Here is a 90,161-nt window from a genome sequence, read left to right on the forward strand (position 1 = left end):
CATGAAGCCCCCCTCAAGATGAGACTTCCCATCTATTCGATAGAGTAAGATCCCTCAGAGACGATGAGGTAGATAGGTTCGGGGTGGAAGCATGGCGACATGTGCAGCTGACGAATACTAATCGATCGAGGACTTATCTATACACTTTTTGTTTGACCTTGTCTATAGTTCTTATCTAGTTTTGAAAGTATATCAAAAAAGTACTTGCTTTTTTTGAAATACATAGTATAATATTCCTTGTCACTGAAAAAATATAGTAAGGTTTGGTAGCAATAGCGAAGAGGTCACACCTGTTCCCATGCCGAACACAGCAGTTAAGCTCTTCAGCGCCCATGGTAGTTGGGTTTACCCCTGCGAGAGTAGGACGCTGCCAAGCAAACTTATTTCATCCATTCCACAGTAGCTCAGTGGTAGAGCAATCGGCTGTTAACCGATCGGTCGTAGGTTCGAATCCTACCTGTGGAGCCAATGGAGAGCTGTCCGAGTGGTCGAAGGAGCACGATTGGAAATCGTGTGTGCGGTAAAAACTGTACCGAGGGTTCGAATCCCTCGCTCTCCGCCACTTTCTCATATATTGGCCCGTTGGTCAAGCGGTTAAGACACCGCCCTTTCACGGCGGTAACACGGGTTCGAATCCCGTACGGGTCACCATCATTATTTAGGATTGCATGCTAAAAGGAAGGCATGTTAAGATCACGACTTCCTGTCGCAACACATGCACTAACACATCCTGTTTGGCGGAGGATTAGCTCAGCTGGGAGAGCACTTGCCTTACAAGCAAGGGGTCGCAGGTTCGAGCCCTGCATCCTCCACCATTTAAAACTTAATACCTTTCATTTCTAATTTTAATCGTCGCGGGGTGGAGCAGTCTGGTAGCTCGTCGGGCTCATAACCCGAAGGTCGCAAGTTCAAATCTTGCCCCCGCAACCAAATGGTCCGGTAGTTCAGTTGGTTAGAATGCCTGCCTGTCACGCAGGAGGTCGCGGGTTCGAGTCCCGTCCGGACCGCCACTTACATACATATCTAATAGATTCATTCAATCATGGCTCGGTAGCTCAGTCGGTAGAGCAACGGACTGAAAATCCGTGTGTCGGCGGTTCGATTCCGTCCCGAGCCACCACTTTTTATTTATAACCATTCACTGTTTATTACTATATGGAGGGATAGCGAAGTTGGCCAAACGCGGCGGACTGTAAATCCGCTCCCATCGGGTTCGTAGGTTCGAGTCCTACTCCCTCCACCATTTATATTTATCGTAGGGGTATAGTTTAATGGTAAAACGAAGGTCTCCAAAACCTTTGATGTGGGTTCGATTCCTACTACCCCTGTTTTGTTTATGGCGATCATGGCGAAGTGGTTAACGCACCGGATTGTGGTTCCGGCATGCGTGGGTTCGATCCCCACTGGTCGCCCCATTATCCATATTGGGCTATAGCCAAGCGGTAAGGCAACGGTTTTTGGTACCGTCATGCGCTGGTTCGAATCCAGCTAGCCCAGCCATTTATTGCGGAAGTAGTTCAGTGGTAGAACATCACCTTGCCAAGGTGGGGGTCGCGGGTTCGAATCCCGTCTTCCGCTTTATCTTATTTTATCTAACTAAAAAACTATCAAGGCGGTATAGCCAAGTGGTAAGGCAGAGGTCTGCAAAACCTTTATCACCGGTTCAAATCCGGTTACCGCCTCCAATATTATTATGCCTGAGTGGTGGAACTGGCATACACGCGGCACTCAAAATGCCGTGCCCTTTGGGCTTGTGGGTTCGAATCCCACCTCAGGTATTGCAAGGTTACGATACGTCAAGATAAAAGTAGCCTAATGAACTCATAAACGTTGCTGGAACAGCGTTTGTGAGTTTTTTTGTTGTTCTAAGAAAATTTTGTTTAGTACAAATCTGACCCACAATAATCTACCACTATGTTTACAATTATGATAACCTTTTTAAGAAAGCGAACTAGGTAAAAAATAACATGCTATGGTCTTGAAAAATTCTTTCATAATTCACTAAAGTAGGTATCATTCCAGTTTGTTTTGTATAAACTAGTATATACAAAACAATGAAGGTGTGATATAATGGGAAAAAATCACCATAAAGGGGTGTACATGATGACTGTTACTGCAAAAAAGTGGGGAAACAGTATCGGTGTTCGAATACCATTTAAATTAGCTCAAAAATATGGTGTGGAAAACGGGACGGAATTGGAAATTTATGACACACAAGATGGAATGATGCTAAAAGTATCAGATAGACCAACATTGGATTCTCTTCTATCTCAATGCGAAGGAGAAAATCCAGTAGAAGAGTTATTTAGTGACACAGTCGGGAAGGAAGAAATATAATGCAAGTACCAGCTAGAGGTGACCTTATTTATTTAGACTTTAATCCACAAGCTGGAACGGAGCAGGCTGGAAGAAGACCTGCTCTTGTTATATCACCTGAAAAATTTAATCGTGTTACTGGTTATGTATCCGTGTGTCCAATCAGTCGGACACAAAGAAGATGGGGTTTTCATATACCTGTTCCAGATGGGCTCGCTATTGAAGGTGTTATTATTGCAGACCAAATCAGAAATTTAGATTGGAAAACAAGAAATGCAGAGGTAAAAGGAAAAGCACCGAAAGACCTTGTTAATAAGGTTGTTCAGGTGATACATACGTATATTTATGAAGAATATGAAGAGCGTAATGGTGGCTTTTGAGAACTTCATATAATGGCTTGATGATATAGACTATTTTTAAGAAATTCCCCCTGAAGAATAAGAATCTTCAAGGGGGTTTTGTTTAACTCTTGCTAGGTGCAAATTGGTACAAATGCAAATTAGGATGTTAATTTATCAGCAATTCAAGGACTGAGTTTGATCTTGATCACCTGTACTATAGACAGAATGCCAAAACTGTTAAGAATAGCTCTCTCTAAAGTGTAAGGGGATGTTTAGGATGATGATAAATCAGGTCAACCATAAAAGCTGAATTATAAAATATGTGTAGGATAATTAGCAGTTTTTGAAGCATTATCTTAAACTAATTGACAAGCTGTTGGATTAAAATATACTTACGTATAGTCACAAAAGTTAAAAGGAGGTTTCAAATGACACAACAAACTGATTCGCAATTAAAGATGTTGGCTGAAATTAGTACAATTTCAAAGACAATCGGAATCGATTTCTGGTTGCGTGGAGGTTGGGCAATTGACTTTTTATTAGGTAAGATTACTCGCCAACATGATGATATTGATTTAGTTACTTGGATACATAATCGGAAATATTTAGAAGCTGAACTGATAAAAGCTGGATATGAACAGACATTTGTAAAAGAGGAGTTTAGTGATAGACAGTCTGATTTCCGCAAGAAAGATGTAGAAATTACATGTAGTTATATCATCCGTTCAGACGATGGAAACCTAATGATGAATGGATTACCCGAATGGATATGGTGATCTGACTCTTTGCTTTCGCAAGCTTTTATGTTAAAAGGGATAGCAGTTAAAGTACTGAACCCCGCCCAACTAATCGAAGAAAAAGAAGTCTATGAACAAATTGGCCGAATACCTCGAGAAAAGAATGCAGAAAGCAAAAAACTCTTACAGCAAATAATTAATGAGAGTTTATTGTAAATTTAATTTGTCTGTAAATAGATTAAAAGAAATGGGAGGTGGATGCTGCACAAAAGTGTTTGTCTTTCATTGTTGAAGTATAGAAAGTTTTACAGAATACAATGTATTACATGAATGAAAAATGGTATAATTTCCTTTAATGATATGAGAGGAGGCGTTGTTTTATGAAAATAACAATGAGACTCAGTTGGGGTTATAGTAAAAGGGTGAACGTATCATTACCCCTGTAAACTACGTGAACCTTTAAATAGGGGGATATAAGTTTGGGAAATGTAATCACAATAGAAATTGATAAAGTAAGTTTTCAGTTACAAGAGGAACATGATCTATTATGGTTGAAAAATCTAGGCGAAGTTTTTTGCGTATTCGATCAACAAGATTCAGGAAATATTAGTTTCGGAGTAGAGAAAAACGATAAAAAGTTCTTTGTTAAATATGCGGGGGCTAAACCAATGGATTTTTCTGGTGATCCAAAAGAGGCCGTAGACCGATTGATTAAGGCGGTACCAGTTTATAAAGCGCTAAAGCATCCAAATTTAATAAGTTTGATTGACCATTTTTCGATTAACAATGGATATACAGCAATATTTGAATGGTTTGATGGGGAATGCTTGCATTCTCATTGGTCTTTTGGTGGGATGGCTAAGTATACTAATCCGGATTCACCATTCTACCGGTTTAAAAATCTTGATATTGAAAAACGTTTAGAAACGCTTGATACAATTTTTTCCTTCCATACTTATGCAGAGTCTCAAGGGTTTGTTGCCGTAGATTTTTATGATGGGAGTATTTTGTACGATTTTAAAAATCATCTCACAAAAATATGTGATATAGATTTTTATCGTAAATCTCCGTCGATTAATGATATAGGTGACCAGTTTTGGGGTGCTGCAAGAAGTAAGTCGCCAGAGGAGTTTAATCTAGGGAGCCCTATCGATTCAAAGACAAATGTATTTACAATGGGTTCGATAGCATTTGGCTTATTAGGCGGAGAGATGGTTCATTCCATTTCAAAGTGGGAAGCCGATAAAACCCTGTATGAAGTAGCAATTAAAGCTGTCCAAAAAGATAGAGATCAACGTTATTCAACGGTTAAAGAGTTTTATGAGGCCTGGAGGGCTGCATTAAAATAATAAAATTTATAATATTGGCAAGGGATTTGTCAAATAAAGTGTGTAGTCCCATTCATATTGAGTACTCTAACACGCTATCTTCTAACTCAGCGTGAAGAAAAGATTGGCTCATGCCTATTCCCAGTTTAGATTCAGGCTTTCTGATCCATAAAATAATACTTTTAACAGAGCATTCTTACATTTAGGAATGCTTCTTTTTTTGTTATCGGTCTTCAATTATGTGTTTGTCGTATATATCACTTTATGAATGGTACTGCACAGTTGATTCACAGGGTCAAAATTCCTTGTCCATACACTGTTAACTCCTTGTTAGACGCCCTATAGAGATTGACTTTGTATAAAATGAAGGTTACTATATAAAGAGAATAATTCCTTATTTGTAACTTTAAAGGAAAAAATAAGCCTGTGAGTCCTTGCTATTTTAGTTGTTTTAATTACAGCTAGTGTTATCGATAACACTATAGATATTATTTTTTGAAAGGGCTTTCCGTTTGGCAGGTCATAATAATAAGACCCGTATATAGCCGGCTTTAAACAGCAAATCAATTTTAGGAGTACATAAAATGGATATGATTCTAATTAATAATTTGAGTAAATACTATAAAACTTACAAACGCTTTCCTGGATTTCTAATAAAATTCTCTTAAAGAGAATGGAGAATAATCAATTACTTTGGCAGCTAAGGGAGATAGTAATATGATGACTTATAAAGAGGTTGTTCATATCGGGAAGGTAAATTTATTGCCATTAATATCAGAATTGTACGGGCTGGAAGGCTATGAAATCAGTCTGATTGACACACAAGAAGGAGGCCGGAATGTCGTTTATAATGGTGAGAAAGAGGGTGCGGATGCAAAAATCATTCGAATTGCCTTTTTACCTGACAGAAGCCGGGAAGAATTGCTGGGTGAATTGGAATATATCCGGTATTTATTTGAGCGTGGCGGGAATGTTTCGGATGTAGTCAACTCTAAGAAGGGGAAGCTGCTGGAAGAGATCACTCACGATGATCACACCTTTTTTGTTTGTCTATTTGAAAAGGCACGAGGAAAAAAGCTGGCAGAAAATAATTATCAGTATCGAGAAGGGGTTCTGATTACCGAATACTACTATAACTGTGGTAAAACTTTGGGAAAATTGCACCAATTATCGAAAGACTATCAGCCTGTTCATCGTCGGTATGATTTTTTTGATAAATTCAATGTTGAATATATCGATCAGCTGATTCCAGATGCCTTATCTTTGCTCAAGGAAAAGCTGGCAGAACTCCTTAAAACCTTAGAAGAATTGGACAGAAGTTCTGAATCTTTCGGTATGATCCATTTTGATTACAATGATGGGAATTACATGATCGATTTTGATACAGGGCAAATTACAGTTTATGATTTCGATAATTCCTGCTTCGGCTGGTATCTATATGACTTGGCAGATTTGTGGAGAAGCGGAACAGGCTGGATCGCAGGTGAACCAGATGCGAGCAAACGTAAAAAGTTTATGGATGATTATTTTAAAACAGCCCTAGAAGGATATCAATCCGAAGCCAAAATAGAAGATTCTATGCTGGAGAAATTACCTTTATTTATCCAAGTTACCTTGATGGAAAATATAGTGGATGAATTTGAGTATGTAAGGAACCATGATGAAGAGCTGGAGTGTGATGAAGAACTGTCGTATTTGATAAAATGTATCGAGGACAATATTCCATATATGGGGTTTTTTCACGACATTTTCTCATGTGAAGAACCTTTTGAGTATGAAATGCGAGATATTTAGTCTTATGAACAGGCTCTCCTTAAGCAGACAGTTATTAATAATAAACAGGCTGTCTAAGGTGAGCTTTCTTATATTTATGGAGTCTTACTATGCGGGGAGATAGAGTATGGAAAAATCTTTGTTAGCTAGATTTACAAAAAAGGTAATAGCAGAAGCTGCCTCGAGATATGGGGTACAGTTCGAGGAGCTGCATTTACTTGGCAAACATCAAAATTTAGTCTATGGGTATTTACGCGAGGGACGTGAATATATACTTCGGATCACTCATGCCTCCCATCGAAGTCAAAATTTAATTCAAGGGGAACTAGATTGGATTAACTACCTTTCGAAGAATGATTTACATGTATCTACCCCGATCTATTCTGATAAAGGAAATTTAATTGAAACGTATGTAAGTGATACAAATGACTGCTTTTTTATGGTAGCGTTTGAGAAAGCTTTAGGAGCACCGCTGCAAGATACTATCTCGCAGGAAGAAGACTTTAAGTATTTAGGTATAGTTACTGGAAGACTGCATTCCCTAACTAAAAATTATCTGTCAACAAGTGAGAAGACACGTCGTTTTACTTGGAACGAGAACGAATATCTGAAAAAGTTTACTGACCATATTCCGCAATCACAGGAACGTGTCTTATCATACTTGGATCAGTTAATGGAGAGGCTGGACGAATTGCCGAAAGATCAAGCGGCCTATGGACTTATACATGGTGATCTCTTGTTTGGTAACTATTTTATTCAAAAAGACGGCACGATTACTCTGTTTGATTTTGATGAATGCCAATATGGATGGTTTATGCAGGATATAGCTGTAAATTTGTTTTATGGAGTTGTTGTACCTTTTCAAAATGAGAATGAAATCACATTTGCTCGTCGTTATCTGACTTACTTTTTTGAAGGGTATGATAAAGAAAATACGTTAGATAGAAAGTTATTAGAGCAGTTACCACTATTCCTTGAATTAAGACAAGTTATATTGTATTCATCATTATACAGAAATGGAAATCTTGCCTCCTTAGATAGTTGGTCTCAAACGTTTCTTGAAAAAGCCCGCAGAAATATGGAACATTCATTACCTATAATCGATATGCAAAAAGTAAATTTGTAGGAAGTCGTAGAAATTACAAGCCCTAATCATTCCAGAAATAGAGTAGCTTGGTATGTTTAAGAAGGACAGTTTGAAAATAATAAGCGTATTTGTTAAAAGAAATTATCCTCAGATTGTAAAACAAAACAATTTATATTAATGCGAAAGAGGTAAGTTATCTTTGGTAAAATGGAGAAAGCTTCATTACTAAATCCTAACAAAATAAAGAAGGTAGTAAACATGACAAATATAGAAGAGTTTACTTTATATAGGATAGTTTCAGCTATTATCTTATCAGGAGACCATATTCTTTTAGTACAGAATAAAGAAGAATCTGCAGACTATACTTGGAGTCTCCCAGGCGGAGTAATTGAGCAAAATGAAACACTGGAAAAGGCACTTTCCAGAGAGGTAAATGAAGAAGTGGGCCTGGATGTGCAAAGCATGAAATTAGCATATATCCATGAAAGTTTCATTCGTGAAAATGCTGCCCATAGCTTGGTTACAGTATTTAAAGTGGAGGTTGATTGTAAAGCTGCACCTCAGATTAATGATCCTGATGATGAGATTGTACAAATAAAATGGGTTCCAGTAAATGAGCTCAGCCATTTTATCAAAAATTCAAATGTGTTGAAACCGTTAGCTGAATGGTTGAAAACAAAACAGCCAAGCTACATGGTGGATGAAAATTTGATCTGGAGTGAAACGGATAATGATACAGGGAGTTAATTTGATTTTAGGGACTAATTCCAGAAAATATCGCAAGAGGTAGTTGCCTCGGTAGGAAATAATATTTTTATGGCAGGTATCAAATAATAAAAAGGGTGAATGATATGCATGTTAATGTAAGAGCCATAATAGAGAGAGAATCAGCGGCTGGTACTGAAATTGTCATACAAAGAAGAGTTAAATCTAATGAAGACCAAAAACCTTTCGAATTACCAGGGGGCAGGATCAATCCATTTGAATCATATGTATCAGCGCTAAAGAGAGAGGTTTTTGAGGAAACCGGTCTTCGTGTTAATAAAATCTATGGGGCAGAAACAAGAATGGAAACAAATGATCATAATTCTAACGTGGAAATCTTGAAACCATTTGCTATTTACCAAACGGTTGATGGTCCAGTAGATTCCTTAGGTGCGTATTTTCGCTGTGAAGCTCAAGGCACTTTGCTTCATCAAGGCGATGAAACTGATAATATTATGTGGATCTCAGTAAATGAACTTATATCTTCTTTAGATAATCAAGAGATAGATTTCAGCTGGGTTGATAAATCTGGGATATTATACTACTTGAGATGGTTCAAAGAACAACAAGCAGTAGATAGTATAGAGGATAACTAGATAGAAAAGATATATATAATGTATCATTTCCAGTGTCTACTATCTTGGCATAGAGCCAATTGTAGATTTTTACAAAGGAGGTATTATAAAAAAATGAGTGCAACTCAGGTTCTAGGAGATACCTAGTATTTTCAAGGGATATAATTTTATCTTGTTAAGGTTGGTGTCGTCAGATTTTGAACAGAATCGACAGCAGATGCTGCATCGTGATCTGCCAGGTCTGATAGATATAGAGACACTGACGAGAGCTACTCAGAAAATTAATAACCGTCCGCTATTAAAGAATGAATTTTTGATAGATATTGCTGGTAAAACACCAGATATTGTTTTTGAAGAAGCGACAACAATAATTGATACTGCAAACATCCAATTGGAATATGATTACCAGCCTCCTCCAAAAAACGCTTTTGATTCTTGGGTTCAAATCAACAGAAGATCTTAAATCATGATTTACAGATGGGACGCAGCTACAACCCATAAATAAAAATAGTTGCTTTTCAAATTCAACAGAGAAGCAACTATTTTGATCTGATCGAGTTTTGTCGCAGACTTTTTGAATTTACATTGTACAAATTTTATAAGTGACAACAAAGAACTTATTCCGTCTAGAGTTTTTAGTGTGATGTCAATCATCAATACTTAAACGCTCTTTTGAATTACGACAAAAATAACTACGTAGTTTGCTGGTATTGATACAACAGATTTTTAAGAATCCCATAGAAACAGAAATGCTGAGGATATTGTTATACAGACGCTTTGTATTTTTGGAGTGTAACCATAGTTTTTCAATGCCTTACTACATATTCTGATTCTTAAATTCATCTTTCAAGATAGAATATACTTTTACATCTTCTTGTTTTCCTTTTCTTCGCATAGATTTTCTTAAAGTTCCTTCATAGGTCATCCCTGATTTCTCCATTAACTTATAAGAAGCTATATTTTCTGGATGGCATCTTGCATAAATTCGTTCCAGCTCCAACTTTTCAAATCCAAAAAGTAACAACTGTTGAACTGCTTCTGTTCCTATTCCTTTTCGCCAATAGTTCCTAGAAATAGCAAAAGCGAGTTCTGCAGAGTAATGCTTTTGATTCCGTCCTAGATTGATTGTTCCAATAACGCGAGTATTTTCCTTCCACACAATTACCCAAGGTCCTTTGTCTGTATGTTTGTATTGAGTCAGTATGTGCTCTATAAAACTTTCTGTATCCGCAAGTGTTCGATGTGTTTCCCACGTTAGGTATTTGGATAACTTTAAGTCAGAGGCGTAGTTATGAATATCTTGCAGATCTGTTCTTTCCATTTTTCTTAAAATCAGTCGTTCCGATTCTAGCGTTGGTAATGGAACAAATGGATTTTCACTCATTGCTGCACCTCCTCATTTTTACGTAAAAATTAATATGATTATACACATATTTGTTATAATTTACAAGTTGCTTTGCAGGAAATAATAAATCTTGATTTAATTGATTCAAGGTTTTAACTTTGTGAAATTACCCATTTGAACGAATATTTTTAGATGAGAAATTCTAGGAGGAATAAAATGGAGATTTTATTGATAAGGCATGGGGAGTCGGAAGCCGATATCTTAAATGTTCATGAAGGCAGAGCTGATTTTTCCTTAACAGAATTAGGTAATAAGCAGGCAAGGAGGCTGGCTAGCAGAGTAAATCAAGCATTTCCTCCTGAAGTAATATGGTCAAGTACGCTAAAGAGAGCCAAGGAGACCACATCATACCTAGTTGAAATGATGGATTGTACAGTGAATTATGAAGGCGATTTGATGGAGCACAATAATGGAGTATTTGCGGGTGTTTCCTTTGAAGAAGCAGCTAAACTGTCCTTTCCTCAACATTTGCATGAAAGGTTCCCAGAAGGCGAATCATTTATTGAATTTAGAATGAGAATAGAATCTGTTTTTTCAAAAATAGTTACTTCTTCCATTCAAAATAACAGAATTGCAATTGTTGCACATGGTGGTGTTATTAATCATATCCTCCAGATCTTCTTAAAAAATCCAGTTACTAAAGAATTTTGGTTTAAAACAAGTGATACGGGAATACATCTTATTGAAATGAAAGAGGGAGAGAGGCTTATACACTTTCTAAATGATACTTCTCACTTACATTCTATCTAGGAGTGACACCGATGAAGAGAGTAGATGTTGCATATGTACTACTATTTGATGAACAACACGAAAAAGTGTTGATGGTAAAAAACAAAGGTGCTAATTCGTCTTATTATACGTTACCTGGAGGTGCCGTAGAAGCAGGTGAAACTCTTGAAGAGGCTGCTATCCGGGAAGTGAAAGAGGAAACAGGAGTTGATATTGAGATTGGTGGTTTATCCACTGTAAGTGAGGCTTTCTTTGAGGAAAGAGGACACCATGCTCTATTCTTTACATTCACAGGTAAGATTGTTGGTGGAAAGATTGAAATTCTATTTCCGGATGAAATTGAGGAAATAAAATGGATGGAAATCGATGAAGCAGAGACGTATATGTATATACCTGAAAAATTGAACGGTTATGTAAAAACGAATATTTCTATACCATATATTCTGCGAGGTAATGTTATAGATAAGGGATGAAAGCCCAATTTTTTTGTGGAAAGTAATTGTTGTAGTTGAAGCACAATAAATGAGTCTATAAAAAATCTATTATTTCGCAATCAGGAGGCACATATATGAAAACTACTGATTATGCCAAAATTGCTCACAAATATGAGAAAAATCAATATAGATTCGATGAAGTCAAATTTGATGATGATTTAAAGACATATATAGATCACAACCCTCAATCAACATATCAAGTTTTAGATTTGGCGTGTGGTATAGGCATTTATCTTGAAAATCAAATAAAGAATTTTGATAAGTTTGATATCAATTGGTATGGGCTTGATGCCTCGGAAGAAATGCTAAGTAAAGCAAAAGAAAAACTGGAACATGTCACCTTATTATGCGATCTTGCTGAAAATCTCCCCTGCGAGAATGAAAGTTTTGATTATATCTCAAATAACTACGCTTTTCACCATTTTTTAAATAAAGGAGCTGTTCTTGACGAAGTTTATCGTGTGTTACGTCAAAACGGGGTGTACAGGATGCATAATATTGCTATACATAACATGAAAAATTGGTGGGTATATCATTATTTTCCAACCGCTTATGAAGACGATTTAAAAAGGTTTTGGGAAAAAGAAGTTATCTTCAACGAGCTTTCGAGCAGAGGGTTTGAAGTAAATCTGCGGATGGAATATCGTTTAGAAAAAGTTAAAGTATCTGATTATCTAGAATATGCAGAGAATAGAGAGATATCAATATTAACGCTAATAAGTGATCAAGATTATCAGGAAGGCTTGGAGAAAATGAGAGATGAAGTTAAAATTAATCCTGACAAAACAATTGTGAATGACTTTGCAGAAATGTTTTGTATATCGAGAAAAATGTAAAAAGAATAGGGTTAATCTGTCATGTATATGTCCTTTACAGATAGTGAGCTGAAACCTTCTTCAGGGACGAAAGGTATTTTATGTTCATGAGATGACCATATGGCATTAAAAATCCAAATATGACTAAAAAATGTTTACTTTCCAAATGGTTTTTTGTTATGACAATAATGAAGTATGAAGAGAAAAAGTAAATATGCATACATTGTTTTTTTGATCTCCTAAACTTTAATGGTTAGGGGATTTTTTTATGATTGTTTTACAAAACTCAGGCGGTATATAAATGAACAAAGAGATGGCCGAATAGAACAGATTGCGTTGGCGTAATAGGCAATGATTTAATAAATTAAGTAGTTTATGATTTGAACATACTACTTTGGAAAAGGGGTGTGATACGCAAGTAACGATTATTCTGCATGTCCTGTTCCGTACATATTTGCTGAAAAGGTAAAAAAAATTCTATTATGTAACCGCTTTATTTAAAGATAATTGAGATGGGAGAGTCAGGACAAATGTACTAACCGCGCCTCTTTACTAAATAAAATAACTAGAATGTGCTGTGCAAAAATAAATCTTTCTATAATGTGTGATACTGCTGCTCTTTAAACATAACTCTTTAATGAAAACTTCCTATAGAATAAAAAATAGTATATTTCAAAATTCCACATACATATACATAGAAATAACTATCGGATCAAAATAACTAAATTTTTCTTCTATATTGCAGCCTTTAAGCTATCATTTTACAACAATTACTACCAAATTTAAAAATACGGAGAGTGATTGCGTTGATTATTTGTAAAGAGGATTATATTAAAGATTTGGCATATCCGATTTGGATTGAAGAGTTGACACATGATTCAAATAATATACCGCCAGTTCATAGTCATGAGTTCATTGAGTTGGTCTATGTTGTAGATGGCTTTGCCAAGCATACGTTTGAAGATCAAGACAGTGATTATTTAGGCGCTGGCGATATGTTTATTATTTATCCAGGGGAGCGACATACATTCTCGATCCCGCCTTCTAATGAATTAGCGATTATAAATTGCCTCTTTTTGCCGGAATTAATCCGTGACACCTGTATTGTGGAATTTGACTTGTCTCGTTCGATTAATAACTATGTTACACAGCCGCTATTAAACGTAGAAAAAAGGCTAGATCCGCTGATTAAACTGCCAAAACCAGATTCCAATCGAATCAAGGAAATTCTGCAAATTATGAAAGAGGAGCTGAATACAAAAACATCTGGATCCTTAACGATTATAAGGCTGCGACTGCTGGAAATACTTGTCTTGTTATCACGTATTTCCAACCAGGAGCAGCATACAAGTTTTACTAAGAAATCATCTTCTAATGCAAGAGATAATGAGATGAAATTACTGATCAAAGACATCAACCAATATTTACTGCAGCATTATAATGAAAAAATATCTACATCCGTGTTAGCAAATGTGTTTAATATCAGTGTGAGGCACTTAAATCGCGTCTATAAGGAATATACGGGACTAACGATAACGGAAATGATTCATCAGATTAGAATTGATAAGGCTAAATATTATCTTAAACATTCGGATGAAAAGGTAATTAATGTTGCCATGAAAATTGGCTATGATGATCCGGCATTTTTTAGTCACTTATTTCGGAGAAAGGTAGGGTGTTCGCCAGGGAATTATAAACGAAACAATGGCAGCATGGACAGATAAAGTGCCCAAAGCAAGCCTGATAGACCATGTATAGTTGTCCTGCCAGACTATGATTTCACAGCAATGGTCACCATATACTATGATAGAGTCTTGCATCTTTTTTTCGGAAGGAGGATCAGCTCAATAATTTATGACAACGATACAAAGGTAAAGAAGTAAACATTTTATGTAAGCGCTTAATTAAAAGCGGAAAGGTCAATTGGTTGAAGGATTATTTAAAAAGCATGTTTCACACTTGAAAATAGGGGGCGAACCAATGAAAAAATCCATGTTGCTAATTTTTATGCTGTCTTTTTTAGTCGCAATAATGATGACCGCTTGCTCTAACAATGAAGAAGCAGCGGGTGATGGCACCGAAAATAGTCAGTCAGAAGGCGGGGATTCGAATGACTCTCAAGGTGAAGGCAGTAAAATAACCGATGTATCAGAAATTACAGAATTTCATCAAGCACCAATGTTTGATGAACTAGATTTGCCAGCTGTCACAGAAAGATTGCCCAATGTACCAAAACTAACCAATGAAATGCCTGAAGACGTATTAGATTATGAAATTGGACAATATGGAGGTACATTAAATACGGTTACAGCACAAGTAGATTGGGATGCTGACTTCTTTGTAGTGAATAATGAACCGCTGCTCAATACACCTGGGATTTTAGGAGAAGAGATCACACCGAATATCTTGGAAGATTTCGAAATGAGTGACGATCAAAAGGAATTTACTTTCTATTTGCGTGAAGGCCTGCATTGGTCAGATGGCGAACCAGTTACAATGGAGGATTTTCGATTTGCGATTGAGGACGTTATCTTTAATGAAGAAATTACCCCAATCGTTCCGACTTGGCTAAAGTCAGCTGGTGATGCTTCAAAGGATCCATTTGAATTTGAAGTTATCGATGATTGGACATTTAAAATGACCTTTAGCGAGCCGTATGGAGGCTTTCCTATGCAATTAGCGATCACTAATTGGCGTGGTTACGCTGATTTATTAAAGCCAGCACATTATTTAAAAGAATATCACAAGGAGTATGCAGATCCGGATGAACTACAAGCCATGCTTGACGAAGAAGGCTATGACGAGGATCAATGGGTCAGTTTATTCGGTGACTATGATATTACTGAGCGGGAGTTTAATCAGCCTAAGTCACAAGGGTTTCCTGTTCTTAATCCATGGATGACCAAGGAAATTAGTGATACCTACTATCTATTTGAACGCAATCCATATTATTTTAAAGTGGATGCGGCTGGAAATCAATTGCCTTATATTGATGAAGTGAGAAGTAATATAGTGCAAGATTCGGAAATGATCGGTTTAAAAGTTATTGCTGGTGAGATCGACCTGTCCCGAGAAAATTCAGCCTTGCCTAAAATGCCATTGTATAAAGAAAATGAAGAAAAAGGCGGTTATATCGCACATACAGCGGATATGCATTTAACCCCATCAGATATCTTTTTTAACTTGACCTATGAAGATGATGTATGGCGTGAAGTTGTTCAAGATAAGCGATTCAGACAAGCCGTAAATCATGCCATTAACCGAGAAGAGATTATTGATTCGATTTACTACGGTTTTGCAGAACCATCCACATGGGTGGACAGCACATTTGATGTGGATAAGGCCAATCAATTACTAGATGAAATGGGAATGGAAAGGGGTTCAGACGGCTATCGATTAGGGCCAGATGGCAAACGATTCACGGTTCCGTTTGAAATTGCACCATTCGCGCCGGATTTTCAGCCATTAGCAGAACTGTTGGTGGAATATTTAGGTGAGGTTGGTATTCATGCAACCACAAAAACACTGGATCAGGCTCTATGGAGTGAACGTGATGCGGCTAATCAATTACAGGCAAGTATTATGTGGACACATACCGTTGCCTGGTATATGAATGATTTCGGCCAAGCTCGTTGGGGCAAATTGTGGAATGAATGGTGGAACAGTAATGGTGAAAAAGGCGAAGAACCACCTGAGGATGTAAAGGAATTCTACCAAATTCTAAACCGGGTAAATGTAAGTACTGTAGATGAAGCACTCCAAGCGGTGGAAGAACTGAAACAAAATATGAATGATAACGTTTGGCAGTTTATTCATATTGAAAATGTGAAACAACCAGTTGTGCTAAATGCAGAACTTGGAAATGTTACCGCTGATGCAATGGCAATAGGGGTTAACTTTAGCGGGGAACAATGGTTCTATAAAAAATAAGCTGAAAGTTGCATCCAAGGGGACTTATCTTGGATGGATTAGCACCAAGATAACATCATAACCATTCATAGGCAGCAAATAACAACTTTGCTGCCTGTGCAATCTTAAAGAGTATGAGCCAAGGGAGGTAAAGTATGATTCATTATATCGGTCACAGGCTGTTACAATTAATTCCATTGTTAATTGCGATTAGCATTATTGCATTTGTTATTATCCAGTTACCACCTGGGGATTATTTGACTACCTATATTAATCAGTTAGAGTTATCCGGAACGAAGGTATCTGAATCTGCCATTGTAGCACTTGAAAGACAATACGGATTAGATAAACCGATGTATCAGCAATATTTTATTTGGATGAAAAATATCCTGTTACATGGTGATTTTGGCCGTTCCTTTTCATGGAATGAACCTGTATCCAAGGTAATTGGCGAGCGGCTTGTCTTAACAATGGTGATTTCGATTTTTACACTTATCGTTACATGGCTAATCGCAATTCCAATTGGTATTTATTCGGCAGTCCGTCAATACTCTGTCTTAGATTATATTTTCAGCTTTATTGGTTTTATTGGCTTAGCGGTTCCGAACTTTCTGATCGCTTTAGTCATTGTCTATTTTGTGTTTGATACAACAGGTATTGCTATTACAGGATTATTTTCGCCAGAGTATGCCGATGCGCCATGGAGCTTCGCCAAAGTATTGGATCTGCTGCAGAGAATCTGGGTGCCAGTTCTTATTATTGCAACGGCTGGAACGGCTGGGCTAATTCGTACCATGCGGGGGATGCTGCTTGATGAATTGTCGAAACAGTACGTTGTAACTGCACGTGCTAAAGGGGTGGCTGAGAAGAAACTATTATTTAAATATCCTGTCCGCGTTGCTGTTAATCCATTAATTAGTACGATTGGCTGGACACTGCCGACGATTATTTCCGGAGAAGCTATTGTCTCGATCGTACTTAACTTACCAACAACTGGGCCTGTATTGTTAGATGCTTTTCGAACACAAGATATGTATTTGGCAGGCAGTTTTATTCTGATTCTAAGTATATTAACGGTTATTGGTACGTTACTTTCTGATATTTTATTAGCGTGGGTGGATCCGCGGATTCGGTTTGGAGGTGTGGAAGAATGAGTGTAGAATTAGGAAAAGAAATGGAGCCAATGCCGTTAGATGAAATGAAAGAAGAAGAGAAATCGGTAGAAGTAGCTTCCCAATGGAAACTGATGTGGTGGAAGTTCAGAAAACATAAACTAGCACTCATATCTGCTCCCATCCTGCTTATGTTATTCATCATTATCGTCTTTGCGGAATTCCTAAGCCCGCACCTTCCGTTAGAACGGTTTACGGATTATAAATATGCCCCGCCTACCAAAATTCATTTCGTTGATGCAGAGGGGAACTTCAGCTTCCGTCCCTTTGTTTATGGGATGACACAAGAGATCGATTCAGAGACGTTTCAGCGGACATTTGTGGAAGATACTTCACAAAAGTATCCGATCCACTTTTTTGTAGAGGGGAAGCCCTATAAAATGTGGGGATTATTTGAAATGAAAACTCATTTTATTGGTGTAAAGGATGCAGGGGCTCCGTTCTTCCTTACAGGAACGGATTCACTCGGACGGGATTTATTAAGCAGGACATTCTACGGATCGCGAATATCGATTTCATTTGCCTTAATTGGTATCGTATTTACCGTTATATTTGGGCTTATCTTGGGCGGTATTTCGGGCTATTTTGGCGGAGCAGTTGATACGGTTATTCAGCGTTTGATTGACCTCTTACTTTGTATACCTGCGATACCATTATGGATGGCGCTTGCCGCAGCCTTACCACAAAGCTGGTCTCCGTTAAAAATATATTTTGGGATGGTGCTCATCTTCTCGATTGTAGGCTGGACAGGTCTTGCTCGTGTGGTGCGGGGGAAATTACTCTCGTTAAGGGAAGAAGACTTTACTATGGCGGCAAGGTTGGCCGGGGCCAGCAATATGAGGATTATTTCCAAACATTTATTACCTTCTTTTGCAAGTTACATTATTATCAATGTCACCATATCGATACCTGTAACGATTTTAGGGGAAACATCGCTAAGTTTCTTAGGGTTGGGACTGCAGTCACCTGTAGTTAGCTGGGGGGTACTCTTGCAAGAAGCGCAGAAACTGGAGAATCTGGCCCATCATCCATGGTTATTATGGCCGGCGGTGTTTATCGTTGTAACCGTTTTAATGTTTAATTTTATTGGTGACGGGCTTCGGGATGCTGCTGATCCTTATAAATAAAGGAGGTTTTGCTAATGGAGGAGAATACACAGACAGTACATGCACCTGACACTAAAGAGGATGATCAAACAATATTAGAAATTCATGATTTAAAAACATATTTTCATTTAGATGAAGGAATCCTGAAAGCGGTAGATGGTGTCGATTTAACGATAAAACGAGGAAAAACACTGGGTATTGTAGGAGAAAGTGGGAGTGGAAAGAGTGTAGCAACTAAGTCGATTTTACAAATTGTTGACCCGCCGGGAAAAGTGGAGGGTGAAATAAAATTAAAACGGAGCAGAAAAGGAAAGGAAGAATGGATAGATATAGGAAAATTAAATCCGACCGGTGAGAAAATAAGGGATATTCGCGGAGCTGAGATTTCGATGATTTTCCAAGAACCAATGAAGGCCTTCTCATCGATTCATACGATCGGAAATCAAATAACAGAAGCTATTTTAATTCACAGTGAGGTCGATCAGGAAGAAGCAAAAAGAATTGCAATTGATTTTCTGATTAAGGTAGGAATGTCCAATCCTGAGCAGCGTTTTGACCAATACCCTCATGAATTATCTGGCGGAATGAGGCAGCGGGCTATGATTGCGATGGCGTTATGCTGTAATCCAGCTATTTTAATAGCGGATGAGCCAACAACCGCCCTTGATGTTACTGTTCAAGCGCAAGTGCTGGACTTGATCAACCATCTCAAAGAAACACTGGACACTTCTGTTATTTTTATTACCCATGATCTAGGTGTTATTGCCGAAATGTCAGATGAAGTGGCGGTTATGTATTTAGGCAAGGTAATTGAGTATACAGATGTAGAAACCTTATTTTATGGCGCCCTTCACCCATATACCCAAGCTTTATTAAAATCGATTCCGTCCGTTGCTCACACAAAGGGAGAGCTCGACTCGATCAAAGGGACGGTGCCAATCCCGATGAACTTACCTAAAGGATGCGGATTTTATTCCAGGTGTAAATATGCGGTAAATGGTGTATGTAACGTCGATGATATACCATTTACAAAAGTAAACGATAATCATTATGTAAGATGTGTTCGGCTTGATGAAATAGAAAACAGGGGGTGAATGATATTGCAACATCATAATGCTGTATTAGAAGTTCAGGCTATGAAGAAATATTTTCCGATCAAAAAAGGCTTTTTAAAAAGAACCATCGGACAGGTAAAAGCGGTGGATGATGTCTCTTTTTTTATAGAACAAGGGGAAACTTTTGGTTTGGTCGGCGAATCAGGCTGTGGGAAATCGACACTGGGAAAAAGTATCTTGCGGGCAATAGAGCCGAGTGATGGATCGATTACATTTGTTAACCGCAAAGAGGAAGCAGTAGAGGTCAGGGATTTAGATAACAAACAATTACGGGATATAAGAAGAGATATGCAATTAATTTTCCAAGATCCGTACTCTTCTTTAAATCCGAGGATGACCGTATTAAATATTATTGGTGAGCCATTGATTTGTAATGGGATTGCCAAAGGAGAAGAACTAAAAAGACGTGTCGGTGATTTAATGGATCTAGTTGGTTTAAATAGAAAGCATTTGGAAAGATATCCCCATGCATTCAGCGGCGGGCAGAGACAACGGATTGGGATTGCCCGAGCCTTAGCTACCGATCCTAAATTTCTTGTATGTGATGAAGCAGTATCTGCTTTAGATGTATCGATTCAGGCTCAGATTATTAATTTATTGCAATCTTTACAGCAAAAATTAAATTTAAGCTATTTGTTTATCTCGCATGATTTGGGCGTTATTCAGCATATATCTGATCGGGTTGGGGTAATGTATGTCGGTAAAATGGTGGAAGTGGCAGCAACAGATAAGTTATTCAGCAGCCCGAAGCATCCGTACACAGAGGCCTTATTATCAGCTAAACCAGTACCAATCCCTAAACAGAAGCGGGAAAGAATTATCCTAAAAGGAGAAGTGGCTAACCCGGCCAATCCGCCTTCAGGCTGCTATTTTCACCCGCGCTGTCTGTATGCACAAGATATTTGTAAGCAGCAAGCGCCTGATTTTAAGGAGATTGAAGCAGGCCATTTTGTTGCCTGCCATATGGCCAAAGACCTAGATCTTAAAGGAGTTAAAGTACAATGAATCTTCTGCTTATCCTGTTGGTATTCGCTTTATTTTTATTATTAACAATGGTGTTTGGAATATGGTTTATGAATTTCATTGTGAGAAAATATATTATTGAAAAACATAACTGTCTGGATCAGATTATACACACCGGAAAAGTTCCAAACAAATGGTCGAATAAGTTTGATAGCAAAATGAAAAAACTGCGTACAAAACAGGCTGATGAAGAAAAAATTCTAGCCATCCAGCAAAAGGCAAACAAACAATATGTGAAGAAGCTGAAAAAGTTAGAAGAGTATGTAGAGAAATCCAGATTAATCGAAAATGAGCGCACGAGAAAAACGATTTTAAGCGACCTGCAGAATGTTTATTCACAATGGGATGTAAAGGTATAACATGGAAACAGACAAAGGGAGGAAACTACTTGTTTTAATTTCTTATTTACTTACGGTTGTAACCAGTGTCCTTGGTTTTATCGTATGGCTGAATATGAAAGAAACAGTGATGTTGTTGGTGATAGCCGGTTCGGTCAGCCGCTGGTCATTATCAGCCATTGAAAATTTTAGCTTTTTGATATTGGGGATGATTTGGCTGGCAGTAGTTTACTCTAGTCAAAACTATTATGCCAAAGCTGTAACATACAAGCAGTTAGCCAACAGATTTTTTACCTTCTCGATTATTCAAATTGTTCTGCTGCTTTTTTGCCAATTAGCACCTATCGTATCAGGATTGTTTCCGCTTGAATCGATAAATGGCAATTTTGTAATCATAGAAATGCTGGCCTTGCTTGTAATGATATTCTGTCTTATCGCAGGAAGGTTTAATTATTGGAAGGATCGCACAGAGGATTCGAGGCAGAAAGAGACGTTCTAACTCAACCATTTTGTGAAGAATTTAGAATCGAAATATACGAACAGAAAGGATTTTGAAAAATGAATATCGGCGTCGTTTCAAGAAGTTTTCCAAAGTTAACCAATCTGGAAACTGCTCAATTATTAGCCGAGAATGGTTTCACATGTACGGAGCTGTGCTTCTCACAAACAGATTCTAACTATTGGGTGTATAATGGGCGTTCTGATTTATCAGATCTGACAAATGAAAAGAGTCAGGCTATTATAGAAACGTATCGTGCGCATGGTATTGCGGTAACTTCTATTGGTGTGTTCACCAACTTATTAGAGCCGCAAGAACAAGAATTAGAAAAAAATCTGGCTTACTTCGAGCGGTTGATGGAAATAGCTTCTGTAAACGGTGTTCCATATGTATCTACAGAGTGCGGCTTTATTCCAGGGCAGCGCGGCGTGAATGCAGATACTTATGAGACAGCTTTTCAAAGATTTAAAGATAATATCATTTGGTTAACACAAAAAGCCGAAAAATATAATCTATCACTGGCACTTGAACCTTGTGTCCTGGATATTATACCAAGTGCAAAAAGGACAGTTGATTTAATTGATCAAGTGGGATCAGAGCGATTATCTGTTTTGTTGGATCCTGCCAATTTAATTGCTGCTAATTCGGAAGAAGACATGTTTCGTTATTTAGCTCCACATATTGCTTATTTCCATGGTAAAGATCGTAAAGTGAATGATACGTATGGCCGTGCCATTGGTGATGGTGATATCAATTGGCGGCGCTTTCTGGAACTCTATCATCAATATACTGAAGGAGTGCCGTTTATTATTGAATATGTTCATCAAGAGAATTTCTCTGATATTCGGGATCGTGTGCTGAAGTTTGATTCATCAGTAATCAATATAGAATAAGGAGAGGATAGCACCAATTCGCACATCGGAATCGGTGCTATCCTTCAAATATTAAGTAGTCTGAATAGAGTTGCTGGTGTATACAACGGGGAAATCCTCTCCAGTAAGTATCTCACCAGGCTTCACTGTAACATGTGCTTCCATCGGATGACCACCGCTTGGGGCATAATATACATGTCCCGGCATATAGTGAACTGCAATGGCTCGGCGTTTTCTTTCCGAGCGATTAGGTCCGCTGCCATGCCATGTTAAGCAATGATGGTAACCTACCTGTCCTTTTTTAATTTCAAAAGGCACCGGTTCTGTGCTGGCATCTTCCGGCAGTAGCTCAGGACGGCTGTGACTAGGTTTATAGTCTGGTGTATCACTCAAGTATTGCTGTTGGTCACCCCATTTATGACTGCCAGGGACCATCCACATACACCCGTTTTCAATGGTGGCATCATCCAGCGCAACCCATGCACTAATTAGATCAGCCGGCTGTATAATTGGCCATGCTGGATGATCCTGATGCCAATTACCTGAGCCACCGATAACTGGCGGCTTATATTGCACTTGATCATGCCAGATTCTTAGTGTGTCCGTTTGACATAACTGGGCAATATCTTCACACATAGTTGGGTTACACGCATGTTTAAAGTAAGTGTCGCTTGCCATCCACAGGTTCACTATTTGAACAACCGTATCCTTTTTCGTCATTTCCATACCCATGCCGCTATCATTCAAATTACGATTGAGGACGGGTTTATTCACAGATTTTCCATTCATAACAAGATCAAGCTCGTTGCGAAGCAGTTCCACTTCTGCATCGGAAAGAATAATATCGCCTTTCATAAAACCTTTTTCATTAAATTCTGTTACCTGTTCTTTACTTAACATATGATCACCCTTTCAAAATTTACCGGAATGAAGGTGAAACTTTTATAAAGTTAGTTATGTTGTAAAACAGACAGGGCCCTCTTGACTTGGTTAGATCAATCTATGCTTATTTTGTTTCACCTTATCGGTAATTTGATCATATCAACCTAAGGCAGCTAAGTCTTTAGAAGTTTCTTAAAAAAAATTGCACTTTTCACAGGTTATTTTTTGGTTGGGGGGGGAGTGGGATGCAAACACAGGTGCACGATGTTGGCAAGCTATCTCAATTACATTTAAAAGTAAACTTCGCTAATAGTATGACGGCAGCTTTGGGGCAAGCCTGGGGGCCAAGGACGATTCCAGATAATCAGCTTATCTATGTCCGGTCTGGCAAGGCAAAGCTGATACTTGGATCGAATACATATCAGCTGGAAGCAGAAGATTGTGTGTTTTATGGACCAAACTGTCCCCATCAGCTGATTGCAGATGAAAGAGAGCCGTTTACCTTTGCAAGTATTCATTTTGAATGGAATGATGTATCACCAGTTCCAGTTCATCCGATGAATGCGATCAAACCGTGTACAAAACAGGAATTGTCCGGTAATATACCAGATTTCCAGCTTTATATGGATGGGTATGGAAAGGTATGTATGCCATCCCGCTTTACGTTGCATGTTGAGGAGTTATTTATGAAAATTGTCAGGGAGTATCGTTTTGAAGAACAGGGTTATATGGTGGTGCTTAAAGGGCTGCTGACTCAATTACTGACCATTATCTTACGGCATCAAATACAAGGAAAATATACTTCAGCAGATCGAAGAAAAATCGCTCCCGCATTAGAAATGATACGCAAACAACCACAAAAAAACTGGACAATGGATGAATTAGCAAGTCTGTGTGGCTATCATCCTACTTATTTTGCGTCTATATTTAAGAAAGCAACAGGCCATACACCTAAGCACTACCTGATTTTAGAACGAATCAGCAAAGCAAAGCGATTGTTAATTGAAACAGAAACAGTTGATGAAGTGGCCTATCAATTAGGGTATACCAGCGTCCATTATTTTTGCCGTAATTTCAAGTTTGTGACTGGATTAACGCCGACAGAATATAAGCTGCAAAGTATTGAGCTGTAAGAGTGATGGATAAGATCATTATGGTTCGTTCAACAGGAGAAGAGGTCATCAGAAAAGAAAAAATCTTAAACTATCAATGTAGACTATATAAGAGAAGAATGTCATAATAACATAATCAGTATTGATGATGGTTGTGAGTTTTTGAACTTGATACAGACAGACTGCCTTATTGACGCAAATTCAACATAAAGAGAGGTTGACCAATGAAGAATGAATACATACAGATTATTCAAGGATTATTAACTCCATATGAGAATAAACAGGAAGCGATCAAGATGAAACAATATATGCGTAACCAATACGATTTTTTGGGGATCAGAGCCCCGCAAAGAAAACAATTGGTAAGGTTTTTGATAAAAGAGCATGGCCTCCCGTCTGAGGAATCTTTTAAAACGATAATTTACGAACTTTGGGCACTTCCAGAAAGAGATTATCAAAGTATAGCATTGGAATTAATCGATCGAAAAAGCAAACAGTTCAAGGAAGATGATATCGAATTAATAGAGGATCTGATCACTAATAAATCATGGTGGGATACTGTCGATTGGATTGCCAGTAAACATGCGGGGAATTACTTTCTGCAATACCCAGAAAATAAATGGGTAATAACGGAGCGATGGATACAATCAGATAATATCTGGCTGCAGCGAAGTGCTATTATATTTCAATTAAAATACAAAACAGATACAGATGAAGCACATTTATATGACTATATAACCCAGTGTCTTGGATCAGACGAATTTTTTATCAACAAGGCAATTGGCTGGGCGCTAAGGGAATATTCCAAAATCAATCCGCAGTCTGTGCTTGATTTTGTTGACAGAACGCCGTTACCGAAGTTTAGCCGGACAGAGGCATTGAAGGTGATTAAACAGAAGAGCTGAATCAGTGTGGAAAATAGTTTTATCAACTTCTTAATATAATCGCATAAAAGTAAAAAAGCCGTCTCTCTTTTCCATTTAGCGAAAAGGAGACGGTTTTTAATCGTCATGTGTAAGTGTATACATGTAACAAAGGTATAACTTTCTTAAAAATGTAAGCAGTTATACCTTTGTTTGCTTGAACCTTCCTATAAAGGCAACATATCCTGTTTACAATCTTTGACTGGTATGTCTAATAATAATTTCAGGTGGTAAAAGTTCATTTTTGATTTCTTCGTTCGAATTCTTTATGTTCAATAGCATATTCTCAACCGCTTTTTTGCCAATTTGTTTAATGGGTTGCTGTATAGTAGTTAATTTAGGAGCAATGACTTTGGTTAGGGGAATATTATCATAGCCGACAATTCCAATATCATCGGGAATCTTTAAGTTATGCTGACGGACTGCTTCCAGTGCTCCAATTGCCATTAAATCATTTGCAATAAATATACCATCAGGCGGATGTGATAGTGCTAGAAATCTAATCATTGCTTCATAGCCGCTCTCAATTTGAAAGTCACCAAACTGTATCAGCACCGGATCATACGTTATGTCTTTTTCTTTTAAGGCGTCTAAGTAACCATTATAGCGATCGATGGCCGTAGATGCTTCGGAAGGTCCTCGTATATGCGCAACTCTGTTGTACCCTTGTTCAATTAAGTGTAAGGTGGCCAGTTTACCGCCGTATCGATTATCTGTACTGACAGAAGATACCCCCCCTTCACCATATGCATCCAGTATAATGAATGGAATCTTGCTTTTGGATAATTCCTTTACATGATAACTGGTAACAGCCCCAACAACCATGATACCGTCTACATGCTGTTCCAGATCGATAAAGGTTTTTCTTATTTTTAGAATATCGTTATCGGAATTACAGTTGATAATATTGTAATTCTCTTTACGTGCTTGATGTTCAATCACCCTTGATAATTCTGCAAAAAAAGGATTTCTAATGTCAGGGATGATTAATGCTAATAAGCCAGTTTTATTGTTTGATAGGGAACGAGCATAATGATTAGGTTTGTAGTTGAGCTCTTTGATCGCCAATTCTATTCTTTTCTGTGTTGCTTCGTTTACATAGCCGCTCTTATTAATGAACCGTGATATAGTTGCCGTCGATGTTCCAGCTAATTTTGCTACATCTTTGATTGTTGCCATATGTCCATGCCTCCGTAAAAATTTTAGCACCTGTAATCGGTAACATATTTATCTTTTACTACCATATCACTTTTATCATGTTATGTAAATTGAGATTAATCATATTTTTCCAGTTAAATATGAATTTTATGAAATTATATGTAATTTTCATGTTTTTATGAAATATTTACACTTTTATATTTACAAGAATGAAAAATTTATGTAAAATACAATTAATATTCTAAGTGTAAGCCTTTTCACTTGGAAATGAAAATTATGTAAAGGGTTACACTTGGAGGTGAGGAAAACTTATCTAGATAAATAGCTTCGATCAAGAGGGAACAGGTGTGTAACGCAATTGAGATGAGAAACCATAATAACCAAGGGGGTTATAGGATGAAAAAGTTATCTATCTTTCTATTATTAGTATTAGCTGTCCTTATAGCAGGTTGCAGTAATTCAGATTCTTCAGAAGGCTCAGATTCAGATGGTGATGGACAAGTTACTATCCAAATGGCGATTAGTGGAAGTAATGCTGAACAAGCAATTAGAAAGGCAACGGCAGACGCCTTTATGGAGGAGAATCCGGACATTAAGATTGAATGGGTAGATTTAGGTGACAGACGTTATGAAAAGACACTGACACTGATTTCAGGGGGAAATGCCCCAGATATCCTTTATCTAAATGAATGGGTACCAGCATTAGCGAGTCGTAATGCATTATTACCATTGGATGATCTGATAGAATCTGATGAATCCTTTTCACTCGATCTTTTCTATGACGGTTTAATCAATGGCAATATTTATGAAGATCAATTATATGCACTTCCGCAAGAGGTATCTCCATTTGTTGTTTATTATAATAAGGAACTATTTGATCAGACAGGTGTTGATTATCCGACAGATGATTGGACACAAGAAGAATTCTATCAAATAGCTGAACAGTTAACAGACGCTGGAAAAAATCAATACGGCTATTTACATGAAAATGGCTATAATCCTACACTAGGATGGGTATTCCGTAATGGCGGAGAATTATTTAATGACCAAAGAGCAAGCGGATTAGATTCAGCAGGTACATTAGAGGCATTAGAGTTTATTAATGACATCGTACAAAATAAATTATCACCGAATCCAGCTCAATTAGAAGCGACAGGACAGGGAGCGGACGCACAATTCCGAAACCAGCAGGTAGCCATGATTAGTGCTGGAATGTGGCTCTTGCCGCCATTTAAGGAAGAAGCACTTCCTTTTGAATGGGATGTCGTAAAAATGCCAGTTGCAGCAAATCAAACGGTAGGAGCAGGAATTTTGAACTGGGGTATATCTAATCAAACAGAACATCCGGAAGAAGCGTGGGAAGTATTAAAATACTTCGTCGGTCATGAAGGAATGATGAAAGTAGCCGAAAGTAATATGGCCCTGCCGGCAAGTGAAGATGAAGAAGCCAACCAAGTGATTTTGGATTCAGGATTCCCTGAAAATGTAGCTGCTTTTGTTGATAGTGCAGATTCTGTTGTGATGGATGGTTATACATCACCATTCACTTCAGAAATAGATGAAATGTTTAAACAAGAAGTTGAAAAAATGCTGTTAGGTAAAGAAGACCCGCAAACAACACAAGAACAGCTTCATTCAAAATTGAATGAAATTATTAATCAGTAGTCTATAGGAGGTGGCTTTGTGGAGTCCATCCGTAAATTGATGGGGAGGGAAGCTTTTTGGGGGTATGTCTTTATTACCCCCATTTTAATAGGATTTGCTGTATTCATGTTTTATCCTTTGATTGCCTCCCTTTACTTAAGTCTGACTGAATCCGATGGGATTAATCCATCCAGCTTTATCGGGCTAGAGAATTATACAACATTAATGGCAGATGAAGAGTTTCTGAATTCGTTGAAGGTGACACTAATTTATGTAGCAGGGACAGTACCTCTAGGTGCCATACTGGCATTATTGGTTGCTGTCTTGCTAAATCAGAAAATTAGATTTGTCAATGCCTATCGAACAGCCTTTTTTATCCCAGTAATCACCTCAATGGTGGCGGTTGCGACAGTTTGGAAATGGCTGTACAACACAGATTATGGTCTGATCAATGGTATGCTGGCAAAGATGGGATTATATGAACCGCCTTGGCTTGCTAGCGAAGAGTGGGCATTATTGTCGATTATTATTATGAGTATCTGGAAAGGCTTAGGCTTTAATATGGTAATTTATTTAGCCGGATTACAGAATATTTCCGTATCCTTATATGAAGCGGCAAAGATAGATGGTGCCAATGGTTTTCAGCGTTTATTTCACATTACTATACCACTTTTAAGACATACGACCTTATTTGTGGTGATAATGTCTATTATTAACTCGTTTCAAGTGTTTGATCAGGTATACATTATGACGAATGGAGGTCCTGCTGACTCCACTTCTGTCATTGTATTCTACATTTATCAAAATGCGTTCCTATTCTTCAAACAAGGTTACGCCTCAGCGATGGCTTATATCTTATTTATTATCATTTTTATCATTACCTTTATTCAAATGAAGATTACCAATCGTAAAGATGTGGTATAGGAGGGAGTGAGGCTAGTATGAGTGTAAAAAATGAAGCACAGGCGGGCAGAATCGACACGAAAACAAAGAATAGGATTATTCGCTTCTGTGTTCATGTGATGCTGATAGCAGGTGCTATCACGATGATTCTGCCTTTTCTATGGATGTTATCAAGTTCTTTGAAAACTACTAATGATATGTATACGTTTCCGCCAACATGGATTCCTAATCCGGTGATGTGGGAAAACTATCTTTATATGTTTCAAAGTGCACCATGGGGAGTGTATGCGTGGAATTCGTTAAAGGTGTCTGTACTAGTTGTGATTGGGCATGTCATTGTCAGTGCGATGGGGGCATATGCTTTTGCCAGACTGAAGTTTCCTGGTAGGAATGTGCTATTTATCATTATTCTTGCTACAATGATGATCCCTTACCACGTAACAATGATTCCAACTTTTAAGATTCTAAGGGAATTAGGCTGGCTGAATACGCATTGGGCATTGATTATACCGCCATTATTTAGTGCATTTGGTTTGTTTTTATTGCGGCAATTCTTCTTGGGAATTCCAAAAGAACTAGAAGAGGCGGCAAGGATAGACGGTGCGAGTTATCCGAGGATATTTGTAAGTATTATTTTGCCGATATCTCTTCCGGCATTAACAACATTAGCAATCTTTACGTTTATGACGCAATGGAACGATTTTCTGGCGCCATTAATTTATATTAACGATGAATTGTTAAAGACACTGTCGTTAGGGTTGGCTACTTTCCAAGGGACATATACAACCCAATGGAATTATTTAATGGCGGGATCATTTATTGTGTTACTGCCGATTCTCTTTATCTATATTTTTGCGCAGCGATATTTTATCGAAGGCGTGATGATGAGTGGAATGAAAGAATAATAGTATATAAAAGGAGTAGATGTAGATGCAACATACACAGTTGAATCACGCAGGAATTCCAAACGATTATGTGGAGAAGGTATATGCCGGCTGGCTGGCAAAAGTAATTGGTGTTCGACATGGAGCTAATATTGAGGGTTGGACTTATGAGCAGATCCAACATGCTTTTGGTGAAGTGACGGGGTATTTACATGAATTTAAGAATTTTGCCGCTGATGATGACTTGAATGGGCCGCTCTTTTTCTTGAAGGCTATGGAAGATTATGCTGCAGACAGAGAACTGACGGCAGAAGATGTTGGTTTAACATGGTTAAACTATGTGCCAGATCAACATGGTTTTTTCTGGTGGGGCGGATATGGCATTTCCAGTGAGCATACAGCATATTCTAATTTGAAAAATGGAATAGCTGCACCAAGATCGGGTTCTATTGAACAGAATGGAGCACAGGTTGCCGAGCAAATTGGGGGGGCAAATATTTATTGATGTTTGGGGATTAATTGCCCCTAATAACCCGGAATTGGCAGCTGAATTTGCCGAGAAGGCGGCTAGTGTTTCTCATGACCGCGAAGGTATTTATGGCGGACAGTTTATCGCTGCTTGTATAGCAGCTGCATTTAGCGCATCAAGCATGGATGAGATTATCGCAGCAGGTCTGCGAGTAATTCCTGCTGATAGTGAATATGTAAGGGTGACCAAAGCCGTAATGGATTTTCATCAGGCACATCCTGATAATTGGCGCGATTGCTTTCAATTTGTGAAAGATAATTTCGGATATGATCGTTATCCAGGTGTTTGTCATATCATTCCTAATAGTGCTGTTATGGTTCTATCTTTGTTGTATGGTGAAGGAGATTTCTCTAAGACGATTAATATATGTAATATGTGTGGCTGGGATACAGACTGTAATGTAGGGAATGTAGGTACCATTATGGGTGTTTACAAGGGGCTTGATGGTATAGAAGACAGCTGGAGAAAACCAATTAATGATTTTCTATGTACTTCCAGTGTAATTGGCGCAGCTAATATAACAGATATACCGGCCTCTGCTACTTATACAGCAGCAATTGGTTATAAGGTGGCACAAACAGAAAGAAGCGACTATTTTCAAAAAATACTGACAGGGGAAGCTCCCGTTTTCCATTTTGAATATCCTGGTTCCACTCATGCCTTTTTAACAGAGGTTGATGATCAGGAAGATGAGGCACAGATATTTATTGAGAATAGTGAAGAGCAAGCCTTGAATGGACAAAGGTCATTAAAAATGTCCATTGACCGCGTCACAGGCGGTAATAGTTATCGATTGTATCAGAAGACATACTATCGCCCTGCTGATTTCAATGACAATCGTTATGATCCTGCCTTTTCTCCTAAGTTCTATCCAGGTCAAACGGTGGATGTTTCTTTTGCTCAGTCGGCAGGAAATCAGACAGATATCAAGATTCGTTTATATGCCTTAGATAGTAACAATCAAGTCTATCATTATGGTGATTGGCAAACGATAACAGATACTGATTGGGCAAACATTTCCTATACGGTTCCTTATTTAGCAGATGCCTGTATTGAAGAAGTAGGTGTAGAAATAACGCCATTAGCAACAGCCCATGGCGGTTTAGTCTATTATTTAGACAGCATGGATTTTCAAGGACAGCCAAACTATCAAATTGATTTCAGCAACTCTTCATTGGAAGAGTGGAATCCAATTCACCAGGAAATTAATCAGTTCACCTATTTGAGAGGACATTGGGTTCTGGAAGATGGATATTTAAGTGGCAGTATGTCTGGTGAGGCAGCTGAGTGTTATACAGGTGCTCCAGAATGGGATAATTATGAGGTTAATGCTGTTATCCTGCCGAAAGTGGGTTACCATCACCGTGTACTGTTCCGCGTGCAAGGCGCTATTCGTTCTTATGCCGTTGGCTTAGAGGAAGGTAATAAGCTGGTATTGCTGAAGAATGATCATGGCTATCAAGTGTTGGCAGAAGCGGAGGTTGATTGGAAATTAGATCAATCTTATACGGTGAATATTCAGGCAGATCAGAATACCATTACGGTTAGTTTAGATGGAACGAAATATATCACGTTTACCGATGACCAATCTCCATATATGCAGGGACAAATTGGATTTGGTAATATTAAAGGTAGCAGAACTTATTATAAGAGCTACTCTGTGTCAGGGATAGCCCATCGTTAAATTGAAGACAAGGGGAGTGGAGAGCATGCCCTCGATCATTGTGGTAGGCAGTGCGAATATGGATATTGTCACCCGGGTTTCGCATTACCCCAAGCCAGGTGAAACCATATTTGGCCAGCAGACATCTTTTTACTCAGGTGGAAAAGGTGCTAATCAATCGATAGCTGCCAAAAGGTCGGGAGCGGAAGTTCATTTTGTTGGTGCTTTAGGGAATGACTTTTTTGGTAATGAACTGTACCGTATCCTTCGTGAGGAAGCGATAGACCTGGATGGTATGCTGAAAAAAGCGGTGAATACAGGATTAGCATTAATTACAGTGAATAAAGCTGGTGAAAATAATATTATCTTAAGCCCTGGTGCCAATAATGAATTGTTGCCAAGTGATCTAGATGAGATCGATTGGGAAGCCTATGAGGCCGTATTATTGCAGAATGAAATACCATGGGAGACTAATGCGTGTGTTTTAGATCAGGCTAAAGATAAAGGGATTAAGGTCGTGTTTAACCCTGCTCCAGCTGTTCAGCTTTCACCTGAAACATTAAAACAGATCGATTTATTGATTTTGAATGAACATGAAGCAACATCTTTAACCAGCATACCAATTCGCCATATAGACGAAGCAAAAGCAGCCGCCAAAGAAATTATCCTTCAAGGTGCTAAAGAAGTTATTTTGACGCTTGGTTTGCAAGGTTCCCTTTATATGAATGATAAAATGGAGGTAGTGGAATGTCCTGCCTATCCAATTGAAACAGTAGATACTACCGGTGCTGGAGACACCTTTATCGGCTCATTTGTTGTAAGGTATCTGCTAAAACAGGATATTCTGTCTTGTTTAAAATATGCCTCAGCCGCAGCAGCACTAGCTGTATCAATCAATGGCGCGCAGAAGGCGATGCCGTCAGCAGCAGAAGTAGCAGCTTTTCTAGCAGAAAAAGGAGAATTGGTCACTTGAATGTATACTCATCGTTTAGGTGTATTTTCAGGAAAAGCTGCTGAGCATGTGAAGGTGAGAGCAGTTAAGTTTGAGTTTTGACTGTCTCTGATAAGTGCAGAGATGAAGTTTGTTTGTCAAAAGCAGGAGAAGCAGATCCATATATAGGTCTGCTTCTTTTTCTTTTCGGCAAATTTTAAATCATGGCCAGCCTTCACTTGCCCCACTTGATTAACTGTGAGTCACTTGATTCGAGAGTTCATTGTTTCTCACATGAATGGATTATGTTTCGTGTCAATCTTACTTTTGGTATAATTAGGGTATGAAATGGATCTTCTTTTGGGCTATAGGCTGCCTTTGTTTCAATAAATAATAGGAGGGGGAGATGGATGTGGCTGGCAGTAAATCATTAGGAAAAGACGATTCTAGCGGGTTTGAATTTGCGCAAGAAATGCTAGCTGGTGATGTAACGGCAGCAATCAATTTTGACAGGATTCAGCGAAATGCAAAAACGGGAAAATATATTATCTTTGAATATTTATTGTGTGAAGAAAGCCAGAAGGTTAACCCCTATACAAGTCATCCGAATCGATACTGGCATAAAAATAAACGGAAGTTTTTAAGCCTTTTTCAAGTAGCCAATGATTTAAAGGCAACCTTATATTTAGTCAATTACGCTAAAAAAGGAACCAAACATGAAGATAAAATTCTGCTGATGGAAGTAATTGACGCCGACGAGAACCATATCCAAACAGAAGATTATAAAACAATTCGAAAAGAATTTAGTAAACGCTTTCGGAAATTGAATGCTGCTTGCCTATAGGTGCTGGCTTGTGCAGCTTTTAAGATTGCCAGATTTGAAAGGCTGATTCAGATTGGCAGAAAGGAAGCTTATTTTTTAAAAGAGATTGCTGCAACTAGCCTAGCTTTTATTTTCTCTATTTTTTTGTAATGACAGGGAGGCACTTTCATGAATGAACAAAGTCGTATCAATAAGAAAGCATGGGAGTATCGAGCATATGAGTTTTGGTGTATGAAAGACGGCATGCCTAGTGAAAAAGCCAAGAAAATTATGGCTAATCCAAAACAAAGTTTAAAAAAACACCAAACTTACTTTAAAAATATCGAACATAAACGAATTGCAAACCTGTGTGGTTCAAATGGCAGAAGGGCAGTACCATTAGCGTTATTAGGAGCTGATGTGACTGTTTTTGATATATCAGAGGAGAATAAACGGTATGCGTTGGAATTAGCTGATTGTGCTAATACGTCTATTCACTATATAGTGGGAGATATTCAAGATATTAATCTAGGAATCTATTCTAACTATTTTGATATGCTTTATTTAGAAGGTGGAATCCTGCATTATTTCAATGATCTCGAAAGTTTTATCTATATCTTGTTTTCTTTATTGAAAAATAACGGAACTATGATTCTTAGTGATTTTCATCCTGTAAAAAGATGTATAGGCCCTGACCTTACCTTTGTGCCACAGTATTTTGATCAGCAGTTAACCAGTGGTGATGTGGCTTATAAATCATATTTCCCTGATCAGGAGCAGAGTGATTTTCCAGAAGTAGCTGTCACTTCACACACACTTAGTCAAATAATAAATACCGTGATTCAATCCGGTTTTCAATTGAATCGATTGGATGAACATCGCGGTTGGAATAATGAAAACTTTCCATGGGAATTTACAATAGTTGCTAAAAAAATATAACGATAAGGGAGCTTGGATAATGGGAAGCAACTTTCATCATAAAGCTAATCGTAACAGCTATACGGCAAGAGAAGCCGATCAGACATGGGTGAACTTTGTACGTGATCAAATTCCATTCAAACCAATAGATAAAGCAGCAGATATCGGCTGTGGTGGAGGCATATACAGCAAAGGTCTGGTGAGATTAGGAGCAACAGAAGTCACAGCTGTTGATTACTCAGAAGCTATATTAGCTGGAGCGAAGGATCATTGCAAGGAATTCCCCCAAATCCACTTTGTACAGGGTGAAGCTGAAGATACAGGGTTACATAGTCATCAATATGATCTAGTACTGGAGAGAGCATTGATTCATCATATCAAAGATTTAGAACCCACCTTTGCCGAGGCTTACCGGTTGTTAAAAACAGATGGTACCTTCCTTATCCAAGATAGAACACCGGAAGACTGCCTGCTGGAAGGAACGCCAACCCATATTCGCGGCTATTTTTTCTCTCTTTTTCCTACACTTGCAGAGAAGGAGATAAGCAGGCGTCACAAAAGTGAGACCGTAAGAAAGTACTTGAAGCAAGCAGGCTTTAAGCGTATAACAGAAGCAAAACTGTGGGAAGTAAGAAAAACATATCCTTCTAAACAACAGTTATTAGATGATTTACAATCCAGAACAGGCCGGAGTATTTTGCATGAAATCGATGATAAGGAACTAAAACAGCTTGTTGGCCATATTGACAAAAAGGTTCCTGAAGACAACGTGATAGAAAAAGATCGTTGGACGATCTGGCGGGCGGTTAAGTAGGGATAGAAAATTTTGTTGCGGCAAGTTCCGCATATCTTTGTAATGAAACATTAACAGACTGATTATTTTTGAAAAATATGTCTTTTTCTCAGTGGAGTGTAGGTTCTGAATACTATACTCCTTTTGTTTATATGGCGAAGTGTTTTATAATCTATAAGAAATATTTTGGATTCAGTAATACAAGATCTTACCTTACATAGAGCAATTTTATAAAAAATAGAGATAGTACGAGGTTGATTCTATCGTGAAAACATATAAAATATTCTTGCACTTTAACAAATAATCATATATTATAAAAAATAACAACGTTGTTAATATGCGTTGGAAACGTTTAATCGCTGTCTTCATAGTCTATCCAAAATAAATAAGAGATAAAAAAATAGATGAAGCAGTGATCTATGTTGAAAGCCTTATTATACTTATCAAATAGGGAAGAATACATGATTATATCTAGAGTCTCAGTAAGGAATAACATCCTACTGGCGCAAGTTTCGCTTATAAGTAAGCGTTTTAGGAGGAGGATTATCATGAAAAAGAGAGCGTTATCATTATGGGGATTGATGTTTATTGCAATGATCATGCTAGCCGGGTGTAGTGAGTATGCCGTTGGTTCAGATGGCAAAACTACACTGATTTTAGCAGAAAATCAGCCATCTGATTACCCGACTACCATCGGAGCAAGGGAGTTTGCAAGACTGGTAGAGGAAAAGACCGATGGCAGATATGAAATAAAGGTATATCACGGCGGCCAATTAGGTGATGAGAAAAGTGTCGTGGAACTGATGCAGCTTGGGGCAATCGATGTTGCCAGGGTAAATACGACACCATTGACTGAATTTAACGATGAAATCGGTGTACTTGCGATGCCGTTTCTATTTGAGGATGAAGAGACAAAATGGGAGAAGCTGACTGGAGAAGAAGGCGATGATCTGCTTGATACATTTGCAGGCAGCAGATTAGTAGGATTAGCTTTTTATGATTCAGGTGAAAGAAGTTTCTATAATACGATTCGCCCGATTGAAACCCCGGAAGATATGCGAGGTTTAAAGATTCGTGTGCAGTCCTCTGAATTAGCTATTGATATAGTAGAATCACTGGGGGCGTCTGCTACACCAATGGATTATGGCGAAGTATATTCTTCTCTGCAAAATGGCGTAATTGATGGTGCAGAGAATAATTTTCCGAGCTATTACACTTCCAGCCACTATAATGTAGCATCGTATTTTACAGTTAATGGATTCCAAGGGGCACCAGAAGTATTATTAGCGTCAGAAAATCTCTGGGAGGCATTAAGTGAGGAAGATCGAATAGCCTTTAAAGAAGCTGCAATGGAATCAATTGAGGTTCAGCGCGAAGCATGGGACGAGTTAACCGAACTATCAAGAGAAACAGTGGTAGAAGCGGGAAGTGAGCTTGTAGAGATTGAAGACATAGAGGAATGGAGAGAAGCTGTCCAGCCTGTTTATGATAAATATGGTGATGAGTTCAGTGAATGGATTGAGAAATTTTCAGGAGATTAATCAGATAAGTGAATCATGATGAGGAGGGATAGAATGGAAGCGTTAAAAAGGGCAAAACACCTGTTAGACAAGTTGTTGTTAGTTTTATCTTTAACATTACTTGTCTTTATGGTTTTAGTTATACTGTATCAGATATTCACACGTACATTTTTTAGTTATTCACCGGCATGGACAGAAGAGTTAGCACGTCTGTTATTTGTATGGGTAAGTTTTCTGGGGATAGCTTATGGATTTAAAGAGAAGCTTCATATTGCTGTAGGACTGATTGTAAATAAATTTAGCGAAAAGGCCCAGACATTGGTTGATTATATAGCCAAAGTACTAATTATTGTCTTTGGAGCTATTTTAATTTACTTCGGTACAGAGTTTATGATTTTAATGAGTTATTCAACAATGGCCGGCTTAGGTATCTCTTCCAGCTTTTTATATGCTGCGATACCTGTGGCTGGAATCTTTATTACAATCAATGGGATTGAATTGTTATTTGTAAAAGGTCTGCATCAAGATTATGACGATGCAAGTGAGGGGTGAGATTGTGGAAATATTACTTTTAATGGGCGGTTTTTTATTACTATTGTTATTCAGGGTTCCAATAGCGCTCTCGCTTGCTGTTGTTTCAATTGGGACAGGATTGTATATGGGAATTAGCCCAGCGGCGATTATACAGAGAATGGCGTCTGGTTTAAATTCCTTTTCGCTACTTGCGATCCCATTCTTTATTCTTGCAGGTGAAATTATGAATGAGGGCGGTATTTCAAGAAGACTGATTGCGCTGGCAAATGTGATTATTGGTAAAATCCGGGGCGGACTGGCTCTGGTAAACGTACTGGCAAGTACTTTCTTCGGCGGTATCTCTGGATCAGCACTGGCAGATACATCTTCACTTGGATCTGTATTAATACCAATGATGAAAAAACAGAAATATGATAAAGATTACTCCGTAGCAGTTACTATCTCTAGTTCTGTTCAAGGTGTGCTGATTCCGCCTAGTCATAATATGATTATTTATTCCATGGCTGCGGGCGGTGTATCGATTGGCGGGCTGTTTATGGGTGGACTTATTCCAGGTTTATTGCTTGGACTGGTCATTATGATCCTAGCTTATGTGATTGCCGTGAAGAAGAATTATCCAAGAGGAGAAGTGATTAAAAAGGAAGAAATACCTAAAATTGTTCGAGAAGGACTTTTAGGTATGTTTACCGTAGTAATTATTATCGGCGGTATTCTAACTGGTATATTTACAGCGACGGAATCAGCAGCAATTGCTGCACTGTATGCGTTTATTATCACCTTCTTTGTCTATCGAGATATAAAAATATCACGTATGGGTGTCATTTTACAAAGAACGTTTAAAACATTAGCGATGGTGCTGTTTTTAATTGGCGCTTCTTCAGGATTTGGCTGGTTATTAGCATTGTTAGAAGTACCTTCTATGGTATCGAATGGATTGATTAACTTTTCACCAAGTCCGGCCATTACCTTGTTGATGATTCTTATTATCTTGTTGTTATTAGGGATGATTATGGACATGGCACCACTTATTCTAATTGTAACGCCAATTCTGTTGCCTGTGGCAATAGACATAGGTATGGATCCTGTTCACTTTGGAATCGTCTTAATGTTGGCATTAGGAATTGGGTTAGTGACACCGCCTGTTGGTTCGATCTTATTTGTCGGTTCCGCCATTGGGAAGATATCAATAGAAAAAGCGACCAAGGGAATGATACCATTCTACACAGTGATGATCATCGCCTTGTTAATGATTGCTTATATTCCAAGCCTTACTCTGTTTTTACCGCAGTTACTGGGGCAGTAGCCTACTATTATTTGCACTCATGGATGTTCCATTCATGGGTGCTTGTTTGTGTAGATGGTTAATACCGAGGAAAATGCGAAGATTATATTTTTGTAATGATATTTGTTAAAATAAAATGGAACTGGGGTATCCGTCAATTCCTACTTAATCTTCTTGAAAACCTCAACATCTTCAAGTCAAGTCATTACCCAGATCAGAAGTTTCATATGTAACAGCAGGAGAACGGTTTATTTATCGAAAACAAACGGTGTTAGAAGAAGATAAAATATGACGGGATACACTAAGATAGAGTTAGTCTCGGGCGAAGGGAGTCGAGTATGAATAAAAAAAGAGTAATCCTGCTGGTAAGCGGCAGTCTCATTTTGATTGGAATCATTAGCGTATTTTTCATAACAGATAATGAGCAAGTAGAGCAGCAAGACCAGCCCTTAGCAAGCTTAGAGGAAGTATATGAAGCCATTTATCAAGAACAGCACGATCAGGGAGGCTATATTCCGCCAGCAGAGCACTATGATTTTGTTGAAGAAACGTTTGGAAGAGTCAACGCACTTGCTTATCAGGGAGGATATATCTATTCTGAGGAAGATGATGATTTCCTGAAAGGGCAGGCCATGCTCCAGTATAAGAACGAGGAATACAATACAGAATATGCCCCAATCCTTCCGATTATAAGGATAGACAGATGGTATCGTAATGATAATTCTTCTCCTACGAAAGTTTTAGACGCATATGCGAACGATTGGCGGAAATTTTATTTAGATACTGAGGGATTTGAACAAGTAGGGGATTATTTAATCGGTTATCCTATTGTAACTGCTTACTCGGATCATAATCAGTATTATGAGAGACAATTAAATTTTCCTTCTATGACAGATCAGGAGCAAAGTGTGAAGTTAGCGGAGGATGAGAGATTTCTGCTGACAGGTACCATTACATTTCACATCTTATTAGACGAAGATAAAGAAGTAGAAGAGGCCATCGAAGAATTCTCTCATCTAAATGTTCAAATCGATGGTGTAAAGGCAGATTATTTCGGTAAAATTCTAGAGGAGCATTATCCCAATCTAGATAGAGCTGATTTAAAGGCCTTAATTGATGTAGATATCCTAGAGGAAGCAGTATATCTGCCAAAAGACGGAGTAGTAACAGTGAAATATGAGTTTTTAGGTGGTCTGCCTCTTTTACCTGATGGTGAGAAAGCAAAGGCGCAAACAGAAGAAGAGAGGGAAGCGTTATATACAAATCCGGATTATTACCCAACGTTAATGATTGAAGGCACAGAATTTCCTTTGCTGAATGCAGTGGATATGGAAGGAGAAATTGCGTTTCAGCGATAGCGATTATTCAGTTTCCGGATAGGTTGTTCTGGATAGAGGGTCGATAAGTTCAAAAAAAGGTGGTTAGCGGTGTGAAAGAAACGGATTATGAAAGCTTTTATAATAAGATGGGAGAAATAAACGGCTGGGATTTTTCTAACCTATCTGCTATTTCAGAAGGTGTTAGCTGGAATTTTTATGATGAAGTCAGGAAACGAGCGAAAGTGAATGATATCCTTTTAGATATTGGTACTGGCGGAGGAGAGCGGTTAATCGAGTGTTCCTCCTCTTTTCTTCTGTTAATTGGGATTGATTTATCCAAGGAGATGATCAAGCGAGCTAATCTGAATTTGAGCAATGCAGCTGCTGCAAATTTAAGATTTTTGCAAATGTCTTCTGATCAATTACAATTTCCTGACAGCTTTTTTAATATTATTTCTTCCAGACATGCACCTTTCTCAGCCAAAGAAGTATTTAGGGTGCTGGCTCATGGCGGTTATTTTCTGACTCAGCAAGTCAGTGAAGCGGATAAGTTAAATATCAAAGAGGCTTTTGGCCGGGGGCAAGCTTTTGATCAACCGGATGGAACAGCAAAAGAGAAGTTTAAGAAGGAGCTGGAAAGCGCAGGGTTTTCTGAGGTTATTTCTTATGAGTATGATGCAATAGAGTATTATCAGAGATTAGAAGATTTGCTGTTTTTGCTAACTCATACACCGATAATTCCTGATTTTGGTCAAACGAAGCAAGATGTGGAGACACTGCAATCCTTTGTCGAAAAAAACATTACAAACAAGGGGATTATGACAAACTCGAAAAGGTCGCTTATTATTGCCAAAAAGTGAAATAGCAGCCTCCAGATCAGATTTTTCTGGTATGGAGGCTGCTTCTTTATTAACCCAACTTTTTCTGGATCTGTTCCAAATGGTGTTTATCATGTTTTTGAAAGATACGGATAAAGCTGTCTGCCCCAAATTTTCGTTTGCCAGAGCCGATAGTGAAGCGATTTTTACTATCTACTTCTTCAAGGGCAGTGCATAATTGCAGCCTGGTAACCAAAAACTGGTCAATGATTTCATAAACCGATACATCCTTTACCTTCTCTAAGCCTTCCCTGTTATGTGTATCATGGTCAGGGAACGCTTGCAACTTAGCCTCGTCTTGCATAAATGGCACCATATTTTCTAGATTAAACTTGTCCCAATAATAAAGATGTGCAACAATCTCCCGAATAGACCACTTATCGGCTTGAATTGGTTCGCATAATTGCTCTTCCTCTACTTGCTTCAAAGCCTCCACTTCATCTGCCATTGTTTTAAGGATACGGATTTCTTTTTTGGCTGCCATAAATTCCTCCATTAATTAAGTTTATACTCCCTATTCTATCACAAAAAAGGAAGAAAGCACCCATTAAACTCGGAATTATATGGTAAAATAAATATAATTCTAGTATCAGGGAGGAACAGATGGCTATTTCTAATTATTATAAAAATATTCGCAACAAACTCGGCTCCGATTTAATACTTATGCCTAGTGTCGCTGCTATTATCAGAAATCAAGACGATCACATCCTGTTTCAGTATCCTAAAGGCTCCGATTTTTGGAGTTTACCTGCAGGTGCTATTGAACCTGGAGAAACGCCTGCGCAAGCCGTTATCCGTGAAGTTTACGAAGAAACCGCTTTAACGATTAGGCCAGATCATTTGCTAGGGGTATTTGGCGGGGAGGATTTTCGCTTTACCTATCCTAATGGTGATCAAGTAGAATATAATATATTTGTTTTTGCCTGCACTATTATTAGTGGAGAGTTGTCCCTAAACGATGATGAATCAGTCCAATTACGTTTTTATCCAGAAGAAAGCAAACCAGCACTTGCTTTGCCATATCCGGATTTTATTTTTACAAAACAAGCTGCTAGTGAAGTATTCTTCCAACAACCTTAATGAAAAGAGGTGCGGTTTATGATAATCGAACTGGAAAAAAGTGATTTTTATAAATGTACGGAGATGGTCGTGTCAGAGAGTCATCTCGAGGTACCTGCCGTTATTTATGGGAATAATCCTGGCAGGATATTTGTCGATAACAAGCAATCTCCAAGGAGCGGGATGATTTGGTTAGGGAATATGGATGGATTTATCTTTATTGGAGAGGCAGATAATCTGCTCTTTAACCGAGAGATCAAGACCTATATGGATGAGGTCATCGCACCTGAGGCAATCAAGTTAGGCTTGGGGGATTTTGAAGGATCAGGCCATACACCAGAATGGGATCAAACGATTACCGAAATCTTTGAAAAGGAAACACTTATTTCTAGCGGTCAAAGGGTATATAAACTACCCGAGGAGAATTTCGACCAGCAGACAGTTCCTGAGATTAGCGAGGATTACTCGATTGTAAAAGTTACCTCAGATATAGATCAGTCCAATTTTAAAAATAAAGAGTTGCTTCTCCATCCCCTTCAGGAATTCTGGGAGAGCCCAGCTGATTGTTTTGCCAAGGGAGGGATTGTCTATATGGCGATGAAAGAAGCGGAAATTGCTGCGGTTATTTACACAGGATTTAGTTATCAGAACAAACATTTAATCGGTATTGAAACAGACGAGCAGCACCAAGGGAGAAAACTGGCCCAAAGACTGACATACAGCTATGTGCAGGAGGCACTAGCAAAAGGAATTATTATGTATTGGGATGTAATGGAAGTCAATAGCCCGTCAATCGCTGTTGCGGAAAAAAGCGGTTTTCAACGTCTTTTTAACTACAAAGTATACGAATATTCATTTGTAAAATGAGGTGGTCATGAGATGTTTAAGGCACTTTTAATCGATTTAGAGGGCACATTGTATGTGAAGAACAAGCCGATAGACGGAGCGATAGAGGCAATAGCTGATTTGAAAAGGTTGGGTATACCCATCAGATTTCTGACAAATACAGACTCAAAAACGCCAAAAGGTATGAAAGTAAAGCTAGATCAGATGGGCTTTGATATCGCAGAAACAGAGATCTTTACGCCAGTGACTGCTGCTATGAAGTTTCTAGAACAACAAAAAAGAAAAAGTGGTTATTTTCTGGTGACAGCTGAATTGCAAACCTTGTTTGCGCCGTATACGGTGAAAGATCAGGCAGCAGACTATGTAGTGGTAGGCGATTTTCGCGATCATGTGGATTATGAGTGTTTGAACAAGGCATTCCAACATATTATGTCTGGTGCAGAGATTATTGCTCTGCAAAAAGGGAAATATTTCATTAGGGAGAATGGCTATAATTTGGATACTGGTGCGTTTGTGCAATTGTTAGAATATGCTTCCAATAAAACAGCCTATGTATTAGGCAAACCTAGCAAAGACTACTTTGCTTTAGCATTCGATGAATTAGCAGTGTCTGCTGAAGAAGCAGCAATAATAGGTGATGACCTTACGACTGATATCGTGGGAGCAGATACGATCGGAGCGGAAGGTATCCTTGTCAAAACAGGAAAATATACGACTGCTGCATTGACACAATCAGCGGTAAAACCAGATAAGATTATCGATTCCATTAGACAGCTGCCATCGCTTTTAAAAAATAGCTAACCTGAGAATCTGTAAGAAGTGCTTTGCCTAGTAAAAGATGGTTACTCCGAATGAAAGATACCCTTTACACAAAGAGCTGATTCAGCGGTTCAATTCCTCTGCTAATTTCTTAATAGCAGACCTGACTTCCTGCATATTGGCGTCATTGTTCAAATGATTTCGGGAGTAAAGAAGCACAGGTCTAAGCGATTCAACCGACCGCCCGAATTCGTACATCCATTCGTAACGGGGAACCATCCAAGTGTGGAAATGGTGTGTTGTATCTTCATTATAAAAATAATAGACATATTCAATACCTAATATTTTTCGCTGTGCCTTTCTGATTTTGACTAAAAGAGTAATATAATCTGCTTGTTCTTCGTCCGTCAATTCATCAAAACATTTGATATGCCGTTTGGAGGCTAAAATAATCAGTCCTTTTATTGGATAAGCTACATCCTGATGGGCATGAAAATAGTCTGTTTCGATTACTACGCCCCCATCAGGAGTAATTAGTCCGCTTGTCAATGCACAGCTTAAGCACTCTACTTCGACTGTCTTTCCGTTAGCTAATGTCACCTTTGGCATAAATAGTCCCCCTTCGTATTCGTTATATTAAAGCCGCACTATCCCTTTCTCTCACTATGTTCTTGGTACCATGCCAATACAGGCTTGATGGCCTTTGGCACCAGACTGGGATCTGGTAAATAGACTATCTCCGGTGCTGTTTCATAATTGGTTTCTAAATATAATTTTACACATAAAGTAATCTCCAGCTCATGTAATGTTAGTAAGTCGATCCACTGATCTAATTCATGTTTATCCGCCTCTTTAAGCAGTTGATAAAGCCACAAAAGCTTTTCACCGGTTTCGATCGGATCACGTTTGGCATATTCCCAATACAAGGCTCTTTCTTCTGCTGTTTGCGGAGAAGCTAATCCAGAGGCGATCACCACTTTTCTGACAATCGGCGAATCATCCTTTAAATAGCCCCATAAATCTGCTCGGCTAACTTTACCGTCCTCAATCAAATAGGTGAGGCTGGCTGCTCGCTGGATTGCTGGATCATCTATATCATTATGTTTATGCATAGGCATGTGTCGATGATTATTTAACAGTTGTTGTAAAACGTTGGCCATATTTAGTTTGGGGAGAAATGTACCACCGTCATCCAGTCTGTCAGCAGCATGTATGAACATAGCTTGCAGCTGTTCTTTTGTAAGATCAGGGTATTGAGAGAATAAATTGGCACAAGCCCCTGCTACAATCGTTGCTGCGCCACATGTCCCTCCGAAATATGATAACATACGTTCAGATGATTTTTGTTCCAGATAAGGTACTGGTAAATAGGTGCATGGTGCCAAGATGTCAGGACGAAAATGGCCATCACCATTTAAGCCCGCAGGCATAGCAGGGTAAGGTTGATCAGCGCCCTGAACGGTTCCTTTATCATCATAACCACCAATCGTAAAGAAATCGGCGGGATGAAGGTTATTATGTGCTTTGGAATTGCCATTTGCTGCAACTACTAATAAATCAGATGCTGCAGCAGGGCTTAACGCTTGGACAAACGGATCTTGTGAAGTAGGTTTGATGGTCCCGATTTCTGCTGTGTTCGGCACCATAAGATTTAATAATATCCTAATATTCCATTCTTGTTTGTATTGTAAAATCCATTGTAAAGCAACTTTGATTTTCTGTGGTTCGAATTCTGAGAGAAAGATAAACTGAGCGGAAGGGATGAGTCCGACGTGATAGTGGCTGTTCACGGTGATGGGCTGATGTGCGAGTAACTGCAGCACCATAAGGCCATGTTCCGTTTTCGCTGAAGCTTCTTTGGAATCAGCCGGCATGATATCGAGACAACTCACTTCTAAATGTTGGTTTACTTTAACTTGCTTCACTTGCTGTGTTAGATGGTGAATAGCTGGATGGTAAGCAATATCATCTATTATAATAATGCCTATTTCGTTATAAGATGTCTTAGTCGCCGGGGGAGCTGGAAATCCAAGCCTTTTCCAAGTGGGTTCTATGTCTTTTTCTATCTCCTTTAACCAATCCTCTATTGATATGTCAGCATTATTCATCATCAGCATTCCTCCTCCTTGCATATTATATCAGTATAATAAAAGCGTTTTCGAAATTCAAATCAGGAGCTTTCTATGCCATTTTTTAGAAATATACATCCATAACCTTGTAATTGTCATTCACTTCAGATATAATAATTGAAATATTTAACGTCGATGACAAAGAGAGTAGTTATTTGTAACAGCTCAGCGAATTAGGGACGGTGAGAGCCTAATCTTCTTACAAGTAATGAAGCGCACTTTGTAGATGTTTTCCTGAACGAAGAGTATGGAAAACCGGGGCAGTCCTCGTTATCAAGGAAAGTGGTTGAAAAACAATTAGAGTGGTACCGCGGGTAAATATATAATTCTCGTCTCTTTTCATGATGAAAAGAGACGAGAATTTTTTTATTATTAATAAAACAAGCGGAAAGGGGTAAAGCGATGGATTATAAAACATTGTTTGTAAATAGTCTGCATCAACAGTTAGGTGAACATGTAAACAAGGAAGAACTTGAGAAGATGATAGAGAAACCAAAACGCGAAAGTATGGGGGATTTGGCATTCCCTTGTTTTGAATTAGCCAAAATATACCGCCGCTCCCCAAAAGATATTGCCCATGAATTAGCACAAAAAATAGATACGCCTCCGCTATTTGCCGAAGTAGAGGCAGTGAGCGGATATGTGAATGTGTTCTTGGATAAAAACCAAGTTGCCTCTGATGTCATTCATGATATTCTTGTGAAAAAAGAGCAATATGGGAATACAAATATCGGACAGAACCAAGTGATTACGATAGATTTCTCATCACCTAATATTGCCAAGCCGTTTTCGATGGGACATTTGCGTTCTACGGTAATAGGGAATGCATTAGCATTACTGGCAGAAAAATGCGGCTATCAACCGGTTAGAATTAATCATATTGGTGATTGGGGAACACAATTTGGGAAATTAATTGTTGCTTATAAGACATGGGGAGCAGCGGATAAGGTAAGCCAAAATCCAATCAAAGAGTTATTAGAACTGTATGTTCGCTTTCATCAAGAAGCTGAATCCGCTCCCGAATTAAACAATCAAGCCAAACAATGGTTTAAAAAATTGGAAGGAGGGGACCAGGAGGCATTAAGCTTATGGAAATGGTTTAGAGACGAATCTCTAAAAGAATTTGCGAAAGTGTACCAACTATTAGATATCTCATTTGATTCTTATGATGGAGAAGCGTTCTATAATGATAAGATAGATAATGTATATAAAACGCTGGAAGAAAAACAGTTACTCGAAGAATCGGATGGAGCTATGGTTGTAAAGGTAAATAATGATCTGCCGCCATGTCTGATTAAGAAAAACGATGGAACGTCTTTATATGCGACACGTGATTTAGCGGCGGCGATTTATCGTCAGGAAAGATATCAATTCACCAAATCATTATATGTCGTAGGGAATGAACAAACGCTTCACTTTAAACAGTTATTTATGGTATTAGAAGCGATGGGGTATACATGGCATCAAGGGCTTCAGCATGTTCCATTTGGAATGCTGTTACAAGATGGCAAGAAAATGTCGACACGTAAAGGGAAAATTATTTTATTAGAGCAAGTATTGGAACAAGCTATTGAACTGGCAAAAAATAATATATTGAAGAAGAACCCATCACTTGTGGAAAAAGATAAAGTTGCTCATGAGGTCGGGATTGGCGCTGTTATCTTCCATGATTTAAAAAATTTCCGTTTGCATGATATCGAATTTTCATTAACAGATATGCTGAGATTTGAAGGGGAAACAGGACCATATCTGCAATATACCCATGCCCGTGCCTCATCTATTTTGAAAAAGTGTCATTATCAGCCAGACGAAAATGCTGCCATTCATGAAATCGATGCACAAGCTTGGTCTATTATTATTTATTTGCTGAGTTTCCCTGATACGATCAAATATGCTTTTGAAGGAAATGATCCATCTCAATTAGCCAAGTATCTACTTGAGCTGGCAAAGGTATTTAATAAATATTATGCCGTTGTTCGAATCAGCGATGAAGATCAGAAGAGACCAACAAGATTAGCACTGGTCTATTCAGTTCAAGTGGTCTTGAAGGAAGGACTGCGTTTATTGGGAATCAAGGCACCTGCAGCGATGTGATGGCTAATGACATATGTATCATGTTCCTAGTATAATAAGAAGAGCCAGACAGCTCCAGGGACAATAGTTCTTTTCAGAGGAGAAACGCAATGGTTTTGAACGGATTTCACTTTATGTGCAAAGGAGGGGTAGGATGCCTGCATGTATCATACTGGATCTAGACGATACGTTATGTGACTATCAACAAGCCAAAGAGAATGCCAAGCAGAAAATCAATGATGTGTTATCGGAGGTGGGTGTTTCCAGCAAGCAATTCTGGGATAGGTACGACCAGTTTGAGCCTGCGTTATTTAAGCAGTTTACCGAAAAACGCTTGAATATTAGGGAGTACAGGTATAGCAGGTTTGCTAAGTCCTTACCAAGTCCTTTCCACCAATCGAAATCACTAATTGAGTCACTTAATAAAACCTATATGGACGAAGCTAATCAGAACATTGAGTTATTTCCAGATGCTGACGCTTTCTTGGAAAAGATAAAACATACCAACATACAAATCGCGATATTAACCAATGGCCCAACTGATGGGCAGCGGATTAAGATTGCTGCTTTAGGAATAGAAACATATACTTCAAATATCTATATTAGTGCAGAAATAGGTGTTGCGAAACCTGATCAGCAAGCTTTTCAATATGTATTAGATGACTTAGACATATCAGCTTCCCGCACATGGATGATTGGCGATTCGGTTAAATATGATCTTGAAGGAGCAAAACAAGCAGGAATAAAAGGGATACTAGTAGACCGGCAACACCGCTGTCAAGGGGATGACTGGGCGAAAGTTGATTCGTTAATGGATATACCGTGGAACAAAATATATGACTAAACAAAAAGGGGCGAGAAGCATATATGTTTTCTCGGCCCTTCTATTTTTTACACCCGATTCAAAATTGGCGGTGTTTCTTCGGGATCGACCATTACTTCGACAACAGTCGGCCCGGATTGATTATCAGCTGCTTGTTTCATAGCATACTGGATATCTTCTATATTGTGGCAGCAATAGGAAGAAGCCCCTAATGATTCACCGAATTTCTTGACATCTAATGGCTGTTGATAGGTAGCGCCAATCGAATGACCAAGCATTTTTCTCATGCCTTTATCAACCATATCTAAGGCCACGTTATTAAAGACAATAAATATGATTGGCAGTTTCTGTTCAACGGCTGTGGCTATTTCTGTTCCGTGCATAAAGGTACAGCCATCCCCAGTTAAACAGGCGACAGGTGTGTCCGGTATCGCAAACTTGGCACCAATGGCATAGCCGATTCCATGTCCCATCGTACCGAACACATCGTCAAAATAAAAAGTGCCTGGCTGATAAATCTCATAATGTTTAATCGCATAAAAAGTATGGCTGCCATCATCTCCAAATAAAATGGTGTCTTCCGGTAAATATCGCCGAATCTCCTGTACGGCAGTTGCAGCGGACAGCCAAGAGGTATGATCTTGCTTGCTTATATCTGTGTTCATTGGCTCGATAGGTAATGCTGTTCTCTTAATTTCCGTGGTTTCATCATCTAGTTTTCTATGCAGTGCGGTAAGGTTGGCCTTAATATCTCCTTGTACAAATAGAGTTGGCACTGGAATAGACTTATGTACAAAAGTTGGATCAATATCCCAATGGATGATTTCCTGAGGGTAGTAATTCTCGGTAAAACCAGCTAAAGACATATCAGATAGTTTAGTACCCATAACTATTAATTGATCAACAGACTCTGCTGCATATTGTGCGGCCCGTTCATTTCCACCTAAACCAAAGGCACCCAATGATAGTGGATGATCGGTGGGAAATGTACCTTTTCCGCCAGGTGTGGTCATAACAGGAATTTGATATTGTTCGGCTAACCATTGCACCTCTTGATATGCTTGAGAAATACGTACCCCTTTTCCTAAAAATAAAAGTGGTTTCTTCGCAACGGCTAACTTTTCCCTTACGGATTCAAGCTGATTGGATATCACTCTTGCTTCGGAACCAGGAAGATCGATAATAAATTCCGCAATCTCTTCTTGCAGCACATCCATTGCAATAGACAGATGAACAGGTCCTTTCGTTCCAGTCGTTGCTTTCTCAATTGCATGGGTCAGAAATAATTCTAATTGATCTGCCCTTTCTACTCTTGCACTAAATAAAGTTACCGGTTCGAACATCTTAACGAGATCAGTTCCGAAGATGGAGGAATCCTGTCCTTGTGCTTTTCCAGATTCTCGTGCAGATGGATGACCAGTAATAAATAAAGCAGGGGAGTGAAAGGCCTTTGCTTGACCGGCCGCTGTTAACAGATTGGTTCCGCCTGGCCCTGATGTGCCAAGGGCAACTCCAATACCTTTTTTCAATGCATAGCCCCCTGCAGCGAATCCAGCGGCAGACTCATGACGGCACAGTACAAAGTCAATTTGCTGTTCCTCACATGCGGCTAATAGTGGTACAATTGCTTTTCCAGGTATGCCAAATGCATGAGAAACCCCTATTCTTTTTAAATTATTCATTAATATGCTGGCTGTTTTCTTCATGTTCTATCGCTCCTCTCCTATGAATGATTTGTAACTGGCAGAATAATAGATACCGTGGTACCTTGTCCTTCTCTAGATGTAAACTCTATCTGACCACCATGGGAATGAATCATATCAAAGCAAATTGCCAGTCCCATGCCAAGACCATATTCCTTAGTTGTGAAGAAGGGCTGGCCAAGTTTGTCTAGCTGCTCTTTCGTCATGCCAATTCCCTCATCTTCAATCGAAATATAAAATGCATCATTTTTCCTTGTTAAGCGAATTATAATCTTTCCGCCTTCAGGCATTGCTTCAAAGGCATTTTTGATAAAATTGATAAGTACTTGTTTTATTTTCGTTCTGTCAATGAAAGCGTGGGTATCCGCAACAGATGGTTTGGTATGGATTTGCACATGGTGCAGGTGAGCATTATTATTCATTAGTTTTACCGTTTCATTAATGAGCTTTTGCACATCGGTCATTTCTCGTTCCATATTAGCTGCTTTTCCATAAGACACGAATTGATTCACTAAGCCTTTCATTCGTTCTAATTCACCAGTAATAATATCCAGATACTCACTTTTCTCTGGTTTCTCCTTTAATAGTTGAGCCAAGCCAATAATTGATGTCAGTGGGTTCCTTATTTCATGTGCCAGCCCTGCACCAAGCTTGCCAATGGCAGATAATTTCTCAGATTCGATTAATTTTTGCTGCAGTTCATGATAGTTGGTCATATCACGAAATTGGGCAAATGCTCCAATTAACTGCTTTTTGTCGAATAGCGGTAATACATCTAGCAGCAGACTTTTGGAAACGTCACCGTCAATGATTGAAAACTCAGCATTTTCTACAGAATTTGCTGTTTGAAGGACATGGTTAATATAATCACCAATCTTGCCTAATTGATCGGACTTTTGATAAATAATGTTATCTTTGGTGGTAGACATAATTTCTTCGGCACTAGTGTTAAATTCTAATATTTCTCCTTTCTGATTAGTCATTACAATCCCCATTGGAGTAGAGTTAATCATGACTTGATTCAATAAATGGAGTGTATGGTTTTGTTTTTGCAGTAGAATCTCTCTTTCAATAGTATCGACAGCTGTTGATAAAAGGCCTAAGTGGAAGTGACTGGCAAAATTTACGGTTGTCATCATCGAAACCGTGCCAACTAAACTAGAATCAGCAGAAAAACAAAGGGGTGCAGAATAACAGGCTACTTTTGACAAGTAGTGATGGTAGTGATCAGTTCCTTTGAGTCCAATAGGTTCATGATACTGTAATGCTAGTGATACAGAATTGGTTCCGACTGTATTTTCCGCAAATCTTGCTCCATAAGTAATACCCAGGGAGTCTGTCATATCTTTAATTGTTTTATCTCCATAAATATCCAATATGTTGCCTTGATCATCTGTTGTAATAACTAGTACGGGAATGCCCTCCATATATTGAGTCAGTTTTTTCATAAAATGTTGGACCAAGCTTAATTCTTTTGCGAAATGTTGGGTTCGAAGCATTAGTTCCTGTTTGGTCAAACCGACAGCTAAGACAGGAATATCTTCGGGATCCATGTTATATAGTAATTTGCAGTTATGCTTGGAATTACTAATATATCTAGCAAAATCTTTCATTCCATTCCTCCTAAAGCTAAGTAAAAGAACGCATCCTATCAATTGTTTCTTTTAAACCTTTTTTAATAGTGTGTGAAAGCAGCTGCATCTTCTCAAACAAAAAATGATGTTTCGTAGAGTTATATGGATTTTTTTAGTACTAGTCCAGTCACTGTGTTGCCTTTTTTTTCTTTAGTCGTAGTTTTTGATACTGGATAATTTTGTCGTCCAACAATTCACTGACTTTTAATATTTCCCCGTTAGAGTATTGAGTAGTTTCCTGCCCTAATTGATATAGCCGGTTTTTTAATACATGAATTTCTGCTTCTAGTTTTCTATCTTTCAATCAAAACACCCTAACAAAATACTTTTTTTATAGGATAGCATAAATTATAAAGAAATTCCTTATTTTAACTTAAAATAGTTATTTTTTCCCTAATAAATTGTCTTCTAATAACATAAATACAGATATTCGTGTTCAACAAGTTCGATAGTAACGCTCTAAGGCGCTGTTGAAAGATTACGGTTGCGTTTTCAAAATAATTATTATATAGTGTTAAAGAAAGCGATTGCATTATAAACAATAGCAAATCGTCACCATGTTATTGATCTGTCAGCCTTTAAAGCCTAAAAGACTATTAGATTAAATAAGGAAATGAACGCTTAAATCTGGCAGATAAATTGCGGAAAGGAGGTAACTTTTTATCTGTAAATGCAAACGTTTGCGCAAAAGTTGTAAATTATTACTTATAATATAGGAGGGAAAGGCAATTTGAGAAAGCATAAAGGATATGGTTTCCTCGTTCGATTAATGATTGGTGTGATGTTGTTTAGCTTGTTTGCAGGAAGCATTCCGGTGTATACCATTCAAGCAGAAGAAGGAGAAAAAACAGCAGGCAACATATTGAGGATTCATTATGATTATGGCGATTATTCTGTTGACGAGACGGGTGTCTGGTTGTGGGGAGATGTAAAAGAGCCGTCTGAAACAGTTGGAGAATGGCCAAATGGCACATGGTTTGAAGAGGAGCATACCGATTCATATGGTACCTATATAGATGTAGAACTGACAGAAGAGGCGAAACAAATTCACTTGGTGGTTAATAATCGGGAGGGCGCTAACCTCACCGATGATATTACGATCGATATTTTATCCGAGCAGATGACATCTGTCTGGCTGACTAATGAGGGAGAGGTCTATTATTATGAACCAGTAGAATTTGAGGATAATATTGTTCGTATTCATTACCAGACCGGTGAAGAGTCCTATGAACCATGGGGTGTATGGACATGGGGAGATGTAGAACAGCCCACCGATGATTGGCCGGTCGGGGCACATGCCTTTTCTGATCAACAAGTAGGGGATTATGGTGCTTATGTAGATATTCCATTGAATGATAATCCAGGAGCAATTGGTTTTTTATTAGTGGAGCGGATAGATGGCGGCAATCAGACAGGGGATATGAATTTTGCTGAGTTAGATAAGCATCGCCAGATTTTTCTTAAAGCGGATAGTGAGGAAGTCTTTACCAACCCTTACTATGTATCCAATCAAGTAGAAGAGGAGGCGCCAGAAGAAAAAGAGGGTGAGCATGATATTGAGGTAAGTGCCTCAGTGGATAGAGCATTTACATATAATGATCATGCTGTTTTAGAAGTAGAGATAGATAATCCGTCTGAGCTGGGGATTCGTGCTATTTATGCAGATACATCCGCTTTAGGAGGGAACGAACGGCTTGAGATATCCCCTGAATTGCAGGCGGTCACATTATCTGCTTCTTATCAGGTTGAACCTGGTGAGAAAAACATTCCGGTTACCGTAGTAGATGAAGAGGGTGGAACTTATACAACCAGTGCTGTGGCTGCCGTCTCTGAAAGAGAAATAGGCGCTGAGACCAGAGACTGGGATGAAGCAATTATTTATTTTATGCTGACAGATCGGTTTTATGATGGCAATCCAGATAATAATGATCCGTATAACCTTGGTTATCAGGATTATGATAATCCACGTGGAACATATCAAGGAGGAGACTTTAAAGGGGTAACAGAAAAACTGGATTATTTAGAAGAACTTGGTGTGAATACGATTTGGATTACACCGATTGTGGAGAATATAGCGTATGATGTGAATTTTGATGCGCCTCAGGGTTCTTATTTTGCTTATCATGGTTATTGGGCTCAGGATTTTGAACAGCTAAATCCTCATTTAGGGACAATGGACGAATTTCATGAATTAATTGATGCCGCTGCTGCAAGAGATATCGATATTATGGCAGATGTGGTATTAAATCATCCGGGTTATGGTTTAAAGCCTGACAGCGGATTAGGTGAAGGAGCACCGCCGGGGTATCCGAATGACGAAGCGCGTCAGCGTTTTGATGGTATGTTAAGGGAAAGCTCCGGTTCAGGTGATTTAAAAATGGAGTTATCGGGCTTACCAGATTTTAAGACAGAAGAAGCAGCAGTACGTGAACAATTGGTAGACTGGCAGACTAATTGGGTTGAGAAATCTACGACAGCAAATGGTAATTCTTTAGCCTATTACCGTGTGGATACGGTGAAGCATGTTGATGATACGACTTGGCAGCATTTTCGTAATCAATTAACAAAACAAAAGCCTGACTTCCAATTGATTGGTGAATCATGGGGAGCTGGGCAGTCGAATAATCATGGTTATTTAGGTACAGGTACGATGGATTCATTATTAGACTTTGAGTTTAAAGAAACGGCACACCAATTTGTAGCGGGCAATCTGGAGAGTGCTAACCAGCGTTTAACCGAAAGAAATCAGGCGATGGATAACACGTCCTTACTGGGCCAATTTTTAAGCAGTCATGATGAAGACGGTTTTCTTCACAGCCTGGGGAATGATCATGGCAAAGCGATGCTGGCAGCAACTCTGCAGATGACGGCAAAAGGCCAGCCTGTGATCTACTATGGTGAAGAGTTAGGACAGACAGGTGCGAATAACTGGCCAGAGTATGATAATCGTTATGACTTGGCATGGGATCAGGTAGAAGAAAATGAGATGTTAGCACACTATCAGAAGTTAACTGCCTTTCGAAATGCAAATTCTGATCTTATGGCTAAGGGAGACCGTCAGCACATTACTGGTTCAGATCAGGAAGAATTTATTGTGGTGGAACGATTCTTCCAAGGAGAATCTGCTTATCTAGGTTTTAATACAGCAGATACTGCCAAACAGATTAGCTTTATAGTCGATAATCCAGAGACTGAAATTGTCGATCATTATCAAGATACCACTTATACTGTCGAGGAGAATGAGGCAGGAGAATATCAGGTAACGATTGAGATTCCTGCTATTGAGAATGGCGGTACTGCGCTGCTTACGACAAATAATGGTAAAATTATCGATGGGGAAGAGAGTGAAACACCACCAGAAAATAATCAGATTCCAGACAATCATCTGCGTATTCATTTCCCAGGAAATGATGCTGATTTTGACGGATTAGGACTATGGATATGGGAAGATGTTGCCCAGCCATCCGAAAGTACAGGAAGCTGGCCAGGGGCAGCATTAACGTTTGAGGAATCCAATCAAACGGAATATGGCCGTTATATTGATGTCGAATTAGCGGATAATCCAGAGCAAATAGGGCTTCTTATTAATCGGGCAAATGGAGATAATCTTTCTGGAGATATTTTTGTTGATATACTTGCTCCAGAAATGAATGAAGTCTGGCTGACAGAGGATTATGAACTATTTCTCTATGAACCGCTCGCTCTCGACGGGTCGATTCGTGTCAATTTTTATCAAACAGAAGGAAGTTATGATGCCTTTGGTCTGTGGACATGGGGAGATGTGGCAGAACCAACAGATAACTGGCCGGATGGTGCCCATTTTTTTGCTGATGACCGTCAAGGTATGAAAGGCTCTTACTATGATTTACCCCTAACGGAAGAACCGAATCAAATAGAGTTTTTGATGTTAAATAAGGAAACAGACTGGCAGTCAGATGAGTTATCATTTGATCAATTAGATAAGCATTCACAGATATTTATACAAAAAGATGACCCAACCGTCTATACAAATCCTTATTTTGTGACAGAAGAAGGATTATTATTTGCCGAGATATTGTCAGAGCAAGAGATAGAGTTAAGCTACAGTTCTGTCCACGGATTAACGGCAGAACAATTAGTAGATGAACTGGAGGTGACTGACAAAGACGGAGCAGCTGTAGAGGTGGAGTCTGTGACAATAAAGGAAGAACAGAATAAGGTTTCCTTACACGGAAGTTTTGATCTGGAACAAGTCCCTTTTACAATTATGCACCAAGGTCGTGAAGTGACTGCAGCTATTGGCTGGCGGTTAAAGGATCATTTGTATGGCTATGAGGGAGAGTTAGGCCTAGAGGTACATGGTCCTGCTCAGGCTACTTTACGGCTATGGTCGCCAAGTGCCGATCACGTATCCGTAGTCTTATATGATAAAGAGGATGCCAAACAAGTGATTGCAGAAGATATCCCTATGGAACGGTCCGAACAAGGGGTATGGGAAGCGGTGCTAAACCAAGAAACAACGGGTTTGGATAATTTGCTTGGCTACTACTATCATTTTGCAATTGAACGTGACGGTGATACCACCTTAGCACTCGATCCTTATGCCAAATCAATGGCAGCCTGGAATAATGAAGATCCTGATACGAATATAGGGAAGGCAGCAATTGTTGATCCAAGTTCGATCGGACCAAGCTTAGATTTTGCCGCTATTGATGGCTTTGAAAAACGAGAAGATGCGATTATTTACGAGATTCATGTACGTGATTTCACCTCAGATCCATCGATTGATGAAGAATTAGAAGCGCAGTTCGGCACCTTTGCTTCATTTGTGGAAAAACTAGATTATATAGAGGATTTAGGGGTTACACATATCCAGCTGTTACCGGTAATGAGTTATTATTTTGCCAATGAGCTGGACAAGGATGAGCGATTATTGGATTGGGCTTCAACTAATACCAATTACAACTGGGGCTATGATCCGCATAGTTATTTCTCCTTAACCGGCATGTATTCGGAGAACCCAGAAGACCCTGAGAAAAGAATTGAAGAATTTAAGAATCTAATTAATGAAATTCATCAGCGGGATATGGGTGTTATTTTAGATGTGGTATATAATCACACCGCTCGAATGCATATTTTTGAAGACTTAGAACCGAATTATTATCACTTTATGGATGCAGACGGCACCCCTCGTGAAAGCTTTGGCGGCGGCCGTTTAGGAACTACACATCAAATGGCAAGACGTATTTTGGTAGATTCGATTACGTATTGGACAGAGGAATTCAAGGTAGATGGCTTCCGATTTGATATGATGGGAGATCATGATGCCGAAACGATTCAGATCGCTTATGATAAAGCGAAAGAAATCAATCCAAATACCGTCATGATAGGCGAAGGCTGGGTAACCTATGCAGGAGATGAGACAGACCCTAATGTACAGCCGGCTGATCAGCACTGGATGCAGGATACCACAAGTGTTGGATCATTCTCCGATGATTTTCGCAATGAATTGAAGTCAGGGTTTGGCAGTGAAGGAGAACCGCGCTTTATCACTGGCGGCGCACGTAATATCGAGAGAATTTTCGATAATATCACAGCTAATCCAGGCAACTTTACGGCAGATGACCCAGGCGATGTAGTGCCTTATATTGCGGCACATGATAATTTGACCTTGCATGATGTTATTGCCCAATCGATTAAGAAGGACCCGAAGGATCATACAGAAGAAATCCATCAACGGATTCGACTAGGTAATTTAATGGTATTAACAGCTCAAGGAACCTCCTTTCTTCATGCGGGACAAGAATATGGCAGGACGAAACAATTCCGTCACCCCGATTATCAAGGGGAAGTGGCCGAACCACCGTATAAATCAACTTATTTAACAGATGAGGACGGAAATCCGTTTGAATTCCCATATTTTATTCATGATTCATATGATTCAACGGATGCTATCAATAAGTTTGAGTGGCAGAAGGCGACTGATTCAGAAGCCTATCCTGTAGAAACAACGACCAGAGCCTACACGAAAGGTTTAATTGAATTAAGACGTTCTACCGACGCTTTCCGACATGGTACAATGGAAGCTGTCCAAGAAAAGGTTACCCTGTTAGATATACCAGAGATGGAAGAAGAGGATCTTGTGATTGCCTACCGTTCTGAATCTTCGTCTGGAAAAGAAGCTTATATTACGTTTGTAAATGCTGACGAACAATCCCGTACTTTAACACTGACTGAGGACTTAACAGCTGGTGAGGTGATTGTCGATCAACAGCAGGCTGGTACCGATGCAATCGCTGATCCGGTCGGTATAGAATGGAGTGCGGATTCGATCACAATCGATCCTTTATCAGCGATTGTAATTCGAGTGGCGGAGGAAGATATTCCGGAAGAACCTGAAATACCAGAAGAAAAAGAAGAACCAGAAGAGCCAGAAAAACCAGAACAGCCGGATCCTGGTTCAGACAAAGACGAAGAAGATCCGCCAAATCCGAAAAAACCAGTTAAACCAGAGGATAAGGACAAGAAACCACAAGATGATAAATCTTCAAATGGTGAGGACCAAGGAAAAGAAATAACGATTCCGGAAGAGGTATGGGAAAAAGCACCTGACAAGGAAGCGGTCATTATCGATCTATCCGATCAAGAGATAGACAAACAACGGATTCGCATTGAAATATCAGATCAACAAGCACAAGCCTATCGTGATTACCCATTGATTATTAAAGGTAAGGGAATAGAAATTACCTTCCCGCTGAGCAATGCAAATAATAAAGGGTTTACGATTTATTTAGAGTCAGTAGAATTAGATCATCCATTGCCAGATGGCTTGACATTAGTCAGTGATATCTTTGCTGTAAGTGCAATTGATCGCGACGGTAAAGAGCTTGATTCATTTGAACCTGCGGCAACATTAACGCTGGATGTTTTTCAAGAGATGATCACAGACCCACAGTATGTAAAAGGAATCGAAATAGTCAGTGAAGATAACTATCTATTCTATGATGGCAGCTATCAAGAAGCAGCAGCGACATTTGCCTATCAGGTCGATCATTTCGGTACCTTTGCAGTTGTAGAGGTGGACCAATCACTAATCGAGGATGGAAAAGTGACATTACTGCCCAATACTGCTACAAATATGTATATCTATCTTGTGATAGGTGCTTTATTACTAGCAGCAGGGGGATTGTTCATCTTGCGATATCGCAGGCAGTAACTAGCATGAAACAGACACTGATTTTAGTGTCTGTTTCTCTGCTTTTGGAAGATGGGAATAGCTAGAGAAAGCCTCTAAAACATGATAAACTGAAGATATTTATCTCACTGTTGCTATTGATAAGTTCCCAATCCTAAGGTTTAGTTGGAGATGAAGAAAACTCTGACTGACAGCAATTATGCTCGATTTAATAGGAGCGCCATCCATAGACAGGTAAGGAGTGTCCATAATGACAAGTAAAACTATAGAAGAAATTAATCTAAGACCAATAAGAAAAAGTGACTGGGAGGAAGTACATGATTATGCCTCTCAATCTGTCGTATGCCAATTCCAGCCTTGGGGGCCTAATACCATAGAAGAATCGCAGGCCTTTGTAGAACAAATTTTGAAAGAAGCAGAGGACCAGCCTAGAACAAGATATGCATGGGCAGTTACCCATCATAAAGATCCAAAACTAATTGGTGTAGGTGAACTCCGGATTCAAAATCAAGTGAATAAGGTGGGAGAAATCTCATATATTATTCATCCTGCTTATTGGGGCAGGGGGCTTGCCACCAAGACGGCAAAACTATTACTGGCATATGGTTTTCAACAACATCAGCTCCACCGGATATATGCTACTTGTGATCCGAAAAATATAGGGTCCTCTAAGGTTTTGCAAAAGATTGGCATGATTAAAGAAGGGCAAATGCGGGAAAATTTATGGATCAAGGGCAGATGGCGTGATTCCTTATTATACAGTATCTTAGAACAGGAATGGCAGAAACAATAGAAGGGAAGAGATGCAATGCAGCAGCAAGATTACTCGATTATATTAGCCGGGCTGGAAGATAGTCAGATCATCTATGATGTTACGATGATGGCATATGAGGAATATCGTCAGGAGATACCTCCTTCCAGTGCCTTGGATGAAACAGTAGAGCAGATGCAAACAGCGTTGGCAGATGGTCAAGAGGCGCTGCTGCTGACATATCAGCAGCGGCCTTCTGCAGCTGTACGGTTTACGGTAGAGGAAGATTATCTATATTTTTCCCGGTTAGCCGTTATCCCAGAGGTTCGGGGTAAGGGGTTTGCCAAGGCTATCTTACATAAGTTGGAGAGTTATGCTGAAACAAAGAATGTAACAGAGATACGCTGTAAAGTGCGGGCGTCTGTGCCAAGAAATATCAGTCTTTATCAAAGTCTAGGTTATCAAATTGTGTCAGAAGAAATCATGGCTAAGCCCAATTCTGTCCAATTACGGGTTGTCACCATGAGTAAACAATTAGCGTCAGCGTGATGGATGACAACGCAAGTGTCGTTTTTTGAAACTATTAGCGAAGTATTTGATATATAAAAAAATATGTAACCGCTTTATAATTTTTGTGGAAGGATTTTTTACAAAAATGGATAGGGAGGAAACATACCATATGAAAAAAGCAGTTACTTTGCTAATAGCATTTCTATTATTCTGTCATTCTTTTTCGTTATTAGAGTTTACTGATGTGAAGGCTGATTCTTCTGTAAATGGTTATCTTGATGATGTCCAATTAATTCCAATAGATAAAGGGGATAACAGCGGGATAGCCTCAGTCGAATCTGATATTTTTGTAGAACGAGTCGATGGGTTGTCCGAAAATTTTATGAAAGGGGTAGATGTATCTAGTATTTTGGCATTGGAAGCAAGTGGTGTGAGATTTTATAATCAAGCAGGTGAGGAGCAAGATATTTTTACCACAATGTCTGAGGCAGGAGTCAATTACGTCCGAGTCCGTGTATGGAATGACCCATATAATGATAACGGAAATGGCTACGGCGGTGGGAATAATGATGTTGATAAGGCGATTGAAATCGGTAAACGAGCAAGCGCCAATGGAATGAAGGTATTTGTTAACTTCCATTATTCTGATTTTTGGGCTGATCCAGCGAAACAACAAACACCAAAGGCTTGGGCAGGACTTCATTTAGAAGATAAAAAAGCGGCCTTATATCAATTTACCAAAGATAGTTTACAAGAAATGATTACAGCTGGAGTCGATGTTGGTATGGTACAGATCGGTAATGAGACCAATAGCGCGATGGCTGGTGAACAGGATTGGGAGAATATTACACAACTGTTTCAGGAAGGAAGCAGAGCAGTTTGGGAAATAGATGAGAATATCTTGATAGCCCTCCATTTTACAAACCCTGAAACAAGCGGCAGGTATGCGAATTTAGCCAAAATGCTGGCTGATCATGAGGTGGATTATGATGTATTCGCCAGCTCCTATTATCCATTCTGGCATGGTACATTAGCCAACTTAACTAATGTGCTTACCGAGGTCGCCAATACTTATGACAAAAAGGTAATCGTTGCAGAAACTTCGTATACGTATACAAAGGCTGATGGAGATGGTCATGGCAATACGGCCCCACAAGCGGTTGGTCAGGTGCTTGATTATCCAGTAACTGTGCAAGGGCAGGCGACGGCACTGCGCAATGTCTTCCAAGCCGTTGCAGATGTAGGAGAGGCTGGAATCGGTGTATTCTATTGGGAACCGGCATGGCTGCCTGTAGGAAATCCAGATGATATGAATCCAGAAGTGAATCAACAGCTTTGGGAAACACATGGATCTGGCTGGGCCTCTAGTTTTGCCGCGGAATACGATCCAGAAGATGCGGGTGCATGGTATGGCGGAAGTGCTGTTGATAATCAAGCTTTATTTGATTTCTATGGTTACCCATTAGCTTCCTTGCAGGTGTTCCGTTATATAGATACAGGTACAACAGCCCCCATTGGATTGGATCAAATCAAGCCTGTTGTTCGGACTTTTATGCAGGGTGATAACATAGAACTCCCTGAAACGGTAACCGCTGTATATACAGATGGCAGTGAAAAACAGTTAAAAGTAAGCTGGAACAATAAACAATTAGACGAGGCGATTGCCTCAGGGGTCGGAAACTATCAAATTGAAGGGATAACAGAACAGGATTATGATGTCCAAGCAGCCTTGAATATCGAACCATTTAACCTTATATTAAACCCAAGTTTTGAAGAAGAAGACACTATGATGTGGGAGATTCATTTTCCTGAGGATGTCGAACCACATGCATCGATCAAAGAGAATCGATCTAATGCACGAACAGGTGATTTTGCTGTTGATTTCTGGTCTGATCAACAGATTGATTTTAGCCTAAGTCAGACAATTTACGGGGTAGAGCCGGGCTATTATCATCTATCTATGTACAACCAAGGCGGAGATGTTACAGATGCAGATATGCAGCTTTTTGCAGAGACACAAGATGAACGACATAGCAGTAAGACATATGTAGACGGCTGGGCAAATTGGATCAAAAGCGAGATAGACGAAATCCTTGTGACAGATGGAACAATTACCATTGGAGCAGATATCCAAGCCAATCCAGGCGCATGGGGCACCTTAGATGACTTTTATTTGTACAAGGTCAGCGACTACCAAGAACCAGAACGGCCAGAGGATCCACCACAAGATTCAGAACAGCCAGAAAATACGGAAAAGGAAAAAGAAAGCCCGTCTTCTAGAGAGCAGGAGTCAGATGAAAGTGACAAACTGCCGGAAGAAACGAACAACCTGGAAAAGCAGGATACAAACGGAGATGAACAGGTGCAGCTTGCTTCTGATAAGCAAATAGCCGATGATGATATGCCTGTTAAGGAAAATCATATGAAAGAAAGCGAAGAACTAGCAGACGGAAAAAACTTACCGAACACAGCTACTCATCAATATAACTGGCTGTTCTTAGGTGGATTATTGTGTACCTTAGCTCTAATTATCATCATATGGCGCAGAAAAACAAGCTAGGAAGCAGTTCAGCTGCAGGAAATCTATTGGTGTACCTTGGATTTCCTGCAGTTTATTTATTACGCTGTATTTACAAAAATAAAAAACCAAGTAATTTTATATGAATTATTAAAATTAGATATTGACATTAAATGAGAATCAGTATAATATGTGAATTAACCAAAGAACAAACGCTGATTATTTTGCGGATTCAAAAAAGAACTGTCACACATCGGTCAGTTCTCCTATTATAATATAAAACCAAGTTAATTGATTGGTATAAATGGATAAAGATCTATCGAAAGGGAGGCATGCAATATGTTGGTAGCGGAAAAGGTAATCAAAGGAGCAGAACCCTTCTATTATCAGAGCGGCAGTATTGGGATCTTGCTTTGTCATGGATTTATCGGTACTCCCCAGAGTGTTCAATATATAGGGCGCAGTTTAAACTATGCTGGATATACAGTGAGTGGTTTAAGATTAGATGGACATGGTACAACACCTCAGGAATTAGCAGAACAGACTTATGAACAGTGGATGCGGAATATAGAAGCAGCTTATTGCCAATTGAAAGAAACGTGTCAAAAGGTATTTATTGTTGGCCAGTCGATGGGTGGAACGCTGACTTTACATACAGCGAGTATGTTTGACGATGTAGATGGCATTGTTCTTATCAATCCAGCGATCGATATCCCTGATATGCAGCATTATCGTTGGGAAGATAAACAGAGCTACATTCAGGAATCAGCACCAGATATCAAATTTGTCCAAGAGGAAGAAATCACCTATACAGAAACGCCAGTAAATGGATATGTACAGTTGCTTGATTTGCTGGATGTAGTAAGAGAGAAGTTATCCCAAGTAACATGTCCAGTTCTAGGCTTACAATCCACCGTAGATCATGTGGTGCCGATAGAGAATACCGATTATATCTTGAAGCACGTACGTTCACCCATTAAAGAGAAACGGATCTTGGCTAATTCTTATCATGTAGCCAGCTTAGACAAAGACAGGGATTTAATAAGCCGTTATATCCAAGATTTTATCGGAAAATTAAGTTAATCAATACCAACCAATGAACAGCCTGAAGGAATACCTAACCATAGATTTCTTTCTTAATCTGTTGTTAAACCATATACAAAGAGGTGTATAAACATGGCGAATGTAACGGATAGAAAGTTAAAAAATATTATCGAAGCAATCGAGCGGTTAGAATACGGTTCGTTAAATATTACCGTACATGATGGAGAAATTACACAAGTGGATATCACAGAGAAGAATCGCTTTCCACTAGCAAAAAAGACAAAAACTGAAAGATAAACACACACTTTTATCACAGAAAAGTTGCTGCAGTGACTGTGCAATAAATATTCATTGGATTTGTCAAAATGCTCTTACTTATGGTGACAAAGTGAGTAAGGGCATTTATTATTTCAGAAAGTGTAAGGGTGATGGGGATATGAGGGATAAGTTAGAAAAATATGCATTACGATCGATATTGATTGGATATCTAATTGTACTGATTGTAGCGCCGCTCAGTGCGGTCTATGTACAAGGATTTTCTTTAGGATTATCGAACTTTTGGAAAACCGTGACAGATGAAATGGCGCTTCATGCTATCACCTTAACAATCAGGTTAGCGGTTATTGCTACACTTATACAAATTATCATCGGCACGTTAATTGCTTATGTCCTCACTAGATATGAGTTCCCCGGAAAAAGATATTTAAATAGTTTGGTAGATCTGCCATTTGCCTTGCCGACGGCAGTATCTGGGGTTATGTTTTTGATGGTATTAACTCCCAACAGCTTTGTTGGCCAAATGCTGGATTCAATTGGTATTTCCCTGCTTTTTAATCAATCAGCCATTATTATAGGGATGGTTTTTGTTACCTTTCCATTTATTGTCAGAGCTGTTCAGCCTTTGCTGGAGAATTTGGATGAGGATCAGGTGCAGGCAAGTTATACATTAGGTGCAAGCAAGTGGAGGACCTTTTGTAAAGTTGTTTTTCCTGCTATCTTACCCGGCATTATTGCTGGCAGCCTGCTCGCCTTCTCACGTGCTTTGGCTGAGTTTGGAGTTATTGCGTTAATTTCAGGTAATATCCCGATGGAAACCCTAGTAGCCTCCGTGTATATTTTCGGTCAAATTGAGAGCTTTAACACGGAAGGGGCAACGGCGGTGTCTGTAGTATTGTTAACCTTTTCCTTTTTGGTTTTATGGATTACTAATCTAACAAGAAGGAGGGGGGACATATGAGAAAACTGTTAATAAGTGCTACTTGGTTCTTATTTATATTAATCATTATTTTTCCAATTAGTTTTATTGTTACGGGAGCATTTGAGGAAGGCTGGAGTGGTTTTATTGAGGCATTGACTCGCCCGGAGGCCTTGCATGCGATGAAGATTTCCCTCTATATTGTCGTGGTTGTAACGATATTCAATGTCGGACTGGGAATATTATTCTCTTTAGAGTTAGTAAGGGGAAACTGGTTAGCACGTTGGGTGAAGCCGGTGATTAATGCGATTATCGATCTGCCATTTGCAGTTTCACCTGTTATTGGCGGCTTTATGATTATTCTATTGTATGGCCCGGAGACCGTGTTAGGCATCTTCTTCGCCTCTTTTGGGGTAGATATTGTCTTTGCCTTGCCAGGTATGATTTTGGCTACAATGTTTGTTACTTTTCCTTTTGTAGTCAGAGAGGTAGTACCGGTACTGGAAGAAATCGGCGAAGATGTGGAAGAGGCTTCTCGTACATTAGGAGCTTCTAAATGGCGGACTTTCCGTCAGGTGACCTGGCCTTCCATTCAATGGCCTGTGGTATATGGTGCTGTATTAACCATTGCGCGATCATTAGGGGAATTTGGCGCGGTATTGGTCGTATCAGGAAATATTATTAACCAGACGCAAACCGTCACGACATTAGTATATCAGGATGCCGATTACTTTAATGTCGTTGGTGCCAATAGTCTGGCCTTGATTTTATGTTTGATTTCGATTGTAACACTATTGGTTTTAGATGGATTGAAACGTAGACAGGAGGTACTGCGGAGTGAACATTCAAGTGAAGGATCTGTATAAGAACTTCGGTGATTTTCAAGCCATTAAAGGTGTAGATTTTTCAATAGAGGAAGGCAAGCTGGTCGGTTTGTTAGGACCCAGCGGTGGTGGGAAAACTTCGATTTTGCGCATGCTGGCTGGTTTGGAAGAACCATCATCAGGTCAAGTTATTTTGAATGGAAAAGTGGCCAATGGATTAACGGTGCAAGAAAGAGAAATCGGCTTTGTCTTCCAAAACTACGCTTTGTTTAAACATATGACGGTGTTTGAGAATGTAGCCTACGGTTTAAAGGTAAAGAAGGTAGATAAAGCCAGGATAAAACAGCGGGTAGAAGAGCTGTTAGAATTGATGGGGTTAGCACAAACGATTAATAAGTACCCACATCAGCTGTCAGGCGGTCAAAAACAGCGAGTGGCCTTTGCGAGAGCATTGGCGCCAAAGCCAAAGCTGCTATTACTGGATGAACCATTTGCTGCCATTGATGCCAAGGTGCGTAAAGATTTGCGCTTATGGCTTCGCAATGTGATCAGTGAGTTCGGCATCACCACGATCTTTGTTACCCATGATCAAGATGAGGCGATAGAAGTGGCGGATGAACTGTTAATTATTAATAGCGGCAAGGTGGAACAACAGGGTACTCCTTGGGATATTTATCATCGGCCAGCTTCACGATTTGTGGCAGAATTTCTTGGGAATTCCAATCAGCTTATTTCCCCGGTTACGCTGAAAGGCTTTGAGATATTACAGAAGTATCAAGACGGACAGGAATGGAAGGAAAATAGTTCTGTATTTATTAGGCCGGAATGGATAGAGATCAGGCCGCTGGATGTATCATACCAAAAGAATGCAGGGGAAACAGCAGAAGTAACCCATGTTCATTTTCGTGGTGACGCATGGTATATCGAACTCCAGCTGGCAGATTTGAAATTATTTACTTCTCTATCGATCAATGCTCCACGATATCAAGTTGGTGATCAAGTCAATCTACTTATTCATAAATTATCGATTTTTTCAGATGTAGGTAATGAAATTGCAGGCAATAGTCTCTTAAATGTATCACTGTCTTATCATATTTAAGAAAGGGAGAGGTCATCTTGCAGAAAAGAATACATGTATTATGGATCGGAATTATCGGTACGCTTAGCTTATTATCGGCATGCAGCTCTTCCCAAACCAGTTCACAAGCTGCTGAGCAAGGTGATGTGACATTGACCATCGGGGCCTATACGGTGACAAAAGAGGCTGTGCAGGAAATTATCCCTCTTTTTCAAGAATATTGGAAAAAGGAGCATGGGCAAGAGGTTGTATTTAAAGAATCCTACGAAGCCTCCGGATCACAAACCCGAGCCATACTGCAAGGGTTAAAAGCAGATATTGCTATACTTGCCTTAGAAGGTGATATCGATCAATTAACCGATAAAGGACTAATCACCCATGATTGGAAAGACAATCCATATAACGGAATGGTGACTAATTCGGTTGTTGCACTGGGCGTGCGTGAGGATAATCCAGAAGAGATAGAAGACTGGCAGGATTTAACACGTGAAGGGGTGGAAGTATTACTTCCCAATCCCAAAACATCAGGTGGTGCCCAATGGGACGTTAATGCAATTTATGGAGCTGGGCTGAAACAATCGGAAGAACAAGGGAATCAAGAGCCGGAACAGGCTAGACAGCTGCTAGCTGACATTTACCAGAATGTCAGAGTATTAGATAAAAGCGGCAGGGCTTCGGTAGCCACCTTTGAAAAAGGGATTGGTGATGTTATTGTCACCTATGAAAATGAATTATTATCCCGTAATGCAGCCGGCAAAAACTATCAAGTCATTGTACCAAATTACACATCAAAAATTGAAAATCCTGCTGCATTAATTGATAAAAATGTAGATGAGCACGGAAATAGACAAGCAGCTGAGGCCTTTATGGATTTTTTATGGTCTGAAGAAGCACAGACCATTTTTGCCAAGCGAGGCTTCCGTCCCGTTCATGAAGAAGTTGCAGCAGAATTTACAGATACTTATATCGAGCCAGACGGCTTGTTTGAAATCGATTATCTGGGCGGCTGGGATCAAGTGCGCCAGACGCTTTATGAGGATGGTGCTATATGGGATCAGATTATGGCAGAAAAATAGACTGCCAAGGTTATCAATTATCAAATAGGATTGTAAAGTCTGCCTCTTTGTCTCATATATCCGGAATTGAAGCGATACACAACAAAGATCGCTGGGATGTGATTCTACAACGTTTGTGATTCCTCACATGGTGAACACCTGCACTTGTCCATCAAGGCATGGTAAAGAGATAACAGATGTTTGAAAAATTGCTAACTGTTGATCGCGCCGTCAAAAGGCTTAGCTGTTAAGCATAAGGTGAAAGAATCTTGATTGCCATTTTTGTCTCATTTTTCCTTTGTCGAATGCTTCCAAAGGAGTAATAAGGTAAGCTATCCTAGAGATAATCCAGTCCTGATGCTATTTCTTGCAGGAAGTGTAGAACTATTTCCCAGCGCAGACTCCGATGGGAACAGGACGAGCCGAAGATCCACATGAAAAAGTGATCTTCTTTTTCAAGTTAGCTGAGGCTGTCCCCATGGCAGGCTAACGTCACGACGACAATCGCCACGCCTGCACTAGTACGTCCTGTACGTCGGAAAGCGAAGCGGTTGACCGGAGCGAATCATTGCACACTTGCTCAGTCAAAATAAGGGTAAAGCATGGGCGATAATGGAGAGCCGCTTTACGCAATGATAGCAAGGTGTAAGTGTTTATCTATGTGTGCGAAAGTTGAGTTATAGGTATAAAATTTATGGATCGTAGTAATGGTCTACCTTGTTTTCATAGAAGTTTTGACAGTGACAAAATATATTGTTGTATGTATAGATATCGCTTATGAAATCAAATTCATTTTCTGGGGGTTTTTAATAATTTTTTTGTTATAATACAAGAAAAAGTACCTTTTTATCAATATACGCTTTTTAATGAAATGTCTTAGTGTTCTTAAGACTAGCAAATTTACAGATACAGATGAATCGATCAGAATTCGATAAGCAGTATAGAAAAAATCTAACTCTCTTAATCAAATAACTGCAAGGCGGCTGCAGAAATGAAGAACAAATCAATAGCTACATACATAAAAATATTCACTGTTTTATTATTATTTTTTGCGTGTTTGATTACCTTTCGTTTAATTTGGATTAACTACTATAACAAGGAAGATCAGCCTGTCATTCAAGACGGAGTACTTGATTTAACAAATTGGGATTTTTCTAGTGAAGAGACTATTTCTTTAAATGGGGAGTGGTTGTTTTATCCCAATCAGTTCATTGAAGCAGCAAGTGCAGATAAAGCGAATCAAACACTTATTCAGGTTCCTGGTGATTGGAGAGCTGAATTTCTGACCGCAGACAGTGACCGTTCAAATAACTATGGATACGGCAGTTATTATGTGAAGGTGCTGTTGCCGGAAACAAGCCCTTCATTTCTCGGTCTTCGTATGAATAGTATCCAAACAGCAGTAAATATTATCGTAAACGGTCAGCTGATTGATTCAGTCAACCGCCCGTCTGATAGGAAACTAGAACAGTCACATGTTCGTGGACCGATTACTAGTCTATTTTATGCAGATCCAGATAATAATGAACTGGAAATTATTTTGCAGGTTTCCAACTATGAACTACCCTTTACAGGAGGTATAAGCCGGTCAATCTCTTTCGGTGCAGGGGAGGCTGTCAATCAGGAGACTAATCTCTCTCAATTCCTTCAATTATCAGTTATTATTCTTGTATTTCTTCATGCTTTGTATGCCTTTGCAATTTTTTTTATGAACAAAGGGAAGCCACAGACAGAATTAATTTATTTTGGGTTTATGTCATTACTAATCGGTCTGGGAAATTTATTAGATGACGAGGTATTTGTTCAATTGCCTCTTAGTATTGATTTAACCTATCGAATAGTCATCGTTATATATGTGTTGGTGTTATTTGTTTTAATCAAATTTATTCAACACTTATATCAAATACGGCAAGGTTTTATCAAGGTTTTAGCTGTTATTAATTTAGTGATGGCAGGGTTGATTTTGACTGTCATTCCATTAGACGCGTTTACAGTCATGTCAGGAATTATGCTTGTCAATAATGCTGTTGCTATTTCTTATCTTTTTATTATCACGTTTAAGCAAGTCCTGCACGGAGATAAAGATGGCATCCTTATTTTATTGGTTATTTGCAGTTATACCTCTAATGCGATTTGGGGAGCGGCTATCCAAACGGGTCAAATAGAATTTCCTTTTTATCCTTTTGACTTCTTTGTCCCAGTTATCCTTGTGGCAATTCTTTTGATTAAACGTCATATTCAATTGGCACAGCTTACGGAAAAACAAGCTGCAAGATTAATAGAGGAAGATAGAAAGAAGGATGAGTTTTTGGCTAATACTTCTCATGAGATTCGCAATCCTTTACATGGAATGGTCAATATTGCACAATCCATTATCAATAACCAGGGGAATACTTTAGATCGGGAGACGGTTAGCAATTTACAGCTGTTGACACAAATTGGCCATCGCTTAACATTTACACTAAACGATATTCTGGATATTACGAGATTGAAAGAGCAGAAGATTTTGTTACAACGAGAAGCCGTTCCACTTCACACGATTACAGATGGTGTTATTGAAATGGTTCGATTTACATCACCAAATAAGCCAGTTACATTACATAATGAAATAGAGATGTCTTTTCCACCGTTATATGCCGATGAAAATAGGCTGATTCGCATTTTATTTAACCTGATTCATAATGCGGTGAAGTATACAGAAAAGGGAAAAGTGGTCATTTCAGCTACAGAGCAGGAAGATATGGCTGTAATTGCTGTTCAAGATACTGGTGTAGGGATAGATCAAGACGCTTTGGATCGAATCTTTCTTCCTTATGAGAAACTCAGCAAATCTGACGTGGACAGAGGTGGAATCGGTCTAGGGTTAAATATTTGCCGACAGTTAGTCGAACTGCATGGTGGAGAAATAGGGGTAGAGTCGAAGCTTGGTAAGGGAACAACATTCACCTTTAGTATACCTTTGGCTTCTCAAATGAATCAGAATTATACAGAGCTAGAGCTAGCGAGGAAAGAACAGAGCAGCTTCTATCATGATTTGACAAATGAGACAATCGTGATACATGATCAATTATCAGTGGAAAACAAGCCTTTGCTGCTGGTTGTAGACGATGATCCAATCAATTTAAAAGTAATGCAGAATCTGTTGGAGCCGAATTATCAATTGCATTGTACAACAGACCCTAGAGTAGCCATGGAGTGGGTAGAAAAGGAATCCTATGATTTGGTGATTTCTGATGTCATGATGTCGCCATTCTCAGGTTATGAATTAACTAAACGGATTAGAGAACGTTTTACCATCTCTGAATTGCCTGTCTTATTATTAACTGCTCGTAATCAAACCGAGGATATCTATACTGGTTTTGTTTCAGGGGCAAATGATTATATTGCCAAACCGGTAGTGGCATTAGAATTACAAGCCAGAGTAAAGGCGTTGACCGATTTAAGCAGTTCCATTAATGAACAATTGCGGATCGAGGCAGCTTGGTTACAGGCTCAAATCAAACCGCATTTTATTTTTAATACCTTGAATACCATTGCGTCTTTAAGCAATGTGGATATTGAACGGATGATTAACTTGCTGAATGAGTTTGGCAGGTATCTTTCTAAAAGCTTTGATACAAGAAATACTAAACCACTAGTGCCGCTGCAGGAGGAATTGGAGTTAGTAGATTCCTATATTTATATTAATCAACAGCGTTTTATGGAAAAACTGACAGTGCACAAGAAGTTTGACGATTACCAGCATATCTTTGTACCGCCGCTGTCCATACAGACCTTGGTAGAAAACGCCATAAAACATGGGATTGTCTCACAACACAAATCAGGTACATTATGGCTGCAAGGTAAACAACTAGCAGACAGCTATCAGATTAAAATTATTGATGATGGTATGGGTATACCTGCGGAAATACTGGCGTCACTATTAAATAAAAATATAAAAAAATATGGCGTTGGTTTAATTAATACCGATCAGAGGTGGAGAAAGCTCTTCGGTCAGGGAATTAAAATCAAGAGTGTAGAAGGCAAGGGGACAGAAATTGCGATGTCGATACCTAAAAGGGCCAATAAATAAATGATGACAGATATTGCAGTTTGCTGAATATTTATTCTATCTGTAAATGAAGATATAAAAACAAAGATTCCAGTACACTTTCGATACAAAGTGATTGAATTACAATTATAGTAAAATTTTGTTTTGCACAGAGAAAAAGCTATTGACATATGATATAAATATGGGTAGAATAATTGAAAATAAATAACAAGCTGATCGGATAACCGAAAGCCATTACTTGATGCACTATATTCAATCAAGTAATGGCTTTTTTTATCCTAAAACCAAGTAAATTTATTCGAATTATAAGTTTTTTGGGAGAAGTTTTCGTAACAGAAGGGATTAGGAATAAACAGCTGATCGGACAACCGAAGGCTATCGCTGAAGAAGTGTATTTAATGAGGTAAGGTTTTTTTCTCATTACGGCAACTGAATGTATGCTAGCTATTGCCCAAGATTGAAAAAAATTAAGGATTTGAGGGAGGAAATAACAAATGCTAACACCTTGATAAGTTTTTCTGAGTTTCAGTTGAAGATCAAAAGTCGTCACTCATAGGTGCCTTAGTTCACTAAAACAAAGTAATTATATTTGAATAATAAACATTGATTATCAAGGAGGATTTTAATGATGAAAGAAAGAGGAATAATTTTATTTTGGATCATTCTGATGACAGGTATTGGGTTATTCGGCTGCAATGTTGGGCCTGGAGAAGATGCAAGCAGCGACGTTCTTAAGGAGGAAACAAATAAAGGAGATGGGAAGACGATCGAACTTTTAAATGTTTCCTATGATCCTACTCGAGAATTTTATGCGGATTTTAATACAGCATTTGCAGACCATTGGCATGAGGAAACAGGGGATAATGTGGTGATCAATCAGTCTCACGGCGGATCGGGCAGTCAGGCAAGGTCTGTGCTGGACGGTTTGCAGGCTGATGTTGTTACGCTCGCTCTTGCTTATGATATCGACATCTTGCAAGATAGGAATCTGCTTACTGTTGATTGGCAAAGTGATTATGAAGATAATTCTTCGCCCTACACGTCGACTATTAACTTTTTAGTTAGAAAAGGGAATCCAAAAGATATTCAGGATTGGGATGATCTTGTTCGAGAAAATGTGGAAATTGTTACACCAAACCCTAAGACGTCTGGTGGCGCACGGTGGAACTATTTAGCAGCATGGGGTTATGCTGAAGAGCAATTTGGGGAAGAAGAGGCTCAAACGTTTGTAGAGAATTTATACCAAAACGTGTCTGTTCTTGACTCTGGAGCTCGTGGAGCAACGACATCTTTTATTGAGCGAGGAATCGGTGATGTCCTGATTGCTTGGGAAAATGAAGCATTGCTTACCATTCATGATTTGAACGCATCAGATTTTGAGATTGTTACACCTTCTGTGTCTATTCTTACGGAACCGCCAGTTGCCATCGTAGACCAGGTAGTGGATCAAAAAGGAACGAGGGAAGTTGCAGAAGCATATTTAGATTATTTGTACACAGATGAAGGACAAGAGATTGCAGCGAAGCATTATTATCGACCAAGAAATATAGAAATATTAGAAGAATATAGAGAGTTTTTTCCTGAAGTAGAGTTATTTACAATTGAAGAGAAATTCGGAAGCTGGGAGGAAGCTCAGGAGACTCATTTTGCAGACGGAGGTTTGTTTGATGAGATTTATCAGCCATAGGAAAGGAGCCGTTTAGTAGATGCGACAGACACTTCCAGGTTTTTCTCTAACGTTGGGTTTTACTATTTTATATATTAGTTTTCTGGTTTTCATCCCACTAATTGCTCTTGTATGGTATTCGCTGGATTTCGGATGGGCAGGTTTTTGGAATGCAGTCTGGGACGAAAGGGTATTTGCTGCTCTTCGTCTTAGTTTTTCGGCCTCGTTTTTTGCAGCATTGATCAATGGTCTATTTGGTCTGCTAATAGCGTGGGTACTTGTACGTTATAATTTCTTTGGCAAGCGAATAATGGATGGGATAATCGATTTGCCATTTGCATTACCAACTGCCGTCGCTGGAATTGCACTTACAAGTCTTTATGCAGAGAATGGCTGGATTGGATCTTTGCTTGCTCCATTAGACATACAAATCGTTTTTACACCATTTGGTGTAACAGTTGCTCTTACATTTATCGGGCTGCCTTTTGTCGTAAGGATGGTAGAGCCGGTGCTTCGTACATTGGAAAAAGAGACGGAGGAGGCAGCCAGTTTACTTGGTGCTTCTCCACTTACCATTTTTAGAACAGTTCTGCTCCCAGTGCTGCTGCCTGCTCTTCTTGCAGGTATGACATTAGCCTTTGCAAGAGCACTTGGGGAGTATGGTTCGGTTGTATTTATTGCAGGCAACATTCCGATGCAAACGGAAATCGTACCATTATTGATTATGAACAAGCTGGAACAATTTGATTATGCAGGTGCTACGGCGATTGCTACTATCATGCTTGCGCTGTCGTTTCTGTTGTTATTTACAGCAAATGTGCTTCAATGGTGGTTAGCCAAGAAACTCGGTCAAAAGGGGGCAGAAAGATGATTTCGACAAATAAAGGACAGAAAAAAGTCTTAATTGGGATATCTTTCCTCTTTCTAACTTTGTTTCTGTTTTTACCGTTGCTGCTTATTTTTATCGGAGCGTTTAGTCAAGGATTCGAAGTGTTCTGGCATGCGATTACAGAGCCCATGGCAAGACATGCGATTATGTTAACACTAATGGTCGTTGTCATTACTGTTCCATTACATGCTCTGTTTGGGTTAGCAGCGGCATGGTCGCTTACGAAATTTCGATTTCGAGGCCGGCAATTTATGATTACGTTAATTGAAATCCCGTTTTCGATTTCACCGGTAATTGCTGGACTTGTTTTCATTATTTTGTATGGAGTACATGGCTTTTTCGGGGAATGGCTTCAAGCTAATAACATGCAGATTATTTTCGCGCTGCCAGGTATCGTATTGGCAACGATGTTTGTGACTCTGCCGTTTATCGCGCGCGAGCTGATCCCTTTAATGGAAGCACAAGGATCTGAGGCAGAGGAAGCATCATTAACACTAGGTGCAGGTGGGGGACGTACGTTTTTATATGTTACACTGCCGGCAATTAAGTGGGGATTATTGTATGGTGTCATTCTTTGCAGCGCCCGTGCAATCGGCGAGTTCGGGGCTGTGTCCGTCGTTTCCGGCCGAATTCGAGGTGCAACTAATACCATGCCGCTGCATGTCGAAATTCTTTATAACGAATATCAGTTTGCTGCTGCTTTTGCTGTGGCCTCACTTATGTCTATTTTTGCGATTGTGACCATTATTGTAAAGCAATTTGTGGAACGGAAACATCCGATCTAAATAAAAGAGGTGAACACATTGTTTATTGAAATGAAGGGAATAGCGAAAGATTTTGGCAAGACTACAGTACTCTCCGATATCGATCTGACTGTGCAAAGCGGGGAGCTGCTGGCATTGCTTGGACCATCAGGTTCAGGGAAAACAACCTTACTAAGAATGATTGCAGGGCTGGAATGGCCGACAAACGGAAAAATCAGCTTTCAGGGTCGCGACGTCACGAACATATCTGCCAAAGACCGTAAAATCGGTTTCGTATTTCAGCATTATGCCTTGTTTAATCATATGACCGTAGCAAAGAATATCGCATATGGTTTGCGTGTGAAAAAGAAGCAAGAAAGGATGAATAAAAAAGATATTGCTAAGAAAGTTCAAGAGCTGCTGGCGCTTGTCAAACTAGAAGGCTATGATGACAGATACCCGTCCCAATTGTCAGGCGGTCAAAAACAACGGGTAGCACTCGCTCGTGCACTAGCAATTGAACCTTCTGTGCTCTTGCTAGATGAACCTTTTGGTGCACTCGATGCACAAGTAAGAAAAGAATTAAGGCATTGGCTTCGAACCCTTCATAAGCAGACCGGGGTAACTACCGTTTTTGTCACACATGACCAAGAAGAAGCCTTGGATGTGGCAGATCAAGTCGTTGTTATGAAGGACGGGCAAATTATTCAAACCGGATCTCCAGTAGATATCTATGAATCACCGAATAGTCCATTTATGTATAAATTTCTTGGAGGTGCCAATGAATTTAAAGGAACTGCAACAGCTGCCGGTGTTAACATTGGCCATGCAACATGGCCGATAGACAATAACTCAATCACAGCAGTGGGAGATAACATGATTGGTTTTGCTCGTTCTCATGAAATGGAGTTGTCAAAAGAAAAGGTAACAAATGATCAATTAGAAGTGTGTATTTCTTCAATTCATCCAGTTGGCCCGCTTATATTTATTGAAGCCATCCATCAAAATGGCGAACAGGAAAAGATAGAAGTCCAGTTATCGAAACAAATATTTGACGAGATGGATATTAAAGTTGGAGACCGCATGTATGCCAGACCGCAGCGACTTGGTGTTTTTATTGAAGATTTTATCATATAAACGTATGAAAAAAATCTGGTCTGTTTGTTGTGATAAGATCTAAAAAGAGACTAGACAGCTTCGTATTAACCCAATTCATGTTACACGTTGGAGTCTCGCTCTTGTTTGAAAAATAGTAAGTAAAGGATCCTAGTGTGTTACAAGAGGGGTCTTTTAACAATTTTTGATCATCAGAAGAGAGGCTTCCAGCGTGTTTTTGTTAGAACTTGGAGCAGAAATAAAAATAAGCAGGAACAACACGAACAGGTAACCCAAGATATAATGGTATTGGTAATTGAAACCGCTTAAAAACAGGTTTTGTATGAATATATAGAGGATTTATTATGTGAAAAATGTAATTAAAATATAAAAGGTGTAATTTGTCTTATTCGCTATATTTTTAAAGAATATATTGACTCCATTCGTTTATGAGCGTATACTTTACCTAAATTTACATGAAATAGGTATTAAAACATAAAAATAGTACTAAAAGGAGTGCTGATTACATGTGATATCTTCATTATATGTATTGAATTGTTAACGTATGGTTGGTATAAATTGCGGTGATATAGGGAGGTTTGGCTATGAAATAAACAGTAAACTAGTTAATTTAGCTGGATGATTAAATAAGAAATTTATTAGTTATATTTTTCAAATATGATTATTTTTGATGTTAAAAAAAGCAGGAAAATACAAAAGATGTTTTTATACAATAATTTTAGCATAAATAAATGCCATGGCTAAAGAACAAAAAGCATAATTGAGGAAAGGGCCTGCCTGGTTTCGGCCAAAGTGGATAAAACAATATTTTCCACGTGATCCATTGTATTTGTATGCGCTTACAATAATTTAATTGTGCTGCTGTAGACAGAGACTTTTTGTATAACTGAAGTTTACTGAAGAATTCCTAAAGATAAAGTGAAAAATAAAGGAGGAGTTGTCATGGCAACGTCAAAGCCAAATATTATGTTAATATTAGCCGATGATCTAGGTTTTTCTGACCTAGGCAGTTTTGGTGGGGAGATCAAAACCCCGAATTTAGACAAGCTTGCAGGTAATGGACTGCGGTTGACTCAGTTTTACAATTCCGCTCGCTGCTGCCCTAGTCGTGCTTCCTTATTAACTGGATTGTATCCGCATCAAGCTGGAGTAGGTGAGATGGATCATGATTTAGAAACACCAGGATACCGCGGTTACCTTAAGGATGATTGTGTAACATTGGCAGAAGTGCTGGGTACTAATAACTATCATACGTATCTTTCAGGAAAATGGCATGTAGGTAAACAAGGACCAATTAAGCGAGGATTTGATGAGTATTATGGATTGTTAGGCGGATTTAACAGTTTTTTTGATAAATCTCATTATGTCCGATTACCAGAAGGGCGTGAAGAACGGCATTATGAGGCGGGCGAATTCTATGCTACGGATGCCATTACCGATCATGCATTGGATTTTCTTGAAGATTCTCGTAAAGATGATCATCCATTTTTCCTTTATTTATCTTATAATGCACCACATTTCCCATTACAGGCACCCAAAGAGGAAATCGCAAAATATGAAGGTGTATATAATAAGGGATGGGATCGCATTAGAGAACAACGATTAGAAAGAATGAAGAAACTGGGCATTGTTCCGGAAGATTGTGAATTGCCGCCGCGGGCAGAGTTTTGGAACCGCGATCGAGACATGTACGGGCAAAATCCGGTGTGGGATGCTCTTGACCGAGATCGTCAACAAGATTTGTCAAGACGTATGGCAATATATGCTGCGATGGTAGACAGAATGGATCAAAATATTGGCAGAGTAATAGACAATCTTCAGAAAAATGGGGAATTAGACAATACATTAATTTTATTCTGTTCTGATAATGGTGCATGTGGTGAATGGGATCCCTGGGGATTTGACAATTGGAAAACAACTTCTAATATACTGCATCGTAAGGAAGATATCGATAAAATGGGAGGTCCGGATTCTTATCATAGTTATGGATCGGGTTGGGCAAATGCATGCAGTACTCCGCTCCAACTGTATAAACACTATAGTCATGAAGGCGGGATTAGTACACCGTTAATAGCACATTGGCCTCAAGGGATTGAACGGAATGGGGAAATTGACCATCGCCCAGGTCATTTTATCGATTTTATGGCTACGTTTGTCGATATATCAGGAGCAGTTTATCCGAAAGAAAATAATGGACATAGTATATTGCCGTTGGAAGGAGAAAGTCTCCTGCCTGTGTTCCTCGGAGAAGAACAGAATGAGCGCACCTTTTGCTTTGAACATGAACAACATTGTGGAGTACGAAAAGGGAAGTGGAAGCTTTCAAAAGTTAAAGAAAGAGATTGGGAGCTGTACAACATAGATAAGGATCGTACAGAGCTTGATAACTTAAAAGAGTATTATCCAGAATTAGTCAAGGAAATGATTGCGATATGGGACGAATGGGCAGAGCGAACAAATGTTTTGCCGCGTCATAAACTATCGAAGGAAAACTAGGTAGCTATTATGATTAAAAAACTTATCGGTTTCTGCTTTTTAGCTATTGGCAGGTTTAAATGAAAGGAGAATACTATATTGAAATTATTACGAATGCTTCTTATTATGGGCGGAATCTTGACTTTTCCAAGCTTGGCATTTGCTTATAGTAATCCATTTGAAGACTTACCTGATTCTTGGCAATGGGACAATGGAGATTTCTACGGTGAAGGAGATCCATATATTTTAAAGCACAATGGGACATACTATCTTTATGTAAGTACAGTTGATGATAAAAGTGGTGTAAAGCTATGGACTTCAGAAGATCTAGTCAATTGGGAACATTATGGTTTGGTAACGGAAGAGCCAACTACATTGGCCGCTTATGCACCTGAAGTCACTTATTGGAATGGTGCATTTTATATGTATACTTCACCTGGAGGAAATGGACATTACGTTTATAAAAGTGATAGCCCTTTAGGACCTTTTGAGTTACAGACCGAAAATCTCGGTATGGGTATTGATGGCCATGTCTTTATTGATGATGATGGTAAGTGGTATTTTTACGGTACTGGTCAAGGATATATCACGGCACATGAAATGGAGGATCCTTATACATTTGGTCCTGCAATAAATACGGGGGCGGAAATGAATGGCTGGACAGAAGGAGCAACTGTATTTAAAAGACATGGGCAATATTATATGACATATACTGGTAATCACGTATGGAGTAATGCCTATCGAATTGATTATGCTACAAGTGACTCGCCAATCAATAACTTTAAAGGGAGTACTCAAAATCCATTTTTAATTAATTCTGAAGGATCAAATGTTGGATTAGGGCATAATTCCATAATAAGAGGCCCGAATCTTGATTCTGAATTTATTGTTTATCATAGTCATGCCAAACCAGGCAGATTTATGAATATGGATCGGATTGGCTGGAATGGTGACAAAATGATTGTACTTGGACCAACCACATCTGAACAACCTGATCCGCAATTACCTGATTTTAGCGACCGTTTCGAACGAGAGGAGATTGGTTCAAACTGGTCTGATGTTAATAATGGAGATTGGTTGATTGTAAACAATGATGACTCCTATGCAATGGAACAAGCTGCAATTGGTGATGACTCATGGTATCGCCAGGTAACTGCTTATGAGACTGAGGCAGACTATACAGCTGAATTTAATGTCCAAATGATCGACAAAGGAGAGAGCACTGCACCACGTTTTGGCACGGTCTTTTCTTATCAAGACGAAGATAATTATGGAGTTGCGGTATTAAATCCAATTAACAATAGTCTGGAGACTTTTTTCCGTGTGGATGGTACAGATCTAGAATGGGAAACATCCTTATTGCCTGAAGACTTTGATCCTACAGCACTACATCATATTAGGGTAGAAAAAGAAAATACAGAATTCAAGATCTATATTGATGATATGCATAAGCAAACAAGAGATATTCAAGCCCTAGCAGGCGGAAACATTGGGTATACAACAATGGATGTTCATGCTTCCTTCGGTTATATAGCAACAAGTAATCAAGTAAATGGAAGTAATATATTTGATTTGTACAAACCGATACCAGGTACCATTGAGGCTGTTCATTATAATACCGGTGGAGAAGGATCAGGGTATCATATCGTAGAAAATGAAATATCAGATACCTACCGGAAAGATCATGTTAACATCGGTACTAATCCTGAAAGCGGCTTAAGTGTGAATTCCCTTAAACAAGAGGAATGGCTTAACTATAATGTGAATGTGGAAGAAGAGGCTATCTACGATTTTACGATGAGAATGGCAACGGCTGAAGAGGGCACAAAAGTGAGATTGTGGTTAGACAATGACATTGATTTAACAGGTGTTATTGACATCCCTAATACAGGTGGTTGGGATCAGTGGCAAAATATTTTAATGGATAAGCTCACCTTACCTGAAGGAGAGCATGCTATTAAGATAGAAGTAATGGAAGGAGAATTAAACCTTGCAAGCTTTGATGTAAAACAACATCAGCCGGTATCCCTTCTATTCGACGATTTTAATGATGGCTTAGACGCTGGCTGGGATCGATATGAAGGTTCTTGGAGAGTTGATACCAATCAAGGTTCAGTCAGTGATTTCGATGCACATAAACCGATTCCTGGATCAATAGCAGCCGTACATTATCGTGATGGCGGTGAAGGAGTAGGATATCATGATCGAACACCAGAAAATATTGGCGGGGAATTAAGAACAGATTCAGTAGACATAAGAGAAAAAGCAAATGGTAGTTATGTAGTTGGCTGGAACCAAACCGATGAATGGCTGAAGTATAATGTAGATATTCAGGAGAGTGGATTATACAATTTCGAACTGGAATTGGCTACAACATTTACGGATGCAGAAGTAAGGCTATGGTTAAATGATGAGATCGATCTAACTGGTGTTGTCGATGTGCCTAATACAGGAGGTTGGAACAATTGGGAAACACTGACGGTTGAAGACATCGAACTTCCCGCAGGTGAGCATACCTTAAAATTAGAAATTGTTACAGGAGAATTTGATATTTCTATGCTTACTTTCCGATCATTTGCTGTCCATAAACCTTTACCAGGAACGATCGAAGCGGTTGATTATAATTTAGGCGGTGAGGGAGTTGCCTACCATGATAAGACCGATACCAATACTGGCGGAGAATTTAGAGTTGATGGGGTAGACATTAAAAAAGATCCTGAGGTAGGATTTGCCGTAGTGGAATTTGAGGAAGAAGAGTGGATTAATTATAATGTGAATGTTACAGAAGCTGGTGTATATGATCTGGATTTGATCACAAAAAATGTAAATGAAAATACACAAATAAAATTTCTGTTAAATGATGAGCAGGAATTAACAGCTAATGTTGATATTCCGGTTACTGAAGACGATACATGGCAGAACGTACCTATTAAAAACTTAGAGTTGCCCGAAGGAAATCATACCCTAAAGATAGAAGTTGTTTCTGGTGAACTTTCTTTTTCGAAAATGATATTCCATACCTTTGACCAACATCATACTTTACCAGGAAAAGTAATGGCTGTGGATTACATGACAGGAGGGGAAGGTATAGCCTATCATGATAATACTGCGGAAAATATTGGCGGGAAATATCGATTTGATGGGGTAGACATACGTAATCATCCAGATGGTACGTTTAACATTGGTTGGAATCAAGCGGGGGAATGGTATAAGTACAATGTAGATATAGAAGAAGTTAATGAATATATCTTAGAATTAAATGTTGCTAATATTGTACAAGGCAGTCAGGTTAGAGTTTGGTTAGACGATGAAATAGATCTCACTGGGATTATCGATATTCCACAAACAGGTGGATTAGATAATTGGACAAGTGTAATAAGAGAAGAAATTTCATTACCTGTTGGTGAACATACGATTAAAATAGAAACCGTAAATGGGGAATTCGATTTTCACAGCTTCACCTTTCATGATAGTGAAGAATTTGAAGTGATAGAGCAAGAGGGTGTTTATCGATCAGGGGCAGGTACATTTGCCAAATCTATAACTGGTGAAAATGGGTGGAGTAATTATATTGTGGAGGCAGATCTGCAAATTGTGGATGGTAAGGGCGATGGCGGAATTTTGTTTAGAACAAATAATCCAGGGCATGGTACAGAACTTAACCATAATAATGCAGACATGCTGCAAGGTTATATAGCGTACATCAATAATGAAGGCGTACATCTTGGAAAGTTCAATTATGATTGGGAGCATTTAGAAAGTGTTAATCTGAATGAACCTATTGATGAATGGCAGCATATGAAGGTAGATGTGAATGGAACCAATATCAAGGTTTATGTGGGTGATATGGAAAAACCAAAAATTAATTATACCGATCATAGTGATACAGCATTCACTCATGGCAAAGTAGGAGTTCGAAGCTTTTTTAGTGATACAAAGTATGATAATTTTCTCGTTAGAGCCTACCCTGATTATGATTCTACCGAGGAATTAATAGAGAAGTTTCATGATGAAGGGGATGTTGATCAATCTCTTTACAAATTGCTTTTAAATAAACTAAAACAAGCGCAAAAGCAACAAGATAAAGGCAAAGAAAAGCAAGCGGCAAAACATTTGAACGACATGATTAAACACTTAACAAAACAGAAAGAAAACGAAAAGATATCTGACTTTGCCTATCAAATAATTCACGATAGCGTACGTCAAATGATAGAAAATAAATAATAGACTAGCAAATTAAGACTTATCCATACATATGGGTAAGTCTTTTTTTATTAGCAAGAAATTGCATATTGCATCTTTCTTATTTAGATGTTTTTTTATATTGATTTGGAGAAATACCGTAATACTTTTTAAATGCTCTTGAAAAGGAATATAAATCAGAGTAACCCAGAGTCAGTGCTATTTCAGTTATTGTATGTGAATCATCAGTGATTAATTCTATTGCTTTCTCCATTCTTAACTTATAAATATATTTACTAGGTGTCATGCCTGTCTTTTTGGTATAAGCAGTAGTAAAGTGGGAGCGATTAATATCAATATATTTAGCGACATCTGTAACAGTGATATTTTCAGCAAAATGCATATCCATATAATCCTCACCTTTCTGGAGCCAGTCTGAAGCAGAATAGCTTGATAGATTTAATCGATTTGATTGTTGATACAATTGATGGAAAAGTTTATACATCATACTAATCAATAGTAAATCATCAGGTTCATCCGTATCTTTGAAATAATCGGATAGTTCTTTAACTGTAGTAACAATTTGATCATTTAAAATATTATGTAAACAGGAAGAATACTGTGTTAAGCCAATTCTATTTAGCAGAGGTATAGCTTGTTTACCATCGAAAGCAAGCCAAAACATTTTTAATTTATTATTAGGGTTTGTAGAATAATAATGTGTTTGATTAGGGAAAAGACAAAATAGATCTCCTTTGTTGATGACTGTTTCCGTATTATTTTGCTTAAAAACCCCTTCTCCCTCTAGAATAAAGTGAATACTGAAATAGGTAATTAATCGAGGTCCCATCTTATAATTTGGTTTAGCTAGATTATGACCAGATCTAATCGGCCAAAGCCCGCCAGACTTAAGTAAGGGGGTCGGATTATAATACCAATGCTCAGCAAATTCATGAGAAAATTCCTTCAAATTTTCCACCACCAATAATAATTGTTTGTTCAACACAGTAAACTGTGGCTTCTTCGTTAAACAATAATAATTCTTTCTAATTATAGCAAAAGCAGAAATAGATAGACAAGAATCAATGGAAGAATAGCCAATGATTGAGGAAGTTAATACGAATGATAAATTCGGAAATTTCAATAAAAAATCACATTAAAAAAGTGGTTACTGAAAAATCAAAGTTCTAAGCGTTCCAACAAAAGTTTGCTTCATAAAAATCTATATATAAACCTTTCGCAGGAATTATCTTTTATAAGATATAAAATTCTTACATGCTTTATTTATCGCAGTGTAACTGGCTCGATTGGTTCAACTAAGGTTCAGCGTAGGAGAGAGGAAGCTGACTAAGTTCGCGACGTCGTGTCGCAATGTCTGCACTAAGCACATCCTATGCGTCGAACCCCACTGAACGAAGTTTCACTTTATTTTTTGCTTTAATTAGTGGCAGGGTTAATTTTAGTAACAATTTGCTAAATCAAAACTAACAAATTAACATTTTTAAATTTTTATATGTGTGTAAAATAGTTGGTATAAATATATACTAATTTTTCAATACAAGTTGCAAAGGAAGCTAGTGAAAGTCAACCAAATTTATAGAAAAGAAGTCTTTCTTTGTGGGATTGTACGATTGTTGAAAGGTTAGTTAAGGACAAATCCTAAGAAATTAGCCAATTTGGAGGAGTATGGAATGGGTAATGAAAAAACAAATATTTTGCTGATAACAACAGATCAACAACATTGGAATACAATTCAAGCGTTAGGTAATAATGCGATTAAAACACCTAATTTAGATCGCTTGGCAGAAGAGGGGCTATCATTTGATAGAGCATATGTATCAAGTCCAGTATGTTCTCCCAGTCGTTCTTCTATTATAACAGGTGAATATCCATCAAGACATGGTTGCTGGAATATCGGAGTTGAACTGGATGAGAACCGCACTACTTTTGCTCAATTATTGCAGGGTGGTGATTATGCAACAGGATTATTTGGGAAAGCTCATTTTAAACCAGTCTTAAAGGAAGGGAGTTTTGAAGCACCGCCACATATTCATGATCGAGAATTTTGGAGAGACTGGAATGGCCCATATTATGGTTTTGAACAAGTGGCAATGCTCCATGGACATGCTGACGAAGATTCTTCTCATGGTATGCACTATGGAGCTTGGCTGACTGAACAGGGTATTGATCCAAGCCAATATTTTGGACCTAAAGGCGGCTATCGGGAAGGTTCATGGGAGTTGCCAGAGGAATATCATTATACGCGTTGGACCGCTGATAAAACCATTAATTTTCTTGATAAACAAGATAATAGTAAACCGTTTATGGCATGGTGCAGTTTCCAAGATCCACATAATGCTTTCCTTTGTCCAGAACCATGGAATAGTATGTATGATTCGGAACAGCTTCCATCGTTTATCGAAAAAGAGGGAGAGATGCTTGATAAACCAATGCTTCATCGATATCTTTATGAAGATCGAATGGATGAATTAGGTATTCAAGTAACTGCTGACCCAGGACATGACACTGGTGGCTTGCAATGCCTGGGTCATACTAATAAAAAAATAGGATATGAGAGGGCTAGAAAATGGTTAGCCTCTTATTACGGGATGATTAGCTTAATAGATTACCATGTTGGGAGAATTCTTGATAAGCTAGATGAACTTGGAATGGCTGAGAATACAATGGTTGTTTTTACTTCAGATCACGGTGAATATGCAGGAAACCATGGCTTGTGGCTGAAAGGCCCTATTCACTATGATGATATTCTACGTGTTCCTTTTCTTGTAAGGTGGAAAAATCAGATTCCTGCAGGCAAGCGGACACAATCACTTCTTAGTCTTGTAGACCTGGCACCTACATTTCTAGAACTTGCAGGTCAGACAAAGGTGGAAACGATGCAGGGAGTGAGTCAGTTAACCACAATGAAATATCCAGATAAGCCGTCACGTGAATGGTGTCTAGTTGAGAATCGAGCAGAAGCTAATTTTTATGTAAAAACGTTAATAAGGAATAAATATAAATTAAATTACTATTTGGAACGAGAAGAGGGTGAACTCTATGATTTAGAAAATGACCCGCAGGAATTTATTAATCTTTTTGATGATCCTTCATATCAAGCGGTCAAGCTAAACATGTTTATGCAGCTTATTGATATTTATGGTGAGTTAGAAAAACCGATTCCAACCAGACAAAGCTTTGCATAGTTGTTTAACAAAAATGTTGAGATAGGTGAATAACGGAAACAACCAAATATAATGGAATAGGGGAATTCACAATCATGATAGAAAATGGATTTATCGCTGGTCTTTACCGTTTGAGTGAATGGGTAATGAAGCTGGCCTACGCGAACATTTTGTGGCTGTTTTTTTCAGTTGTTGGCGGTGTTGTCTTTGGACTAGGACCTGCAACTGCTGGCTTGTTTGCTGTAAGTAGAAAGATGGTTATGGGAGCAGATGAAATTCCTGTATTTAGAATATTTTGGAGTGTCTACCGAAAAGAATTTAAAAGAGCAAATATTTTATTTTTAATACTTATCAGCATGGGCCTATTATTATATTTTGACCATCGATTTTTTCTATCGCAACAAGGTCTTATTATTGATATAGTAAGGTACTTGATTTTAGGACTTTTTTTAGTGTATTTTCTTGTATTATTATTTATTTTTCCCCTGTTTGTCCATTATCAAATGAAATTGTTTCATTACTTTAGAAGTGCTGTCATATTTGCGATTATGCAACCTTTTATTACAATTTTGATGGCTTTAGGTTGTTATTTTATATATGAAATTCTACTATTTTTCCCTGGCCTGATACCATTCTTTTGTAGCAGTCTATTTAGTTATCTCTTAATGAAATTAGCTTATATATCATTTAGTAAAATCGAACGCAGGGAGGAAAATAAAAAACAGGTCATAGAAGAACAATTATAAACCATCACAGCTTAACTTTTTTAGGATATGTTTGTTTAAGTGTCATATAACTGTAACTGAACTAACACCTTTACTGTATAGTATTTTGAACCTCATCCATTAACTATATTAAATGTAAAGGTGTTTTTTGTTGCGTCTACATAGCAATTGTTAATTAGATGCCATCTTTAGCAGTCTATTGAATGGAGGTTTAAAAGTAAGTATGAATGTATAGCTATCTGCAATAAAAAATCAACCTCTCCAACATTCGGTTAACTCCGGGTATTTCTTTCTCCATTTTGTATTATTCACAAATCAAAGATTTCTAAAAAGGAACGATTTTTCTTATTGCCTTTAGGCTGCTCCTCAACCATTACATGATAATTATTACTGCAATATTTACTCTTTAAGCAATAAAAAATTTGATGATTCTAACAAAATGATAACGCGTGATCTAACAAATTAACATTTTAAAATAAATTTTAATAGCTTATATTTAGTCATATGAACAAGCACATTTTCATGATGCAAAACCTTTATTCATAGTAATGAAAGCGATTTTTAAGTGTGAAGGGGGGAAGCTTGGTATGTAATAAATTTAATCATTGATTTAACGTGACATGACATGAAATTTAAATGATCAAAGGAAATGAGGTTAAAAGCATGACAAACAAGCTAAGGCCGCCTGCAGTACCATTGGTAACTATTGATCCATATTTTAGCATTTGGTCGAATGCAAATCAATTACATGCTGCTGAAACAATTCATTGGACTGGAGCAACCCATGGAATGGTAGGAATGGCTGTAATTGATGGAAAGGCATGGCGATTCATGGGCGGGTATGATCGGCGTAGTGATTTTAAATCGTTAAATGCTCCAGCCATGCAGCAAACAGATATTACCATTAAACCACTATCAAGCATTTATACATTTAAAGCTGGTGGTATTACCCTAACTGTTGATTTTACAACTCCATTGCTGTTGAATGACCTCGACGTAATGGCTAGACCTACTTCTTATATTACTATCAAAGCTTTTTCAAATGATAAGAAAAATCATAGTGTAGCAATCTATTATGATGTCACTAGCGAGCTAGCGGTTGATGTTCCAATTCAAGAGGTAGTGGCTTCAAGAAAGCAGCTGCAAGATGGAAGTCAGATTCTCCAAGTAGGTACTGAAAAACAAAGAGTACTAAAACGTAAAGGAGATATGATTCGCATTGATTGGGGATACGCCAGTCTTGTTTTACCAAATGACACAGAAGCTGAAACGGCTATTGGATCGGTCGATATACGAGATCAATTTATTGAAACGAAAATGCTCCCGAAAACAGATGATATAAATTTTCCACGAACTGTAGATGATGACATGCCAATACTTGCTAGTGTAATAGATTATGGTGAGGTAGGCATAGAGGGAGTTTCACACTATTTTATGTTAGCTTATGATGATGTTTACTCTATTCAGTATTTTAACGACCAATTACCTGGATATTGGGCAAGGAATGGTCAAAGTTTTCAGGAGGTTGTGCTCAAGTCCATTCATGAATATGTAGCAATTATGGAAAAATGTAATCGCTTTAATGAAGCTATGATAGCTGAGGCTGAAGAAGCGGGTGGGAAGAAGTATGCAGATATTCTATCTCTATCTTACCGTCAGGCTATTGCCGCACACAAATTAGTTGAAGATAAAAATGGAGAAATATTATTTTTGTCAAAGGAAAATAATAGTAATGGGTGTTTAGCAACTGTTGATGTAAGTTATCCATCGATGCCATTATTTCTTCTTTATAATCCTGAATTAGTGAAAGGAATGTTAAGGCCAATATTCCAATATGCGAGTTCACAAGCTTGGCCATATGACTTTGCTCCCCATGATCTTGGTAGATATCCAATTGCAGATGGTCAGGCTTATGGAATGGAACTAAAAAGACAAATGCCCATAGAAGAATGCGGAAACATGTTAATCATGACTGCTGCTGTATGTTGGATAGAAGAGAGTGCCAAGTTTGCTTCTAGTTACTGGAGGCAGTTAAAAAAATGGGCAAATTATCTAATCAACTATGGTATGGATCCTGGAAACCAGCTATGTACAGACGATTTTGGTGGACATCTTGCACATAATGCTAACCTTTCTATTAAAGCAATTATTGGAATTGCAAGCTATGGATATCTAGCACGTTTAATGGGAGATGTGAAAGAAGGAACAACATATCTCAACAAAGCAAAAGAAATGGCTGTCCATTGGGAAGCTAAGGCTCATGATGGTGACCATTATCGTCTAGCATTCGATGCACCGGGAACGTGGAGTTTAAAGTACAATTTGGTTTGGGATAAGCTATTTCAATTACATTTGTTTTCTTCGGAAGTGAAAGAGAAGGAAATTGCTTGGTATCTGCGTAAAAGTAATCAGTATGGAACTCCTTTAGATAATCGAAAAACGTATACAAAAGCTGATTGGCTTGTATGGGCAGCGACATTGGCAAACGAACCTTCTGATTTTAAACAATTAATTACTCCAATCTGGGATTTTCTGAATGAAACAGATTCACGAGTACCTTTCACAGATTGGTATTATACAATCGATGGTAAAATTACTGGTTTCAAAAATCGATCGGTTGTTGGAGGATTATTTATTAAGCTGTTAGCAGATCGCATGACTGAATAAACATAAAGAAGTTTTCACACCTTTTGCTAGTCACCTCTCTCATTTATAAGTATCTCGTGAAAAGCAAAATAATTGCTAAGAGACTTAGGAGGTGATCCAAAAAATAATTATGTTACTTACTCAACTTTCGCACCTAGAAAAATTTAACGAAATCAATAAGCTCAAGTGCTTGTAGTTACTATAATAGGCTCCTTGACAAAGATTTAAAACAAG

General features: G+C 38.7%; 73 protein-coding genes, 14 tRNA genes, 2 rRNA genes and 1 other annotated feature. Of the genes, 79 read left to right on the forward strand and 10 right to left on the reverse strand.

Translation table 11 applies throughout. The features are described from left to right. The 26 genes from JOD18_RS14155 to JOD18_RS14275 all read left to right on the forward strand — a co-directional run. A 23S ribosomal RNA gene (locus JOD18_RS14155) occupies positions 1–141 on the forward strand; the annotation flags it as partial. A 121-nt stretch (positions 142–262) separates the two neighbouring features. Continuing rightward, positions 263–376, forward strand: a 5S ribosomal RNA gene (rrf, locus tag JOD18_RS14160). Between the two features lie 17 nt (positions 377–393). Next, a tRNA-Asn gene (locus JOD18_RS14165) sits at positions 394–468 on the forward strand. 2 nt (positions 469–470) lie between these two features. Continuing rightward, positions 471–562 (forward strand) — tRNA-Ser (locus tag JOD18_RS14170). Between the two features lie 14 nt (positions 563–576). Further along, positions 577–651 (forward strand) — tRNA-Glu (locus JOD18_RS14175). Between the two features lie 88 nt (positions 652–739). Continuing rightward, a tRNA-Val gene (locus tag JOD18_RS14180) sits at positions 740–815 on the forward strand. 38 nt (positions 816–853) lie between these two features. Then, positions 854–930, forward strand: a tRNA-Met gene (locus JOD18_RS14185). A 3-nt stretch (positions 931–933) separates the two neighbouring features. Further along, positions 934–1,010 (forward strand) — tRNA-Asp (locus JOD18_RS14190). 34 nt (positions 1,011–1,044) lie between these two features. Then, a tRNA-Phe gene (locus JOD18_RS14195) sits at positions 1,045–1,120 on the forward strand. A gap of 37 nt (positions 1,121–1,157) precedes the next feature. Further along, positions 1,158–1,243 (forward strand) — tRNA-Tyr (locus JOD18_RS14200). A 14-nt stretch (positions 1,244–1,257) separates the two neighbouring features. Then, positions 1,258–1,328: transfer RNA gene (locus tag JOD18_RS14205), tRNA-Trp, on the forward strand. A gap of 11 nt (positions 1,329–1,339) precedes the next feature. Beyond that, a tRNA-His gene (locus JOD18_RS14210) sits at positions 1,340–1,415 on the forward strand. A 10-nt stretch (positions 1,416–1,425) separates the two neighbouring features. Continuing rightward, positions 1,426–1,500, forward strand: a tRNA-Gln gene (locus JOD18_RS14215). Positions 1,501–1,506: 6 nt separating this feature from the next. Further along, a tRNA-Gly gene (locus JOD18_RS14220) sits at positions 1,507–1,578 on the forward strand. A gap of 33 nt (positions 1,579–1,611) precedes the next feature. Continuing rightward, positions 1,612–1,685, forward strand: a tRNA-Cys gene (locus JOD18_RS14225). 10 nt (positions 1,686–1,695) lie between these two features. Then, positions 1,696–1,778: transfer RNA gene (locus tag JOD18_RS14230), tRNA-Leu, on the forward strand. Between the two features lie 292 nt (positions 1,779–2,070). Next, on the forward strand, positions 2,071–2,337 hold the full coding sequence (locus JOD18_RS14235; protein ID WP_204669752.1) for an AbrB/MazE/SpoVT family DNA-binding domain-containing protein: 267 nt from the start codon (positions 2,071–2,073) through the stop codon (positions 2,335–2,337). After that, a complete protein-coding gene (locus JOD18_RS14240) occupies positions 2,337–2,696 on the forward strand; it encodes a type II toxin-antitoxin system PemK/MazF family toxin (protein WP_204669754.1) in 360 nt (119 codons plus the stop codon). Before JOD18_RS14235 ends, JOD18_RS14240 begins: the two co-directional genes overlap by 1 nt. 389 nt (positions 2,697–3,085) lie before the next feature. Beyond that, positions 3,086–3,433, forward strand: coding sequence for a nucleotidyltransferase domain-containing protein (locus JOD18_RS14245; protein ID WP_239588140.1), 348 nt, complete (start codon positions 3,086–3,088; stop codon positions 3,431–3,433). A 9-nt stretch (positions 3,434–3,442) separates the two neighbouring features. After that, complete coding sequence (locus JOD18_RS24310; RefSeq protein ID WP_239588141.1) at positions 3,443–3,610, forward strand: hypothetical protein; 168 nt, start codon at positions 3,443–3,445, stop codon at positions 3,608–3,610. Positions 3,611–3,873: 263 nt separating this feature from the next. Then, positions 3,874–4,743: a serine/threonine-protein kinase gene (locus JOD18_RS14250; RefSeq protein WP_204669756.1), complete on the forward strand. Its 870-nt coding sequence runs from the start codon at positions 3,874–3,876 to the stop codon at positions 4,741–4,743. A 699-nt stretch (positions 4,744–5,442) separates the two neighbouring features. Beyond that, positions 5,443–6,516, forward strand: a complete 1,074-nt coding sequence (locus JOD18_RS14255; RefSeq protein WP_204669870.1) for a phosphotransferase — start codon at positions 5,443–5,445, stop codon at positions 6,514–6,516. Between the two features lie 106 nt (positions 6,517–6,622). After that, positions 6,623–7,621, forward strand: a complete 999-nt coding sequence (locus JOD18_RS14260) for a phosphotransferase enzyme family protein (protein WP_204669758.1) — start codon at positions 6,623–6,625, stop codon at positions 7,619–7,621. Between the two features lie 219 nt (positions 7,622–7,840). After that, entirely contained in the window at positions 7,841–8,329 is a 489-nt protein-coding gene (locus JOD18_RS14265; protein ID WP_204669760.1) for an NUDIX hydrolase, read from the forward strand. A gap of 104 nt (positions 8,330–8,433) precedes the next feature. After that, entirely contained in the window at positions 8,434–8,943 is a 510-nt protein-coding gene (locus JOD18_RS14270; protein ID WP_204669762.1) for an NUDIX hydrolase, read from the forward strand. 151 nt (positions 8,944–9,094) lie between these two features. Further along, complete coding sequence (locus tag JOD18_RS14275) at positions 9,095–9,385, forward strand: hypothetical protein (protein WP_204669764.1); 291 nt, start codon at positions 9,095–9,097, stop codon at positions 9,383–9,385. Positions 9,386–9,739: 354 nt separating this feature from the next. Here JOD18_RS14275 and JOD18_RS14280 read toward each other — a convergent pair whose 3' ends face one another. Then, positions 9,740–10,306 carry a GNAT family N-acetyltransferase gene (locus JOD18_RS14280; RefSeq protein ID WP_204669766.1) on the reverse strand — a complete coding sequence of 189 codons (567 nt, stop codon included), beginning with the start codon at positions 10,304–10,306 and terminating at the stop codon, positions 9,740–9,742. A gap of 177 nt (positions 10,307–10,483) precedes the next feature. Here JOD18_RS14280 and JOD18_RS14285 point away from each other — a divergent pair, with 177 nt between their 5' ends. The 12 genes from JOD18_RS14285 to JOD18_RS14340 all read left to right on the forward strand — a co-directional run bounded on the left by JOD18_RS14285 (position 10,484) and on the right by JOD18_RS14340 (position 22,420). After that, positions 10,484–11,077 (forward strand): histidine phosphatase family protein, encoded by a 594-nt coding sequence (locus JOD18_RS14285; protein WP_204669768.1) that lies wholly within the window; start codon positions 10,484–10,486, stop codon positions 11,075–11,077. Between the two features lie 11 nt (positions 11,078–11,088). Then, positions 11,089–11,529, forward strand: coding sequence for an NUDIX hydrolase (locus JOD18_RS14290; RefSeq protein WP_204669770.1), 441 nt, complete (start codon positions 11,089–11,091; stop codon positions 11,527–11,529). Between the two features lie 95 nt (positions 11,530–11,624). Then, entirely contained in the window at positions 11,625–12,386 is a 762-nt protein-coding gene (locus JOD18_RS14295) for a class I SAM-dependent methyltransferase (protein ID WP_204669772.1), read from the forward strand. Between the two features lie 785 nt (positions 12,387–13,171). Further along, entirely contained in the window at positions 13,172–14,089 is a 918-nt protein-coding gene (locus JOD18_RS14300) for an AraC family transcriptional regulator (RefSeq protein ID WP_204669775.1), read from the forward strand. A gap of 256 nt (positions 14,090–14,345) precedes the next feature. Then, entirely contained in the window at positions 14,346–16,295 is a 1,950-nt protein-coding gene (locus JOD18_RS14305) for an ABC transporter substrate-binding protein (RefSeq protein ID WP_204669777.1), read from the forward strand. A gap of 134 nt (positions 16,296–16,429) precedes the next feature. Further along, a complete protein-coding gene (locus JOD18_RS14310; protein ID WP_204669778.1) occupies positions 16,430–17,428 on the forward strand; it encodes an ABC transporter permease in 999 nt (332 codons plus the stop codon). Continuing rightward, positions 17,425–18,573, forward strand: a complete 1,149-nt coding sequence (locus tag JOD18_RS14315; protein WP_204669780.1) for an ABC transporter permease — start codon at positions 17,425–17,427, stop codon at positions 18,571–18,573. The genes JOD18_RS14310 and JOD18_RS14315 overlap by 4 nt, the downstream gene beginning before the upstream one ends. Before the next feature lie 14 nt (positions 18,574–18,587). Next, positions 18,588–19,646 (forward strand): ABC transporter ATP-binding protein, encoded by a 1,059-nt coding sequence (locus JOD18_RS14320; protein WP_204669782.1) that lies wholly within the window; start codon positions 18,588–18,590, stop codon positions 19,644–19,646. Next, positions 19,647–20,672, forward strand: coding sequence for an ABC transporter ATP-binding protein (locus JOD18_RS14325; protein ID WP_204669784.1), 1,026 nt, complete (start codon positions 19,647–19,649; stop codon positions 20,670–20,672). It abuts the gene before it with no gap. After that, a complete protein-coding gene (locus JOD18_RS14330) occupies positions 20,669–21,049 on the forward strand; it encodes a hypothetical protein (RefSeq protein WP_204669786.1) in 381 nt (126 codons plus the stop codon). Before JOD18_RS14325 ends, JOD18_RS14330 begins: the two co-directional genes overlap by 4 nt. 1 nt (position 21,050) lies before the next feature. After that, positions 21,051–21,527, forward strand: a complete 477-nt coding sequence (locus JOD18_RS14335; RefSeq protein WP_204669787.1) for a hypothetical protein — start codon at positions 21,051–21,053, stop codon at positions 21,525–21,527. A gap of 59 nt (positions 21,528–21,586) precedes the next feature. Next, a complete protein-coding gene (locus JOD18_RS14340; RefSeq protein WP_204669789.1) occupies positions 21,587–22,420 on the forward strand; it encodes a sugar phosphate isomerase/epimerase family protein in 834 nt (277 codons plus the stop codon). 51 nt (positions 22,421–22,471) lie between these two features. Here the strand turns inward: JOD18_RS14340 and JOD18_RS14345 are convergent, their stop codons facing one another. Beyond that, on the reverse strand, positions 22,472–23,299 hold the full coding sequence (locus JOD18_RS14345) for a phytanoyl-CoA dioxygenase family protein (RefSeq protein WP_204669791.1): 828 nt from the start codon (positions 23,297–23,299) through the stop codon (positions 22,472–22,474). 227 nt (positions 23,300–23,526) lie between these two features. On the opposite strand from JOD18_RS14345, the gene JOD18_RS14350 reads away from it, so the two are divergent. Continuing rightward, the gene (locus tag JOD18_RS14350; protein ID WP_204669793.1) at positions 23,527–24,414 is read left to right on the forward strand and encodes an AraC family transcriptional regulator; all 888 of its coding nucleotides are present in this window, start codon (positions 23,527–23,529) and stop codon (positions 24,412–24,414) included. Positions 24,415–24,617: 203 nt separating this feature from the next. Further along, positions 24,618–25,298: a DNA alkylation repair protein gene (locus JOD18_RS14355; protein WP_204669795.1), complete on the forward strand. Its 681-nt coding sequence runs from the start codon at positions 24,618–24,620 to the stop codon at positions 25,296–25,298. Positions 25,299–25,505: 207 nt separating this feature from the next. Here the strand turns inward: JOD18_RS14355 and JOD18_RS14360 are convergent, their stop codons facing one another. Then, on the reverse strand, positions 25,506–26,495 hold the full coding sequence (locus tag JOD18_RS14360) for a LacI family DNA-binding transcriptional regulator (protein ID WP_204669796.1): 990 nt from the start codon (positions 26,493–26,495) through the stop codon (positions 25,506–25,508). 375 nt (positions 26,496–26,870) lie between these two features. Between JOD18_RS14360 and JOD18_RS14365 the strand changes: the two genes are divergently transcribed. The 14 genes from JOD18_RS14365 to JOD18_RS14425 all read left to right on the forward strand — a co-directional run bounded on the left by JOD18_RS14365 (position 26,871) and on the right by JOD18_RS14425 (position 41,056). Continuing rightward, complete coding sequence (locus tag JOD18_RS14365) at positions 26,871–28,139, forward strand: ABC transporter substrate-binding protein (protein ID WP_204669798.1); 1,269 nt, start codon at positions 26,871–26,873, stop codon at positions 28,137–28,139. Between the two features lie 39 nt (positions 28,140–28,178). Next, on the forward strand, positions 28,179–29,042 hold the full coding sequence (locus JOD18_RS14370; RefSeq protein ID WP_204669871.1) for a carbohydrate ABC transporter permease: 864 nt from the start codon (positions 28,179–28,181) through the stop codon (positions 29,040–29,042). A 17-nt stretch (positions 29,043–29,059) separates the two neighbouring features. Then, positions 29,060–29,926 (forward strand): carbohydrate ABC transporter permease, encoded by an 867-nt coding sequence (locus JOD18_RS14375; protein ID WP_204669800.1) that lies wholly within the window; start codon positions 29,060–29,062, stop codon positions 29,924–29,926. A 25-nt stretch (positions 29,927–29,951) separates the two neighbouring features. Then, positions 29,952–30,410 (forward strand): ADP-ribosylglycohydrolase family protein, encoded by a 459-nt coding sequence (locus tag JOD18_RS24630; RefSeq protein ID WP_275583020.1) that lies wholly within the window; start codon positions 29,952–29,954, stop codon positions 30,408–30,410. Beyond that, positions 30,376–32,118, forward strand: coding sequence for an ADP-ribosylglycohydrolase family protein (locus tag JOD18_RS14380; RefSeq protein ID WP_275583021.1), 1,743 nt, complete (start codon positions 30,376–30,378; stop codon positions 32,116–32,118). The genes JOD18_RS24630 and JOD18_RS14380 overlap by 35 nt, the downstream gene beginning before the upstream one ends. A gap of 25 nt (positions 32,119–32,143) precedes the next feature. Then, the gene (rbsK, locus tag JOD18_RS14385) at positions 32,144–33,070 is read left to right on the forward strand and encodes a ribokinase (RefSeq protein ID WP_204669802.1); all 927 of its coding nucleotides are present in this window, start codon (positions 32,144–32,146) and stop codon (positions 33,068–33,070) included. A 364-nt stretch (positions 33,071–33,434) separates the two neighbouring features. Beyond that, the gene (locus tag JOD18_RS14390) at positions 33,435–33,872 is read left to right on the forward strand and encodes a hypothetical protein (protein ID WP_204669804.1); all 438 of its coding nucleotides are present in this window, start codon (positions 33,435–33,437) and stop codon (positions 33,870–33,872) included. Positions 33,873–34,019: 147 nt separating this feature from the next. Then, positions 34,020–34,769, forward strand: coding sequence for a class I SAM-dependent methyltransferase (locus tag JOD18_RS14395; protein ID WP_204669806.1), 750 nt, complete (start codon positions 34,020–34,022; stop codon positions 34,767–34,769). A gap of 19 nt (positions 34,770–34,788) precedes the next feature. Next, the gene (locus JOD18_RS14400) at positions 34,789–35,562 is read left to right on the forward strand and encodes a class I SAM-dependent methyltransferase (protein ID WP_204669808.1); all 774 of its coding nucleotides are present in this window, start codon (positions 34,789–34,791) and stop codon (positions 35,560–35,562) included. Between the two features lie 527 nt (positions 35,563–36,089). Beyond that, the gene (locus JOD18_RS14405) at positions 36,090–37,082 is read left to right on the forward strand and encodes a TRAP transporter substrate-binding protein (protein WP_204669810.1); all 993 of its coding nucleotides are present in this window, start codon (positions 36,090–36,092) and stop codon (positions 37,080–37,082) included. Positions 37,083–37,115: 33 nt separating this feature from the next. Beyond that, entirely contained in the window at positions 37,116–37,613 is a 498-nt protein-coding gene (locus JOD18_RS14410) for a TRAP transporter small permease (RefSeq protein WP_204669811.1), read from the forward strand. 4 nt (positions 37,614–37,617) lie between these two features. Continuing rightward, on the forward strand, positions 37,618–38,898 hold the full coding sequence (locus JOD18_RS14415) for a TRAP transporter large permease subunit (RefSeq protein ID WP_204669814.1): 1,281 nt from the start codon (positions 37,618–37,620) through the stop codon (positions 38,896–38,898). Between the two features lie 317 nt (positions 38,899–39,215). After that, entirely contained in the window at positions 39,216–40,235 is a 1,020-nt protein-coding gene (locus tag JOD18_RS14420) for a hypothetical protein (RefSeq protein ID WP_204669815.1), read from the forward strand. 71 nt (positions 40,236–40,306) lie between these two features. Then, complete coding sequence (locus JOD18_RS14425; RefSeq protein WP_204669817.1) at positions 40,307–41,056, forward strand: methyltransferase domain-containing protein; 750 nt, start codon at positions 40,307–40,309, stop codon at positions 41,054–41,056. 49 nt (positions 41,057–41,105) lie between these two features. On the opposite strand, the gene JOD18_RS14430 is transcribed toward JOD18_RS14425, so the two are convergent. Then, positions 41,106–41,558: a DinB family protein gene (locus tag JOD18_RS14430; RefSeq protein ID WP_204669819.1), complete on the reverse strand. Its 453-nt coding sequence runs from the start codon at positions 41,556–41,558 to the stop codon at positions 41,106–41,108. Positions 41,559–41,677: 119 nt separating this feature from the next. Between JOD18_RS14430 and JOD18_RS14435 the strand changes: the two genes are divergently transcribed. The 3 genes from JOD18_RS14435 to JOD18_RS14445 are packed head-to-tail and all read left to right on the forward strand — an operon-like array spanning position 41,678 to position 43,780. Beyond that, positions 41,678–42,154 carry an NUDIX domain-containing protein gene (locus tag JOD18_RS14435; protein WP_204669821.1) on the forward strand — a complete coding sequence of 159 codons (477 nt, stop codon included), beginning with the start codon at positions 41,678–41,680 and terminating at the stop codon, positions 42,152–42,154. Between the two features lie 18 nt (positions 42,155–42,172). Next, positions 42,173–43,000, forward strand: coding sequence for a GNAT family N-acetyltransferase (locus JOD18_RS14440; protein ID WP_204669823.1), 828 nt, complete (start codon positions 42,173–42,175; stop codon positions 42,998–43,000). 12 nt (positions 43,001–43,012) lie between these two features. Then, complete coding sequence (locus JOD18_RS14445) at positions 43,013–43,780, forward strand: TIGR01458 family HAD-type hydrolase (RefSeq protein ID WP_204669825.1); 768 nt, start codon at positions 43,013–43,015, stop codon at positions 43,778–43,780. An 81-nt stretch (positions 43,781–43,861) separates the two neighbouring features. Here the strand turns inward: JOD18_RS14445 and JOD18_RS14450 are convergent, their stop codons facing one another. Together JOD18_RS14450 and JOD18_RS14455 are read right to left on the reverse strand one after the other, a co-directional pair. Continuing rightward, on the reverse strand, positions 43,862–44,347 hold the full coding sequence (locus JOD18_RS14450) for an HIT family protein (protein ID WP_204669827.1): 486 nt from the start codon (positions 44,345–44,347) through the stop codon (positions 43,862–43,864). 38 nt (positions 44,348–44,385) lie between these two features. Continuing rightward, the gene (locus tag JOD18_RS14455) at positions 44,386–45,849 is read right to left on the reverse strand and encodes a S8 family serine peptidase (RefSeq protein ID WP_204669829.1); all 1,464 of its coding nucleotides are present in this window, start codon (positions 45,847–45,849) and stop codon (positions 44,386–44,388) included. A 144-nt stretch (positions 45,850–45,993) separates the two neighbouring features. Continuing rightward, positions 45,994–46,207, forward strand: a binding site (T-box leader). Between the two features lie 62 nt (positions 46,208–46,269). Here JOD18_RS14455 and argS point away from each other — a divergent pair. Further along, positions 46,270–47,961 carry an arginine--tRNA ligase gene (gene argS, locus JOD18_RS14460; RefSeq protein ID WP_204669830.1) on the forward strand — a complete coding sequence of 564 codons (1,692 nt, stop codon included), beginning with the start codon at positions 46,270–46,272 and terminating at the stop codon, positions 47,959–47,961. Between the two features lie 133 nt (positions 47,962–48,094). Continuing rightward, a complete protein-coding gene (locus tag JOD18_RS14465) occupies positions 48,095–48,784 on the forward strand; it encodes an HAD family hydrolase (RefSeq protein WP_204669832.1) in 690 nt (229 codons plus the stop codon). A 47-nt stretch (positions 48,785–48,831) separates the two neighbouring features. Here the strand turns inward: JOD18_RS14465 and JOD18_RS14470 are convergent, their stop codons facing one another. From JOD18_RS14470 to JOD18_RS14480, 3 genes are all read right to left on the reverse strand, one after another. Then, positions 48,832–50,469, reverse strand: coding sequence for a thiamine pyrophosphate-binding protein (locus JOD18_RS14470; RefSeq protein ID WP_204669834.1), 1,638 nt, complete (start codon positions 50,467–50,469; stop codon positions 48,832–48,834). A gap of 17 nt (positions 50,470–50,486) precedes the next feature. Continuing rightward, positions 50,487–52,079 (reverse strand): ATP-binding protein, encoded by a 1,593-nt coding sequence (locus JOD18_RS14475; RefSeq protein WP_204669835.1) that lies wholly within the window; start codon positions 52,077–52,079, stop codon positions 50,487–50,489. Positions 52,080–52,227: 148 nt separating this feature from the next. Then, positions 52,228–52,404, reverse strand: a complete 177-nt coding sequence (locus JOD18_RS14480) for a Spo0E family sporulation regulatory protein-aspartic acid phosphatase (protein WP_204669837.1) — start codon at positions 52,402–52,404, stop codon at positions 52,228–52,230. Positions 52,405–52,830: 426 nt separating this feature from the next. Here JOD18_RS14480 and JOD18_RS14485 point away from each other — a divergent pair, with 426 nt between their 5' ends. The 17 genes from JOD18_RS14485 (at position 52,831) to JOD18_RS14565 (ending at position 83,413) form a co-directional block, all read left to right on the forward strand. Next, positions 52,831–59,295: a pullulanase gene (locus JOD18_RS14485; protein ID WP_239588144.1), complete on the forward strand. Its 6,465-nt coding sequence runs from the start codon at positions 52,831–52,833 to the stop codon at positions 59,293–59,295. A 229-nt stretch (positions 59,296–59,524) separates the two neighbouring features. Continuing rightward, positions 59,525–60,067: a GNAT family N-acetyltransferase gene (locus JOD18_RS14490; RefSeq protein ID WP_204669839.1), complete on the forward strand. Its 543-nt coding sequence runs from the start codon at positions 59,525–59,527 to the stop codon at positions 60,065–60,067. 15 nt (positions 60,068–60,082) lie between these two features. Further along, positions 60,083–60,574 carry a GNAT family N-acetyltransferase gene (locus JOD18_RS14495; protein ID WP_204669841.1) on the forward strand — a complete coding sequence of 164 codons (492 nt, stop codon included), beginning with the start codon at positions 60,083–60,085 and terminating at the stop codon, positions 60,572–60,574. A gap of 130 nt (positions 60,575–60,704) precedes the next feature. Next, entirely contained in the window at positions 60,705–63,095 is a 2,391-nt protein-coding gene (locus JOD18_RS14500; protein ID WP_204669843.1) for a glycosyl hydrolase 53 family protein, read from the forward strand. Positions 63,096–63,392: 297 nt separating this feature from the next. Further along, positions 63,393–64,136, forward strand: coding sequence for an alpha/beta hydrolase (locus JOD18_RS14505; RefSeq protein WP_204669845.1), 744 nt, complete (start codon positions 63,393–63,395; stop codon positions 64,134–64,136). A 93-nt stretch (positions 64,137–64,229) separates the two neighbouring features. Beyond that, entirely contained in the window at positions 64,230–64,394 is a 165-nt protein-coding gene (locus tag JOD18_RS14510; protein WP_204669847.1) for a YezD family protein, read from the forward strand. A 139-nt stretch (positions 64,395–64,533) separates the two neighbouring features. Then, on the forward strand, positions 64,534–65,334 hold the full coding sequence (cysT, locus tag JOD18_RS14515) for a sulfate ABC transporter permease subunit CysT (protein WP_204669849.1): 801 nt from the start codon (positions 64,534–64,536) through the stop codon (positions 65,332–65,334). Beyond that, positions 65,331–66,158, forward strand: a complete 828-nt coding sequence (locus tag JOD18_RS14520; RefSeq protein WP_204669851.1) for a sulfate ABC transporter permease subunit — start codon at positions 65,331–65,333, stop codon at positions 66,156–66,158. Before cysT (JOD18_RS14515) ends, JOD18_RS14520 begins: the two co-directional genes overlap by 4 nt. Then, positions 66,130–67,215 (forward strand): sulfate ABC transporter ATP-binding protein, encoded by a 1,086-nt coding sequence (locus tag JOD18_RS14525; RefSeq protein ID WP_204669853.1) that lies wholly within the window; start codon positions 66,130–66,132, stop codon positions 67,213–67,215. The genes JOD18_RS14520 and JOD18_RS14525 overlap by 29 nt, the downstream gene beginning before the upstream one ends. 17 nt (positions 67,216–67,232) lie before the next feature. Further along, positions 67,233–68,270, forward strand: coding sequence for a sulfate ABC transporter substrate-binding protein (locus JOD18_RS14530; protein WP_204669855.1), 1,038 nt, complete (start codon positions 67,233–67,235; stop codon positions 68,268–68,270). A gap of 970 nt (positions 68,271–69,240) precedes the next feature. After that, positions 69,241–72,321, forward strand: coding sequence for an ATP-binding protein (locus JOD18_RS14535; protein ID WP_204669857.1), 3,081 nt, complete (start codon positions 69,241–69,243; stop codon positions 72,319–72,321). 604 nt (positions 72,322–72,925) lie between these two features. Further along, positions 72,926–73,987 (forward strand): sulfate ABC transporter substrate-binding protein, encoded by a 1,062-nt coding sequence (locus JOD18_RS14540; protein WP_275583022.1) that lies wholly within the window; start codon positions 72,926–72,928, stop codon positions 73,985–73,987. A gap of 19 nt (positions 73,988–74,006) precedes the next feature. Then, positions 74,007–74,837, forward strand: coding sequence for a sulfate ABC transporter permease subunit CysT (gene cysT, locus JOD18_RS14545; RefSeq protein ID WP_204669859.1), 831 nt, complete (start codon positions 74,007–74,009; stop codon positions 74,835–74,837). Beyond that, entirely contained in the window at positions 74,834–75,640 is an 807-nt protein-coding gene (gene cysW, locus JOD18_RS14550) for a sulfate ABC transporter permease subunit CysW (RefSeq protein ID WP_239588145.1), read from the forward strand. The genes cysT (JOD18_RS14545) and cysW overlap by 4 nt, the downstream gene beginning before the upstream one ends. An 18-nt stretch (positions 75,641–75,658) precedes the next feature. Further along, the gene (locus tag JOD18_RS14555; RefSeq protein WP_204669862.1) at positions 75,659–76,735 is read left to right on the forward strand and encodes a sulfate/molybdate ABC transporter ATP-binding protein; all 1,077 of its coding nucleotides are present in this window, start codon (positions 75,659–75,661) and stop codon (positions 76,733–76,735) included. A 921-nt stretch (positions 76,736–77,656) separates the two neighbouring features. After that, positions 77,657–79,210 (forward strand): arylsulfatase, encoded by a 1,554-nt coding sequence (locus JOD18_RS14560; protein ID WP_204669864.1) that lies wholly within the window; start codon positions 77,657–77,659, stop codon positions 79,208–79,210. Positions 79,211–79,288: 78 nt separating this feature from the next. Next, entirely contained in the window at positions 79,289–83,413 is a 4,125-nt protein-coding gene (locus JOD18_RS14565; RefSeq protein ID WP_204669865.1) for a carbohydrate-binding protein, read from the forward strand. Positions 83,414–83,492: 79 nt separating this feature from the next. Here the strand turns inward: JOD18_RS14565 and JOD18_RS14570 are convergent, their stop codons facing one another. Next, on the reverse strand, positions 83,493–84,515 hold the full coding sequence (locus JOD18_RS14570; protein ID WP_204669866.1) for an AraC family transcriptional regulator: 1,023 nt from the start codon (positions 84,513–84,515) through the stop codon (positions 83,493–83,495). Between the two features lie 547 nt (positions 84,516–85,062). Here JOD18_RS14570 and JOD18_RS14575 point away from each other — a divergent pair. From JOD18_RS14575 to JOD18_RS14585, 3 genes are all read left to right on the forward strand, one after another. After that, positions 85,063–86,577 carry a sulfatase family protein gene (locus tag JOD18_RS14575; RefSeq protein ID WP_204669867.1) on the forward strand — a complete coding sequence of 505 codons (1,515 nt, stop codon included), beginning with the start codon at positions 85,063–85,065 and terminating at the stop codon, positions 86,575–86,577. A gap of 74 nt (positions 86,578–86,651) precedes the next feature. Next, on the forward strand, positions 86,652–87,302 hold the full coding sequence (locus JOD18_RS14580) for a YesL family protein (RefSeq protein WP_204669868.1): 651 nt from the start codon (positions 86,652–86,654) through the stop codon (positions 87,300–87,302). Positions 87,303–87,944: 642 nt separating this feature from the next. Next, positions 87,945–89,948 carry a glutaminase family protein gene (locus tag JOD18_RS14585; protein ID WP_204669869.1) on the forward strand — a complete coding sequence of 668 codons (2,004 nt, stop codon included), beginning with the start codon at positions 87,945–87,947 and terminating at the stop codon, positions 89,946–89,948. Positions 89,949–90,161 lie beyond the last annotated feature (213 nt).

This window comes from Gracilibacillus alcaliphilus (genome assembly GCF_016909015.1).
In the GTDB taxonomy this organism is placed as follows: domain Bacteria; phylum Bacillota; class Bacilli; order Bacillales; family Amphibacillaceae; genus Gracilibacillus; species Gracilibacillus alcaliphilus.

What these genes read in the sequence shown, in the direction of transcription:
- JOD18_RS14295 (WP_204669772.1), top strand. Translation starts at nt 11,625, where the DNA reads ATGAAAACTACTGATTATGCCAAAATTGCTCACAAATATGAGAAAAAT.
- JOD18_RS14410 (WP_204669811.1), top strand. Translation starts at nt 37,116, where the DNA reads ATGGAAGCGTTAAAAAGGGCAAAACACCTGTTAGACAAGTTGTTGTTA.
- JOD18_RS14475 (WP_204669835.1), bottom strand. Translation starts at nt 52,079, where the DNA reads ATGAAAGATTTTGCTAGATATATTAGTAATTCCAAGCATAACTGCAAA.
- JOD18_RS14285 (WP_204669768.1), top strand. Translation starts at nt 10,484, where the DNA reads ATGGAGATTTTATTGATAAGGCATGGGGAGTCGGAAGCCGATATCTTA.
- JOD18_RS14560 (WP_204669864.1), top strand. Translation starts at nt 77,657, where the DNA reads ATGGCAACGTCAAAGCCAAATATTATGTTAATATTAGCCGATGATCTA.
- JOD18_RS14405 (WP_204669810.1), top strand. Translation starts at nt 36,090, where the DNA reads ATGAAAAAGAGAGCGTTATCATTATGGGGATTGATGTTTATTGCAATG.
- JOD18_RS14510 (WP_204669847.1), top strand. Translation starts at nt 64,230, where the DNA reads ATGGCGAATGTAACGGATAGAAAGTTAAAAAATATTATCGAAGCAATC.
- JOD18_RS14505 (WP_204669845.1), top strand. Translation starts at nt 63,393, where the DNA reads ATGTTGGTAGCGGAAAAGGTAATCAAAGGAGCAGAACCCTTCTATTAT.
- JOD18_RS14465 (WP_204669832.1), top strand. Translation starts at nt 48,095, where the DNA reads ATGCCTGCATGTATCATACTGGATCTAGACGATACGTTATGTGACTAT.
- JOD18_RS14355 (WP_204669795.1), top strand. Translation starts at nt 24,618, where the DNA reads ATGAAGAATGAATACATACAGATTATTCAAGGATTATTAACTCCATAT.
- JOD18_RS14345 (WP_204669791.1), bottom strand. Translation starts at nt 23,299, where the DNA reads ATGTTAAGTAAAGAACAGGTAACAGAATTTAATGAAAAAGGTTTTATG.
- JOD18_RS14520 (WP_204669851.1), top strand. Translation starts at nt 65,331, where the DNA reads ATGAGAAAACTGTTAATAAGTGCTACTTGGTTCTTATTTATATTAATC.
- JOD18_RS14495 (WP_204669841.1), top strand. Translation starts at nt 60,083, where the DNA reads ATGCAGCAGCAAGATTACTCGATTATATTAGCCGGGCTGGAAGATAGT.
- JOD18_RS14320 (WP_204669782.1), top strand. Translation starts at nt 18,588, where the DNA reads ATGGAGGAGAATACACAGACAGTACATGCACCTGACACTAAAGAGGAT.
- JOD18_RS14430 (WP_204669819.1), bottom strand. Translation starts at nt 41,558, where the DNA reads ATGGCAGCCAAAAAAGAAATCCGTATCCTTAAAACAATGGCAGATGAA.
- JOD18_RS14395 (WP_204669806.1), top strand. Translation starts at nt 34,020, where the DNA reads ATGAATGAACAAAGTCGTATCAATAAGAAAGCATGGGAGTATCGAGCA.
- JOD18_RS14455 (WP_204669829.1), bottom strand. Translation starts at nt 45,849, where the DNA reads ATGATGAATAATGCTGACATATCAATAGAGGATTGGTTAAAGGAGATA.
- JOD18_RS14435 (WP_204669821.1), top strand. Translation starts at nt 41,678, where the DNA reads ATGGCTATTTCTAATTATTATAAAAATATTCGCAACAAACTCGGCTCC.
- JOD18_RS14265 (WP_204669760.1), top strand. Translation starts at nt 7,841, where the DNA reads ATGACAAATATAGAAGAGTTTACTTTATATAGGATAGTTTCAGCTATT.
- JOD18_RS14440 (WP_204669823.1), top strand. Translation starts at nt 42,173, where the DNA reads ATGATAATCGAACTGGAAAAAAGTGATTTTTATAAATGTACGGAGATG.
- JOD18_RS14375 (WP_204669800.1), top strand. Translation starts at nt 29,060, where the DNA reads ATGAGTGTAAAAAATGAAGCACAGGCGGGCAGAATCGACACGAAAACA.
- JOD18_RS14365 (WP_204669798.1), top strand. Translation starts at nt 26,871, where the DNA reads ATGAAAAAGTTATCTATCTTTCTATTATTAGTATTAGCTGTCCTTATA.
- JOD18_RS14240 (WP_204669754.1), top strand. Translation starts at nt 2,337, where the DNA reads ATGCAAGTACCAGCTAGAGGTGACCTTATTTATTTAGACTTTAATCCA.
- JOD18_RS14270 (WP_204669762.1), top strand. Translation starts at nt 8,434, where the DNA reads ATGCATGTTAATGTAAGAGCCATAATAGAGAGAGAATCAGCGGCTGGT.
- JOD18_RS14580 (WP_204669868.1), top strand. Translation starts at nt 86,652, where the DNA reads ATGATAGAAAATGGATTTATCGCTGGTCTTTACCGTTTGAGTGAATGG.
- JOD18_RS14245 (WP_239588140.1), top strand. Translation starts at nt 3,086, where the DNA reads ATGACACAACAAACTGATTCGCAATTAAAGATGTTGGCTGAAATTAGT.
- rbsK (WP_204669802.1), top strand. Translation starts at nt 32,144, where the DNA reads ATGCCCTCGATCATTGTGGTAGGCAGTGCGAATATGGATATTGTCACC.
- JOD18_RS14340 (WP_204669789.1), top strand. Translation starts at nt 21,587, where the DNA reads ATGAATATCGGCGTCGTTTCAAGAAGTTTTCCAAAGTTAACCAATCTG.
- JOD18_RS14325 (WP_204669784.1), top strand. Translation starts at nt 19,647, where the DNA reads ATGATATTGCAACATCATAATGCTGTATTAGAAGTTCAGGCTATGAAG.
- JOD18_RS14535 (WP_204669857.1), top strand. Translation starts at nt 69,241, where the DNA reads ATGAAGAACAAATCAATAGCTACATACATAAAAATATTCACTGTTTTA.
- JOD18_RS14575 (WP_204669867.1), top strand. Translation starts at nt 85,063, where the DNA reads ATGGGTAATGAAAAAACAAATATTTTGCTGATAACAACAGATCAACAA.
- JOD18_RS14255 (WP_204669870.1), top strand. Translation starts at nt 5,443, where the DNA reads ATGACTTATAAAGAGGTTGTTCATATCGGGAAGGTAAATTTATTGCCA.
- JOD18_RS14330 (WP_204669786.1), top strand. Translation starts at nt 20,669, where the DNA reads ATGAATCTTCTGCTTATCCTGTTGGTATTCGCTTTATTTTTATTATTA.
- JOD18_RS14360 (WP_204669796.1), bottom strand. Translation starts at nt 26,495, where the DNA reads ATGGCAACAATCAAAGATGTAGCAAAATTAGCTGGAACATCGACGGCA.
- JOD18_RS14400 (WP_204669808.1), top strand. Translation starts at nt 34,789, where the DNA reads ATGGGAAGCAACTTTCATCATAAAGCTAATCGTAACAGCTATACGGCA.
- JOD18_RS14310 (WP_204669778.1), top strand. Translation starts at nt 16,430, where the DNA reads ATGATTCATTATATCGGTCACAGGCTGTTACAATTAATTCCATTGTTA.
- JOD18_RS14450 (WP_204669827.1), bottom strand. Translation starts at nt 44,347, where the DNA reads ATGCCAAAGGTGACATTAGCTAACGGAAAGACAGTCGAAGTAGAGTGC.
- JOD18_RS14390 (WP_204669804.1), top strand. Translation starts at nt 33,435, where the DNA reads ATGGATGTGGCTGGCAGTAAATCATTAGGAAAAGACGATTCTAGCGGG.
- JOD18_RS14490 (WP_204669839.1), top strand. Translation starts at nt 59,525, where the DNA reads ATGACAAGTAAAACTATAGAAGAAATTAATCTAAGACCAATAAGAAAA.
- JOD18_RS14315 (WP_204669780.1), top strand. Translation starts at nt 17,425, where the DNA reads ATGAGTGTAGAATTAGGAAAAGAAATGGAGCCAATGCCGTTAGATGAA.
- JOD18_RS14540 (WP_275583022.1), top strand. Translation starts at nt 72,926, where the DNA reads ATGATGAAAGAAAGAGGAATAATTTTATTTTGGATCATTCTGATGACA.
- JOD18_RS14350 (WP_204669793.1), top strand. Translation starts at nt 23,527, where the DNA reads ATGCAAACACAGGTGCACGATGTTGGCAAGCTATCTCAATTACATTTA.
- JOD18_RS14470 (WP_204669834.1), bottom strand. Translation starts at nt 50,469, where the DNA reads ATGAAGAAAACAGCCAGCATATTAATGAATAATTTAAAAAGAATAGGG.
- JOD18_RS14585 (WP_204669869.1), top strand. Translation starts at nt 87,945, where the DNA reads ATGACAAACAAGCTAAGGCCGCCTGCAGTACCATTGGTAACTATTGAT.
- cysT (WP_204669849.1), top strand. Translation starts at nt 64,534, where the DNA reads ATGAGGGATAAGTTAGAAAAATATGCATTACGATCGATATTGATTGGA.
- cysT (WP_204669859.1), top strand. Translation starts at nt 74,007, where the DNA reads ATGCGACAGACACTTCCAGGTTTTTCTCTAACGTTGGGTTTTACTATT.
- JOD18_RS14235 (WP_204669752.1), top strand. Translation starts at nt 2,071, where the DNA reads ATGGGAAAAAATCACCATAAAGGGGTGTACATGATGACTGTTACTGCA.
- JOD18_RS14445 (WP_204669825.1), top strand. Translation starts at nt 43,013, where the DNA reads ATGTTTAAGGCACTTTTAATCGATTTAGAGGGCACATTGTATGTGAAG.
- JOD18_RS14280 (WP_204669766.1), bottom strand. Translation starts at nt 10,306, where the DNA reads ATGAGTGAAAATCCATTTGTTCCATTACCAACGCTAGAATCGGAACGA.
- argS (WP_204669830.1), top strand. Translation starts at nt 46,270, where the DNA reads ATGGATTATAAAACATTGTTTGTAAATAGTCTGCATCAACAGTTAGGT.
- JOD18_RS14290 (WP_204669770.1), top strand. Translation starts at nt 11,089, where the DNA reads ATGAAGAGAGTAGATGTTGCATATGTACTACTATTTGATGAACAACAC.
- cysW (WP_239588145.1), top strand. Translation starts at nt 74,834, where the DNA reads ATGATTTCGACAAATAAAGGACAGAAAAAAGTCTTAATTGGGATATCT.
- JOD18_RS14335 (WP_204669787.1), top strand. Translation starts at nt 21,051, where the DNA reads ATGGAAACAGACAAAGGGAGGAAACTACTTGTTTTAATTTCTTATTTA.
- JOD18_RS14260 (WP_204669758.1), top strand. Translation starts at nt 6,623, where the DNA reads ATGGAAAAATCTTTGTTAGCTAGATTTACAAAAAAGGTAATAGCAGAA.
- JOD18_RS24630 (WP_275583020.1), top strand. Translation starts at nt 29,952, where the DNA reads ATGCAACATACACAGTTGAATCACGCAGGAATTCCAAACGATTATGTG.
- JOD18_RS14500 (WP_204669843.1), top strand. Translation starts at nt 60,705, where the DNA reads ATGAAAAAAGCAGTTACTTTGCTAATAGCATTTCTATTATTCTGTCAT.
- JOD18_RS14370 (WP_204669871.1), top strand. Translation starts at nt 28,179, where the DNA reads ATGGGGAGGGAAGCTTTTTGGGGGTATGTCTTTATTACCCCCATTTTA.
- JOD18_RS14305 (WP_204669777.1), top strand. Translation starts at nt 14,346, where the DNA reads ATGAAAAAATCCATGTTGCTAATTTTTATGCTGTCTTTTTTAGTCGCA.
- JOD18_RS14420 (WP_204669815.1), top strand. Translation starts at nt 39,216, where the DNA reads ATGAATAAAAAAAGAGTAATCCTGCTGGTAAGCGGCAGTCTCATTTTG.